A 115,343-nucleotide genomic window follows, 5' to 3' on the forward strand; every position below is an offset into this window, starting at 1 on the left:
CTAGATTATCTCGGGCGTTATGCGAGCCGTTATCAGGTTGCCATGCACGCCTGGTGTGCGGCGAAAGAAAGTATTTCATTTCTTTGCACGCCATCTACCGGCGATGGCATTTCTCATATGCTTCAGGCTACCGGTCGTTTGTACGCGCAATACTACCATCAGCGATATGGCACAAAAGGCACCATTTGGCGTGATCGTTATAAATCTGCATTAGTACTCGACGACGAATTACTCATTGAAGTGTATCGCTACATCGAACAGCAACCCGTTCGTGAGGCATTATGTGATAATCCTGAACAGTACGCCTGGTCGAGTGTGGTGAGTAACGCATTGGGCATTCCCAGTGTGATGTTAACGGCTCATGCCGCTTATGAACGCACGGCAAATACGCCGGAAACGCGACGTGCGATGCACCTTGAACGTTTACAGTGCATCGACGAGGACATGGATGCCGACATCGCCAAGTCACTTAAAATGGGCCTGGCGATGGGCGATCCGGGTTTTATCAAGCGCATTGAAAAAGTCACCGGTCGGCGATTGACGGAAGGCAAGCGTGGACGACCGCGCAAAGTCGACTCAACGGCCCATCAACATCCTTGATCATGGCGTCTCGTTGCCCGGAGGCTCTGATTCCCGGGCATCGTTGTTTTGTTCGTTTTTCTCACTTTCCTCTTTCGCCTGTTCCGCATCGCGCCATTCAACACTATTTTCCAGGTCGCCCTGAATAGCCTGCACAAACGCGTTCTTCAAAATGCCAACGATGGTTGTAAATATTGGCGTTTCCACATTGTTAAGTGAACCAGAAATAGGGATGCGAGTGGCGATTTGATCTTCACTCTGGTTTTCGAACAACTCAGCAATAAAGCCAGATAATGCCTCGGCGATACTACGAAAAAAGCCATCGTCATCCCGCTCCACATCGCCTTTCCAAGAGAACACTTCCACCTGCCGCAGTACAGGCTTGGCGTAGCCAGATATCTCACCGTCATCGCTTGCCAATTCCAAAGCGAGTTCTAGCGTACCGGCTTCCAGATCAAAGGGCGCATAGGTATCGAGAAAACTCTTGAAGTTGACGAGGGCGACATCGTTAGCCTGAAAATTAATGTCAAAAGTCGGCTGTTTAGTGGCAGGATTCAGTGAACCGGAAAGCGTCATCGTACCCTGCTCTTCAGCGCTACCTGACGCTTGCACCGTTGCGATGAGGTTTTTTGATAAGTCGCGGCTGTTCACCAGGTTCTTTGCAATTGCATTGATGTCGTGAAGCTGCACATGAATAGCCGGCGTGGCGTCAGGGTTAAAGAAATTCACCGAGCCGTTGCGTATTTCGAAACGGTCGACTTTTAAAGGTACGAGCTGATCAGCTAAGTAGAGCCAGTTTTCATTTTCACCAGATTGACTCGCGGCCTCGCTGCCACCATCTACAAAATTCAGTTCAGGTTGAGAAAGGTAAACTTGCGCGACCACTGTTTTATTGAAAAGCGCAGACCACAGCAAGCTAAACTCCACACGTTGCGCTTCGAAGAACGGCTGTTCTACTTCACCCGTGCGCTTGAGAATAACCACGCTATCGAGGCTGTAGGCGCCTCGCCAAAGCATTAGATCTACGTCGCCCACGCTACCGGTAAATTGCTCACCTTCGTCCAGTACGTCGTTTATGTACCACTGGGCTGCGAATGGCAGGCTTAATCGAACGGCTACAAGCACACAGGCGATAACAGCGAAACATTTGAAAGCTCGACGAGATTTACGGGAAGCCATAATGTGTTGCTCACCTCTATTGGGGGTAATAGACAGAAGCTTCAATTGCTATGCCAGTGTGGATTTAGCGATAAAACATGCAAAGTGGCAATGATAACCACTTGAAAAATAGTCGATAACTTACTTTCGTGGAGCGTGAGTCAAGACTGATTTGCAGCCAGTTAATGGCTGCAATCTACAGGCTTTACCCACAAGACGGGTAAATCTGACAAATTACTGTGGCTTGAAAACGCCAATTACGTTTTCGTCGGCGCGGGTTTTGGCTTCTACTTTGTCATCGGTTTGTGACTGGGTGTAGCCACATTTCACACATTCCAGTTTTTCAACGTTGTTTTCAAAGAACAACATAATGGAATCCAGTGCCTGACATTTCGGGCAGGTAGCGCCAGCAATAAATCGTTTTTTCTTTCTTTCAGCCATGGAGACTCCGTAATAATTTTCGTTGCAAACGGGTTGCTGATTTTCTTCCCGGATTATGGTGATGAGCATGTGAAACGCAAGCCATTAACCGGGGAGTTTGCTATCATACGCCGCTTAACGCGGAGGACAACTGCACAGGCATGATTACTTTATCTGACGTAACCCTGATGCGTGGTAGCAAGGTGCTACTAGAACACGCCAGCACACAAATTTTTCCAGGCCACAAAACGGCCCTGATTGGCAGCAATGGTTGTGGTAAATCTACCCTTTTTGCTCTGCTACGGGGCGAATTGTCCATCGATGCCGGCGACTGTCAGGTTCCCGCACATTGGCGCATCGTTAGCGTGGCGCAGGAAACGCCGGCTGTCGACCGCAGTGCCATTGATTATGTTATCGATGGAGACAAACTTCTCCGCGATTGTCAGGCAAAACTGGCCGATGCCGAAGCTCGTCATGACGGCGAGGCGATGGGACAACTTCATGGTCAGCTTGAGCAGGCCGGTGCCTATGATGTTGAAGCCCGGGCGGCGACTATTCTTGCCGGTCTCGGGTTTACTACCGCACAGCTAAACGCGCCTGTGACCGACTTTTCCGGTGGCTGGCGCATGCGCCTTAATCTCGCCCAGGCTCTGTTATGCCCTTCCGACCTCTTACTTTTAGACGAACCAACAAACCACCTCGATTTAGACGCGGTTATCTGGTTGGAAAAATGGCTGCAACGCTATTCCGGTACACTTATTCTTATTAGTCACGATAAAGCCTTTATCGATAATACCGTGGCGCAAATTGTTAGCGTTGAACAGCAGCAACTTATCGCCTATACCGGTAACTATTCGTCTTACGAAAAACAGCGGGCTGAGCGTTTACGTTTGCAGAACATTGAATACCAAAAGCAGCAGGACAAAATTGCTCATCTGGAGTCGTTTATTACCCGCTTTAAGGCGAAAGCCAGTAAAGCTAAACAGGCACAAAGCCGGATTAAACAGCTCGAGCGTATGGAGCAGATATTGCCTGCACACGCTGCCAGCGCCTTCAATTTTGAATTTGCCGAGCCTACCGGTCTGCCGAATCCACTTATTCAGATGCGCGATATCAAATTGGGCTATGGTGAAAAAGTTATCCTCAACAATGTGAAGTTGAATCTGGTGCCCGGTAGTCGTATTGGTTTGCTGGGGCGCAATGGTCAGGGTAAATCAACACTGATCAAGTTGCTGGCTTGCGTGCACGACCCGATGCAGGGCGATTTCACCACCGCCAAAGGTCTTAACGTGGGTTATTTTGCCCAGCATCAGTTGGAAACGCTGGATCCGAAAGCTTCAGCCATCCTGCACCTGCAACGATTAGATAAGCAGGCCACAGAGCAGCAACTGCGTGATTATTTGGGCGGTTTTGGCTTCCACGGCGATCAGGCACTTGAGCCGGTTGCTCCCATGTCGGGTGGTGAGAAAGCACGACTGGTGTTAGCGCTGATCGTGTATCAAAAGCCCAATCTGTTGCTGTTGGATGAACCTACTAACCACCTCGATTTAGAAATGCGTCATGCACTGAACATGGCCTTGCAGGGCTTCGAAGGCGCAATGGTGCTGGTTTCGCATGATCGCTTCTTATTGTCGTCAGTTTGCGAAGACTTCTATCTGGTAGACAGTGGGCAGGTGGAGCCATTCAATGGCGATCTCGATGACTATCGTACCTGGATCTTAGCTCAGCAGAGCGAAGCCAAAGCGGCAGCGCCCAAAGACGATAAACCTAAAGTAGATCGCAAGGCTGAAAAACGTCGCGAGGCGGAGTTCCGTAATTCCGTTGCGCCGATTAAGAAGGCCATTGAAAAACATGAAAAAGCGATGGAGAAAACCTCTTCCGCATTGGCTCAGGTCGAAGAATCTCTGGGCGATACCTCACTTTATGAAGAACAGAATAAGGCGAAGCTGATGGCGCTGCTCGATGAGCAGACGACGCTGAAGCAAGCAATGGAAGAACACGAGATGGCCTGGCTGGATGCGCAGGAAACCATGGAAGAAGCAAGGGCAAATTATGAATCTGAATGCTGATACATTCTGGCAGTACAGCCTGGAGATATACGGTCGCGACGGCGTAAGTGAACAAGCGTTGTTGTTGCAAGACGAGTTTCAGGTGAATGTGAACATGTTGTTGCTGCTGTGCTGGTGCCTTGATAACGGTATGATCGTTACACTGAATCAATGGCAGGTGCTGCATGCCGCTATTGCTGATACCGACACGCAGCTGACAAGCCATCGTGGGAAGCGACGGGATGCAAAAGCGGCACGTCCGTTTAATCAGAAAGCCTACGAAGCCCTCAAGCAGGAAGAACTGGCCATTGAAATGCAACAGCAGGAAGCACTTACTACCATGTTTAACCGCCTTACTGTTGAGTCTGTGCCGGTAAAGGGCGTAAATGGCAGTGTGGCGGGTTTTGTGAACCTGTTTAAGCTTCGCCAGCAACCTGCAGCAGTAAAGCGCATCACCGCCGTTATTCAGTCGTTGCAGGCCGGGCAGTAAACACGGTGATCAAACAACCTGACAGTGGTCATGGCATTGTACGTCGCAGTGATTTCACTCCGGCTCGTTGGGCGCGCAATCGTCATGTACAGACTATTTGGCCACGTTTCTTACAAAAACGTTTACCGTTGTCGGTTAAATGGGAGCGTATTGCCACTCCTGATGATGACTTTCTCGATCTTGCTTGGGGACCACAACCCTTTTCTTTAAAAGGTGTCGTCGTCATGTTTCATGGCTTAGAAGGCAGCATACGTTCGCACTATGCTAACGACATGATGGCCGTGCTTAGTCAGCAAGGCTGGCAGTGCGTCATGATGCATTTTCGCAGTTGCAGTGGCGAAATTAACCGTCAGCCCAGAGCCTATCATTCTGGCGAAACCAGCGACCCGGTATTTTTTCTCGACTGGCTGGAAAAGCGCTTTCCTCAACTGCCTAAAGTCGGCATTGGCTTTTCATTGGGCGGCAATATGCTGCTTAAGTTACTTGGCGAAAACCCCGCACAGAAATGGCTGCAAGCCGCTATTGCGGTGTCTGCGCCAATGAAACTGGCCGATTGCAGCCAAAGTATTGCCACCGGCTTCTCCCGTGTTTATCAAAATTATTTGCTAAAAAGTATGAAGTCCACGCTGATTAAGAAAATGCAGCGTATGGACTACCGGGGCCTGATAAACGTATCGGTTGAGCAGGCATCCCAGTTATCTTCGTTCCAGGAGTTCGACGAAAAAGTCACAGCACCCCTGCATGGTTTTGCTGATGCGACTGACTACTATGAAAAATGTAGCGCATTGCCGTTTCTTGGTGCGATTCAGTGCCCAACCCTTATTCTTCATAGCCTGGATGACCCGTTTATGAGTCCGTCAGTGGTGCCGGATGCCAGCGATTTGGCACGAGCCGTAACCCTTGAACTCAGTGACTTTGGTGGTCACGTGGGATTTATGCAAGGTGGTCTGTTAAAGCCCACAGTGTGGTTACAACAACGGGCTGCCGAGTGGTTCAGCCAATATCTGCCAACACATTGAGGTAAGAATGATTATTCCCATCACCGAGCTAGCCCCAGACACGCTCCGCAATATTGTTGAATCTTTCGTACTGCGCGAAGGCACCGACTACGGCGAAGTAGAAGCCTCCTTTGATGAAAAAGTTGATCAGGTTTTACACTCCCTGAAAAGCGGTGAAGCGGTATTGGTGTACTCAGAACTGCATGACTCGGTAAATATTCGCCCCAAAGATGAATACCAGGCTGGTGAAGAGGAATCGCTTTAAGACTTGGAAACATCCGAACACCAGTACAGTTTTCTTTGGCTCTGCTGTTAGTTATCTTTTCTATTCTCGTATAGATGTGCGATGAACGGACCTAAAGCGTGTAGATTATATGCTTAGGATTTTAGACTAAGGAAAGTTAAGAGAACTAATATGGAATTACTTCAAAATGAAGATGTAAATCGTGTGTCTGGCGGAACTATTCAGGCTATCGGCCTGAGGCTGATCGGTGCTTATATTTACGACGCGGCCGGTGGCAAAGAAGGTATCGATAAATATCTTGAGAATAGTAAAGAGGCTGCTAGCACATCTATTGATTATTGGAAGCGAAAGCTCGAGCGTTTCATTCGAGAGATCACTGAGTAGCGATGGAGCTTTGTTATTGGTTACGAGGGCTTTGGCCCTCGTTTATAAGCAACATTTCATCGAAATTTCTATTTCTTATTCTCGCTTTTTTCGCTTATCAGGTTTGCGGTGAAATTGCAGGCTTGCGGGCGCAGTTTTCATCTTTATTGCTGGATTGCGCGCCAAGCTTTCTTGCCGTGATTGTTGTTACGAACCTCAATGCATTTCTCTTTTCTAGGGAGTATGGGAAAACAATCCTAGCCTCTACGTTAGGGCTTTTAGGTTACGAACTTCTACAAATTTATATCAGTGAACGAACCTTCGATTACTTGGATATTTCAGCCACTATCGGAGCGGGCTTATTTATTTATAGTGTATTGATATTCATGCGAAGAATGAAAAAAGCCCAGCCAGATGGGTTGGGCATCTGAGCCAGGCTTTGACCTATCGGGTCTACTTCAAAATTGCAGGGATTTTAGAAAGTGTAGCGCGCGTTTAGCTGCGTGATATCAAGATCGTCAATCTTCTCGAAGCTGGCGCCCACAGCCCAGCGTGGTGTGAAGTAATAGTTCGCGCCTACTTTTACTGTTACATCTCCGGTATCCACATCGTAGTAGCCAATTTGGCCCAATAACTCTACTTGCTCGGTAACCATGGAACGCAAACCAGCGTGTACGCTGTAGCCATTCTCATCATAGTTTTCCAGATCTACTCGCTCGAAGTTCGCGCCGAAATAGGCATCGGTGGATGAATCCAGTGGCATGCGGTAACCCAGACCCACCGTTGTCATATCCAGGTCGGTGCCATTGTCGTCTAACATTTTGTGCTCACCGGTAACGTAAATGTTGTTTTCGAGCAGGTAAACCCCGCCCACATCTACGCCGTCAAAATCGCCAGCACCCACATCTGCGTTGGTATAGCCACCTTCAACAAAGCGCCAGTTTGGTGATCCTGCCATTGCCGCCGAAGAGAGGCCTGAAAGAGCAACAACAGTCAGTAATGATTTGGTAAAACGCATAAAGAGACTCCTTATCTATGCTTGGAAGAAAATCATTTAACTGCGACTGCAGAGCAATCATCTTGCCATTTCGTATATTGGTAAAAGGGTTTTATTACCATTCCTGTGTATAAAGCGCTGATTTTAAATAGCTAAATCTCTTATCGTCTCATCTTCTAACAAACACTGAGAAGTTGTGCCTGTATACAAAAAAGCCATGACTGAACACCTGTTATACAAAAAAGTGTCGGTGGGTACAGACAGTTCTCCCTGATTTACTCACTGCCTTGTAATTGTTGCTGTTTGATATTTACTCTCTGATTGGGTGGGGAATGGTAAATATTTGATTTGTATTTGGAAATTAAAAATTTAAGCGTGTTTTTAAGCTGGAACACCTCTTGCAAAACCCTGTGCAACAAAAAACAAATCGTAACGCACAGTTATCATAATTTATCGGAGTCAGTAAATCATGCTGCCGCAATTACAGTTAGCCAATAACACGGAAATTACGACACCTTCACTGGCATCTTTTTGCTCTTTCTTTTCTATCAGCCCAGCCGTCATGCGCGCTTTTATTTACTGCATTTGTGTGGGCTTTAGCACGCTTAGTCTGGCAGACGAAGTATCAGATAAGAATCTTCCTGCGGGCAAACCTATATTGAATCGCGTTATCGATGCTGCACAGAAAAATGCCGGTCGCGATTATGTGGTCAATGACCATGGTCTGGCAGATGAACTTAAAAACATCGACTATGAAACCTATCGTCAAATTCGCTTTAACCCAGAAAAAGCATTGTGGGCAGGTGAAAACGACTACGAAGTACAGTTCTTCCACCCTGGCTTTCTGTATCAGCAGCCTGTCAGTGTGGTGACCATCGCGTCGGACAACAGTGAGAACCTGGTACCGTTCGAAAGCGAAAGTTTTATCTACGAAAAAAATGCCGAACCTCTGGCTGGCCTTACTGATGAAAAATCCGGTTATGCCGGATTTCGTCTTCATTACCCAATAAAAAATCAGAAATACAAAGATGAATTTGCAGTGTTTCTGGGTGCCTCCTATTTTCGCCTGGTAGGTAAAAATCAGGTTTACGGTATTTCTGCACGTGGCCTGGCAATTGATACGGCCATGCCTGAAGGCGAAGAGTTTCCCCACTTCACTAAATTTTGGTTGATAGAGCCTCAGGAAGGTCAGCCAATAAAGATTTATGCCCGTTTAGAAAGCCCTTCTGTTGCCGGTGCGTATAGCTTTGAAATTATGCCGGGTACCGACACCACCATGAAGGTGAAAAGCTGGATCTTCGCTCGTGAAGACGTTGATAAGCTTGGTGTCGCTCCCTTTACCAGCATGTTTTTGTACGGTGAAAACTCACAAATCCGTCGCGATGATTATCGCCCGGAAGTGCACGACAGTGACGGCGTACAAATGCTAAACAGTAAGGGCGAATTGATTTGGCGTCCGCTTACCAACCCAACCAAATTGCAGATCACGTCCCTGAGTGACATTTCCCCCAAAGGCTTTGGTATGTTGCAGCGAGATACCGACTTCTCTAACTATCTGGATGCTGAAGCCAATTATCACCTTCGTCCGAGTCTGTGGGTAACACCGAAAGCAGGTTTCAATGAGGGTAAGCTGGAAATTGTTGAAATTCCTACCGATTCTGAAGTGCACGATAATATTGTGGCTTACTGGGTGCCCGTTGAACCTTTCCTGGCTGGCCAAAGTCGTTATTTCGAATATGAACTAAAAACGGTTGAGAAAAAGCCAATGCGTTACGGCGTTGCAACCGTAGAAAGAACCCGTCAGGGGATCAGTACCTTACCTGGATTCGAGACCACTGAAGAGCGTAATGTTCGCCGCTTTGTTGTGGACTTCGAAGTGCCAAAAGGCATGAACCTAAAACCTGACGACGTAAATCTAATTCTCGATGCCACCAATGCCAGCGTTGATCAGGCCCGTGTTTATGAAGTGGACGGTGGCAAAAGCCTTCGTGTGACGTTCCTGGTGATCCCTGAAGGAGAAGCCGTAGTGGATATGCGGATGTTTCTGAATCACAACGAAACACAAATGAGTGAAATATGGAGCTATGTGTATGAGCCAATCCAACAGTAAGGCTGATAACGCGGTAGCCGAAAAGGATGTCGCCGAAGCAAGTAAATTAAATGTTCGAGGTCGCCGCTGGCGACTTCTGTTAATGGGATTCCTGACTATCGTTTCTACGGCCCTCACCGGCTATAGCATGTTCGAGATTTTCCGCCCTAATCGATTCACTGAACTTGAAATGGTGCAATTAGGTTTGGCAATGGTGTTGTTTTTATGGCTCACCTGGTCATTCTGGACATCGGTAATTGGTTTCTTACTAAAGCTATTCCACATCGACCCCATATCATTGCGCCGCGAGCTTCCTACCGCCGATGTGAACACGCCAATTACTCAACGCCACGCCATTGTAATGCCAGTTTACAACGAAGATACCGACCGCATCATCGTAGGTTTTGAAGCTTGCGTGAACGCGATCCTTAACACCGAATACGCTGATAACTACGATTTCTACATGCTTAGCGATACGCAGGATGAAGCAAAAGCAGAAGCTGAACTTAGAGCCTGGAAGCGTTTAGTGGGTCGCCTTGGTGAACATGGCGATAAAGTTTTTTATCGTCGCCGTGAAGACAATTGGGGTCGCAAGGTCGGTAATATTCACGATTTCTGCGTACGCTGGGGTGGGCAGTATGAGTCTATGCTGGTGCTTGATGCCGACAGCGTCATGTCCGCACACCGGGTGCTGGATATGACACGCCGCATTGAGGCGAATCCCGAAGCTGCGCTTATCCAAACCATTCCGATGCCGGTGCGTCAGGATACATTTTTTGGTCGCTTCGTGCAGTTTGCTGCTCATCTTTATAGTCCTATGCTGGCCACGGGTCTTTCGTTCTGGCAGAGCGACAGTGCCAATTACTGGGGCCATAATGCCATTATCAGAGTGAAGCCGTTTATGCAGCATTGCGGATTGCCCACACTGGAAGGCCGTGCGCCATTTGGTGGCGATATTCTAAGCCATGACTTTGTGGAAGCTGCGTTGCTACGGCGTGCGGGTTGGGAGTGCTATCTCATCACAGACACCGACGGCTCCTACGAAGAGGTGCCAGGCAATATGGTGGATTACGCGATTCGTGACCGCCGTTGGGTGCAGGGTAATATTCAGCATCTCGGGCTGCTGCGCACCAACGGCTTGAAAACCACTAATCGCCTCCATTTCGGCTTTGGTGCCTTTGCCTATATGTCTTCACTGTTGCTGTTCATGATGCTGATGGCGGGAACAGCAGATGCATTGGTAAAAGCGTTGGTGGACCCAGTGTACTTCACTTCCGATCACCAATTGTTCCCTGATTGGCAGATTGCTCGGGAAGGGCTCATGATTGCTACGCTGTGGGGCACCATTGCACTACTGTTCGCGCCGAAAGCCCTGGGACTTATTCTGGCTCTTATCCAACGCAGAAAAGATTTTGGGGGTGCCTTCAAGCTGATTTTCGGTGGCCTTGTGGAATTGTTCATGGCCGTACTTATTGCGCCTATGATGATGTTCTATCACAGCTATTTTGTGATCAGTGTGCTTATTGGTCATCAGGTCAAGTGGGAAGCGCAGACTCGGGAAGGCCGCATGGTGCCGTGGAAAGTGGCAATTTCTAAAGCCGCAACCATGACGGTACTGGCATTAATTTGGGGTGGTGCTACTTTTTATTACACGCCTTCGCTATTCCTTTGGTTACTGCCAGTGCTCACCGGCATGGTGTTCGCTGCGCCAATCATTCGCCTTACCAGTAGCCCGGGGTTTGGCCGTACTTGCCGCAAAGCAGGCGTATTTGTGATTCAGGAAGAGTTACGTGAAGCCCCCGTGCTGGTTGAAGTACGTGAACATATGGCAACGTTTAATTTGAGTGAGCTAGAAGGCTACGCGCCGGACCAGCCGGAGTTGCCAGAAGATGTACCTCATAGCATGGTGGTACAGGATTTGTCGGCTCCACCATTACCAAAACGCGTCGATGAGGTTGCGCTTAATGCAGCCAGTGAATTGAATACCAACGACAGAAACGCGGCCTAAACGCTTAATTTAAAGCCTCAGTCGCAGATAAAAAAAATGGCTCATCATTTGATGAGCCATTTTTATTTATCACTAAAGGATCAGACTATTCTGTAAACGTTACCGCAAAAGTAACAGGTACTGCTGCGGTGATGCTGCTAAGTTTAGCAACGTCCTGCAAGGCTTTAACGCCACCATCTAATTTGAAATCAGCTGCACTGACGATGGTCGGAGCCGTAGTTGCCACGGTGATTTCATCATCAGATACTTTGCTTACTAGCACGCTGAAAGTCGCCGGTGCGGTAACCCCATGAAGGCTCAGTTCGCCTTTCACTTTACCGGTAGTGCTTTCACCCGCGCTGAGTTTCATTAATTCAGCCGGTACCGTTGCAGTGAATGTAGCAGAAGGGTACTTACCACTTTCAAACAACATTTCCTGCATGCGGGTATTACGCAGAGGAATATTGGTGTTTACGCTGCTAAGCGGTACTTCAACTGTTAACTTTCCTGCGTCACTTAAACTTCCTTCCAGCTTGTCGAAGCTGTGAACTTCGGTCACCTGGGCATTCTTGGTTGATAGAAAGTTCAGGCTGGAACCTTCGCTGTCCAGAGTCCATGCCGCAGATGCTGGCAGTGCAATGCACGCTGATAACGCCAGTAACGTTCTCTTCATCATTCCTTCGCTCCTTTGTCGTATTGTACGATGTCGTTCCAAGGCACACGCTGGTCGCCAAGTACTACGAAATCTGGGTTTTCCAGCGTGTTACGCTGGTTGTATGTTAGTGGTTCAAAGTTTGCGGCAAGAATACTACCGCCAGCTTCAGACACGATACATTGCGATGCGCCTGTGTCCCACTCTCCGGTAATGCCGAGTCGCATGAATACGTCAGCTTTGCCTTCAGCAATAAAGCAGGCCTTTAGTGAGCAGCTGCCCAGCGGCAGAGTTTGATAAATCCGCTTTGCTGACATGCGAGAAAAGACTTTCTCTCTCGACTGACGGCGACTAATGGCGATCATCACTACGCTATCGTGAGGATCGTCTAGCTGGCGCACGTTAATCTGTTTGTGCTCGTCTGGCGCTTCTTTAAAAGCACCATGGCCTTTAGAGGCGTAATACAACGATTGTCCCGGAGGCCAGAATATGACACCAATAACCGGCTCATTGTTCTCGATAAGCGCGATATTTACGGCAAAATCACCACTACGGGCGATAAATTCCTGAGTACCGTCGATGGGGTCGATTAACCAATAACGATCCCAGGTTTTACGCTCTTCCAAACTGGCATGTTTGTTCTCTTCCGAGAGAATGGGAATATCGGGTGTGGCTTCAATCAGGCGTTTGTTAATGATGTCGTTGGCCAGGTAATCGGCACTGGTAACAGGCGATTCATCATCTTTGGTGTATTCATCGAAATCACCCTGATCGTAAACTTTTAACACGGCTTCGCCGGCTTCTAAAGCGACTTTCTTTGCCAGTTCAACTAAGGCTTCTCGGGGATCGTTTGGCATGCGTTAGTGCTCCTCTAACCACTTCTGAGCTAAAAACAGGGCAGCGACACAACGAGCTTCGGTGAAGTCTTTTCGCGCGAGCAGTGCATTAGCCTGACTAACAGGCCATTCCACAACTTCAAGGGGCTCAGGTTCGTCGCCTTCCAGCGACTGCGGATACAGGTCGCGGGCAAGTACGATTGTCATTTCGGCATTAAAAAATGTCGGGGCCATACTCACGGTATGGATAACGTGTAAGTCGCGGGCAGCGTACCCGGCTTCTTCCTGCAGTTCGCGATTAGCCGCTTCCAGAGCGGTTTCACCCGGATCGATCAATCCTTTTGGAAAACCCAGTTCGTAGGTATGTGTACCCGCGGCGTACTCTCGAATAAGTACCATGGTGTTTTCATCGAGCATGGGCACAATCATCACTGCGCCCCGGTTTCCGCCAGCCATTCGCTCAAACTGGCGTTCTTCGCCATTAGAGAATGTGAGATCCAGCCTTTCGACTTTAAACAACCGACTACGGGCTACAATTTCCCGGTGTGTAATTTCTGGCAGTGTTTTGGCGGGATCAATTTTACTCATGTTTATCCGTTACAACTTTCGTTATGATGACAACCAATGATTAAGCTTAATGTATTTGAAGGAAAATCGCTTGCCATTTCTACCCTGGAGTGAAATTGACACGGTTCTGCTCGACATGGACGGAACCTTACTGGATTTGCACTTCGATAATCACTTCTGGATCGAGCACCTGCCGAAAAAAATCGCTGAACGCAGTGGGAAGTCGGTGGAAGAATGTAAAGCGACCATGATGGCCCACTATCAGCGAGTCATGGGGCAGATACAGTGGTATTGTCTGGATTACTGGGCTGAGCAGCTAAATATGGACATTATGGCGGCCAAGCGTGAGATTGAACATCTCATTTCCATGCGCGACGATACCTTGCCATTTCTCGATGCGCTGCATGAAACCGGCCGAGAGGTCATTCTGGTGACTAACGCCCATCCTGATAGCCTTTCTTTGAAGGTTGAGCACACTCGATTAGACAGTCACATCGACACGCTGATCTCCACTCACGAATTCGGTGTGACAAAAGAATCGCAAAATCTGTGGAAGCAATTGCAGGCCCGTGTTGGTTTCGACCCGTCACGTACGCTGTTTGTAGACGACAGCCTGAATATTTTAGAAGCTGCGCAGAAGTTTGGTATCGCGCATTTGCTCGCCGTAAGCAATCCTGACAGTAAACAGCCGGTACGGTCAATTAACGCATTTCCTGCGGTTGAAGATTATCGTACGATGGTAGAAGAGATTCGTCGCCATCCAGTAAGGAAACGATAATGACGGTATGCATCGTGGGCTCTAAAAACCCGGTAAAGCTAAACGCTGCCAGGTCATCACTTAGCCTGTCGCTAGACTTGCCAGCCCTTGAGGCCATTGGCATGAATGTGCCAAGCGGTGTTCCAGAACAACCGATGAATTCGACAGAGACGCGTCAGGGCGCCATTAACAGGGTCAAAGCCTGCCTCGCACAAGCCGATGAGACGTCCCGCGAGCAAGACTGGTTTATCGCTATTGAAGGCGGTGTGGATAGGTTTGAAGATGGTCCGGCCACCTTTGCCTTTGTCGCTATTTACCATAAAAACCAGTGGTCTGTGGGGCGCAGTGCTAATTTGCCATTGCCACCCTCCGTGTTCAGCGCATTACAGGCCGGTGAAGAACTCGGTCCACTGATGGACAAACTGTTTAACACCGACAACATCAAACAAAAAGGCGGCGCCATCGGCCTGCTCACCAACCACCTCGCTACCCGCCAAAGCGTTTACGAACTCGCGATTTTGCTGGCAATGGCGAAATTCAATCATCCAAATTTGTTTGCTGATTGACGTAGCTAGCTAAGTTTATCTTAGCCAGAAACTGGACGGCTATATCTCTTTTGGTTATGCTCTGGTCATAACATTGGTGTGCGAGATAAAAATTGGATAACGGACTAGCTAATCTTCTTGCCCTACATGATACCGAAGCACACAGAGATGATGGTTACTGGTGGAGAATTGAGGCGTGGGAAGTGCAACCAAGCAGAGAAAGGCCTCATGGTATTCGCTATAATCTCACTTTGCATAATAAATTCAATAAGCGTGTTTTCGGCTTAGACAATGCACATGCTGTTAAGCCTGTCAGGAAAAAAGGTTTTGCAGCTAAACGTTATGATTATGACCATATGCATAAGTCAGCCAGTGATAAGGGAACACCTTATGAGTTTAAAGACGCTACTTCGCTGTTAAATGATTTTTTCACTGGAATTGATATAACCATTGAAACTATAGAGGGTAAAAGATGATGAAAGCTCGAATCGGCATCATGTCAGAGCAACTTATCCGTGTGCGGGCGATAGCCATTGCTCAGGGAAAATATACACCTGGCAAGCATGAACCAAAAGTCTGGTACACCTCTCTCAATGGAATCTCTCAGATTTTGAATCCTGATAACATCGCACTACTGAGACTGATTGATCGTGAACGTCCAGAAAGTGTTACTGCGCTCGCCGAATTAAGTGGTCGCCAAAAGTCGAATCTATCCAATACATTGAAATCATTAAGTGAAAAAGGATTTGTTCGCCTGGAAAAAGGACCTGGGCGGAGCTTGAAGCCAGTTGCATTGTTTACGGATTTTGAGATCGTTATTACGCAGGAAATCGAGAATCTGCTTGCGGAATTACAGCAGCAAGCTGCATAGGATGCTGCTGTGATCTTTTCTCTCCGATAATTTGTTCGAATGATCATCTAGAAAACTCCCTGCGTTATTCACTCCAGAAGTGTGAAAAAAATTCCTTATCTGTGAATAGGTTAACATTAACTTGAAGTAATGTTTGTCTGTTCATTGACGCTAACTTCCTGAATCAACATAATTTTTACAATTTAATATTTGTCTGGCTTCATGCTTGCACCTGTTTTTCACAACATTGAATTAATGAACATGATGAAACAGGAGCTAACTATGACCGACAAAGTACAAACGATTAATCCTGCCACTGAAGAAACTGTTGCCGAATATACGCTGATGTCCGAAGCGGACGCGAATCAAGCCGTTGATATTGCCCATGAAGCTTTTCTGAGCTGGAAGAAAACCAGCTTCGATGAACGGGCGAAACTAATGAATAACCTTGCCGATCAGATTGAAAACAATGCCGACACCATTCTCGATTTAATGACCAAAGAGATGGGTAAAGTAACTGAACAGGGTAAGCAGGAAATTGCGCTGTGTGCTTCCATATGTCGTTACACCGCCGAAAATGGCGAAAAGGTGCTGGAAGATGAAAACCGTGTATACGATGGCGGCAGTGCCATTATCACCTTCCAGCCAATTGGTGTGATTTTGGGGATTCAGCCCTGGAACTTCCCGCTCTATCAGGTTATTCGTTACAGCGCAGCCAATGTCATGGCCGGTAACACCACAGTGATGAAGCATGCTGCCAATGTGTTTGGTATGGCGGAATTTATTGAGAAGCTCTATCTCGATGCTGGTTTCCCGAAAAATGTTTACCAGTCGTTACTGATAGACGGCAAAACTGCGAGCAAGCTTATTGAGCATGACAAAGTGCGCGGCGTCACCTTTACTGGCAGTGACAATGTGGGCAAAACTGTGGCGGAAACCGCTGCAGGCCTGTCGAAGAAAACTGTACTGGAACTGGGCAGTAATGATGCCTTTGTGGTGCTGTCTGATGCCGATATTGAAACAGCGGTGGAAGCCTGCGTACAGGGACGCATTATTAACAACGGCGAAACCTGTGTGGCGGCCAAGCGCTTCATTATTGTAGAAAGTGTCTACGACGATTTCCGTAACAAGTTTGTTGACGCGTTCAAGGCGCTGAAGGTGGGTGACCCTACCGATTCGGAAACGGATCTTGGTCCCATGGCCCGTGAAGATCTTCGCGACAAACTGCACGAGCAGGTCGAAGAATCTGTGAAAAATGGTGCCACAGTGACACTCGGCGGTGAAGTGCCAGACAAGACAGGCTGGTTCTATCCGGTAACGATTTTAGAAAACATCAAGCCAGGTATGCCTGCTTATGATGATGAACTGTTTGGTCCGGTGGCTTCTTTTATTCGCGCGAAGAACGATGCAGATGCTATGCGTATTGCCAACGATTCCCGTTATGGTCTGGGCGGCGGTATTTTCACCTCTGACAAGCAGAAAGCCATTGATCTGGCCCGGGAAGAATTCGACACCGGAATGGTTAACATTAACGGCTATTCACTGGCACAGCCTAACCTGCCATTTGGTGGGGTGAAAGACAGTGGCTACGGTCGTGAGCACGGTGGTTTCGGCATGAAAGAGTTCGTTAACGAGAAAACGATTTTTATTGCTGAGTAAGCGTTGAATGTAAAAGCGTAAAGTATTAAGCAATGCCCTGACTTACGAAAGTAAATCAGGGCTTTTTAGTTTATAAAGAATAGATTTTTTACGGCAGTTAAGTGCTCATTAAATCGTGTAAGTCGCACCTATGTAAAACGTTCTGCCGCTTTGTGAGGTGTTGTACAGGCGGTCGCTGCTGTCTGAATACTGCTCCTCGCGCTCATCGCTCAGGTTTACCCCTTCCAGGCTCAGTTTGAGATTTTCTGACACGTTGTAAAACGCCGAGAAATCCCAGTACGTGGTGCCGTGGAAGCCAGATTCATCTTCATCTACGCTGGAGGTCTCTACCCAGGTTAGGTATTTATCGCGGTGCGTCGCCGATACTCGAGCTCCCCATGCATCTGTCTCGTAATACACCGTGAGGTTATAGGTATTCTTCGACAGACCGTAGAAAGGACGAACAATTTGTGTTGTTTCGCCATCAACGATCACATCGTGCACCGAGTCTCCATCGGCATAGGTATAGTTTGCAATGGCGCCCAGCTTATCGAATGGCGCAGGCAAAAAGTCGAAATCACGCTGCAAAGAGAATTCCCAGCCGCTGAAGTCACTGTCCTGAAGGTTTTGCGGCTGATATACGTCGTAAAGCGTGTCAGCGGTTTGCGGGTTGCCGTCTGCGTCCACCGCGCCGTCGATGAGTTCCAGCGGATAACCGGTTTCACCATAAGCGGTTGGTGTGGTGGTAGTGCTGATAAAGTTTTCTATATCCTTTCGGAAATAAGAAACAGCCATATAGCCCACTTCATCGAAGTAATATTCTACACCTGCTTCCATGTTTACGGTTTCGAACGGCTGCAACGCCGTATTTCCCGCGCTGATAGAAAGGCCGCTAGCCCCGGCTTGAGGATCGGTGTTGATGCTGCCGCCAATGGCAAGGTTGTTCAGTGTCGGACGGGTTAGGTTCTTGCCGGCACTGGCGCGCAGTACTAAATTGTCTGTGGCATACCAGGCCAAGTTCATGGTTGGCAGATAGCCATCGTAGTCACTTTCCAATGTGACGTACTCCGTCTGGTTAAACAGGCCCGCAGAGGTAATGTCGGTTTGATAATAGCGAACACCAGCATTCGCTCTTAATTCAGTATCGCCCAGGAACAAGCTAAGATCGTACAGCACGTAAGCCGCTTTTGTTTCTTCTTCCACCTTGTTTGGTGTACGCACCATGTCGCCGTTTCTGTCGATGCCATAAGTCGCCAGTACACTGTTCACATCGGTACTCAGCCAGGCTTGTTGACTGTGCTGGTTGTTCACAAACACGTAATCGGGATTTACCACGTCGGATACGGCGCCAGACTGCCAATCATCGAGCAATAGGTTGTCGGTTTGCAGATAATTGTCTGAATGCTCGAATTTCTTGTAGGACAGGCCCACTCTTAATCCGCTGTAACTGTTCAGCGCATAGTCGGCATCAATTTTGGCCACATCAAAAGCGTTTTCAATATCGTTAGCGAGCAGGTCGATATCGTGATAACGAAACTCATCGATGTTTGTGGGGTTATAGCCGTTGATATAGCTGTTCTGACCATAAAAACGGTCCTGAGTGAAATCAATGGTTTCGTCACCGAAGGATTCCAGATAAACCTTAGCACTGTTGTCCTGATAAGTGCTTTTCATGGTACCGGCAAGAGCGGACAGTGTGAGATCAGACGATACCGTCCAGTCTGCGTTTAACACAAACTGGGTTATTTCACTGTCAGCCGTTTGATTACGGGTTTCAGACTGGATATTGGTGTTACTGAAAGAGGAATACACCACTTCATTATTGGCGTTGTATTCAATGTCGTTGAGTTGGGAACAGACATAGCCTGCGCCATTATCGTAGTCTGGGCCGGCACAGCCCAGCGCCGTAGAGTTTGAGCCATTATTGGCGAGGTGATATTCATCGCGATCAATACCTAGTTTGCCGTAAAGGGCGTCAAAGCCAATGGACAGGTCGCTATTCGGGCGATACTGCAGTGCCAGCGTTGCGCCTAGGCGGGTTTGGTCACTGTTAAACAGTGAATAGCGACTCCCCCGGGAAAACCGCAAATCGCCACTGTTTACAGCCGCTTGGTCGGCTGCGGACAAGGCTGAGATATCAGAGCCTTGTGCATCGAGCGGCCGCCAGCGATAGGTGTTATAGCCTTGCTCACTGGTATTACGATTGCTGTAAGCCACAGAGATTAACGCACCGAATTTGTCCCATGTATTAGAGACCAGCGCGGCAATGCGCGGGCTGGTGTCGTTGGTGTTTGCGTTATCGCCGGCCTGGACGCTGATGGCGCTACGGAAGCCGTCGTAGTCGAATGGCTTAGCAGTGTGCAGACCAACGGTACCGCCAATGCCGCCTTCGTCCATGTCTGCAGAATACGACTTCTTCACATCTATTTGGTTAAACAGTTCAGAGGCAAAAATGTTGAAGTCGAAAGAGCGGGAGTTATTGGTGCTCCCGCGACTGTCCATGGATGATGAAGAGGTGCCCAATGCTTCCATACCGTTCAGTTGTACCTGCGTGAAATCGGCATTCAAACCGCGCAGAGAGATCTGTCGGCCTTCACCCGCTTCGCGGTTAATGGTGACGCCAGGAACCCGCTGGAGCGATTCAGCCAAGTTCAGATCGGGAAAGTCGGCAATGTCTTCTGCCAATATCGTGTCTTGTGTGCCCAGTGCATCTTTTTTTAAGTCTTTGGCTTGAATAAGCGAGCGACGGTAGCCGGTTACTTCGATTTGCTCCATCGCCTGTGCAGAAGGATCGGATTCTTGCGCCTGCGCGGTTTTTGGCAAACTGCCTAAAATACTCAATACGGCCAGAGCGAGAGACGTTTGTCTAAAAACGGTGTGCATAGTGGGTCCTTGATAATTCTATTTGTGTCGTTTCGTTATTGTTTTCAGGACCGACTATGGCAGGGACTGTGCCAGTCTAAATGGGGATATTCAGAACCGTTTTTTTCTTGAACGATAATCCATAATCTCGAGGTCGAATGGATAAATTGATGGGATGAATGACACCGATGTCAATCGGTGATCTTTTCGGACTGACGGTGTTAAGGGATCGTCTGTTTGAAGGCGCTGTGTGAAGTGTTCCTGAAAAGCAACACTTCACTACGAGGTAATTGCGGAAAGCCTTATGTCTTCTGTTTTATTAGTTGTGGTGCTGCAGGAAGCGACAGCATACCCACTAGAGTTTTATCGGCGTATAGCCATCAGGACCGGGCGCACCGAAAATGGCGGCGGCATCGTGAACTTCGTCGGGGAGTGATTCATCAATTTTAAATCGTCCGTCGATAGAGAAATTTTTAAAGCCTTGTTCAACAATCACGTCCAGGGTTAAGCCCAACATGTTCGGCTCATTCACCTTGATCCCTAGTCCCTTATCGACACAACGCAGTTCCGCCGAATAATTACCAAAATCGATAGGGCCGCGAGTACCTGCCACTGTTGCATTCAGCCAGTCACCAAATCCTATCAGCTCGTTACAATCTGGGCCGAAGGATAAGGCTTCGATACGGGCACGGAAACGTCCGTCTGCATTAACCGGTAACGGTAGCGGCACTTGCGCCAATACCCGGTCTGCAGGCATAAATAAAAGGAAGTCATTGGATTCGATGGTTTCTGGAGAAAACAGGCTGGTGCGTACCTCTCCTTTGAAAGACACTTCGTCGGCGGCGCGAAGGTTACCGCCTTTTACATCAGCGTGAATGCCGCCAGTGAGCAGTGCCAGGCCAGACAGTTCCCATTCCACATTGGTCACTGGCGTACCTTCAAATACCACGGCCTGCGCTTTACCGTTCCACACCGTGCCGGTTACACCGTAAATATTCAGCCCTTTTGGCAACGATTGCCCTTGCAACAGAAAGGTGGCTGGCATGTAGATCACCAGAAAGAACAGAAACGTCAGGATTGCCGCCAGTGTCCACAGAATTTTTGCTTTCATTATTTACCCAGTTGAAGTCGACGAATACGAACCATGCCCGGCGCGTTGCCTTCTGCGAGGTCGGCTTGAAGGATCAGGATACCCATTTCTTCCATATTCTGCAGCCAGCCCAGAACATCATTAAACGGTGCTTCATCTACCGTTACCTGAATTTCATCATCTTGAGGCTGCATGCGGGCGATGGCGATATTGAATCGCGCTGACGAGGTGTTTACGGCCTGGGGTAATGAGCCACTGAAAACCTTATTGCCTGAGGTGCGGCGCAGCTGCTGCGCGCGAACGGCATTTTCCTGCACCCACAAAAGTAACTCGCTTTGGCTCTCTAGTCGGGCTTGTTGCTGTTCAAGGCTGTTTGAAAGCGGTTGCCAGATCACCCAGTAAAACAGCGCGATAATGAGCACAACACCAGAGATAAGAACCAGACGTTGCTCGCGCTCGCTAAGTTGGCGGTATTTTTCCATTAATTTCATCGCTTAGCCCCGTATCGCTACTGTGCCGATAACCGCATCATCACGATTATTAATTGCGCCCTGTTCAATTTCAAACCCGGCACTTTCTGCCTGGCGTTTGAACTGCTCTAACGACTCAAAGTTTTTACCTATGGCCTGCATGCGTATTTCTGTTCGTGATGCATCGAAACGCAAGGTTTGTGGTTTCACTTCAGAGGTAGCAAACGCATTCGTTAGTTCGCCCATCATTGCCAGCATAGACGCACTACCGCCGCCCTGCTGCATCTGCGCCATTTCACTGCGGATCTTTAAGCGTAAATCCCGGTAAGTGCCAAGGTTTGGAAATCCGGCTTTCACGGCCTGATCAATCTGTGCACTGAGCTGGTCATTTTGCTGGCTTAACTGATAGATGCTCACGCCCTTATCAATCAGGCTGGTGGTCAGTGCAACCACGGCCAGAACAGCGGCTACCCGCCATTGATGGAGATAGCCGGTACGCTTGCGTTTAATGCGGTATTCGTTTTGCAGTAAGTTGAACGACGAGGCTATCGCTTCTTTCGCCATCACGTGCATGGGTAGCTCGAGGTCGGCGGTGTGTACATCCAGGTTGGGGATGGCGGACAACTCCATATCGGCGTAATTGTGCACGGTGGTTAACGATTCAGCCCGGCGCAGGCGATGGCTGAACGCGGGTAGCAGCCAACTGAGCTCGCCTTCCATGCCTTGCCATTCATCCTCACGAATAAGCAGGTCCTCACCGACTGCAAGCACGCTCCACGCGCCCTCATGATGAGGAACGGCGAGTACATCAGGTAACAATTTGTCGCAGTACAGGCCGGCTTCGTTGAGCCAGTCCTGCCAATCTTCCATCTTTTCGCGGCTGACAATCGCTACCGCCTGTTGGTCACCCCGTCGAGGCCCCATGGCAAAAAATTGTTTGCTTACATCCTGTGCCAGTTCATCTTCTAGCATGAACGGAATGGCACTCAGCACTTTGCGACTTGCCCGTGGCGGCAAGGCTACCCAGCGCATTGCGATATCGCAGGTGGGTACCAGCGCGATAGCTGGGCGTTGGCCCGCTCGTTCTTTTAATGTTGCCAGCTGTGAGGCATCGGGCAGTTCACCGGACGCGATGATTTCCTGTTCATCGGCCGACCAAACCAACCACTGCACACGGTCTTCCTGCCGTGAGCCTAGCCTGACCAGTAATTGTTCCATTACTTTACTCCTCCGAATTCGCGTCGCACAACTTGTACGTTCTCTCCACCCTGAGCTTTAAACAGCGTGCTGAGCGAAAAAGTGGCTTTATTGTACTTGGTCTTTGTATGCAAGATAAAATATCTGGTAGTGATGGTAAACCAATCAAGTTGTTCAGCGGTAAGATTCATTGCCGCAACAGACGGTTCACTCAAAAAGTCGTTTATGTCGTCCCAGCCATCTTCCGGGCGACTCGATATCAGGCTGGTAGCGTCGGTTAACGTCATGCCTGTTAGTCCTGCGAGTAATGCTGCACGCTCTTTAGTAAGCGTGTTAACGTTAATTTCCATGGCAGTCTCGTCGGGGATAACGCAAATCAATTCCTGAATATCTTTCAGCCACAGTGGGCTGACGCCATTCACCAGACGCAGCTCTGACTGATTGGTCATGAGGTTATTCGCCGCCAGATAAGGGTGTTCACGGCTTTCGTATTCGGCATCTTCAGCGCCATAAGTGCGCATACGATCATCCCCATCCAGCCAGTCAGCTAAGCTGTCTCGTACCGTTTCTGCGGTGTAGCTATCGATATTATCGCCGGTTGCTTCCAGCATGCGACCGAACGCCAGCATGGGTTCTGTGGCCTGGGTTGAGTTGCTACTGCTTTGGCTACTCTGTGCTGCTTCGCCGAGCGCATTCAGATTAAAACAGCTCTGAGCATCCTCGAGTTGCGCTTGAATACCGCCGTTCTCCAAAGGGAATGTAAATTCCTGCGCCCAGGGCTGAGTAATAACAATTTTATCGGCCGTTTCATCGAAAATGCTTTTTATCGATTTACGGGCGAAGGCTTCTGCGCTCATGGCATACCAGTAGGCCTGATTATTATCTTTGATATTAGACGCCCGCTTCACCTGAATTTGTAGTCTTGAACCCATGTCGGTAGCAATAATCACGACTAACGCTACGATCATGAAAACAATAATCAGCGCGACGCCACGTTGTTTATGCATGCTTCTCATAAACTGGCTCCGCTAACCGTAAATTCGCGGCGTATAAGGCCAAAATCTTTGCTCACAAACTCGAATGCAACGGCTTTGGGGAGTGCCGCGCCGACGAACGATTCACTCCAGTTCAGGCCTTCAGATTCATCAAAGTTGCCGTTTTCGTCTTCTTCAACATCGGCAATAAATTCAACTTTAAAATCGGAAATGTCTTCCAGCAGTACTCTGACTTTAGGCTCGGTGCCAACCACGTTGTCCACATAGTTGGTGTACAGTCGTTCAAGGTTGCCATCGCGAACCCGGTAGGCAACGGCTTGTAAGGTGCTACGGGGCAACATCATTTGCGGGTTCTGCCAACCACTGCGCACAAACTGAATGCCCTCACCATCGCTGTCATCGGTTTCGCCACCACGCATAACTACCGTATTGCTTTCACCTGATCCCGTGCGTACCGCGCGGGGAACGGCCTGCTGCATGTCCCGCTCTATAGTGGTGACGGCGCGCTGAAGTTTTTGAAATTTATCAAAACGAGCGGAAGACAACTCGTCACTGTCGAGTACGGTGGTAAGTACTGCCGTGGAGGCCACGCCAATGAAAGCAAAAATCGCAATCGCGATAAGAATTTCAATGAGAGTAAATCCACGTTGTTTCATTGAATCGCCACCGGCTTGCTCACGTAGGTAATCACATTCGCCTGGAAGTACTCGTACTGCGGGTCTTGGCCTACGTTCACTTCTACTGCACGTAAGTCGTCATCGGTAGTTTTGGTCACAACCTGCTGCCAGTACCAGGTGCGATCTGCCATTTCCATGGTTCCGCGCTGATTGTTTTTCGGCGGCCAGGTACCAGTGAGTTTCATCTCGTTCAGACGGTTATTGGCTACCCAGGTGGCAAAGGTGACTTCTTCAACCTGGCTGACGCTGGATAAATGTTCGGCGGCAGACTTCATTACCGCAGTACCGGCCAGCGCAAAAATGACCAATGCGGCCATTACTTCAATGAGGGTCATGCCAGACTGACGGCCAAGTTGCGCTTTCATTGTGGGGGCAACTCCAGCGGCCCTTCCAGTTTCAAGGGAGGCACGTCTTCATTAAGAATTTGATAGTAAACCGGAGAATCGGTACCAAAGTCTGGCTCGTAATTCATGGTTAGCGTAAATGGGGTGATTTCGCCGCTGGACATAATGAGTACCTGAGGCGGGGGCAGCTTGCGATCTTCTTCGTTACCGATTTCTACGCCTTCTTCGTCTAGCGAGAAGTTTTCATTAAACATTTCGCGGTCGAATAGCTGATCCTCGGTATCCCAGGGCAAGTCATCGAGGTTTAAATCGTAAGTAAACGGGTCGGCGAGTACGTGGGCTTCATAAAGTGTTTCGTCAGTGATTTTTTCCCACTCGTCGTCATCATTCAGAAACACAAAGTAATATTCGTGATCATCCTGCTCAAAACGAATGCCCAACTGCTGCTGATTCAGTACCGCGTAGTCACTGGCCATATCTACCAATACTTGCAGGCGCTGGGCTTCTTTTTTCAGTTGATCTGACTGGTTAACACCAAAAACATTGAATACCACATAGGTGGCAGCCAGCCCCATCAAGGCCATCACCAACATCAGCTCCAATAAGGTGAAGCCGCGCTGCGGTGTGTGCAGGTTGGGAAGACGGGGCTGTTTCATACACAATACGATTACAGGTATTCGTTCACGTTCCAGGTACCGATGTCGTCATCAGTGCCTGGTTCGCCGTCGGGGCCATTTGAATAGATGTCGTATTCACCCATTTCACCCGGACTCATGAACTGATAAGGATTGCCCCACGGATCTTCTGGCAGGCGCTGGATAATGCCGCCCTTCGGGTAGTTCTTTGGAATTGGCTCGATAGTCGGCGCTTCAACCAGGGCTTCCAAACCTTGCTCGGTAGAGGGATAACGGTTTGCCTGCATCTTGTACATGGCAATTGCGCCTTCCAGTTGCTGGATATCTACCGCCGCTTTTTTCTTCTGTGCAATTTCCTGGTTACCAATTACGTTTGGCAGAACCATAGAAGCGATAATGCCGATGATAACCAATACAATCATCACTTCAATCAGGGTAAAACCTGCGTGTCTTCTCATCTTTCTCATTAGATATTCACCATCTTATTCATAGCTAATATAGGTTGCAGTATGGCCATTACGATAAACAGTACCACCAAGGCCATCACAACAATCAACATGGGTTCAAAAATTTTAAGGGTTATGCTGACCTGGGCTTCGAATTGACGCTCCTGGTTGTCTGCAGCACGCCCTAACATGCCTTGTAATTCTCCTGACTTTTCGCCAGAGGCAATCATGTGCATCATCATCGGCGGAAACATTTTTGTGTTGTCTAGTGCAGCCCGCAAGCTGCTACCTTCCTTAACATTGACCGCCGCTTCCATAATAAGATTCTTGATGTGCTGATTTTGCAGTACATCGGCGGATATGCGCATGGCTTCCAGCAATGGCACAGCGCTGGATGAAAGAATGCTTAAAGTTCGGGCGAATCGCGCTGTATTCAGGCTTTTGCTCACTTTACCGATTACCGGTAACCGCAATATGAGCTGGTGATACTTGAGCCGCATGGCGGGTTGCTGTACCAGCCGGTTGGCAACGAAAATCAACAACATGATAAACAGTAGCAAGAACAGACCGTAACTGCGCATCCAGTCACTCAGGTCAATTAAGAACTGTGTAATAGCCGGAAGTTCCTGGCCCATATTGGTAAAGTTGCCGACGATCTTAGGCACGACCAAGGTAAGAAGTAATGAGATAACCCCTATGGCGAAGGTAAGCATAATGCAGGGGTACACTAACGCCTGGGTAATTTGGCTACGTGTTTGCTGACGGCGTTCGGTGTAATCGGCCAGTCGGTTTAGTACCACATCAAGGTGTCCGGATTTTTCGCCGGCAGCCACCATGGCGCGGTATAACTCGTCAAATACGCTAGGGAACTGGCCCATGGCATCCGCTAAACCATGACCTTCTACCACTTTACTGCGCACTGCCATCATCATATTTTTGTGACGGGGTTTTTCGCTTTGTTCGGCCACGGCCAATAAAGCTTCTTCAATAGGAAGGGCCGATTCAATAAGGGTAGAGAGCTGGCGGGTAATAAGCGATAAATCGGCGGCTGAAATTCGCGGTCGGAATAACGACGACATGCTTTTAGACTGGCTGCTGGATTTCTCCGCTACCATTTCCACTTCAAGGGGAATTAGGCCCTTCTCTCGCAGCTGTTGGCGTACCTGACGGGCGTTATCACCTTCAAGTACACCTTGCTTATTACGTCCGCTTGCGTTTACCGCTTTGTAAGAAAACGCTGCCATGGATTAATCCTCGCGGGTAACACGCAGCACTTCTTCTAACGAAGTCATGCCGGCCAGTACCTTGCTGCAACCGTCTTCACGAATACTCGGGGTATGTTGTCGGATATATTTCTCTATCGCCTGCTCGCCTTTACCGTCGTGCATCATGCCTCGAATGGATTCATCAACCAGCAACAACTCGTGGATGCCGGTTCGGCCTCGATAACCGGTTTGATTACAGGCAGCACAGCCTTTTGGCTGATAAATTGTTGGCAGAGGTTCACCCGGCTTCACACCCAGTAGCTCTGCTTGTTGTTCGGTAGGCTGCGTTGGCACCCGGCACTCAGAGCAGAGTGTGCGCACCAGACGTTGCGAAAGCACTGCTAACAAGCTCGACGACATTAAGAATGGCTCGATACCCATGTCTTCTAATCGAGTAATTGCACCAGATGCGGTGTTGGTGTGCAGTGTGGATAATACTAAGTGACCGGTCAAACTGGCCTGAACCGCAATTTGGGCAGTTTCGATATCCCGAATCTCACCCACCATCACAACGTCAGGGTCTTGGCGGAGAATGGCCCGTAAGCCACGGGCGAAAGTCATGTCTACCCGCGGATTAACCTGGGTCTGACCAATGCCAGGAAGATCGAATTCGATAGGGTCTTCCACCGTTAGAATGTTGCGGTCTTTCGAGTTGATCTCGGTTAAACCTGCATACAAGGTGGTACTTTTACCCGAACCTGTGGGGCCGGTTACCAGAATAATGCCGTGTGGTTTGCGGATAAGCTCTGAGAATACATCGCGGATGCGTTTGGTCATCCCCAGGTCTTCTAAATTCAGTCGCGCATTGTTTTTATCTAACAGACGTAGTACTACGCGCTCGCCGTGGTTAGATGGCATGGTGGAAACCCGCACGTCTACCGCGCGACCGGCAATGCGCAGCGTAATACGGCCATCCTGCGGTACCCGCTTCTCGGCGATATCGAGTTTCGCCATAACCTTAATACGGGATACCAGCATGGAAGACAGCTTACGATTCGGGCGAAGAATTTCGCGCAGTACACCGTCAACCCGGAAGCGCACAATAAGCTGGTTCTCGAAGGTTTCGATATGAATATCGGAGGCACCCTCTTTGATGGCTTCGCCGAGCATGGCGTTGATCAGTTTGATGATCGGGGCATCGTCTTCGCTATCGAGAAGGTCTTCGGTGTCAGGGAGTTCTTCGGCTAACGAGAACAAATCGCTTTCGTTGCCCAAATCTTCCATAAGCTGCTTAGCTGCAGACGAGTCACGCTGGAACGCCTGGGTCAGCAGACCTTCAAATTTATCCTGTGGGATCTCAGCAATAGTAAAAGGCTCGCCATAGAAACGGCGTACTTCAGCAAACACGGTGAACGGCGTGGCTTCGGTGAAGTATAGGGTGGCCGGATCGGTATTGGTTTCAAGTAATACATGGTGGCGCTTGGCAAAGCTAAAGCTAAGCTGACGCGGTCCGGCCTCTTCTGCCAGTTCTTCATCTGACAGGCTATCCATAGCCTCTTCCTGCGCTGCGATAGCCTGCTCGAGCGGGTCTTCAGTCGCAGCCATAATTAGTCGTTATCCTTTTTCTCTTTTTCCAGAATGTACTCTTCAAAAGACGGCGGCAGCGCCATGTCATCATCCCACTTGGGCATAGAAGGCTGCTCTTGATATGGCATCAGCGATACGCCTTCATCATGACGTTTAAGCTGTTGCGCACGAATATAGTTGTACTTGCGACGGCTGATGTCGTTCATGCGCACGCCATCACGCACTATCGTCGGCTTCAAGAATACCATCAGGTTACGTTTACGCTTGCTGGTGGAGGTCGATTTAAACAGGTGACCAAGAATAGGAATATCACCTAAGATAGGCACCTTCTGTTCACTTTCCTGAACATCTTCATCAATCAGGCCGCCAAGCACAATCGTGCCGCCATCATCCACAATAACTGTGGTCTTGATTTGACGTTTGTTGATGGATATATCCACGCTGGTGGCACCGCTTACGCTGGATACTTCTTGTTCGATAGTTAACTGAACCGCATCGCCCTCGTTGATTTGTGGCGTCACTTTCAGCTTGATTCCCACTTCCTGACGATCAACCGTGGTAAATGGATTGGAATTGTTTGAACCCGTGGTGGTACCGGTGATGATAGGCACTTCCTGACCCACGATAAAGAAGGCTTCTTCGTTATCCATGGTGGTTAAGTGCGGTGTTGCCAGAACGTTCGAATTGGTATCGCTGCTAACGGCTTGAACCACTGCACCCCAGCCGTTTTTGATCACCCCAGCAAGAAGACCATTCGCGCCACTTAGCAAGCTAGCCAGCGCGGTATAATCGCCTTCCTCGGTGGAATCGATCTGAACCACGTTACCTTCGTCAGTGATATACGCTTCGGTGGTGGTCTCATCTTCAGCTTGTTTGAGCGCAACCGCAAGCGAGCCTACTGGCACAACACCATTGGTAAACTGTGTACCGCCACCTTCTTCAGACACCCATTGCACGCCAAGTTGAGCACCGTCACCTTCAAACACTTCAACGATGATGGCTTCTACCTGTACCTGCGCACGACGTACGTCGAGCTGACGAACCACTTCTTCAAGTGAGCGCATCATGTCAGGTTCGGCGGTAATAACCACAGCGTTTGAATCTTCGTGGGCGTCGATACTGATTTCTCGGTTAGATCCACTGCGACGAGTTTGACCATTGCCTTGTTCTTCGGCTTGAATGCTGGCCGATACACCTTGCAGCACTTTAACCAGATCTTCTGCTTTGGCGTAGTTTAAGAATAGAACGCGGGTATTACCGCTGGTTTCCAGTTCCTGATCCATGCGTTGAATCAGATTTACAATACGGCTGCGGGCTTTGGCGTCGCCTGAAACGATAACGGAGTTCGTACGATCATCGGCAACGGCGCGGGGTTCAGACTTACCGGTGTTGGCAGCCTTGCCCTGAGATTTATTGATGCTGTCTATAATGCGTACCATTTCAGAGGCAGACGCATAACGCAATTTAACAATTTCAACTTCTTCGTCACCGGCGCGGTCAACTCGCTCGATAATTTCTACTAAGCGGTTTACCACCGCTGCGCGGCCTGTCAGCATCATTACGTTGGAAGGATCGTGGGCCACAACGTTACCGCCGCCGGCCTGATCGTTGAGTTGGCGAAGGATGGGGGCCAGTTCCCGAACAGGTACATTGTATACGGGAACCACGCGGGTGATCATTTCATCACCGTCCATGGAAGTGCCTTCAACAACCGGAATATTGGAGGTCTTTGCCTCCTTTGCGCGCACGACTTTCAGCACTCCACTGGGCATTTCTACCACAGCAAAATCGTAAACCTGTAAGACGTTGAGGAAGAACTGATAGTACTGCTCTTCATTAAGCATATCGTAGGAGCGTACGCTGATTTTTCCGCGTATACCATCGCCCACAATAATGGTTTTTTTCAGATTTTTACCCACAATCGAGATGAACTCGTTAATGTCGGTATCTTTGAAGTTAGGCATGTACTCTGCAGCTGTTGCAGACACGCAAAGTGCAGCGGCGCAGATTGCTGCTGTGATCCGCGAGAATATCTTCCGGCTCGATTGCCTCATGACTCTGTCTTCCTACTTTTATTATTCATTACCCGGCTCTGGCATTTCCAGATAAATGGTAATGTACTCGCCATCACGTGTCAGCGTCAGTTCAATGGTGTCGGCCTGACGCAAATCATTCATGGCTTCCTTTGATTGCTGGGTATCTGTCAAATCAAGTCCATTGATTTGAATAACAACGTCACCAGCTTGTAAACCGGCTGATTGAAATAAAGACGGGTTTTTCCCCGGTTTTATTTCGTATCCAATAAGCTGACCATCGCCAATTTTCGGCGTGATCGCGATGAAATCTGTAAAGCTACCAGGGCTTTCACGTAACGAAGATGACACATCTTCGTCTATGGTAACGGCATTTTTAGGCGGTGGAACGCGAGGTCTTACTGGCGGTGCAACGCGGCGGGTGGTGTCGTTGGCGGCGGCACGTTTACGGTTTGCTTCATCGTAGTCTACGCCGTCAAGCATCAAGGTTTCTTTACGAACGCCATTTTTAATGATGACACGGTCGTTCATTACCCGGTCTAGGGTTGCGTTGGTACCTTCAATTTTCTCACCCAGACCATACACATTTTGTACACCGCGATTTTCTATAATTGCCGTTCCTTCATTCACTGAGGAACTGGCCACCACACCCGTAAGGGTGAGATTCAATTTGGTTTCTGGGGCGTCGGTATCGACTTCTTCTTCAACTGGGGCAACCTGTTGGTTAACCGTACCGAATAAATTTAACTGTTGTAATCCACCAACATTGACCCCACGTTGCGCAGATGCGACAGGTTTCGGCGCAGAAGACAAGGTGGCTGGTGTGGCAGGGCCAGACGGTTCGGGTATAATTCGCCATATTAGCTTCGCTGCGAACGCTAATAAATAGACGCTCAGCAGTACAACAACTAAAAGATTTAGTTGTTTCTGGTGCCGGCTGAAGAAGGTTGCCAGAGACTGAGAATCAATTTTGGTTAGTGTCATGCGATCCGTCGTACGTACTGCTTTTATTATTACTTTTATTATTAAATTGAGTGCGGGTAAAACCCACTATAGCCGACCCATCATAGCCTAGTCGAGGCGCGGGTCACAACACTAAAACGTAAGAGTGACAAAAATATTACATGAGCAATCGTGACGCTAACGATACAGATGTAACAGTCCGCCTGGACAAATGGCTATGGGCTGCAAGATTGTTTAAAACCCGTGCTATCGCCCGTGAAATGGTGCAAGCAGGAAAGGTGCACTATAACGGTCAGCGAACAAAACCAAGCCGAAACGTAGAGCCCGGTGCAATGATAAAAGTTCCGGCGGGCTGGGATATTAAAGAAATAAAAGTGTTGGGCTTGAGCGAAAAGCGGCTTAGCGCACCTTTGGCCCAGGCACTTTACGAAGAAACAGCCGAAAGCGTAGCGCAGCGGGAATCAAATCAGGAGGCCCGTAAATTGAGTGCCTTTCATAGTCCGCGACCGGAAAATCGTCCGGATAAAAAGCAACGCCGACAAATTATTAAATTTAAGCAGCAATAGGCTGCACTGACAGGATAGATTTCATGAGCAACTATGATGAGTTACATCGCTTTCTGCTAAATGCCGCCAATGTTCGCGGTGAACTGGTGCGATTAGAAGAAAGCTTACAGCCAATTGTGCACAGTGTGGAATACCCGGTACAAATTCAGCGTCTACTGAGCGAAATGGCGGCGGCTACGACGTTGCTAACCGCGATCCTGAAATTTAAAGGTGAAATTGGTCTGCAAATTCAAAGCAAAGGGCCGGTAAACTATGCGGTTATTAATGCGACGCATGATTACACCATGCGTGGCGTGGCGCGCTGGGATGAATCTTTAAGCGTACTACCAGAGAGCTTCCAGGAATTATTGGATAGCGCTGTACTGGTTATCACTATTACTCCCCAGGAAGGCGAACGCTATCAAGGCGTAGTCGCGCTGGATAAGCCCACGCTGGCAGAGTGTCTCGAAGAATACTTCACACAGTCTGAACAATTGGCGACGAAAGTCACACTGATGACTGACATGAGTGAGCCAACTCGCGCACGTGCTGCTGGTATGCTGCTTCAGGTGCTGCCAAGTCAAGCTGCCAATACCGATGTGAAGAACGACACACAGTTTGATCACGTTTGTAAGCTGACGGAAACGCTGACCGAAGAGGAAATGTTTGGTTTGCCGGTAAACGATATTCTTTACCGCTTGTATCATCAGGAAGAAGTGGAGGTTTATCCTTCGCATCCTGTTAGCTTTGCCTGCTCATGTTCGAAGCAGCGTAGTGCCGATGCCTTACGAAACGTCGATAAAGATGAGCTACTGCAGATCATTGAGGAAGATGGCGCAATTAAGATGAATTGCCAGTACTGTCACGCTGAATACGTGTTCGACAGTGTAGACGTGGAAGCGATACATAACGGTCAGTTTATCGAAACCCGCAAAGATCAGTAAGCGCGTTTTCTGGCAACGTGCGCAAATAGGCTCTGCTGTTTGCGCACGGTTCTAAAAATACTACAAAATCTGTAATTGCTGTTTTCGAACTACAACTCTTATTTCATGTTGTTAACTTATTAAATATCAGGTGGATATAAGTCGTGCCATTCTTTTTTACTCATCATTTCTGAAAGTTTATTTCTACAAGATGTAATTTAGATCAAAAAATAGTCGCTATTTGTTAGCGTGATGTTTTCTTGTGCCCTAATTTATATACAATTTAACTAAGATGGATTTTTGAAAGTTAAATTGAAAACTTACTAGAGGGCTTACTAAATGACCGCCGCACCACTCATCAATTCGAAATCAGCAGTCAATGTAATGGCTGATCTCAACTCAGCAGAACTTATTGAAATCGCCCTTAAGCGAGGCGAAGGTATACTTGCCGACAACGGCGCTTTGGTGATTGAAACGGGCCGCCGGACCGGTCGTTCACCGGCTGACCGATTTATCGTTAAAGAGCCTTCCACTGAGGCTGATATTGATTGGGGCAAGGTCAACAAGCCATTCGATGCGGATAAGTTTGATGCACTGTGGGCTCGGGTTGAGTCATATATCAGTTCCCAGGAGTACTTTCTTTCTCACCTTCAAGTGGGCGCTGACCCTGAGCACGCCTTGCCCGTTATTGTGAGAACGCAGACCGCCTGGCAGCACGTTTTTGCCCGCAATATGTTTATTCAACCCGAAACCTGGAACCCGCAAGGAAAAGAAGCCTGGCAAATTCTGAATGTCCCCGGCTTCACCTGCGAACCTGGGCGCGACGGTACCAACAGCGATGGTACCGTAATCATCAACTTTGCTGAGAAAAAAGTACTCTTAGCCGGTATGCGTTATGCCGGGGAAATGAAAAAAGCCATGTTTAGCGTACAGAACTTTTTGCTGCCGGCGAAAGAAGTGTTACCTATGCATTGCTCTGCCAACGTGGGACAAGAAGGTGATGTTACCTTGTTCTTCGGATTGTCTGGCACAGGCAAAACCACATTGTCTGCTGACCCTAAACGCTTCCTAATTGGCGATGACGAACACGGCTGGGCGCCGGGTAGCGTCTTCAATATCGAAGGTGGTTGTTACGCAAAATGTATCGACCTGTCGCAGAAAAATGAACCTGTTATCTGGGATGCAATCCGCTTCGGTACCATTCTGGAAAACGTGGTATTAGATGACAATCGCACACCAGATTATACCGATGTCAGCCTGACTCAAAACTCTCGCGCGGCCTATCCGCTGGAACATGTCGAGAAACGCGTTGCCGAGAACATGGGCGGTGAGCCGCGCTCTGTGGTTTTCCTCACCTGTGATGTCAGTGGTGTGCTCCCCCCTGTCTCTGTACTTAGCGAAGAAGCGGCGGCGTATCATTTCCTGAGTGGCTATACCGCGAAAGTAGGTTCTACAGAAATAGGTTCAACGGCTGATATCGAGTCTACTTTCTCCACTTGCTTCGGCGCGCCATTCTTCCCGCGTCCTGCAGGCGTGTATGCTGAGCTGCTTATTAAGCGAGTAAAAAGCTTTGGTGCGAAAGTGTACCTGGTAAATACCGGCTGGACCGGTGGCCCTTACGGAACCGGTAAGCGTTTTGATATTCCTACAACCCGCGCCGTGATCGACGCCATTGTGTCTGGCGAACTGGCTATTGTCGAAACCAGACATATCGATGGCCTTAACCTGGACGTGCCGCTTGCTGTGCCCGGTGTGGACAGCAAGCTGTTAGTACCCTCTGAAACCTGGGCCGATCAGACGGCTTACCAGACCTATGTAGAAAATCTGGTGAACGACTTCCAGGCTAATTTCAAAAAATATGATGTGAGTGAAGCCATTGTTAAGGCCGGACCAGGCTTCTAGATTGCTTTCTATCCGACGTTAATCGACGTTATTGCCCGCGACCTGTTCGCGGGCTTTTTTCGTTAATCTCACCGCGTTTTTCCAAAGAAAATGCTATTTTATGGACTGTTCTGCCCAAAATCGTCGACTTTTCGGGGCAAGCGACGGTTTTTACTGGTTTGTCTTGTTCACCCCGGTAGGAGAATTGCGCTAAAATCGCACGGTTTCCGATTAACTTAACGCCACTTACCGAGGTCCCGTGCAACAACCACCCGCTCCCCAGTTTCTGGGCTTAACCCCTATTCTGTTTTTCGTTGCCGTTGTGCTTTGCGCTGGCCTTATCACCGACGATATTACTGCTATGCCTGTGTTGGTGGCGCTGTTTCTCGCTGCCGGTTATGCACTCATTCTTAATCCAAAAGGTGAGCGGCTATCATTGAATGAAAAGATCGGGCGGTTTTGTGAGGGTGCGGGCAACAAGAATATCATTCTACTGGTTATCATTTTTCTGCTCGCGGGCGCATTTTACTCTCTGACAATCGATATTGGTGCGCGCGATGCTACGGTGAATATGGCGCTCAGCGTTATTCCTACCCCCATGATCCTGCCGGGATTGTTCCTGATTTGCTGTTTCATCTCGTTTTCTATGGGCACATCCACCGGCACGATTACCGCACTTGCGCCTATCGGTCTTGGTTTGAGTGAAGGGCTTGGCGTTTCTCCTGCACTGCTCGCCGGTGTCGTGGTGGGCGGCGCTATGTTTGGTGACAACTTGTCGTTTGTCTCTGACACCACGATTGCTGCAACGCGTAGCCAGGGCGTAAAGCTCACTGATAAATTCAAAGCGAACTTACTGATCACATTGCCGGCATCGATCATCACCTTCATTTTATTGATGTTTGTACCCGTTGCCGATACCAGTACGTTGCAACAAGGCGACTACGATGTGGTGCGCATGCTGCCCTATATGCTGATTATCATTTGTGCGCTGATTGGACTCAATGTGGTACTGGTGTTGGCCATCGGTATCGGTTCTGCGGCGATCATTGGACTCTTGGTGGGAAGTTTCGCACCGATGGCGATGTGGCAGAGTATTCAGACCGGCATTGGCTGGATGCAAAACCTGTCGCTGATTGCGGTAACCATTGGTGGCATCGTGGCGCTGATGCATGCTTATGGCGGCATTGCCTGGCTTATTAACACGCTGACTCGTCGGGTTCAGAGTCGTCAGGGCGCAGAATACAGCATAGCGGCGCTGGTCAGCTTGCTGGATCTCTCTACGGCGAACAATACTATTTCCATCGTTGCCGCCGGCCCAATAGCAAAAGACCTCAATGAACAATACGGTGTCGACCCTCGTCGTACCGCCAGTATTCTTGATGTATTCTCTTGTGCGTTTCAAGGGGTGGTACCGTACGGGGCACAAATCCTGACGATTGCGGCAGTGGGCGGACTATCGCCATTGTCGGTTTCTATGTACTGTTGGTATCCCATGTTGCTGTTTGTATTCGGTGTTATTGCGATTGCGTTCAATATTCCACGGTTTGTTACCGTGAACGCCGATACTGACGTTTAATCTCCGGAGTATTTATGGATCGCCGCCCGGTCACCACCGTCATTTTCAGTGGCTTTTTCCTGTTTGGCATGCTGTTCATTCTGTGGGGCGTATTGCTACCGGAAATGGCGACAGATTTGGCGATGTCTGAAACCGTCAGCGGTGCCCTTTTTTTGTTGTTCTCCCTCGGGATGATGCTAGGAGCTATTTTCGGCGGCAAGTACGTCACCAAGTTCGACTTCCTCTATCTGCTGGCCTGGTTGTGTGCGGTAGATGCCGTTCTCATTTTCATCATGTCGCTGATGAACACCTGGCAGGGCTTGCTGATTATGGTATTTGTTGTCGGTGTGGTGAGCTCGGCGGTAATTACTATTGGTCACACATTGATTGCGCAGCTCTATGTGGAAAAGCGTTTTGCCATGATGGGCATTATGGATTTCATGTTCAGTTTGGGCACTTTCGCCGCCTCGTTCTATGTCACGCTGGTGTACTGGGTATGGCATGAATGGCAAAAGCCGTTGCAACTGCTCACGTTTATGTTGCTGTGCCTATCGGCCTATATCTTTATGATCGCCAGCCGCAATAAGAAGCTCACTGCCGGACAGCCTAAAGCGCCAAAAACCTCACTGAAATATATCGAAATGCTGAAACAGCCGGTATTTATGTTGCTGTGCCTGGTCAGTTTTGGTTATGGCGCAGTAGAGTTCGGCAACGCCAACTGGTTTGTTAGCTATGCGAAAGATGGTGGCTATGATGGCGAACAGGCGAGAAATCTGCTGGCTTGTTTTACTGCGGGCATGACCCTGAGCCGATTAGTTTTTGCCTGGTTCCTGCGTTATTTCTCCGTTAACCACTTGATGACCATATTGGTTACTCTGATGTTAGCCGGTGCGCTGGGTATCAAACTGGCTGAAGGCACTTTCGCCATTGGCGCATTCAACTTCCTTCTCGGATTTGGCCTCGGCGGTTTATTCCCGCTGGTACTCTCTGCGGCAATGAACGTAGATGCAGGCAAAGGCCCGGTACTGTCGGGCATCTCTATGATCGGTAACGCCCTTGGCGTACAAATCGCCTCATTCACCACTGGCTTCTGGGCCAATATCAGCGGCCTGCAAACTGCTTTCTGGATCATACCCATCGCTGGAATATGGCTATGGACCATGACCTGGTTCTACAGCCGCCAGATAAAAGCGCGGGCCTCGGTTGGTTAACATCGCCATTTTTCGGAAGGGCGATATTCGCGATCTTTGTGAACGTCAGTCTTAGAAGCAGAACAAGGTCTTGCAGGTGAGGGAGATATGGGTATCAGAAGCCGTCTGCTATAGATAAGCTGCAGCAAGGTTTGTGGCTAGTATTTTCTTCTAAGCCTGCCACTTCTCAATGCCTGAAAAGAGCAAGTAGTCTGCGCAGGAGGGTAAGATGTTCATCCCAAAAACCGTCTGCCGCAGGGATGCGGCAGTCGAGGCCCCATGGATGGGTCTACGCCGTGTTTTTGGGATGAACATCGTCCCGACGACAGCAGGCGGTGCTCAATTCAGCGATTGCGCGGAAGCCAGAACTCGGCGACGAGGCCGCCTTCGGGGTGGTTGCGCAGGGTGATGCCTCCGAAGTGCATGTTGATAATTTTGCGGGTGATCGCCAGGCCCAATCCAGAACCCAACGAGCCGCGGGCAATATCGCCTTGCTTGAATGGCATGAATACGTCATCCAGTGCGTCTTCAGGGATGCCCGGCCCGTGGTCGCGAATGCGGCAATAAACCCGTTGTGCTTTGGCATCAAAGAAAGTCGAAATAGAGACTTTTTCGCTGCCATAACGGAACGCATTCTCTATGAGATTATCCAGCACCCGTTTAAGGGCAACTTTCCGCGCCGGGGCGTCAGGCAGACTTGTTAACTTAAGGGTGACATCATGCGTGTCGTAGCGCTCATGCGCTTTAACCAGATCTTTTATCAGCGCGTTGAGGTTAATGTTTTCCCAGGCTTCGCTGCGATCATTACGGGCGTATTCAATAAACTGGTCGATGATGGCATTCATATCTTCGATATCGTCATTGATACCGTCTCGAATCCAGTCGCTTTCTTCCGGTAACATTTCTGATGCCAAGCGAATGCGGGTGAGTGGCGTACGCAGGTCGTGGGATATACCCGCTGTCATTAGCGTCCGTTCATCCTCTAGCTGTTTAATGCCCTGATTCATGCGGTTAAAGGCCCGGGTAACCTCACGCATTTCACTGCTGCCCTGTTCCTTTAGCGGCGGCGGGTACTGGCCTTTACCCACTTTTAATGCTGCTTGTTGCAGTGCCTGAAGCGGGCGGTTCAGGTGGCGTACAAACCACCAACCACCAGTTACACTCAAAATACCAATCACCATCAAATACATAGTCGGCGGTGGTGATAATTTAGAACTGTTGCCGCCAACCAATGGAATACTCACCCAGATGTTGGGATGTGTGCTCAGTGATATCCATACCCTGTAGGGCTCTGAACCCACAGCTGTTTCCGCAGAACTAATACGGACATCGGCTTTGACACCAATTTGTGCAGAAACCTGAGAAGACATGAAGTTATAATGGGTAGCTTGTTGTAGCCCTTCCTGCAGCGCTTGCTCGGTGGTGATGATGGATACTTTGGTTTGTTTCGCATACTCCCGTCGCTGCTCTAAGGGGGCGGTGATCAGATTTTGCGACTGAATACTTTGTACCTGTGTGGCCAGCAGGCTACTGATTTGCTGAGTAGTAGGACGCACGAAGTAGTATGTCACCGACAGGTAAGACACGACCTGGTTAATCAGCAGCAGTACCCCAATGAGCAGAACGGTCTGCCCAAAAGCGCTTTTAGGGAGAATACGCATATTCGAAAGGCCAGGTTATGCGTGCGCACCACCGTCGGGCACGAAAACGTATCCTAAGCCCCACACGGTTTGAATATAACGGGGGCTGGCAGGATCTTTCTCTAGCATCCGGCGCAAACGAGAAACCTGTACGTCGATGCTACGTTCCAATGCACTGTAATCGCGACCGCGAGCCAGATTCATCAGCTTGTCACGTGATAGCGGTTCACGGGGATGGGTCACCAGAGATTTTAGCACGGCAAATTCACCGCTGGTGAGCGACAAAGGTTTACCGGCTGCGGTCATTTCCCGGGTAGCCAGATTCAGGCTGTATTCACCAAACTCAATGATTTGTTCATCTTTAGAGGGAGCGCCCGGCGCTTCGGTGGTTTTGCGGCGCAGTACCGCTTTTGCACGGGCCAGCAATTCACGGGGGTTAAACGGTTTGGGCAGGTAATCATCGGCACCCATTTCTAAACCGATAATGCGGTCGACTTCATCGCCTTTGGCGGTGAGCATAATAATGGGCATATCGTTGTCAGCCTGTCGCATACGTCGACAAATAGACAAGCCATCTTCACCGGGCAGCATTAAGTCGAGCACCATCAGGTGAAAGTTTTCGCGTTCCAGTAAACGATCCATTTGTTCTGCATTGGCGGCACTACGCACCTGAAAGCCTTGTTCAACCAAATAGCGTTCAAGCAGGCTGCGTAGACGCATATCATCATCAACAACAAGAATTTTGGATGTTTCCTGACCCATGACTGTCTTTCCTGGTTTTTTCGGCTAGCTCATCGTTTACCACTTTTCGGTGTGCGAAACGGCGCCGGAGGATTGTTATCAGACCTTACGCAAAAAAAGCGCAGGAGTCCTTATTTACCCTCACTATAACCAGAACAAACCTCGGACAAAAGCGTTTGAGATGATGCAAATGCCCGAGGAGTGTTACAAATAGTTTCAGTTGGTGCTGTGATTACAGCATTAACTCACCCATTCCGAGTACCATGGCGAAGCCGAAGGTATAGGCAATCAGTAACAATAATGCATACTTCCCATACTTAGCGAAAGTCAGGCCTTTTACCTTGCTCATGGTGACGATACCGGCAGACGAACCGATAATAAGCAGCGAACCGCCCACACCAACAGCGTAGGTAAACGCCATCCATTCCGGGGTAGACATATGAATATCGGCTTTAAGCAGTGCAGCCGTGAGCGGGACGTTATCAATCATCGCAGACAGCACGCCCATTACGTAGTTAGCACCGGTAGAAGGCAGCACATTGTATACCTCAAGCAGTGCACCCAGTGCATGAATATGGTCAAGCATGCCGACCAGCAACAATACGCCTAAGAAAAACAGCAAGGTGTCGAACTCGATAAGGCGGATATAGTCGAGGATAGGATCGTTGTAGCGCTCTTCACCCATGAAGGTCGCCACCAGAAACATTACCGCCATACCCGACAGGAAGCACAGCATGGGCGGAATGGCGAACAGCACATTTGCCACCAAGGTTGTGACGATGGTGGTAAGGAATATACCGGCAATCACGTAATCGACTCTGCGCATTTCATGACGTGTTTTCTTAATTTTCACTTCGCCTTTCATACCCACGCTCAGCAAGGTGGCCAACAGCAGCACCGCTGATAGCGACGGAATGATCAGAAGTAACAATTGGGTAATGGTAACTTTGCCATCGAGGAATATCATCAGCGTGGTCACGTCACCGGTGATAAGTGACACACCGCCTGAGTTCACCGCGAACACGACCAGCACCGCGAACCGCATGGTTTGGTTAAAGGGTAATCCTAGCGACAGTACCATGGCGATGGATACCAGTGTGGCGGTTATGTTATCGGCCAGCGATGAGAAGCAGAAGCTGAATATGGCAGTAAAAAAAATGAGTTTTCGTAAGGTGATTTTCGACGGCATGATGACATTGAGCATATTCTCAATCATGCCCTTGCGGTTGAGGTAGGCAACAAACGTCATTGCTGCTACCAGGAACAACCACAAGGTGGAAATTTCACTGATGTTTTCTGCTAGATGCTCGTTAACTTCTTCCAGCCCGGGGCCGCGGTTAGCGTTGATGAACAGAATAATCCAGGCAAAGGTGCCTAAGAACAGGGTGGTTTTGGCTTTGTTAACGTGAATGACTTCTTCGAAGACGACGCCTATCAGCGCAAGTATCGCGATGCCGATGAGCACATAATCCAGCATAATTTATTCCTCAATATGTAAGGACTAAATTATACGTTTTCTGTGCATGCGACAGAACGGCCGCTGCGCTGTACACGGCGGAAAATGCGTTATAGTCACTATCTATCACGGTGATAGTTAGAACCGTGAAAAAGTCTTTTTAGTAGCGGCTTAAGAACCGGTTATTGATCGGTCACCCAGTCCATTTGACTGCCCGCGCGACGCTTCTCATCGAGGATGTCTTCAATGAGTGGCGTAAGGATTAATTCCATTGCCAGACCCATTTTTCCACCCGGCACCACGAGGGTATTAATCCGTGACATGAAGGCACCGTCTATCATCTGCAGTAAATAGGGAAAATTCACGTTTTTCATTTCACGACGAAAACGCACCACAACGAAGCTCTCGTCCTGGGTAGGAATTTCTCGTGCGCTGAACGGGTTGGAGGTATCTACTGTCGGTACACGCTGGAAATTAACGTGGGTACGGGAGAACTGCGGCGTTATGTATTGGAAGTAATCGTCGAGACCGCGAACGATGCTGCTCATCACAGCCTCACGGGAGTGGCCGCGATCAGTGGTGTCGCGCACAATTTTCTGAATCCACTCTAAGTTTACAATGGGCACCATGCCTACCAGCAGATCGACGTGACGGGCCACGTTATTCTCTTCGGTTTTAACACCGCCATGAAGGCCTTCATAAAACAATAAGTCGGTATTTTCCGGTAATGCCTGCCAAGGCGTGAAGGTACCGGGCATCTGATTAAACGGTACGGCTTCGTCGAAGGTGTGCAGATACTGACGGAACTGACCGCCACCAGTTTGGCCATATTCTTTAAACAGGGTTTCCAGTAATTCAAAGTCATTGGCTCTGGGACCAAAGTAGCTGATATGACGCCCCTGTTCCTGGGCTTTTCTGATCTCCACTTCCATTTCAGGACGGGTAAAGCGATGGAAACTGTCTCCACCAACAACGGCCGCATTCACATTCAGATTGCGGAAAATATGCCTGATAGCATTAGTCGTAGTTGTAGTACCGGCACCGGACGAACCCGTGATGGCAATAATTGGATGTTTGGCTGACATAATCGACGAATTGTTATGTTGGAATACTGTTATAAGCTGGCAGCAAATAAGAATCAAGGACGATTATAGCGCCAAATCAACCCCAAAGTTGTTAATTATTCAGCGCGTTTATAGAGGCAGGCCGCTATGACAGCGGCCTGAAGCGAATTATTCTGGTTTACCAAGATGGCGGTTGCGTAACTTCTCAAGACTGATTTTGTCTTTCAGGCTCATGATCACCGCAGCAATACTAAGCAGTAGAATACTACTGGATTCGTAAAGCAAAACGATTTTGTCCAGTTCCTTACTTTGCAAAATGATCATGCGGCTGAGTGCGGTCATGGCAATAATGAGGGGCAGAGTAACGGGAATACGGCTACTGTTGTAGTACGCAGCCAGCATGCCAATCACCTCGGCATAAATGAACAGTAGCAGCAGATCGGAAAGCTCGACCTTTCGATACTCAATCATGTGCAGGATTTCATCTCCCACCGCCACTAAGGTAGCCAGCATGATGAGAATAAGCAGTATTTTTTCTATCTGTTCAATAAATTTTGCCATTTGAACCAGCCTCATTTTGCAGCAAAATTAAACACGTTACTTAGCTTAATGAGGTAAATCAGGCGCTTCACTCGTTCTTTAGTGCTGTTTTTCTAGTTCTTCTTTGTAGAAATACTTAACGATTTTGGCGCGGGGAATAAAAAAGGGTGTCCGCAGACACCCTTCTCATTATGCTCATTTAAGACTGAGTCAGCCTTGTGCCTCACGAGCAATAGCGCGATAAGCGATATCGGTACGGAAGTACACATCTTTCCAGCTAATGGCATTCAGAAGCTCATAGGCTTTCTGCTGCGCTTCAGTCACGCTGTTACCCAGCGCGGTTGCACACAGAACACGGCCACCGGCAGTCACGACTTCGCCATCTTTCAAAGCAGTACCAGCATGGAATACTTTGCCGTCTAGCTTAGCCGCGTTATCCAGACCACTGATCACGTCGCCTTTATCGTAGCTACCCGGATAACCGCCGGCTGCCAGCACTACGCCAACCGCTGCGCGGTCATCAAAGTCGATAGTCTTACCTTCCAGCTCGCCGTTACAGGCTAACTGACACATTTCCACCAGATCAGACTGCAAACGCATCATGATAGGCTGGGTTTCAGGGTCGCCGAAACGGCAGTTGTATTCGATAACTTTAGGCGTACCGTCTGCCATGATCATCAGACCGGCATACAGGAAGCCTAAATAAGGGTTACCTTCACTTGCCATACCTTCAACGGTAGGCAGGATCACTTCAGCCATTACGCGGTCGTGTATTTCCTGAGTCACTACAGGCGCAGGTGAATACGCACCCATGCCGCCCGTGTTAGGGCCAGAGTCACCGTTACCGGCGCGCTTATGGTCTTGGCTGGTGGCAAAAGGTACCACGTTTTTACCGTCAACCATCACGATGAAAGAGGCTTCTTCGCCGTCGAGGAATTCTTCAATAACCACGCGGCTACCGGCGTCACCAAAGGCGTTGCCTGCCAGCATGTCACGGATAGCGTCTTCGGCTTCTTCCAGTGTCATGGCAACAATCACGCCTTTACCGGCGGCCAGGCCGTCAGCTTTCACCACAATCGGTGCACCTTTCTCGCGAACGTAGGCAAGGGCAGGCTCGATTTCGGTGAAGTTCTCGTACTCTCCCGTTGGGATTTTATGACGAGCGAGGAAATCCTTAGTGAACGCTTTGGAACCTTCCAGTTGCGCAGCGGCTTGAGTCGGACCAAAGATGGTCTGTCCCGCAGCTTGGAACGCATCTACCACACCCTCAACCAGCGGCGCTTCAGGGCCAACAATGGTAAGGTCGATGGCGGTGTCTTTTGCAAAAGCCAGCAGGCCTTCGATGTCGGTTACACCAATGTTGACGTTTGTCAGTTTAGGTTCAGTGGCTGTACCGGCATTGCCAGGCGCAACATAAACGTGGGTAACAGACTCAGATTGTGCGGCTTTCCACGCTAATGCGTGTTCACGGCCACCGCTGCCAATAACTAGTACGTTCATCAAAGCGTTCCGTTATCTCTTATTCAGGTTTAACAAATTTTAGCGTCATTCGGTTACTTTCGCCGATAGACAGATATTTTTCCTGATCAGTTTCGCCAAGGCGCATAGACGGCGGAAGCGTCCAGACTCCGTTGGGATGATCAGCATCGTCCAGCGGGTTAGCATTTACTGCACTTTCGGCAACCAGTTTAAAACCGGCGGCTTCGGCAGCATCGATGACAAAGGATTTTTTCATGTATCCGCTGCTTTTCATGGCGTCGTCAGCAGCAGATTCAGGTAATGCGTGGTCTACAACACCCAGTACGCCGCCCGGCTTGAGTGCTTTGTAGAAAGACTTAAACGAAGCGGTTACACCGTCTTTACCACCACCCATGTACCAGTTGTGCACATTACGGAATGTCAGCACCGCATCAGCACTGCCATCAGGGGCGATGTCAGGGCTCTTAGACGGGTGGAATGCAGTGATGGTAGCACCTTCATAGATACCGCCTTCTTGCGTCTTTTCTTCGAAGCCTTTCAACGACGGCTCGTAGTAACGCGGCGCGCCATCAAACATAAAGAAGTGGGCAGCAACATAGTCGCCATCATCTTTCAGCATAGGGGCGAGAATATCGGCATACCAACCTCCGCCGGGCCAAATCTCTACCACGGTCATATCCGGCTCAATGCCAAAGAAACGCAGGGTTTGCTGAGGGTGACGATACTCATCCCGTGCCTTATTGGCAGCAGAACGGCTTTCGCTTTTCACAGCGTCGGTCAGTGCATCAGCGCTGGCAACCACAGGAGCCAGTGACGCTGAAACAGCGAGCAGGGAGGCGGCAACAACACGCATCGTAGTTTTCATAATTTATCCTTGATTGTTGAAACGGTGCATCGCATTTCTTGAGTTATACCCGCGCTTTAAGGCGCAGGTTCAGACTCAGCTAACCTTGCTCTCGGCTAATAACATGAGTTATTCACCGGCTGACAGCAAAGCAAAACCAGTATTGTCTTACGACAAACTGCCCCTAGGTTATATTAACCTGCTGAAAAAACGCAAAAGGTTGTGGTGAAAACCACAACCTTTACCGTCAACAACCAAAAATTAATGGCGGAAGTGACGCATGCCGGTGAACACCATGGCAATGCCATGTTCGTCGGCCGCTGCGATAACTTCGTCATCACGCATAGAGCCACCCGGCTGGATTACCGCTTTGATACCGGCAGCCGCGGCTGCATCAATACCGTCGCGGAACGGGAAGAACGCATCAGATGCCATCACAGAACCCGCTACTTCCAGGTTCTCGTCAGCCGCTTTAATACCTGCAATCTTAGCAGAGTAAACGCGGCTCATTTGGCCTGCGCCCACACCGATGGTCATGCTGTTTTTTGCATAAACAATAGCGTTAGACTTCACGTACTTAGCCACTTTCCAGCAGAACATCAGGTCACGCAATTGCTCTTCTGTTGGTTGCACTTTGGAAACCACTTTCAGGTCGTCCATTTCAACCATGCCGAAGTCGCGTTCCTGAATCAGCAGGCCGCCGTTAACACGTTTGAAGTCGAATCCTTCAGTCAGTTGACCCTGCCAGTCACCACATGCCAGCAAGCGTACGTTCTTCTTCTCAGCAACGATGTTTTTTGCTTCTTCACTAACAGTAGGGGCAATGATCACTTCAACAAACTGACGGTCAACAATGGCTTTCGCTGTGTCGGCATCCAGTTCACGGTTAAACGCGATGATACCGCCAAAAGCAGATGTGGGGTCGGTTTTGAAAGCGCGGTCGTAGGCTTCAAGGATGTTCTCACCCAGCGCTACACCACAAGGGTTTGCGTGCTTAACAATAACACATGCAGGTACGTCAAATTCTTTCACACATTCCAGTGCTGCGTCGGTATCAGCGATGTTGTTGAAAGACAGTTCTTTACCTTGCAGCTGTTCTGCCGTGGCAACGGAGGCTTCCTGTATGTCGTTCTCAACATAGAATGCCGCAGACTGGTGGCTGTTCTCGCCGTAACGCAGATCTTGTTTCTTGGTCATCTGAACGTTGTAAGTACGCGGGAATTCTTCAGCTTCACAGCAGCCCGTTTCACAGGCAACAGTATTAATGCGCGTACCGAAGTAGTTAGCAATCATGCCGTCGTATTCTGCAGTGTGCTCAAAGGCTTTGATCGCCAGATCGAAACGGGTTTTGTAAGTCAGTGAACCTGCGTTTTCTTCCATTTCAGCAAGTACGCGACCGTAATCAGCGGCTTTTACCACGATGGTCACATCTTTGTGGTTTTTCGCTGCCGCGCGAACCATAGTCGGTCCACCGATATCAATATTTTCGATGGCGTCTTCCAGTGTGCAATCGTCTTTTGCGACAGTAGCAGCGAACGGATAAAGATTCACTACAACAAGATCGATTGGCGCGATGTTGTTCTCAGCCATAACACCCTCGTCCTGGCCACGACGTCCTAAAATTCCGCCGTGAATTTTAGGGTGCAGAGTTTTAACACGACCGTCCATGATTTCAGGATGACCGGTGTGTTCTGAAACCTCTTTAACCGGCAAACCAGCTTCTGCCAGTAATTTTGCCGTACCGCCGGTAGATAGCAGTTCAACGCCTTTTTCGTTAAGTGACGTGGCAAATTCAACGATGCCGGTTTTGTCAGAAACACTTAACAGGGCGCGCTTGATAGGTTTAGGTGTTTGCATAGTGGTGTTGAGCTCTTTGCGTAAGTTTCGAGTGGAACAAAAAAGAGCACCGTTTGGTGCTCTTAAAGTCGGGCTAAGCCCTTTAATCTTAGTTCATGCCGTACTGCTTCAGCTTTTTGCGCAGTGTGCCACGGTTGATGCCCATCATGATGGCGGCGCGAGTCTGGTTACCGCGAGTGTAGGTCATTACTTCTTCCAGTAATGGCGCTTCAACTTCAGCCAGAACAAGTTCGTACAGGTTATCGATGTTGGCGTTGTCCAGTTGCTTCAGATATTTATTAACTGCTTGCTTAACTGAGTCACGCAGAGGCTTTTGAGCCTGAGTTTGTGAAGGAGTAGTTACTGTTGTAGTAAAAGGAGAAGTCACATTTTGATCGAACATAATACTTTCTTGCTCTATTAGTTAGTCATCACTATGCTGCAGGAGAGATCTGTCGCTTATCTCTCTTGTGCAGCGATTGAAAATAATCTTCAAGGGCATCGAGTTGCGCGTGCGCTTCTTCGAGGCCATTGAACGTTCGGCGAAACTGATTATCCTTGTCGTGCTCCGCGAGATACCACCCTACGTGTTTCCGGGCAATTCGTGTGCCCATCACATCACCGTAGAAGGCGTGTACATTTACAACGTGTTCGTGCAATACCGCTTGTTGCTCTGACAATGGTGGCGGCGGTAAGTTTTCACCTGTTTCAAGGTAATGTAGGATTTGCTTAAAAATCCATGGATTACCTTGCGCCCCGCGTCCAATCATTACACCGTCAGCACCGGTATAGTCGAGCACGAATCGTGCTTTTTCCGGAGAAGTAATGTCGCCGTTTGCAATAACCGGAATCGACACTGCCTGTTTTATGGTACGAATGGTGTCGTACTCGGCATTTCCCCGATACATACAGGCTCGCGTTCTACCGTGAACTGCTAGTGACTGTATGCCGTTTTGTTCCGCAATACGGGCAATGTCTGCCCCGTTGCGATTGTCTGTGTCCCACCCTGTTCTGATCTTCAGGGTAACCGGTACATTCACTGCATCCACCACGGCCCGGACGATACGCTCCACCAGGTCGGGATACTGCAGCAGTGCTGAACCCGCTAATTTTTTATTGACCTTTTTGGCCGGACAACCCATGTTGATATCGATGATTTGCGCACCGTTCTCAACATTAAATTGTGCTGCCTGCGCCATCAGCTCAGGATCTGCGCCGGCAATTTGTACCGAGCGAATCCCGTCTTCACCGCTATGGTCCATGCGATGCATGGATTTGGCGGTCTTCCAGACCTTCGGGTTGCTGGACAACATTTCAGATACAACTAACCCTGCCCCCATTCTTCGGCACATTTGCCGAAAGGGCCTGTCAGTCACGCCAGCCATAGGCGCGAGCATCAAATTGTTCTGGAGTGTGTGAGGTCCGATTCGCATACTTTACAGCCAACTGTTGCGCAGAATTTATACACCAGGCCAAAACGGGGCGCTAAGTTTACGTGTTTTCGCAAGCCTTGAAAAGGCTAAAAATCACACAAAATTTGTAGCCTGACTATTGACAGTTCTGGCTACATTTGCGTGTAACACTACACGTTACCTTTGCGTAAACGCCGAAAAGGCTAAGGTTTTTTTACGGTGATTTGAAAGTTTTATGAATATTTTCAGTGAGTTCTTGTTCCGCTTACCCGCGCCCAGTCACCCTCAACAGCGCTTTGCTCTAAGGTGAAGTGGCTTTGATAGGCAGCTTCAATTTTTTCAATTTGTTCTTCAAGAATGCCTGAAAGCACCAGTTTTCCGCCGTTTTTGCAGTAACCAGTAATCACAGATTGAAGCTCGATAAGGGGGCCGCTGAGAATATTGGCCACTACCACATCGGCTTCGAGAGTAGGTTGATCTTCTGGCAGGTACACGCTTAAGCGATCTTCCACGCCATTGCGACGAGCATTTTCCATGGATGCTTGTAAGGCCTGTGGGTCGATATCAATACCAATCACTTCCTTCGCGCCCAGTTTCAGCGCTGCCAGCGCCAGAATGCCAGAGCCACAGCCGAAATCTACCACCGTTTTGCCTTCCAGATCTAAGGCATCTAACCAGCGCAAACATAATGCGGTGGTGGGGTGGGTACCGGTACCGAAAGCCAGACCCGGATCGAGCATCACATTTACCGCGTCTGGATCAGGCACATCGCGCCAACTCGGACATATCCATAAACGTTTACCAAATTGCATCGGGTGGAAGTTATCCATCCACTCACGTTCCCAGTCCTTGTCTTCCAGCTGGTCGAGCTTGTGTTTAAACCCTTTACCTAAAATCCGTGATTTTTCCAGGCGCTTGATAACGGCTTTCATATCGTCGGCTGCATTAAATAGTCCCACAACCTGTGTGTCTGGCCACAGCATGGTTTCGCCCGGTTTAGGCTCGTACATGGGCGTGTCCTTAGCATCAACAAAGGTAACGGCCTGTGCGCCATTGGCGCTCAGCATGTTGCCAATCTGCTCTGCGTGTTCAGAGTCAGAATTGATTCGTAGTTGTATCCAGGACATGGGAACTCTTTATTAATCAGTAACTAAAAAGCCAGCAGCGATAATGTGGCTAGCGTAAAGGGCGCATTTTAGCAAACTCCGTGCGAATTGCGCACCGCCGCAGACTGATTTATCGGCATCCAAACTAAATTAACCGGCAATCTAAGAAGTTACGTTGAGCGACTAGCATGTTTGTTGGCACCTGCTATGGTTGTAAAAGGTTATTTATAGAATGTAAGTATGCGATATCTGGTCAGGTTCGTGGTGCTTCTGACTGTTGTAACCACATCTTATACTGTGTTTGCTAAACCTGTAGATGTGGTGTCCGGTTGGGATAAACCACCTTATATCATCTCTGAAGGCGATACCGGCTTTGAAATTGAGTTGGTAAAAGCGGTGCTTGCCCTTTCAGGTCGCGACGCCCGGTTGCATTACGTTCCCATGGGGCGCTCTGTCAGGTTGATTGGCGAGCAAGAGGTAGATATTGCCTTGTCTATGAATGAACGTCAGGCGCTTCCCAAGGAGTGGCTTTCTGATGTCTATGTGGTGTACCAGAATGTGGTGATAACCCGGCGTGACCGAAAGGAAATCGTTGGCTCTCTGGATGCCCTTAAAGACATGACTGTCATTGGTTTTCAAACGGCGTCCCAGGCATTGGGGAAGGCATTTTCCGATGTTGTTGCTAACCACTCAGGGTATCTCGAAGTGGCCGATCAGTCTCGTCAGGTGAGTATGCTGTTATTAGGGAGCGTCGATGCGATTGTAATGGACTATCGGATTTTTGAGCATATCCGTAGCACCTTGCCAGAAGATCAGCAAAAGGAGGTTGATTATCACTTTCTTTTCGAGAGTAGTCCCTATCGGGCGGCTATCCCTGATCCTGAACTTCGTCGGGCATTTAACGAAGGATTACAGGCACTGCACGAGAGCGGCGAATATACTGAACTCACCCGCGAGCATCTGCGCACTGTCCTTGCCGCCTCCTACGCGCATATCTTCTAAACCGTTTCCCCCTCTTGTCTGACCAATTATTGTTCAAATTATCTTTACAGAAACTTTAGTAAAAATTAATGTAAATGATAATGATTCTCATCATTATATGTGGTTTAATACTAAAGACTAAGAAAGGTGTGGCCATATCCTCTTCTATTACTTCGTACCGTTTCATCACTCAATTGAGTAACTCAGCGTTTCAAGGAACATAAAATGCCTGATTTAGGTAAGATCATTTTACTCACTGCACTTTTCCCCGGATTATCTGCCAATGTGTTGGCACAAACTGACGATATAGAAACTCTGGACACAACGGTTGTCCAAGCGGCCTCTGAAGAGCTGAAACAGGCTCAGGGTGTTTCTGTTATTACTGAAGAAGATTTCAAGCGCCGTCCGGTGTCAAACGATGTGTCGGAGCTTATCAAAACCATGCCTGGTATTAACCTGACAGGTAACTCCAGTACGGGTCAGTACGGCAACAACCGTCAAATTGATATCCGTGGTATGGGCCCGGAAAACACCCTTATTCTGATCGACGGCAAGCCTGTGCTTTCACGTAATGCGGTGAAAATGGGCCGCTCTGGCGAGCGTAATACCCGTGGTGACAGTAACTGGGTACCACCCGAAGCGATTGAAAGCATCGAAGTAATTCGTGGTCCCGCTGCTGCCCGATATGGTTCTGGTGCATCTGGTGGTGTAATTAACATCATTACCAAAAAGCCTGATGTGGCCGGTGGTAGTGTGACGGTGCAAGCTGAGATCCCAGAAAACTCACTGGAAGGCGGCAACAAACGCGCCGATGTGATTTTAAGTGGCCCACTGTCAGAACGTTTTTCTCACCGTACTATTCTGAACTACAACAAACAGGAAGGCGATTCTCCTGAATTGAACCGTGACGCTACTGTTGAAGGCAGTAACACTGCTGCAGGCGCTGAAGGTGTCGAGAATATCGACTTTCGTACCTTGCTGCGCTTCGACCAGGACGACATTAATACCTGGGAACTGGAAGCCGCCTATAGCCGTCAGGGCAACGAATATGCCGGTGATAATGCCTTCCAGGGCGTAGATAACGCACAAAGTCAGCTATACATTGGTCAGGAAACCAATGTGATGAGAAGAAAAACCATTTCTGGTACACACCGTGGGGATTTTAATTTCGGTGACTCATTCTCCTATATCCAGTTTGAAGAAACAGACAACACCCGCCTGAGCGAAGGCCTGGCCGGTGGCACGGAAGGCCGCTTTAACACTGAAACCGGTGAAACAGTTACTATCATGCTGCGTAACCTGACCGCCAAATCGGAGTGGAATATTCCGCTGGAATTGTTTGGCAAGTCACAAACCATGACGGTAGGTGCAGAATTCCGCGGTGAAAGAATGAACGATCCTTCTTCTTTGCAAGCAGGCATCAACGTGGCTGACGGTGTAGTGATTGATGGCACAGATATCGCCACTGAAGATCGCGACCCGCATTCAAGTGCAGAGCTATACGGCGTGTACGTTGAAGACAACATCATGCTGACCGAAGATGTGATGCTAACCCCAGGGGTTCGTTTTGACCATCACAGTGAAGCGGGCAGCAATGTTTCGCCTAGCTTGAACATGAGCTGGCAGTCAACGTCGGAAGTGTCGTTCCAGGCGGGCATCAGCCGAGCCTTCAAAGCGCCTAACCTGTATCAGACCAACCCGAACTATGTGTACACCACGCGTGGTAACGGCTGTCCGGTTGATTACCCAAGTCAGGGTAGTGGTTGTTCGATTCTAGGTAACCCGGATCTGGAACATGAAACGTCGGTTAACAAAGAAATCGGTGTTAACTATGTCGGTACTGACAACGGGATCAGCGCAGGTTTAACCTATTTCCACAACGATTATAAAAATAAAATCGTAACCGGTAATACGGCGCCAATTTATGTACTAGATGGCGGTAACGCCGACACTTACGTGCAAATTTTCCAGTGGTACAACACCCCGGAAGCGGTTATCGAAGGTCTGGAAGGTAGCTTACTAATTCCGATCACCGATGACATTGAGTGGTCTACCAACGCCACTGTCATGCTGGAATCTGAAGACAAGGAAACCGGACAACCGCTTTCTATTGTGCCTGATTACACCATTAACACCCAGATTGCCTGGTCGGTATCGGAAGACTGGGAACTGGTTGCCAGTGCACAACATTATGGCGAAACGGAAAGCCCAACGGCCAGCACCACCAGTGGTGCCGTTATAGAGAACCCTGAGCCTCGCGAGGCTTATACCATCGTGAACTTAAACAGTGTTTACAGCTACAAAAACATTGATTTTACCTTCACGGTAAAAAATCTGTTTGATAAGACCATTCTGCGTGAAGGCACGCAGACCAATGCAGGTGCTAACACCTACAACGAACCAGGCCGCAACTTCCTGGTATCGGCAACTTATCATTTCTGATAGAACCCACCGGCAACACGCTTCCGTGTTGCCGGTTTTTGCCTTTTGGGACGGAGATTTATGACAACGGAAAAGGGAGGCCTGACAATGCTGAAAAAGCATAAGCTCACCATGATGCTGGCATCACTCATGCTGGCAGGAAGTACTCAGGCTGCCGTGACTGATGAGCTCGATAACCTGACGCGAGAATGGTTACAAATCGAGAGTCAGGAACGGAAATTGGTGATGGACTGGCAAGAGCAGGAACCGATTGTTCGTCAGCGTATCGATTTATTGAAAGCTGAAAAAGCGCAATTGCAGAAAATATTGGCGACGAGTAATGACTCGCAAGATGATGTTGATGCGCGCAGAAACGAACTCCTGGCGGAACAAAATGCGCTGGAAAGTCAGCAAGCAGACGTGACTGGTGCACTGAATGCGCTGGTTGGACGGGTGAATAGCTTGTACGAAAATCTGCCTCCCCCTTTACGTTTTAACTGGGACAAAGAAGATGCCGCTTTAGAAGGCGACAGTTCTGACAACCCTTCACAGATTTTACAGGTTGCGCTGGCTAAGTTGTCCAGACTGGAACAGTTCGACAGCAAACTCACCGTAAACGAAGACGTGTTAACAACACCAGACGGTAAAGAGGTCGTCGTCAAGCAGCTCTATCTTGGCTCACAACTCGCCTGGTTTGCGAATAACGATGGCAGCATTGCAGGCTCTGGTTATCCGGAAAACGGTAAGTGGGAATGGCACTTCGGCGGCGATGCTGATGGTCAAGCCATTGCCAGAGCGGTAGCCGTGTTCGAACGTCGCCAGCAACCCGAATTTATTTCCCTGCCGCTTCCGTTTGGCGGCGCAGGTACCACAGGCGGAGGTCGCTAACATGAAGAAGCATTTATTACTCTGCCTGAGCTTGTTGGTAGCCCTGTCTTTCGGAGCTAACGGACAGCAACAAGATATGCTGAATAAGATTGAAAGCGCGAAGCGTAGCCTGAGTAATGCGGAGAATCGCATCGTGAAGGAGCGCGTTTCCCTTTCGTCTACGTTGAGTCAATTGGAAAAAGACGTGATGTCGCTGCGTGACAAAACTGCAGTGGCCCGTCGCCTCGCCGATGAAAAAACGCTTAGCTTGCAAAAACTGGAAGAGCGCCTTGGCGAATGGAAAGAACAGCAAACGTATCAACAAAACCTGCTCAACCGTTTCTTGCAGCAGCAGGGGTTGAGCTTTACCGACGTTAACGCCATGAACACGGCCGATAAGATGGCAGCAGTGTCGGATGCCGCGGTTAAAACCGCCACCTTACCAGAATGGACTAACCGTACCCTGGTGATGGCAAACGGTGAACTGGCTGATGTGCCTTCGCTGGCCGTTGGACCGGTAACCTGGTTTAAAAATAACGGCACCGTGGGTTTGGCGGAATCGGTTTCTGGCCGTTTGCAAACCAAAGGGATGTTGCCGTCTGGACTGGCGTCTAGCATGCTCGACGAAGCCAGTACCGTGGTACTCGACCCGACTCTGGGGCGGGCACTTACCCGTGAATCTGCCAATGAAGGCGTAATTGAACATGTGGTAAAAGGCGGGATCTGGGTTGTGCCAATTTTACTATTTGCACTTATTGCTACGGTTATTGGCTTATTCAAAGTAGTACAACTGGTGCGTCTGCCTAAAGTTATTCCGGTACGCTCTCAGGCTATGCTCGACAAACTCCTGCAAACCGGTGGCGCAGCACGCGCCCAGTTCAAAGGCATGCAGGCAAATCTGTTGTCCATTGCTGAGCAGGCAACCACGTTCCGTGAACGGGACGATCAACTGTTTGTGCAACTTCAGCAAGACAGACAAACTTTAGATAAATGGATCAATGCCGTGGCAGTAACCGCGGCCGTTGCACCACTGTTAGGTTTGCTTGGTACGGTAAGCGGTATGATTGAAACCTTCCGCATGATGACATCGTTTGGTTCCAGCGACCCGGAAGTCATTTCCGGCGGTATCGCTAAAGCACTGGTTACCACAGAGCTGGGTCTGATTGTGGCCATTCCTGCATTAATCATGAATGCGCTGCTTAGCCGCAAGGCGCGTCAGTATTACAACGAACTGGAAAACTTCGCCCTTATCTTAAGCGGCGATGAAGGCGAAGATACCCACGATTTACCTGCTAATAAGCAGGATGATAATGGCGAACTGATGGGATCAGCCCATCCCGCAGGAGCCGGCTGATGATGGAACTGTTCACGGGTAATCCGTTGTGCTGGGCAATGGTGGCAGTGGGTTGGTTTGCGTTTCAGCAAATCTGGATGCTGTATCTCACCCGCTTCGACAAGGACGTGCAGAAGAAAGATAGCAACCCGCTTATGACACCGTCGGTGCTGGTGGGGGCACTGCCGCTGATGGGACTACTGGGCACGATCATGGGCCTGCAAGGCAGCTTCACCGGCATGATGACCGATGGTGCAGACAGTCAAATCGTGTCGGCGGGTATTGCCGATGCTTTATTCACTACTCAGCTGGGATTGGTCATGGCGATCCCCGGATGGTTGTGTCTGTCTTATGTGAAAGGACATTTGCAGGATATTGAGGAAGGCGAGGTGAATCATGGCTAGTCGTTTAAAACGCAAGCTGGAAGCCCAGCCAATGCAATCCATTGATATGTCACCGCTGTTGGATGTGGTGTTTATTCTGCTGATTTTCTTCATTGTTTCGACGGTGTTTGTGAAAGAAACCGGGGTCGAAGTGGACAAGCCACAGGCCATATCAGCGCAGAAGCTTGATCAGATGTCTATTCTCATCGCAATTACCAGTAACGGCGAAGTGATGTACGACAGCACCAATATTGGCGTTGCTGGCGTGCGGGGTACGGTGGAGCAATTGTTGGTTCAGGATGAACGTCCGGTTGTGTTGCAAGTGGACAAAACGGTATCTACCGACCTGCTGGTCGAAGTGATTGATGCCGCGAAAATGGCCGGTGCCGTGGATGTGAATATCGCCACCGCCAAACTGTGAGGGAGTCATGAAAAATCAACTTTCAGCATTTTTATTGAGTGGCGGCGTGATGGCAGTATCGCTGGGTGTGCTCACCTTGGGGTACTACTTAAACGACGTCAGTGGGCCTGAGCTTGAGATACGCAAAATGGATATTGCCATTGCTCAACCGCCGCCCCCTCCACCGCCTCAGAGTCAGCAGGTTACCGAACAAGCCGATGTGAACATGCAGGTTGAAGGGGCCGGTGCACCGGTGTCGATGGCAGATATTAAGGTTGATCCTGAAATCGAAATCGATAAGCCGGAACGTCCTGACGTGGCAATGGCGCAACCAGACTGGAGTGCGCCCGAGGTTGATTGGGATGCCTACGGTTTAAGTGAGCTTGATGGCCGCCCAACACTGTTAACGCCGGTGAAAATTCGTTTTCCAAAGCAGCTTAAGCGACGGGGCGTAGAGCGTGTAGTGGTGAAGCTGGATGTGATGATTGATGAAAAAGGCGACGTGACCCTCATCAGTATTGTCGACAACCCCCATCACGAATTAAACCGAGAAATTCAGCGATTTGTTAAAGGCAGTAAGTTTACCGCCCCGCATAAGGCCGATGAAGCAGTAAGGGCTCGGTTTATCTGGCCTGTGGAGATTGAAGCATAATGAACACAACCCTCTCTTTTAAACGAGCGATCTGCAGCGCTTTATTGATTGGCAGTTTCTCGCAGGCGCAGGCTGATGTGCAGGTCACGCTAGACGAACCAGACTGGTCGTTTAGCTATCGCCAGAGCAAAGGTGCTCATCATAGCGGCCGGGTGAATCGCGATGAAGGTAAGTTCTTCAATGATGTTCAGCCGCTGTTACAAAAGCAGGATTACAAAGGCGTGATTCAGGCTTACGACACCTACCAGCAGGAACATGAAAACGTGAGCGCAACCCTGCATGAAATGATGGGGCAGGTTTTCTTAAGCGTGAAACGTAACAGTGATGCGAAGAAACACTTCGAACTGGCGCTGACAGAAGATGCGGCGTCAGCGACGTCCCACCGCGGCTTGAGCATGATTTACATGCTGGAAGAGAATTACCCCAAAGCCCGGGACCACGTGGTAAAAGCCATAGAGTTGGGGGTTACCGACAGTCAGGTGTATGGACAGTTGGGTTACCTGAACCTGCAACTTGAAAAGCCACGCAGCGCCATCGGCGCCTATCAGAATGCAATGATGCTGGAGCCAGCGAATGGTCAGTGGGCACAAGGACTATTGTTCGCACTAATCGCCAGCGATGCCCTTCCACAAGCATCGGCACTGGTTAGCGAAATGCTGAACGAAAAGCCAGACAGCCCCCGTTTGTGGCTGCAACGTAGCCAGATTGCCATGAAGGGGCAGGATGACTTAACCGCCATCAGTAGTCTTGAAACAGCGTTGACCCTTGGCGAAAAACGTCCGGATAACCTTACCACACTGGCAAAACTACACGTTAAGTCTGGTAGTCCTAACCGTGCTGTTGATCTCCTTTCTGATAACGCTGCAACACTGTTGGCAAGTAACAATGATGGTGCGCAAACCATGCTGGATATCGCCAACTGGTTGGCCGCAAGTCAGGATTGGAATAACCTGTCGGGATTAGTGACCACACTGGATAAAAACAGCAAACGTCTAAGCAGCGAAAATGTGGCATCGCTAAATGTGATGAAAGCAAATCTGGCGATATCCAATAACCAGACTAGCAAAGCTCAGGACTATCTGCTGTCGGCGATTAAGTCCTCTCCGGCGAATGGCGATGCGCTAATGACATTGGCCGCCTTGCTGCGAAAGCAGAATAAAGATGAAAACGCCAAAATGTATTACCTGCGAGCAGAAGCACTACCAGCTTATAAAGAGCGGGCAATGCTAGGTCGGGCACAGGTTGCGATTAATCAGAAGCAATATAACGATGCGTTAGGTCTGCTAAGGCAGGTCTACAAATCGAATCCGGGGCGAAATGACTTACTAAGCAATATTCAGTCGCTTGAAAACATTGTGAAGAATGCTTCGTAGATGAAAACACTTATGAATACATGGAATGCTTCACCAGCCACAGCAATCACCCTACGGGTAGTGATTGCGGTGGCAGGCGGTTACGCCGCGTCTACGGCGATCAGTTTGTTGTTTGCCGCCATGAATGAAATGTCAGACAGGCAAGAAGTGGCTTTTATAAGAATGGTGTTTTTCCTCGTTTATACGGTTTACATCATTTGGATTTTCGCGATAAACGACCTTCAAAAGGTGCTTGTTACAGGGCTTGCAACCAATGCTGTGGCCTGGGCACTCGTTTGGTCTGGCGTATTTTCATAAAAGGAATTTCTGAATGAAAGGTTCTCTTCGTCAGTCAATGACCTGGTTACACACCTGGAGTAGCATTACTGCAGGTTGGATCCTGTTTGCTATTTTCTTTACCGGCACACTGGCATTTTTCCGGGCAGAAATAACCCATTGGATGCAGCCAGAACTTCACGTGTCGACACCGTCTGAAAACAGTGCAGAGGTCGGCTATCAATATTTGCTGAACAAGGCACCAGACGCTAAAGAGTGGAGTATCTCTTTACCCACGGAACGCTCAGAAACCGTGAGCGTGAGTTGGCGCTACGGTAATGAGCGTGGTCGGGAGCAGCTCTTTGCCCAACGTTCTCAGTTAGATGCGTCTACCGGCGAAGACCTCGCACCCCGTGACACTGCAGGCGGCAACTTTCTTTATCGCTTTCACTTCGAGCTTTATGCTATGCCCCGTTGGCTAGGAGAAACGCTGGTTGGTATCGTCAGCATGATGATGCTCATTGGTATTGTCAGTGGGGTCATTATGCACCGCAAAATATTCGCTGACTTTTTCATGTTCCGGCCGAAGAAAAAACTGCTGTCATGGATAGACGGGCACGTGCTGGCCTCGGTATTAGCCTTGCCTTTCCATTTAATGATTACCTTCTCAGGGCTACTGCTCCTCGGCGGCACTTTGCTTCCCTGGAATGGTAATGGTGGCGGCCACGGTGGACCCCCAGGAGGCAGCGGGCCGCAGGAGCGTGGCGGCAGACCGGCCGAGGTTGTTAACGCCGAGCCTATCGCCCCGCATATTAATCATTCCGCACTATTAGCCACTATCATGGCAAAAGCGTCTGCGCATTGGGGCGTACCGGTAGACCGTATTACCATTAAAAACCCGGGTACCGAGAACACAACGTTTACCGTATCTGGTGCGAACCGTGTTGAGTTGTCGGCAGGGCGAGGCGGAAACAGCGGTCTGGTTTATAATGCTTCAGGCGCTTTGATTAGCGAAGACCCGGCAAGCACCGCGCCGAATACCACGCAGGCCGTTTACAACTACATGGACATGTTGCATCAAGCACGGTTCGCCGACTCAGTCACCCGCTGGTTGCTTTTCTTTGCCGGTATTCTCGGCACGCTTATGGTGGGCACTGGCTCAATTTTGTGGGTCGAGAAACGGGCTAAGAAACAAATGGGCCTGAAAGGGTTTGAGTTGGTTAGAGGCACCAATATTGGTGCAATTGCGGGTTTGATGGTTGCCACCGGCGCTTACTTCTGGTCGAACAGGTTGATCCCTGCCGATATGGCGATGCGAAGTGATTGGGAAGTGCGGGTCTTTTTTATAGCCTGGTTAGCTTGTGTTATTGCCGGTTTATTGCGAAGAGATCGGATGGGTTGGCTATGGCAAACGGCCGCAGCAGCGGCACTGTTCTCATTGCTGCCGGTTCTGGATGTGGTTACGTCACCTGTTGGTGTGCCCGACGCGTTGAGAATGGTGTTTGATATTGCCTGTATTCTTATTGGTATTTTGTGCTGGTATGCCGTAGTAAAACTGAAAAACGGTGGTAAACCAAAGCGAAGATCGGCTGCGGCGAATCGTAAGCCCGACGCCGACAATATGAAACCAGTGCGTCCTCGCGGAAGAACCAAAACGGAGCAACCAGCATGATGACCCTATTGTGTTTAGTGCTTTGCTGCATAGGGTTTATGCATTTTTCCATGGCGAATACAAAGCACTTTAATGCCGTTACTGGCAAGGATCTTGATGAAATCGTCTACGGTAAAATCATTTTCCAGGTGCTGGGTAGTAGTTTTCTACTTGTTGCTACCTGGCCTGCCATTGCGGGATGGGAAATGGAAATCGGGCTGGTGGTGTGGTGCGGACTAATGCATGTTGCCGCGGTAATGGTGTCACTGTTTTACACCTATCTCCCCGGTTTTGTGCGCGTGTGTTGGATGTGGCTCATGCCAGGCGGTTTACTACAGCGGGCAATTGCCCGCTGAGGCCGACATACTAAAAGAGGTCACCACAAAGCTATCAGCCTGGTAGCTTCACCCAAATTTTGCAGTAGCCATTGCTGTTAACCAAACGGCCAGCAAAGGCTTTGCAAGGGCGGTACGCATCGCCTTCAGCGCCATCGATGTACATGCAATTGCTGCAGGTGCTGCCTTCTACTGGCGACGTTTCTGCGTATTCGAGGGCTTTCGCATCCGCATCGGACGGCGACACTTTTTCCTGTGCATTCGCTCTCAGTGCAACGCCACTGAAGGTTAACCCTATCAATGCGCCGCCAGACATTTTTAAAAATTTACGCCTGTCTGCATTACTCATAGTGAACTCCGATAAGCTTTGCTTCACAACAAGCTTACACGATGAAAAATAAAAAAAACTGCATAACGCAGGCTTTGTTGCCATTGTTATACGTTAGATCTTAGCATCTGCCAATCGGTTCCATAGTAAATTTGCGGCAGATTAAATGTTCTTCACGCCAACATCGATGACCCGGTGAAGCCGAATAGCCTAATCAATTCGCGTAAGTGGCCGGTCGGGTTTAGCGTAAGCATAACGGGCGATTTTTTGTGGCTGGTGATAAGTATCCAGTCCGCTCACGCAGGCAAGGCCTAGCGCATCCAGCGCAATTTGCCCATCTGCTCCAACCGCCTCTGGGTGAACCATGACGTGCTGAACCCGGCCAACGACCAGAATCGTTTTATTGCAGTGTAGATGGGTAACCTCTTCCACCGACAAGCCAATTTTCAGGGGGCTTTCCTGCACGAAAGGAGCCGGGAACGGTTCGATAAACTCGGGCGTGAGGCCTACAGCGTCAAATTCACTCATGGCTTTGTCGTATCGCGCAGCGGTTTGGTGCGCTTTGTCTGTCCAGTCTGCTGATACGGCATTCAGCGTATATTCACCGGCTTCAGTCAGATTTTCCAAACTATGACGGGATACTGAATCTGGGCGGAACAAAATGCCCATTAGAGGAGGATGGGCGCCCACGTGAAAGGCTGAGCTGACAATCGCCAGGTTGTGCGTTTTACCATCGGTAGTGCCAACCAGATTGGCACTTTTGTAACCCGACAAGCAGTTCACAAAGTTAGTACGAAAGGCTTTGTCGGCCTGCTCTAAATCGTCACACGTATAATGCTGCATTGTACTCATCCTACTCAGGCATTTTCCTGTTCAACCTGAACGGACAGGTTGCCACTCTCGCCTGTTACTGTCATCTCAATGGGTTGGCAGCATACCTGACAATCCAGCACCTGCATAACATCAATATCATTCAGTTCATCAATCTCTACTTCGTTCGGTTCCATACAGTAAGGGCAGTGAAACGTCATCGGTGTGGCAAGACTCATCATGTACTCTCTTATCTTTGTGTGATGTTGAGTGGTTACGAAACACCTCGGCTTACGGATTTAATGAAAATCGGCTTGATCGTCACTTCTGTATAAATATACACTTGGTTGGGTGTACAGTGTTGGTGTGAAAAATGCGCAAGACGTTACCTGAAAAATACTACCTCGATCATTTTAGTGAATTTCTGGCTTTCTTCTCTGGAGCCAGCGCGGCTTTGCTGGATGAAAAAAGTCGCAGGTTTATTGCTGATTTTGAAGCGTTACCAGAGCCACAACAGTGCATTATTGCCCGTGCTGCAAACCGAAAATACGCCATCATCAATCGCGAACACTTCTATTACGAAGAAATAAACCAGCCACAGGTGCAACTCGATGCGTTAATTACCAGCGGCTGGTTTGGCCCGTTATCTGAAGCCCCAGTGTGGGAAATGGCCGGTATGCTGACCAAAGCCGATGTGCTGCAGTGTCTGCGGGATCTGGGCGTTTCCGGATTCGTAGTGTCGGCAAAAAAAGCAGAGCTGATGACCTTACTGTTTGATGTCGTTGAAACACAGGGTTGGCCGTCGTCATTGTCGGTGGAGCATTTACTGTTCTGTCGTTTTGATAGTGCCATGCGCTACCTGCTATTTTTGTATTTTGGCAACAACAAAGGGCGGCTGAACCAGTTTTCCATGCGCGATTTGGGCATTATGCGAACCCGACAGCAGGCGGTGTCTGATCAGGCGCGATTTGATATACCGGAAGATGCGCTGGCGGCCTTTCATTATGCCAGCGGTGCCGAAGAATTCGATTTTCTTAACAATAATGAGCTGTTAGCACTGGGCGCAAAGCCGCAGCCCGAAACATTTTCCACCATTTCCCAGGTTTATGCCGAACGCTATCACACCAAATTGGGGTCAAAGCTATTGAGCATTGACCGCCATGCTGCGCTGAAATTTCTGGAAAAAGCGCCGGGGGATGCTGCAAAAGAAAAATGGCTACGTGAAGCCTACAAAGAGGGCCGAAAAGACGAGGTGAAAGCACAGCTGGAAGGCATCATCGACTCTCCTGCCTCCGATACCCTGCTCGCCTTTGCAGAAGATTTCTATCAGCGCAAATACCATAAAAAGCGCACCAGCGTGGTTACCGACATGCTGCGTAATGCCTCGCGCACACTGCAACTGGATGAAAGCCAAAACCAGGCCGTAGAGCAAGGCGTGATAGCTTGGTACAAACGCCATAATATTGAGGCGTGGCGCACGGAAAACCGGCTGTGGAGGAGCTTATTTGCGCTCACCTTCTGGCCTATTTTGTTTGAAAAGGATGCGCCGGTTACCGAGTTCGATCGTCGCCCGCAAAGCCTGAAAAACAATGCTTTTTACGCCACCTTTCGCACTGACATCGATGCGCTGCTAGCCAAAGTAGACAATGCTGCGGCCCTGATGAAACATATTGCAGCCATGGCGGCAGCCCATTATGGCAAAGCCAATAGCTTATTTTTGTGGGGCACGAAGGTGCTCGATCCCATCAAAGGGTTGCTTGCACATGCACCTATTGAGCAAGTGCTTCAGGTGATTAAAATGATGGCCGAAGACTTTAACAGCTTACGCGATGGCTTCCCCGACATTATGGTGCTGGAAAACGGCTTATTGCGGTTCGAAGAGATTAAAGCGCCTGGTGATCAACTGCGGCGCAATCAGCTGGTAAGTATCCAAAAACTGCAGCAGGCTGGCTTTGAAGTGCAGATCACGCAGGTCAGCTGGTATCGCGATCCGCAGCAACCTTACGCGGTGGTTGATATTGAAACCACCGGTGGACACAGTCAGTATCATCGCATAACCGAAGTTGGCATCGTGAAAATAGTGAATGGTGAAGTGGTGGACGAATGGCAAAGCCTGATTAATCCGCAGCGCCACATTCCCTCCAATATTACCCGGCTCACCGGCATCAGTAATAACATGGTGGTGGATGCGCCTGTATTTGCCGAGGTTGCCGATGCCATTGACGAATTTACTCAGGACTGCGTGTTTGTGGCCCATAATGTGAATTTTGATTATGGCTTTATCAAGCAGGAATTTGCCCGTCTTGAGCGCCCGTTCCGACGACCGAAACTGTGTACAGTGAGAGAGTCGCGAAAGGCGTTTCCTGGGTTACCGTCTTATTCGTTGGCAAACCTCACTAAACATTTCGAAGTGAAAATGGAGCAACATCACCGCGCGCTTTCGGATGCCAGAGCTGCGGCAGAATTGTTAGTGATGTCGCAGCAGGTTGACTAAAAAAACCTTAATGTTAGAAATTGAACTGCCTCTTATTCTTCTACAGTAAAAAGTACGCACTGTTGAAAGTGCTTACGCGTTCTTGCTTTGCCCGCCCCCTCCGGCGGGCTTTTTTCTTTCGGATATTTAAGCGCTTCTGGTAAAGCACATTAACGAACGCATCTTCGATACAAAAAAATGGAATTCAAAAGATAAAAAAGAGGCCAGCATCCGGCTGGCCTGAAAGGAACGTAATGGAGGAGGACTCCAATGTAGGAAACACACAAGCCACAGAGTGCAGCTTTGAAAGATTCAAGGTCATCGGGAGAGATGCAAAGTAGGCTAGCTACCTCTTGAGTGTATTCATAATATACCTGACCACTTGGTCTGAAAATGTAGAAAAAGTGATTGTTGAAATCGCTTTTTACGAATGATCACAATAACCGCTATCCGAGTATTAGGATGGTTCAATCGGCGTAGCCTGAGCCAATAGCATTAAACGGCATATCCAGCTCCAATTCAGGAACTTGTAAACCTACCCAAGCAGGAAAAGTATTGCTGTTGGGGCCAGGAAACAGTGTGTATTCATTGGCATAAGGATAGCGGGCGATGGCGGCTTCCACGTCGGGTAGCAATTTAGCTGCCTTTTCACCCGTTACCGACAATACCTTTTCTGGCTTCGCACCATACCAGTAGCGATCGGGGTTTTCTGTGGTGAACGAACGTAATGCCGGTGATCCACTTCGCACCCGCCCGTGAGTAACATCAGACTTAAAAGAAAAATTCTTCGCATGTAAGTTCTCCTGTTCGCAAATTTATACTGTGAAAGTAGTGAACAGGATACAACTGGGTTTCGGTAGCTGAACCGATCTTCGGGGCGGGTGTGGAGTTAAGTTGAATAGATAGCAAAAGACCCGGCATGTACCGGGTCTCCAAAGGTGGTATTTACGTTTGTGCGTCAGCTATCAGAAACGGTAGCCCAAGCCACCCATAAAGGCCACGGATGCAGAATCATTTTGCACAGAGACAACAGAGGATTCGAGTTTCAGATACAAACCTGAAGCTTTACCGGAAAGTGTGAAACGTACACCCAAACCCGCCATTACGCCGTTGTCCGAATATTCGAGCTCACTTTCTCTGCTATAACAGTTGTAGTAGTCACAGTAGTACTGGTAAGACTCGATAGATTCATCAATCTTCCCATAGCCAACCTTGCCATAGAACCGGAACCAGTCAGTGTTAAAATCGTGACCAATGTTAAAGCCTAGATAGCTAACTTTTACCTCGTAGTCATCATCGCCATCACCACTGGCAAACTTGGCTTCGATACCAACAATTTCATTGAAGTCGTAGCCGATTTCTCCATAGCCGCCAGAGTATTCGCACTGGGTACAGTCTGCGTTAACTGCTGTGAAAACACCGCCACCAATTAAAAAACCTGCAGGATCATTTGCGGGGTCTTCCTGAGCGATCAGAGGGGCAGATAACGGGGCGAGTAAAAGCGGAACGTATTTAAAAATAGATGACAAAGTTACTTCTCCTTAGACAAATGCCATTTGATGCCGGAAAAGACAGTTTGGGCGCAGAAACACTCCTGCTCACAGCGCCAACGAACTTCCGACGGCGCACAAGGTAATAGGTAAGTAATTGTCATGCAATTAGATTTCGGAATATTAAACTATACGTATATGTGCGAATAAACGCGTAAACCAAAAACACCCGCTAATGCGGGTGCTATTGATGGGAACGTGCAGTGATCTAGTCTAGCGACCGCACCGAGCGGAATATGTCGATGGTCTTGGTGGCGAGCCGTATTTCAATCAGAAACACCAATAGAGCACTAACCAGAAATGCCATCGCTAACATAAATAGCGTGATCACCATGACGTTCAGATTTAAACGCCATAATTCTCCTGCGAACAAAGACATGATGACGGTACAAACCAACAGGCCAGAAGAGACACATAAACCGATAGCCCAGTTTATTACTTTGATACGTCGCCATAGCACCAGAATCTCGCGCTTGTTGCGTTGTATTCGCTCTGCGTCGGCGAAGGTTTGGATATTTCTTTCTGCAACCCGTACCCGGTCTGAAATCCGGCCTAAACGTCCAGACATCACATTGAGAAAACCGGCGATACCGGCGAGTAAGAATACCGGAGCGACGGCAATTTTTATCAGTTCAGACAAGGGGGTAATAAGCGTTTCCAAAAGCAGGCCTATTCATTGTTATGATTATTTTAGGGGCTATATTAAATCAGCTGAATATCGTCGTCAGCAATAATTCTGTGCATAACTTTGATAACGCTAATTCTTAAGCGCAAACAAAAACACCCGCAGAAGCGGGTGTTTTGAAAAGATAGCAGGCTTATGCCATGCCGAGTTTCTTCTCGAGGTAGTGGATGTTCGTTCCACCGGCACAGAAGTTCTCGTCAGCCATAATACGACGCTGCAGCGGGATGTTAGTTTTGATCCCTTCGATGACCAGCTCGTCCAGCGCGTGGCGCATACGGGCGATGGCTTCATCACGGCTTTCACCGTAAGTGATCAGTTTACCAATCATTGAATCATAGTACGGCGGTACAGTGTAGCCGCTGTAAATGTGTGATTCCCAGCGAACGCCCAGACCACCCGGTGAGTGGAAAGTGCTGATCAGGCCCGGACTTGGAATAAAGGTTTCCGGATCTTCAGCGTTGATACGACATTCGATAGCGTGACCGCGAACCTGTACCTGAGACTGATCGACAGATAGCGGTTGACCGCCTGCAATGCGCAGCTGCTCTTTAATTAAGTCTACGCCGGTGATCATTTCTGAAACCGGGTGCTCAACCTGAATACGGGTGTTCATTTCAATGAAGTAGAACTCGCCATTTTCGTACAGGAACTCGAACGTACCTGCGCCGCGATAACCGATTTCAACACAAGCTTTACAGCAGCGCTCACCAATCTTGTTACGCATCTGCTCAGAGATTCCTGGCGCTGGCGCTTCCTCAACCACTTTCTGGTGGCGACGCTGCATCGAACAGTCACGCTCACCTAAGTGAATCGCGTTGCCTTGGCCGTCAGACAGTACCTGAATTTCAACGTGACGTGGGTTTTCAAGGAATTTTTCCATGTAAACCACTGGGTTACCAAACGCCGCACCGGCTTCAGCTTGTGTGGTTGCGATAGATTGAATCAGTTCGCTTTCGCTACGTACAACACGCATACCACGACCACCACCACCACCGGCGGCTTTAACGATAATTGGATAACCAATACGTTTAGCGATGGCTCTGTTGCGTTCTTCGTCGTCAGTCAGTGGGCCATCAGAACCTGGTACACAAGGTACACCAGCTTTCTTCATGGCGTTGATAGCAGAAACTTTGTCACCCATCAGATTGATGGTGTCTGCTTTTGGACCAACAAAGATAAAACCGCTTTTCTCGACCGCTTCAGCAAACGCTGCGTTTTCCGCCAGGAAACCGTAACCAGGGTGGATTGCGATAGAGTTGGTTACCTCTGCCGCTGCAATGATGCGCGGAATGTTGAGGTAACTTTCAGTTGCAGACGCACCACCAATACAGATTGATTCATCTGCCAGCAATACGTGTTTTAAGTTTCTGTCCGCAGTGGAATGTACCGCCACGGTTTTGATGCCTAGCTCTTTACAGGCACGCAAAATCCGCAGGGCAATTTCGCCGCGGTTAGCAATAAGTACTTTATCTAACATAGATACCGCCCGATTATTCGATGATGAACAGTGGCTGATCGAACTCTACAGGCTCTTGGTTATCTACCAGAATAGCTTTGATGACACCGGCTTTGTCAGCTTCGATCTGGTTCATCATTTTCATTGCTTCGATGATACACAGTGTGTCGCCAACGTTAACTGACTGGCCTACTTCCGCGAACGCTTTTGCCGTTGGAGAAGATGCACGGTAGAACGTACCAACCATTGGTGACTTTACCTGATGGCCAGTAGGGCCCGCTTCAACAGCAGGTGCTGCTTCAGCAGCTGGAGCGGCAGCAGGAGCCGGAGCAGCAGCGGGTGCTGGAGCAGGCGCTGCATAGTTATAAGTCATTGGTGCGGCAACACCAGTAGGACCACGGTGGATTCGAACAGACTCTTCGCCCTCGGTGATTTCCAGTTCGGCAATACCGGATTCTTCAACCAGTTCGATGAGTTTTTTAATTTTTCTGATATCCATTGTCATTTCTCGTTCTAATTTAGTTTTGTAAGTTCAGAGCAGCCGTCAATGCGAGCTCATAACCTATGGCTCCTAAGCCAAGGATGACACCGGCAGCAACGTCAGATAGATATGAATGGTGGCGGAAAGGTTCCCTTGCATGCACATTTGACAGGTGCACTTCAATGAAAGGAATGTTTACACTTAGCAGTGCATCCCGTAATGCAACGCTGGTATGGGTGAAAGCCGCCGGATTAATAATAATCGCGTCGATATTACCCATGGCGTCATGGATGCGGTTGATCAGTTCAAATTCAGCATTAGACTGAAAATGGTGCAGCGTGGCGCCTGCCGCACTGGCTTTTTCGGCCAGATTATCGACAATGTCCTGTAGCGTCTGGTAACCGTACGTTTCCGGTTCACGCTTGCCCAACATATTCAGGTTAGGGCCATTAAGTAACAAAATTTCCATAAAACTGCTGCTATCTTGCTTATAAGTGACTGCTTGCAACGCATTTCAACAGAAAATAAGTCTGCTTGCACGAAATTTAAACTGGGTTCAGTTAAAATCCACCAAATTGGCGATGATTATAGATGATAGGAGAGTTTTCGCAGCAAAATACTGGTCTAATCAGGGGAAATAGGCGCAAGTTTTCTGGCGGGGATTTTGCTTTATTTATAAAACCCAATATTGCCGGAAGCGTCTGTGTTTGACGCTTCCGGACGGGCTTCAACTAGTTTTTCAGCGCAGCGTTCACATGATTAGCAAAGGCATTGGCTTTCATAAAGCCTGTTACTCTCGCCTTTTTCAACTCTTCACCCTGAGTATCGAAAAACAAAATCGTGGGTAGGCCCAGCACATCGAATTCCTTCTGGAAGGCCAGATTTGTCGGGGTGTTGTCGGTTAAATCGATTTGCATCCACACAGTATTTGAAAGCGCATCGATAACCGCAGGATCCGGGAAGGTATACTTCTCAAACTCTTTACAGGCAACACACCAATCGGCGTATAAATCCACCATCACGGTTTTGCCATCGGCATTGGCGGCAGCTAGCTTCGCTTCAAAATCACCGATGTTTTTGACCACCATAAATTCTGGATGGCTGTCTGCGGAAGTCTGCGCCTGACCGCTGTAAGTAGCCGTCGGAGAACCGAATAATGTGACATAGCCCACCATGGCACTACCAAACAGCCCCAATGCTATAAGCAATGTTCGCACACCTTTCATAAATGAAGGGGCAGTGTTCTGGTTCATCACGCTGTAATAGGAGAATGTGGCTAAACCTACAGCAGCCCAGAGCAGGTTGATGTAATCGTTGCTCCACAGGCGCTCAACAAAGATGAGGGCGACGGCCAGCATCATGAAACCAAAGCTCACCTTCACCACATTCATCCAGTTTCCCGCTTTAGGCAGCAGTTTGCCGCCGGTCATACCAAACAGAATGAGTGGAATACCCATGCCTAAACTCAGCACATAGAGGGAAATAAAGCCCAAAGTCATGTCGCCGGTCTGAGCTATAAATAGCAGAATGCCGGTGAGTGGCGCGGTGGTGCACGGAGAAGCGACCAAGCCAGATAATACGCCCATAACGAACACACCAACGAAGTTGCCCCGTTTCTGATTGTTACTGACATCGTTGAGTTTGCTCTGCCAGGACGAAGGCAATTGAATTTCATACACGCCGAACATGGCCATGGCCAGGGCGATAAACAGAACGATAAACACCCCTAGTATGGCCGGGTGCTGCAGCGCTGCCTGAAACTGCACGCCAGCCGATGCGACCACCAGACCCAGAATGGAGTAGGTAATCGCCATACCCTGCACGTAAATAAAGCTGAGCGTGAAAGCACGGCTTAAGCTCATGCCTTTACCCTGTCCAAGTACAATGCCAGACAGAATGGGATACATGGGGAAAACGCAGGGCGTAAATGCCAGGCCAATACCGAGTGCCAGGAACAGCAGCAGGGTTACCGCGAGATTTTCTTTATCGGCCAGTCGCTCAGCCAAACCAAATTGCTCAGAGGCGACTTCATCGGAAGCGCTATCAGGCGCGCTAGCATTTGAAGAAGGTGCTGTATCACCGACAGCATTCAGATAAATCACTTTTACTGTAGGCGGATAGCAAAGCCCTGCATCGGCACAGCCTTGATAACGGACTTTCACCACGCCATCCTGTACGGCTTGCTCTATAGGAACAGTAAAAGAAACATCCACATAATACACTTCGGTTTTACCAAAGAATTCGTCTTCTTTTTCTTTTCCGGGTGGGAATACGGGTTCACCTAAGGTGACATCTTTGCCAACCAGTTTGAACTGGTACTTATATAAGTAGTAATCCGGGGCTATGTCGAAGTGAATGACCAGCTTGTCGCCCTGCTGTTCATAGCTGAATACGAAAGCATCTTCTACCGCCAGGAATTCCGGCTCCTCCTGCTGCATAAAGTTTCCGCCCTGATTGAACTGGGGGATTTGGGCAGTAGCCTGAAAGCAAAACAAGGTGAGCAAACAGGTTAACAGCAGTGTCGATACAGACTTCATATTCAGTATATCCTTCGAAAAACGCATTCAGGTTAGGGTAACAGTAACCTTATATCTGACCGCAGTCGGTTTCGTATTCTTTCAGATTTTTAATAAAATCACGAACCCTCTGTCGCGAATTCTGTCGTACTCATATCAATACAAACTTGTATTTAGGGGGCAAACCCCCATTTTACTAATTCACGCATGTCAGTGTTCGGCTTAGTAATAAGCGAAAGCACTGGCTTTATGAACTTAAGCCAACGAGGTTAACTCTTGCGAATATTATTTTTGCTATTTGCCATAATGCCCATCATTGAAATAGCCCTGCTAGTGAAAGTGGGTGGCATTATCGGCGGATGGAACACGATTGCGATCGTACTTATTACTGCCTTTATCGGTGCTTATTTTGTAAAACGAGAAGGCTTGCATACGCTGCAAAAAGCGCAGATGAAAATGCAGCAGGGCGAAATGCCCGGACAAGAAATGGTCGACGGTATCATGCTGGCTGTGGCCGGTGTGCTTATGGTCACGCCGGGTTTCATCACCGATATCTTGGGTATTCTGTTGGTGCTGCCTGTCACCCGCCACCTTATCGGTGCATCGGTAAAAAAGCATATGAAGATGCGCGTAGTGACGTCTTCCGGTTTTAATCAGCAAGGTCCCTTCGCGGGTGGCGCCGACCCGTTTGGCCAGCAGTTCCACGATGGCCCTCGTCAGGAACATGGTGACGTATTTGAAGGGCAGTACACCGACAAGTCTGACAGCGACAGCAACCCCCGCCTGAATAAATAGTCAATTAACAGGTTACGCGCTTTAGCGGCGCGTAATCCTCCCTTTCAGAATCAAATGGTTAGTTACCAACCACCAAAAATTGAAAAATTTTTGCATTTTTTTCACCTAATCCCCTTGAACTTGTATGGTGACTACCCCATTTATCCACGCAGAACACGATTTGAAGCTGGGTTTACCGGCTTCTTTCTTAAGTAAATGGCGTACACGAGACCGTGCGTCCTAGTTAACTAACATTTAGATAGTTGGAATTTTCAGGAGACTTGAAAATGGCAATTCGTCCTTTACACGACCGCGTAATCCTTAAGCGCGCTGAGCAAGAAACTAAATCTGCTGGCGGCATCGTACTTACCGGTTCTGCTGCAGAAAAATCAACCCGCGCTGAAGTTATCGCTGTGGGTAACGGCCGTATTCTTGAGAACGGCGAAGTGAAAGCTCTTGACGTTAAAGTTGGCGACACCGTTATTTTCAACGACGGTTACGGCGTAAAAGCCGAAAAGCTGGAAGGTGAAGAAGTGCTTATCGTTAGCGAAAGCGACATTCTGGCAATCGTTGAGTAATAGACGTTTAACGTTTTAACCGTATTTAGAGGAATTTAAACATGGCAGCTAAAGAAGTACGTTTTGGTGATGACGCCCGCACGAAGATGCTGAAAGGCGTTAACATCCTTGCAAACGCAGTAAAGGTAACCTTAGGTCCTAAGGGCCGTAACGTAGTACTGGATAAATCATTCGGTGCACCTACCATCACTAAAGATGGTGTATCTGTAGCCAAAGAAATCGAGCTGGAAGATAAGTTCGAGAACATGGGCGCACAGATGGTTAAAGAAGTTGCGTCAAAAGCCAACGACGAAGCCGGTGACGGTACTACTACTGCAACCGTTCTGGCGCAGGCTATCGTAACTGAAGGTCTGAAATCTGTTGCAGCGGGTATGAACCCGATGGATCTGAAGCGCGGTATCGACAAAGCCGTTGTTGCAGCCGTTGAAGAACTGAAAGCCCTGTCTACTGACTGTGCCGACAGCAAGTCTATCGCACAGGTTGGTACTATCTCTGCAAACTCTGACCTGGAAGTAGGCGAAATCATCGCTGAAGCGATGGAAAAAGTAGGCAAAGAAGGCGTTATCACTGTTGAAGAAGGTCAGGCTCTGCAAAACGAGTTGGACGTGGTTGAAGGTATGCAGTTCGACCGTGGTTACCTGTCTCCTTACTTCATTAACAACCAGGAAAACGGTACTGTTGAATTAGACAACCCGTTCATCCTGCTGGTTGACAAAAAAGTATCTAACATCCGTGAACTGCTGCCTACGCTGGAAGGCGTTGCAAAAGCAGGCAAGCCTCTGCTGATTATCGCTGAAGATCTGGAAGGCGAAGCGCTGGCAACTCTGGTTGTTAACAACATGCGCGGTATCGTGAAAGTAGCTGCTGTTAAAGCACCTGGTTTCGGCGACCGTCGTAAAGCCATGCTGCAGGATATCGCAATTCTGACTGGCGGTACTGTAATCTCTGAAGAGATTGGTCTGGAACTGGAAAAAGTTCAGCTGGAAGACTTAGGTACTGCGAAGCGCGTAGTTATCAACAAAGACAACACGACTGTTGTTGACGGTGCGGGTGACGAAGCGGCTATCGAAGGTCGTTGCGCACAAATCCGTGGTCAAATCGAAGATTCAACTTCTGAGTACGACAAAGAGAAGCTGCAGGAACGTCTGGCTAAGTTGTCTGGCGGTGTTGCAGTAATCAAAGTAGGTGCTGCTACTGAAGTTGAAATGAAAGAGAAGAAAGACCGCGTTGAAGATGCACTGCACGCTACCCGCGCTGCGGTACAGGAAGGCGTAGTACCTGGTGGTGGTGTTGCTCTGGTTCGTGCTGCTGCAAAACTGGCAGAACTGACTGGCGACAACGAAGACCAGACTCACGGTATCAAGCTGGCTCTGCGCGCGATGGAAGCGCCTCTGCGTCAAATCTCTATCAACTCAGGTGCTGAAGCGTCTGTTGTTGTTAACGCAATTAAGAACAGCGAAGGTAACTACGGTTACAACGCAGGTAACGACACTTACGGCGACATGCTGGAAATGGGTATCCTTGACCCAACTAAAGTGACGCGTTCAGCTCTGCAATTCGCAGCGTCTATCGCCTCTCTGATGATCACTACAGAAGCGATGGTTGCTGAACTGCCTAAAGAAGAAGCTGCTGCTGCACCTGATATGGGTGGCATGGGCGGAATGGGCGGCATGGGTGGAATGATGTAAACGTCACCTGAGCGTTTCATAAGAGCTCATACTGTTTAAAAGGCCCGTAAAGCATTGCTTTTCGGGCCTTTTCTTTATATATACCTGTAAATTCCTTTTTGTACTATGAGTGCTTGGCTACTTCTTTCTCATTAGCTGCTGTACATCCACATTCAACTTGTCCTTCATCTTCTGAATCGGCGCTGAAGAAGTCTCCTCAACTGTTTCAAGTACATCTGTCTTAATATGCTCAGAGACAAACTTTTGCTTGGCTTTAGAAACTTTACCACCACAATTAATCAGGATTGAAACGATTTTATCCAAAGTATGATTTGGAATATCTGTTAGCTGATTACCTGTTAACCATTCATAGAGAAACCAGATCACGCGGTTATATTTAGAGTTTGGTTTTTCTGCGATAAATGAGGTTAGTGCATCTATATCTATTTTTTGGAAGATCGCTGCAAAGTAGTGAAGCCTGATCCCTTGATACTTGATTGCAGCAATCATGTGCTCAAAGGGTGAGTCAGCTGGCTTACGAGTCCCCGGGATGATTTTGCGCTTAGACGCACCATAAGCGATGAGTTTTTCAGCATCTGCTTTAGGATCCTGGTACACGTCTACGTCTAGTTTTGGAAGAAGCAGACTATAGTATTGATTTAGGTAGGTGTATCCCAGCGGGTTCATAAGAGCCTTTACTTATTTGGTGTATTGCTCAATACCCTGCTCGTAAAGCCTAGATAGCTCCTTCCGCAGAGAAACATTCGTTTCAACAAAGCACTTACAATACGAATATAATACTTACAAATCAATAAAAGCAGTTACGCTTTTACTTTTATAATTACAGCTAGAAAAGTCACTTACAAATGCTAGAGCTTTATACCTGCATTCACAGCGTACTCAACCCACTGGTGAAGATGGTTGCAGTTATGAAGATCAAGAAAGAAGGTTGGTACATCCAAAACATTTTTGGTTACTATGTGAGGGTAAGTGCCATGTTTGATATTTAAGTAATGTCAGAATCATGGATTCATATTCGGTTGCTATTCAGGAGTGCGCAATGCCAGTTGCCCGAAAACACAATGTGTTGACACCCGACGAATACCTACAGGAAGAGCTTGAAGCATCTGTTAAACGGGAGCTTATTGATGGTCAGATTTATGCGATGGCCGGAGCCAGCGCCAACCATGAGAGAATAGCGGGAAATTTTTATAGTGAGTTAAGAAATCACTTAAAAGCGACTCCCTGCGAGCCATTTAGTTCAGATATGAAAGTGCGCGTTCGTGATAACTTTTATTATCCAGATGTGTTGGTCGATTGTAATTTTGATGAGTCAGAGCCATATTTTACATCAACGCCGGTAATCCTTGTGGAAGTGATTTCCCGTTCTACTCGTAAAATGGATGAGAAGCAAAAGTTACTTGAGTACGTCAATATTCCTACACTTAAAGAGTACGTGCTGATTGAACAGGACGTAGCAGATGTTACCGTTTACAGAAGAAGCGATGACTGGCGCTCCACCCACTATTTTTTAGGTGAAGAAATCCACTTCGAATCGATAGATTTTACTATCCAGGTAGAAGACATTTATCTTCGTGTAAAAAATGAAGACGTTGTGGCATTCCTTGAACAGCAATCCCAATCTTAATAATTAGCTGCATTTACCTAGCCTAAGATCACCTTATTTATCCCCGAAATCGTCTGCTGAGTCATGCAATTTCCCTAATAAATCACCCTTGACAAAATCTTTACATTTAACTCGACCAGAAGTGAAAAAGTCGCTAAATTAGCCGAACTTTGTAGTTGTGGTATCTAAAGTTCAAGGATGAAAACATGAATAACGTTGTACGTGTCTTTTCTCTTTCTGCGTTGGCGCTGGCTGTATCTGCGTGCGGTGGCGGCGGTGGCTCTGACAGTGCTTCCGGCGGCGTACAAACGCCGTCAAAAACACCTCTGCAGATCATTTCTGACGCGCAATCTCATTCCAAATCTCAACTAACTACCGCTGCAAAAACGCAGGCCAATACCCGTTACAGTGGAGAATCCGGCAAGGCAGAGATAGATATTGCCCTGGCCCAGCATGTTTATAGCGTATTGTTTGACGACAACATTCTCACTGTGCCTGATATCGGTGAACACGATATTGAAAATGAACTCGGCAGCGACGGTTCAATTAACAGCACCCTTCAGTGTGATGAAAGCGGCACGGTGAAATATACCGGTAAGTTTGATGACAACGGTACCGGTAAGTTGTCTATGGATTTCAGTGATTGTGAGTCTTATTACAATAGTTTCGCGTTGTCTGGTGTGGCGGCGGTTTCTATTGATGTCGTTACCGACAGCAAAATAGAATATACCCTGTATTTTTCCAATCTTAACTGGCAAGACGACGTTCCGGTGTCTATGTCAGGCCTGATCACCTTTAGTGATTCATATTCCATACAAACCGGCGTGACGACGTCGGTTAGTGAGCAATATGTGAGTGCTTCAATAGGCGCTGAAAGCTACCTTATTGATACCAGCATGACCACCAGTGATAACTGGGAGTCCCCTGAATTCCGGATTGATGGCCGCGTTAGTGTGGGTTCTGAAGGCTCTGTGGATGTAGCGCTGGACACTGATGAGCTAGATATGCCGTATTTTTACGGTAGTACCGTGATTTTCAATAACGGTGAAGCACAGTTGAAGTTCTTGCAGGGTATGGTGATGTACACCCAGGATCTCGACAATGACGGCGAAATGGATGCCGGTAAGTACTTTGATAGTCTATACGGCTTCATCACATCGCCGGTGACTGATACGGAATTATATAACCTCGCCGAAATCTCTCTGACACCTTATGTAGAGTCGCCTTATCTGCAAGATTATGAGGGGCTGTCTGTGGCACAGGAAATTGTTGTGCTGCCTGGTAATTATTATGACCTCGATACCCCAGACGAAGATCTGACTGTCAGTTACAACTGGTATCTAAACGGCAAATTGCTTGAAGGCGTTCACGGTAACACCCTGCCCGCATACTCAGTGACGGTTGATCAGTGGCTTGAAGTGTCCATGGTGGTGTCTGACTCAATCAATACCGTGGAATCCTATCCCATCAGCATCTATGTGGAAGATACTCCTGCGGTTTTTACGGTTAGTAATGTGCCGGAAAACGTCCGTGCTGGCGATACCATTACTTTCTCATTATCACTAACAGACGCAGATGTACCGGGCAATGAAAACCTGGCGGCATTGGCGAGTGCGCCTGAGGGGGCAACGTTAGCTTCTGACGGCACGGTGACCTGGGTTGTACCGGACAATCAGCTTTTCAGTCAGATGGTGTATTCCTTCGGTGTGAGCAACAGTCAGAACCCAAATAACAGCATTGAGGAATACTTTGAAATGACGGTGAATGCCGATGAGGCGCTGCCGTTGTTCCGTTCTGGCGTGGAAGTGCCTCATCGGAATAATTCTCAGTGGGTGGCCGATTTTGATGGCGACGGTAGCAATGAGTTATTGGGGACTGACAATGGCTCACGGGTATTTTTACTGGCGCTGGTTGATGGTAAATATAAACAGAAATGGGCATATCCCTATGCGCTGTCTGATGAACAGAATATCCGGCAAGTATTGCCTGCAGATATCGACGGGGATGGCACGCCTGAAATTTTAGTTATCACAGAAAAGACCTTCTGGTTGATTGATGATTTAACCAAAGATGCACGGGTTTTACTGGAAACCGACGATTATTTCAGTGAAGCGTTACTGGCTGATACCGACAACGACGGTGTGAATGAACTGATTTATTCTGTTAAGAATGCGGATTACGACGCCAGTGAAACGACCATTTTTGTGAGTGAGTTGGGAAGTGAGTTGGCTACAACACTCAGCTTCAGCACTAACAGCTTTCAGACAATCGCTGTCGGTAACGTGGATGCCGACAGTAACGTAGAGCTGATTATGAACACTGGTCTGGTGTACGACCTGACCACTGGTGCGAATGAATGGTTTTTCGGCTCCGGATTTGGTAGTTCATTTGTTACAGTTGGCGACCTCAACGGGAATGGTATCGATGAGATCATTGGTGCCGGTGCCTGGGATGCGCTTTACGTGTATTCCGCTGCTGATAAATCTCAGCTGGCGTCATTGTCTCTTGAAGATACCTGCGATATGCATGCTTACAATCTCTACAATGATGCGACAGATGAAATTGTGGTAAGCGATTGCCAGTGGGGCAATGTAACCGCGTACACTCTGAACGGCAGCAATCAACTGGATACAGTATGGCAAGTTGGGCTGCAGGATCACGGCTCGTCATCGCTTACCATGGGTGATATCGACAACGACGGTAGTGCGGAAATTCTATGGGGCTCAGGCACCAGCAGTTCAGGTGCAGACCGCCTGCTCACGGCAGACTACACTGCCGATGGTGCAACGGTAAAAGAAAATACCACCGGTGTTCAGCTTGACCATTTTTATGCCGCGGGCTGGTCTGAAATCACTTCCGGTGATGAGCGTGCTGTATTCTTTGTGCCCAGTACCGAAAGTGGTTATGACGGCTCTGTTATCGCAACGATGACCGGCGATGGCACCATAACCGTGGGTGAAGAGCTGTCTTCTAACTGGGACAACAGTACTCAGGCGGTAACGACGGATTACAATAACGATGGCGCAGGGGATATCTTCCTGCCGCTGACTGCCTTGTATGACGGCGCATTCGGTGCGGTGCAGTTAAGCGATATGTCTGTTCAGTACTCTGTCGATGGTGGTGACAATGACAGCACTATCGGCAAGATAATGGCCATAGACGTGAACGGCGACGGATATGAGGATGCGGTCTATCAGGACGGGTCAGCGATCAAGGTTATCGACATTCAGAATCAGTTGCTGGTGGCATCGTATACGAACCCCCAGAGGATTAGTGATTTTGATGCGGTATTTATTGATGATGTATTGAATCTGGTTGTGACAAGCGGTTATCAGCAGGTACAGTTGCTGACGCTGGGTAGTAATGCATTTATTGCCGGCAACTCATATGAAATTGAATGTCCGCAGGTGCTGTTTACCGGCGGTGAAAACAGCCGTCAGTTTGTTTGTTCCGGTGGTAACGATAAGGAAATGAGCATGCTGACATTTTCTGACAGTGGTGTGGAACTGGTGGGGGAATACCGCTTCCCGTTTGAGATCATCGATATGATTGTGGACCCGGTTACCCCAACTAACGTACTGGTAGTAACCGGTGATGATAGCAGTTGGTACAGCTCTCATTCTGTTCTGCGTAGCATTGCAACTAATGGCAATATTGTGTGGTCTGGTCCGAAATTGAACGGCAGAGCAGAAAAAGGTGCATTGCGTGCCCGTGGCTCAGAATCCGGCGATATAGAAGTTATGCTTGGCACGTCGGCAGGGATGTATCTGATTCACTAATTGATGATGACGCTCAGGTGAATGCTCTTATTTACTTTCACCTGAGTTCAGATCTTCCTGGCAGTGAGAATGTTGCATCGGTTATTCCGCGAACGCTGTCGGGGCGCTCCGTATTTATGCTGCACCGTAAACAGGTAAGGTCAGCGTAAATTCGGTACCGGTATAAAGTTCACTTTCTACGCTGAGCATCCCTTCGTGCTCTGTCGCTATGTCATATGAGATGGAAAGTCCCAGGCCAGTACCTGTATCCTCGTCTTTGGTGGTGAAGAAAGGATTAAATATCTTTTGCAGGTTCTCGTCAGAGATTCCGCAGCCATTGTCACTAACGATGAGTTCTACAGTTCCGTTGCTGTTTGCTCTGGTGCGTACTTTCAGTTTGCCCCGCCGTCCTGTTTCTTCAATCGCCTGAGCGCCGTTAATCAGCAGGTTAGTAATAACTTGAGAAATTTTACCCACGTTCATCATAACGCGGGGCAACTCTTCATAGTTAATGTCTACATCACAAACATATTTTAGCTTGTTGTTCACCAGCGCTAATGTGGTTTTCACGCAGTTATTCAAATCAAAAAGCTGCTTCTTATCTGTGTCGATTCTGGAAAATTGTTTAAGGCTGCTGACAATTTCTTCTACTCTCTGCAAACCGTGTTCAGATTCTTTAATAAGATGAGAAACGTCGTTACTAATAAAGTCCATTGACTGGAAGGCCTGAGAATTCTTTAATACAGCTATCTTTTCCAGCGCGACCTCATTGGTTTTTGCTTGTGTGACTTCCATCAGATCTTTGTAGAGTATTTCAAAGCTGGCTAAATACTCTTTCAGTGTGTCCAGATTACTACTGACAAAGCCCACAGGATTATTGATTTCGTGGGCGACACCGGCAGCAAGCTGACCGACTGATGACATCTTTTCCGCCTGAAGTAATTGCTGCTGTGTTTCTTTCAGCGATTTGTTCGACTGCGACAGTTCTTCATTTTTTCGGTTTAATTCAGTGGTACGCTCGAGGACTCTGTATTCCAGAGACTGATTTAGAGCCTGTAAGGCATTTTCTGCTTCGGCTCTGCGGATATGCTCTTCTTCAAGATGCGAGGTTAGATGATTGAAGACCGTTGCTAACTCTTCGAGCTCGTCGTTGGTACGCACGTTTACCTTAATATCTTCATATTTGTTTTCTTTAGAAGCCTGAATGAGCCTGCGAGCACCCTGTTGAAGAATATGGATCTGCTTAGTCAAATAGCTACCGAGAAAATAGGAAAATAGCGCAACAAGGACCATCTCAATGGCTGCAATGGTATAAGCCCACTGCTGAATATCGCTCAGCGATGCTTTTACTGCCGCAATATTAATTCCAAGGTCAATATAACCATACAACGTATCATCAACTAGAATCGTGCGGCGGATATCGTAAATTCCATCACTGGCCAAGCTGACAGACGTATCGGCCTGAAAGTCTGAGTTCAGTGATTGTTCGTTGCCACCTGATGCGAAGACTCTGCCGGAGGTATCTGTTATTTTGACGTAATGAATGTCTGAATCGGTAAGCAACTCGTTGACATCAGCCTCAATGCCGGCCAGATCGAAGGACAAAAAAGCGTTTTTAGTCGTTGAATAAAACAGGTTAGCCGTTGTATTCGCGCGCTTAACCACGGCATCGTTAACCAGGTTGGTCAGCAGGTTAAATGTTGTTGTCAGCAGCAGTGCGAGCAACGTTGCTTCTATGAATGCTACACCCAGAATTGTTTTTAGTTTTAGTGATATTCGCATGTGAACTACGGCTTCTCTTGGTGCAGTAAGTCTATATTCAGCGCCCGGATGTCATCCCAGTCTGCAGAAAATGCCTCTGAGAATCCTTTCATTTTGAGACTGTTTAAAGCGTCACTGGCTTTTCCGCCGGGTGTCATGGTGGTGAGAACATTCAGAAGTTGCTCGCGAACTTTCTCTGACAGTCGTGGATGCGTCGCTATGGCATGTGGCGTATAAGCCGGGCTTGACCAGAGCACTTTCAGGTTCTCTTTCACGACGTTTTCTGTGGCTTGCAGAGACCGGTATATTCCGCCTCCGGCCTTAAAAAATCCCCTTGTTACATTCAGATAAACAGAGTCGTGGGATTGTACATAAACGGGTGTAAAGCTAATGCCATCTTTATGCATGGTAGCTCGGGGAATAATACTGGCAGCAAAAGCGGCGGGGGCCGGAAAGGCGATTTTGGCACCTTCAAGATCAGATAATTCTGAAAAAGGACTGTCACGCGGCACAACGATGATGCCCTGAATGGTTTGATCTTTCTGACGAGCCAGCGCGCGGTAGCCTGGGTTTTTCTGAAAAACGACAAAGTGATAGGGGTTCATGTAAGCAATGTCATATTTGCCTTGCGACAGTGCTTTTTCAAATGTAGGAATATCTTTCGCGGTTTCAAAGTGTAAAGTGTGTCCGGTTTCAGACTCGATATAGCTGAGTAGTGGTTGCCAGGCCTCTGCGAGCTTTTTCGGCGAGTGTTGCGGAACAATACCCACAGAAAAGGATTCAGCTGAAGCGGAATGTGATATGAGCATTAATAGTATTGCAACGACGCGCCTGCTCAATGGTTCAGACATATTCATTCTTCTCCCGCATCATGACGTTCTCCAGTACCAGCGTGCATTCATTGTTTTTTAATTATTCTATTACACAATGTAATGATAAGGCATTGCCTGCAGAAATGCCTTTTTCGTTTGTGCTTCGCTATAATCCGCTTAACTTAACCGCATCAATACGAGTACCGCCATGGCAACTGCATCCGCCCTTCATATTCTGGTAAAAACTGAAAAAGAAGCCCTGTCTATTCTAGAACAGCTCAAGAAAGGTAAAGACTTTGCCACGTTGGCAAAGAAGCACTCAACCTGTCCGTCGGGCAAACGTGGTGGTGATTTAGGTGAATTTCGCCGAGGGCAGATGGTTAAACAGTTCGATGACGTGGTGTTTAAGAAAGAAGTGCTGAAAGTGCATGGGCCGGTAAAAACAAAATTTGGTTACCACCTGATCAAGACATTATATCGAAGCTAAAATTACCCTTTAAGCTCACCGCTTATTGAGCGCAAATTTACTACTGCATCACCGCGAATTTTGGAATAAACATCATAAATTCGCCGCTGTTAAATCAGGAAATGCAACTTTTTTGCAGTCAATCCCGCTTGGTAGGCTAGGTAAACTCTTTGACATCTGGTTAAAAAGTAACCTATCTGATGCTATGGGCGACCTCACAGGTTTACCAAAAGGTTTATATTTTAAACACTTTATCAATACCATGAATGAGTGATATGGAAGCAATCATATCACTTATTTTCTATACCCCCTCCAATCCTTAGCTTTCAATTGGTTAGCGCAAGTCAACATTGAAGTTAGTCTAACTTGTTGTAACACATGAATTTAGGTTCTTTAAACGGTCATTTTCACTTCGCTACTGTGTTTAACATTGGTAAATATACTGGTTAATTCTCCTGCACATAGTGGGATAACTGCCGGCTTATATATTCCTTTTTGATATAAATGTGCTTATTGCCACCGGTGGCAATAAATATTAGATTTGGTTAACAATAAAAAATATAAATTATTAATGCCGACAAGGATGTGGTCGGATTAAGCGTCTCAAGTATCCCTTGCCTGAGGAGAACACATGAAAGTTTTAATATTGAATGAAGGACTCGAGAAGCTCGGTCATACCGAAAAACGCTGTGCGGTATCACCCTCTAGTGTGAAACGCATGGTGAACCGCGGTGTTACCGTTGTCGTGCAAAAAAATGCTGGTGTTCTATCAGGTTACGCCGATGCCGATTTTACTGAGGTTGGTGCCAGCCTGGTGGAAAATGCAGACGACTCACTGAAAGAGACCGATTTATTGTTGTGCGTAAACCAGCCCGAAGAAGCGGTTTACTCAAAACTGAAAGCCAATGCCATTGTGGTAGGACACATTGACCCCTTTTTCCAGCAATCGCTGGTGGAGTCTTTAGCTGCCCGCAAGCTGACCACCTTGTCGGTGGAAATGATCCCGCGTTCTTCCCGCGCCCAGAAAATGGATGCGTTAAGTTCGCAAGCGAGCCTCGCTGGCTACGTTATGGTGATGCAGGCAACTACACATCTGCCTAGCATTCTGCCAATGATGATGACACCGTCGGGTACCATTAAACCGGCGAAAGTTTACATCATTGGTGCCGGCGTTGCGGGTCTGCAGGCGATTGCGACGGCGAAACGTCTGGGCGCCAACGTACTGGCTTACGATACCCGTCCAGTAGTCGCTGAACAGGTTGAATCGCTGGGCGGTAAATTCCTAAAAATCGATTTGGGTGAAACCGGCCAGACCAAAGACGGCTACGCTAAAGAACTCACCGACGAGCAGAAGCAGAAGCAGCAGGACGCGCAACGTGATGCGATTGCCGACTCAGACATCGTGATCACTACCGCGCAATTGTTTGGTCGTCGTCCTCCGCAGCTTATTAGCAAAGACACGCTGGCGCTGATGCGTCCGGGTTCTGTGGTGGTCGATATGGCTGCAACGTCTGGTGGTAACGTGGAAGGCTCTGAACCTGGCAAAGTGGTCACCGTAAATGGGGTCACGGTAATTGGTACCGGTAACTGGAGTCAGTCTGTCGCGAAAGACGCTACCGATATGTACGCCAACAACCTGTACAACCTGATCGATGAATTTTTCGATGATGAATCGAAGGCATTCAAGCTCGATCTGGAAGATGAAATTCTTGCTGGGTGTGTAATTACGCACGATGGCGAAATTACCAACGACATGCTTAAAAACGCGTATCAGGGAGCCTAATCATGGAAAATATCTATCTGATTTTTATCGTATTGCTGGCTGCTTTCCTGGGTTTCGAACTGATCCGCAAAGTCCCTGCCACTCTGCATACCCCGCTGATGTCGGGCTCAAACGCCATTTCCGGGATCACCCTGGTCGGCGCGTTGGCAGCATCGGGTATGGAAAACGACATACTGACAACGATTTTGGGCACGGCAGCGGTAGCGCTTGCCAGCATCAACGTTGTGGGTGGTTATCTGGTTACCGACCGGATGCTGGGTATGTTTAAAAAGAAAGATAAGAAGTAAGGGGCCGGGAAAATGGAATCTGTAGCATTGATAATCAATCTGGCGTACGTACTGGCGGCGGGTCTGTTCATTCTTGGTCTGAAACTGTTAAGCCATCCGCTGACGGCCCGTAAAGGGAATATGGTGTCTGCGGCGGGTATGCTGGTGGCTGTGGTAGTGACGCTGCTCGACCATCAGATTATTTCCTATCACTGGATTTTACTGGGCTTTGCCATTGGCGGCGCCTACGGTGCCTGGAAAGCAAAATCTGTCGAAATGACACAAATGCCAGAAATGGTCTCGCTGTTTAACGGCTACGGTGGTTTAGCTTCACTGTTACTGGGCTGGGCGACGGTAAGTCAGCTGTCGACGGTCGGCTTTAGTGGTGCCACGTCTTTTGTGTTGATTACGGTTATTCTGACGCTGTTAATTGGTGGCGTAACTTTCTCTGGCTCTGTGATTGCCTGGGGAAAACTGTCTGGCCGAATGAACGCCAAAGCGGTGATCTTCACTGGCTTGCGCGAGCTAAGCGTTCTGCACCTGGTTGGTTTCTTTGTAGTGGGTTATCTGTTTGTGACCGACCCAACGAATACTGTATGGCTTTACGCCACCATCGCGCTAGCCCTGAGCTTCGGTATTCTGGCGACTATCTCGATTGGTGGTGCAGACATGCCGGTGGTTATTGCGCTGTTGAACAGCTACTCGGGTGTGGCGGCATCAGCTGCAGGCCTGGCAGTTGGCAATACGATTCTTATCGTAACCGGCCTGCTGGTGGGTGCGTCTGGTCTTATCCTGACTAACATCATGTGTAAGGCGATGAACCGCTCGCTGATGAATGTACTGTTGTCTGGTTTCGCGAAACCGGTTGAAGCGGCAGAGAAAATCGAAGGCGAAGTGAAAATCATGGCGGCGCAAGATGCGTTCTATGTGCTAGAAGCGGCGCAGGCGGTACTGGTTATTCCGGGTTACGGCATGGCGGTAGCACAAGCGCAACACGCTGTGCGCGAACTACAAACGCTACTGGAAGAAAACGGCTGTACGGTGGAGTACGCCATTCACCCGGTTGCGGGCCGTATGCCGGGTCATATGAACGTACTGCTGGCTGAAGCCGATGTACCTTACGATCAGCTTTGCGAAATGGACGATGTGAATCCGCGCATGGAAAACTACGACGTAGCCATCGTGATTGGTGCGAACGATGTAGTAAACCCTGCGGCAAAAGAGATGAAAGGCAGCCCAATTTACGGCATGCCAGTTATCGAAGCGTATCGTGCAAAAACGGTGTTTGTACTAAAGCGCTCAGCCAACGCAGGCTTCGCCGGCGTCGACAACCCGCTGTTCTTCAAAGACAACACGCGCATGGTACTAGGTGACGCAAAAGACACCATCAATACCATCATCCGCGAATTCGGCGACGACTAAACGCTTTTCGGGCGGGGAGCCCTCTTGGATAGGAGCGGAGCTGTGTTTGTAAACACGCCGAGATCCCATCCCTGGGGGCTCGACTGCCGCATCCCTGCGGCAGACGGTTTACAAACACAGCTCCTTTTCCCATCCCGGACTCCCCGCGGCGTACTAAGCTATCGCTCTCTTTCGGCTGACGGTTTGGAAACGGAAGAGACTTAACCGCTGTCGGGGCGCACTCTTCTGCCTGCCGCATCCCTGCGGCATCCCTGCGGCAGACGGTTTCGAATGAAAGCACCCCTTCGCTCTGCACGTTTAATCTACCGCTTATCCCTAATACATACCATTCAGATTAAAGCAGTTGCTCGCGTTGTACAGGGGTTCCAGTGAAAGGTGGGGCTGCGGATGTCTGATATACAGCTTGCTGATTGTATTTCATCACAAATGGCATCAGGCAGGCGGGTAGCAGGTAATCATTTTCTTTCAGCCATCGCGCGTCATACGCAATTTCTGAGGATTTCTTTGCGGAGAGTCGCATGGGGTTGCCAAACAAAATGTGATGCTCGGCTCGTCCAAGGTTGCCTGTACTGGAAAGCAACGGAAGTCCTGCGGAGTGATAAACCTGTCCCAAAACATTTTCCACATTAAAGCAGAATTCTTCGTAGCCAATTTTTACCACGTTCAATTCGCTTCTATTCAGCAATTTTTCTCTTTTTCTATTGCCCTGGTACCACTTCAGCATTTGAAACCAATAGTGACCTTTGATTTTTTTCAGCCCACTGCGCTGCTCTGAACGCGCCAGTCGTGTTTGAGAGCTTGCATAAGAGCGAACGTCACGGACCAGAAAGCAAATCTTCGGTGAAAGTAACGGGTCACTGGCAATCAGGTTTAAATGGCGAATACCCTTCGAGGTATCCACCATCCGTTTTTCACCACCATAAACCTTATGGAAATAACGCAACAGTTCTTTATAGGCGAGAGGCACATGACTGTACTTTTCCTCGCCCTTTGCTGGCATTGGCACGTTAGCGCGAATGTGTTCCAGCGCCGGGCCCCAGAATCCGCATTGCGCAGTGGGTTTTCCACAACTGCAAGCATGATTGGCATCGTGAAGCCAGTATTCAGGAGCATGGCGCAAAACCTGAAACACTTCACCCAGTGAAATTAGATCTGGATGACTCGCCAGAGCGATAGAAAAGGCGGTTGAACCTGAGTGAGACAAACTGGTTACGGAAAAGAATTTGTACGGCTTCATGGAATACTTTACCTGTGAGCGGAAACAAGAAAGGACTGTTATTTCGAGTCACGGTAAAGGGGGATGTTCGCTAATTTCGCGGCTTTTACAGGTAATTTACGGTGTTTAAAGTAGGTTTACACTCCTATGTGGCGGGCTATTTCTCGTTAATGATTGTGGTAGACGATTGGTGCGTAAGCCTGGCACGAATACGACTAAGGGCTACGGGCGTGATGCCAAGATACGAGGCGATTTGTTGCTTAGTGAGCGTCTCTTTGAGCTCAGGGTAATCGGCACAAAAGCCTAAATAGCGCAGCGTGGCAGACTGCCTTACCATCATGCTCTCTTTTTCTTCTTTATAAATAAATATGTCAGTAAGAAATTTTGCGTATGCCTGCATAAAAGCCAGATCCGTTTGCATTGTGTGGATAAATATTGGCCAGTGAAAAGAGATCGCAATTACATCTTGTAACGCTTCGATGGTGAATTGCACGGGGGAACCTGTGGTCATGGCGCGGGTTGAACCAACAACCCGCGGTGCCTTTGCCAAAGATTGGGTATATTCTTTACCTTCTTCTGACACACTGTAATAGCGGACCAAGCCGGAATTCAGAAAATACAGGCGTACAGATGGTTCGCCTTGCTGGAATAACCGCTCGCCCTTTCTAAGCACATGGACTTCAGGCTTTAGCGAGAGTTGTGTCCAATCTATACCCGGCTGATAATTGTTGAAGAAAGCTTCGAATTGCTTTTGTAGATACGTTTTATCCATGAAGGTTAACCTGCTTTCTGTTGGAATTGCTGATAAGCCATTGCGCTAAGAGAATCATCACAACGCCCGTTATAAAACCGGGTGACACAATGGTCAAAATGCTGCCTGAAAGTACACCATAACACGCAACCCAAACCGGGATTATGTAACTCACTCCCAACAACATGCCGGCGCCACCGGTAATAATTACTCGTTGTTGCAGCACGAATGTAGCAAGGGTAGTGCCCAACGTAAGATAAATCAGCATGCCTTGAAATTTACCGGATTGCCATTGAACGGCAGCCAGATCGCCGAATGATAAAACCAGTGGCAATAACAAGACTGTGCCGAACAGCATGATGCGATAAGCTCCGCCAAAAGGTGTGTATTCTCGGCACCAACGTTGAACAGTAACAACATGGAAAGCAAGCAGGAAACAACCGAACAGGTAAATCACATCGCCAATGTGCCACTGAAGTGATGCGTCACTGCGCAGCATCAGTACTGTGATTGCTCCCAAGCTACCAAGTATAAAGCCCTGCCACTGTTTACTGGCGGTCTGAACGCCCAAAAGAGAGCCAAGTGCAGCGCCAATAAGTGGCACTAATGTATACAGCACAGACGTATTTAACGCCGACGTTGTAGCAAGAGCAGTAAATAAACACACGAAGAATCCAACGAGCCCAGCACTTACCAGCAGCATTTTGAGGCCGGCTTTAATGCCTGTGAACAGCGGTGTAGCCGAGCGTCGTCTTTGCCAAAAATAAACCGGTGTCATCACTATTAACGCAAAAAGAAATCGCAGGAAGGTAACAGCTAAGGGCGAGGCGTAGTCAGTTATCCAGGCGGAAACAATAAACGAGGATGCCATCAATAGCGACCAGCTGAGTGCCGAAAAATAGGCATGCAAGTTCGTTGTTTTACTTGCTGGCGAATGCATTAACCTGCTGACATTTTTCATCACTGTGCACCTTTTTTTGATTGCTCGCAGCAGATATGCGGGGACACATATCGCTCGAACAACAGGTTGCAAATAGCGCTGTCAACTGACAATCGGAACTCGCCGTTAAGTACCGATTCAAGTTGATTAGCAGACTTAATGGTTGAGCGTTGCGTCTCATCGTCAGCGAACGTAGTAAGTGTTTGATTTACTAAATAAAGGCTTTGATTTTCGCGATTTAGGCTAACCACTAGATTTCTGACAAATACCGCATCCGGGTGAGAGATGGAGTAATGATGTGCGGCCGTGCAGTCTGCATCAGAATAAGTGGCAGAGTCAAACCGGTAGAGGATGAAAGGGGCGTTGTCGCGGATTTCCACGACATCGTATTCGTTTTCGTTTACTGGCAGAATCTGATAATGCTTGCCGCCTACGTGCTGAATGCAGTTCGTATTGACTTGCAATGGACCAAGCGGCACTGACGCGCCGAAGCCACAGTCCACCAGATAGATATCACCGTTTAGTCTTACTAAAGTAATGCGGTGCGTGCGTGGCACATCGCGAACATGGTTGTTAAGTACACGGGCCATCATCAGACGGGTGTCATAACCCAGTTGATTCAAACAATGCATTAGCAACTTATTGTGCTCGAAGCAAAATCCGCCAGCCTGTCGTATTACAATTTTGTGAAATATCGCGTCTAACTCCAGCGACATAGGCTCGCGCAGTAACACGCCTAAATTATTAAAAGTATGAGTCGCAATGTGGCGCCGGGTTAACGAACACAGGAACGAGAGCGACGGCTCATGTGGAGCGCACAGGTTTAGTTGTGTGAGATAAGCGTCAAGCATAGTAAGTCTCTGGAGTAATAAGTTGAGACCACTGTAGCCCACCTAAAACCTTGAGAAATTAACCTGAGTTAATCTCAGAACAAATTTAGGTTTTGCCGCAATTCAGAACAAATTTCTGTGTTTTTAACCTAAGTTAATTCCATATTAGGGGTAACCGGTTAAAGTAGTGTTTTACCTTTCACCGGAGTTCGCCATGAGTTTACTGTCTGCATTATCAAACCGTTACGCTATAAAACAATTTTCTGACAAGAAGGTTGATGAAGAGAAAATAAAATCCATCACCGAGGCTGCCCGTTTGGCGCCCTCTGCGTTTGGTTTGCAGCCGTATCGCCTGATCGTGATTACCGATCGCGAACTGCTTGGCAAACTGGCTGGCGCAGCATTTAATCAAAAGCAACTGCCTACTTGTTCGCACCTGTTTGTATTCGCAGCGGAAACATCGATCACTGAAGGCACCGTTGATGCCTATTTTGCCCGCACCTATGAACAAACAGACAACGAACCGGGTAGCCTGAATGGTTATGCTGATTATATTAAAGGTTGGGTAAGCAGCCAGCCTGCCGAGGCACTGGCAGAAAGCGCCAAGCATCAGGCCTTTATTTCTTTGGGGCTGCTCATTGGTGAAGCGTCGCTTCAAGGCGTAGATTCCTGCCCGATGACCGGTTTTAATCCGGCGGGCTTTGATGAAATTCTGGGACTTGCCGAAAAGGGCCTTTCGGCAACCGTAATTTGTGCAGTAGGTTACCGTGAAGAAGGTGAGGCAACGCCTCAGAAAGTCCGCTACGCCAGTGAAGACTTTGTTATCAACGGCAACAAATTAGCGTAATGCGCATTAGCTAAAAATAATTGCTATTAGCATAAACAAAAAAGGGGGCAGCCCAGTGGTTGCCCCCTTTTATTTTGCATCTTTCGTAGTCAGAACGTAAAACGCTAGCTAGAACTTAGAACTTAACGTTTACGCCAACCCACAGGTTACGTGCACGGTCTTTGATGTTGTAGTCGTCTTGGAATACCACTTCACTTACCGCACCACGGCCAGTAACGTACTCGTAAGTGCCGTCGCCGTTCAGATCGGTATACTCGGTGGTGTAAGACGTAAAGTCTTCATCCAGCAGGTTGTTAATACGGGCGTTTACAGTTACGTATTCGTTGAATGTGTAACGGGCACCCAGCGTCAGTAACTGGTAGTTTTTGTAGTACAGCGGCTTGTTAAGTACGCTGTCCCAACCGCGGTAACGGTCTGAACGCAACTGGCTTTGCAGATACACGCCCAGCGCATCAGTAACATCCCAGTTTATAGTGATGTTAGCCATGTGCTCTGCGGTATTGGTCAGCGGCTGACCTTCTTCCGGACCACTCTTCTGTTCGCTGTCAGTCCAGGTGTAGTTGGCTGTTACAAACCAGTCTGTGCTGAATTGATAACGACCTGCCACTTCAATACCTTGCAAATCTACTTTGTCGATATTGATTTTTTGGCTGTAAGTTTCGTAACCCAGTTGGTCGTACTCACCCAGGTTAACGCAAGGACGAACGCCGCCAGTCACTTCACAGCTATAAACTGTATCACCGCGCGCGATTTTGTCATCAAAGCGGGTGTTGAAGTAAGTGATGTTAAAGTTGTGACCCGCATCACCTGTCCAGTACGCTGCAATTTCGCTGTTCACACTGGTTTCTGGCTGGAGATCCGGGTTACCGGCAAACGGTGAAGTCCCCTGACCACCAAAACCGGTGATACCGTCGTAAAGGTCAGTCGTGTTAGGTGTTTTATAACCTGTGCTCACACCACCTTTCACGGTCCAGTTGTCGTTGAAGGTATAAACGGCATATAAACGTGGAGAAACCTGAGTGCCGAATACGTCGTGCTTGTCGTAACGAGCACCGGCTGTAAGCGTCAGGTAATCGTTAGGGCTCCAGTTATCTTCAGCAAACAGTGACCACATTTTCTGTTCCTGAATCAGGCCCGCCTGAGAACTTTCCAGACCGAAAACGCCATCGCGCAGTTCACCATCAATTCTCTGACCGCCCAGAACGATGTTGTGGTCGCCCATTACGTCCGTTACCGGAATATCAATACGTACGTCCAACGTATACTGGCTGCTTTCTAGTGGACGCTTAGGTCGTGGCAGGAAAGTGTCTTCTGCAATGCCTTTACGCTCTTCTTCGCTTAAACCTTCGTAAGCGCCAGTTCCGTCGTACATTTCCTGAAGCAATAAACGTTCGGTAACGCTTAACGGCAGAGTTCGGCCATCGTTACTGGTATCAACGTGAGACAGGGCAATCATGCTTGAGAAGCCATCGAACTGACCCTGATGCGTAATCGACCACCACTCACGATTAAATTCCTGATCGTCAGCATAACCGGCGCGGGGGTTTACCACACCACGTCTGTCAGCCCAGATAGAATCGATGTTATCTCTTGTACCCAGCGGATAGGTTATTTCACCGGTGTCGAGATTGTATGAAGGTGTATTGTCGTAAGTTTGATTTGAGTTGTCGTAATCAAACTTGAAGCTCTGGTTTTCAAAAGGCGTGTAGAACAGTGTAAAACCGAATTGTGCACTGTCGCTGTCTACCGTTTTGCCGCCGCTACCGAAGCCAAGCTGACGAATATGCACATCGCCGTTAGGGTCAATATCGGGAGCGAATTCAGGGTTCGATGCCTGACGCTCATACATGCTGCCGCGAACACCTAATGAAAGGAGGTCTTTGATTAGTGGGCCCTGCGCGAAAAAGTCCGTGGTGATGTCATCGCCAAACTGATCGTCGGTTTGAATGCTACGGCCAAAGTTGATGGAGCCACCCCATTCTTCAGAGCGCTTTTTGGTAATAACGTTGATTACGCCGCCCAATGCATCTGCACCGTAAAGCGTAGATGCCGGACCACGAATAACTTCGATACGTTCGATAGCTTCCATTGGAGGAACGTGACCAAATGCGTTACCGCCAAAGTTATTCGGATAAATATCACCGTGGTTATTCATACGTACACCATCGATGAGCAGCAACGTGTACTCACCGGTTAAACCACGCATACTCACTGAACCCTGGCCGGTTTTATCGCGGGTTGTACCAATATCGATACCTTCCTGGAACTGAACCGCGTCAAGCAGGGTAATGAACTGACGAGATTGCAGATCTTCCTGGGTAATCACAGAGATACTGGCAGGAGCTTCGGTAAGCTTTTGCTCAAAACCGGTTGCCGTAACCACAAGGCGTTCGATGTCATCACTATCCGGAACAACAACAGGGGATTCCTGAGCGCTGACTGAAAAGGTGAAAAGGGCACTGGCAATTGAAGAGGCAATGAGTGTTCGTTGTGAAAATGGCTTCGACTTCATGGTTTTAACGTTCCGAATAAGTGAGGCTTGTGTTGTAGTTTAGTGTGAAAATCGCGGGGATATTAACAGTAGCTAATAAGTAACGCAATGCAAATGAGAGTGGTTTTTATTTAGATTGCAATATTCTTTGCATATCTTTGCTTTTCTTTGCCTAAAGTCTAACTCAGCGTACCAGTGTGAAAAACAAACAGTTGACAGCATGTAACCTTTGGGTATCATTGATACCTATAGGTTACATATGTTCAGTAAGGGTGTCATTTGTAACTGATAGGTATCTGCAATGGTGGCAGGGAGCAGTAGCCACAAATAAACACCAAACGTAAATAAAGGATTAAGGCAATGACTGATAAAACACTGGAAAACATGAGTGAAGTGGATGTAGAACAAACCGTACTCAATTTAAACGCCAAAGCGATGCTGACACTGGCGGTATTCATTGGTGCCAACCTTCTCGAAAGAATGCTGATCGATCCGGCTTTTGTCGTGAGCGTAATGATTTCAGCAACTCAGCTAATTACCATTGTGTGCTGTGTGGTGATAACCCTGCGCTTCTCGAAGTTAAGTAAAAAACTATCCGCCAAATCTTACTGGACCATGCAGTATAAAGATGAGTATGTCGATTATGTCAGCGGCGTTAGTCAGCGCTTTGCTTTTCAGTTTCTGCTGTTAGGTGTACTCATCGTGTCATTGATTGGTGGTGACGGTGGTCTCATCCTCACCGGGGCTTTCTCTGAATTTGAGCTGCTGGAAGTGTGGACGATACTGTCACTTTTTCTTTATAGCGGCATCATACTGTATATGTTTCGTGGGGAATCCGAAGATGAATGAAGAGTTAGATAATCACATTCATAAACTCAGGCAAGCACACAAAGTTTCCCAGCAAGAACTGGCCGACGCCATTGGGGTATCCCGCAAAACCATCAGCACTGTGGAAACCGGACGCTTTACGCCTTCAGTGGTGATTGCGCTGAAAATTGCCCGTCACTTCAATGCACCTATTGAATCGGTTTTCGAGTTAAAAGAATAAAAAAAGCCCGGCAGATTAACAACCTGCCGGGCTTTGTGTGTTTTGTCAGTCTGAAATAATCAGCGGCCAGAGGCTTTTCTGGCTGCTTTAAAGTCAGAATCTGCAGTCCACTTCGGCCAGTCACCATTATTGGCCAACTCTGCCATTATCTGGCCCATCAAATCCAAATCCTGCTTCACGCCACCTAAGTCCCAACTTGGGAAGTAATCGTCGGCAGCTTTGTGATAGCGCTGGGAAATAAAAGTAGGGTCAGTGTCGCCCAGGCTCATGAACAGATATGAAGGAATGCCCTGTTTGGCCGCGGCGAAGTGATCAGAGCGGAAGAACAGACCATTTTGCGGGCGAGGATCGGGTTTAACGTAACGGCCCTGGGTTTTCGCTGCTTTCGCTACATAGTCTTCCAGTTCCGACAAGCCATTGCCGTACTGCAGAATGTAATCCACAGACTGATTCACGTTCATACCGTCGATGTTTAAAAACGCCACAATGTCCGACGCTGGCACTGGCGGGTTTTGGGCAAAATGCTCTGCACCAATCAAGCCGGTTTCCTCGGCGGTGAATGCGCCGAACATCAAGGTGCGGTCAAACGGCTTTTTCTCACTCAGCGTTTTCATCACCCGGGCAAGACCAAGTACGCCGGCTACGCCGGAGGCGTTATCCACAGCGCCGTTCATAACGACTTCCTTGCCGTTCTCAATAGCTTTGCCGATGTGGTCCCAATGGGCATGCAGCGCGACCCACTCATCCGGCGATTTTGCACCAGGAATAATACCGGCTACGTTGCGCGACTGCTTTTTCTCAATGGTGTTATGCATCTTCAGTGAAGCATGCAATTTCATGTCGACCGCTTTAAAGCCGGGCTTAGATGCCTTCGCTTTCATTTCACGGTAGTCCATCCCCGCCGCTTTAAAGACTTTCTCTGCAGCCCGTAACGTCATCCATCCCATCACACCGATTTGTGACTGGTTTTCGTTGTCGTCGATAAGCGTGTATTTGGTGTTGGTATTGGAGTTTTGAATCACCCCCCAGCCGTAGCCTGCAGGCATGGTCTCATGAACGATAAACACCGCGTTCGCGCCTTGGCGGGCCGCTTCTTCGTATTTGTAGGTCCAGCGGCCGTAGTAGGTCATGGCGTTGCCGCCGAAGAAGTCAGGGTCCTGAGAGACAAAACCCGGATCATTCACCAGCATGATCACGGTTTTACTTTTTACATCCACACCTTCGTAGTCGTGCCAGTTATATTCAGGTGCAGTAACGCCGTAACCGACAAACACGACATCATCATCAACGGTAATGTTGTCGCTGATGCGCTGCGTACGTGCAGTGAACTCGCTGGCGTTGGTCAGTGTTACATCGTCGAATTTCAACGACATATTCTGGTCTGCGGTGATTTTAGCTAACGGGACAGGCTGGATGTAGCTATCGCCGAATGCTGGCGCTAAGCCGATATCTTTAAACTGTTTTACCAGGTATTCAATGGTCTTTTCTTCGCCTTCAGACAACGGAGAGCGGCCTTCAAATTCGTCGCTCGCAAGTGTTTTCACATCTTCGCGATATTGTTGCAAATCGAGCGCTTCGCCAATTGATGAAACGGACGTCGCGCAAAAGGCGCTGGTGGCAGTGAACAGTGCGCTACCAAAAAGTAAGGGTTTAAACATGAGCCAGAAAGTCGTTGTTATTCAATGCCCAAAGCCTACTTAAATCATATCGGGCTCTCAATACCTCTCGGGTTAACTGTGCTCTGGTCAGGATAAAATGGGGCACGCTTCGTTCAATTACATTCCAGGTTCGCTTCTGCCTCGGCCATGATCAGTGTGGCTTTTACTGCCGCTTGCCAACGGTGTTGACGCTTTTTCTTTAAGATATCGTCTACTTCGGGCTCGAAGGTGGAGTCTTGAGGGTTTAACGCAGCAAAATCTTCAATGTTGTCTTTTAATCCCGCGTGTAAACCTGCCAGGTAAGCCGCACCAAGCGCGGTGGTTTCCATCACTTTGGGGCGATTCACGGTAATGTCCAAGGTGTTAGCGAGAAATTGGCAGAACCAACTATTCTGTACCATGCCGCCATCGACATTCATGGTGGTCGTATCGATACCATCGCTACGCATGGCGTTCAGCAAATCCTGAGTCTGGTAGCTCACCGATTCGAGGGTTGCCCTTACCACATGGGCGGCGGTTGAACCGCGTGTCAGCCCAAAAATGGCTCCCCGCGCCAACGGTTCCCAATAGGGTGCACCGAGTCCGGTAAATGCCGGTACCACTACTACCTGATGATCTTCTTCTACCTGACGGGCGAGCTTTTCCGAGTCGGCAGCGCAAGGCAGAATGCCCAGGCTGTCTCGTAACCACTGAATAGCGGCGCCGGCAACGAAAATAGACCCTTCCATGGCGTAGCATGTTTTACCGTTTAAGGTATAAGCCACTGTTGTCAGCAGGTTCTGTTCTGAAAATGCCGGTTCTGAACCCGAGTTCACCAAAGCGAAACAACCCGTACCGAAGGTAGTTTTTGCTTCACCCATCTTATAGCAACCCTGACCAATCAAAGCTGCTTGCTGATCGCCGGCAACGCCGCAAATAGGAATGGATTCACCAAATTCGGTTGTATCGAGCTTGCCAAAATCGTCAGCGCAGTTTTTAACCTCAGGAAGCAGTGAGGCTGGCACATCAAACATTGCGAGAAGGTCGTCATCCCAGTTCATATCATTGATGTTGAACAGGTTGGTACGACTGGCATTGGTAGTATCAGTCAGGTGTTGTTTACCACCGGTTAAACGCCAAATTAAGAAGCTGTCGATAGTACCAAAAGCCAGTTCTCCGGCTTCGGCACGTTCCCGGGCGTGTGGTACGTTGTCTAATATCCAGCAAATTTTGGTGGCAGAAAAATAAGGGTCACAGCGTAGTCCGGTACGCTGATGGAGCCATTCTTCCTTATGCTTTAGTTTATGACATTGGTGGGCGGTGCGTCTGTCTTGCCACACGATAGCAGGATAGAGCGTTTTACCGGTTTCACGCTCCCAAACCAGTGTGGTTTCCCGTTGATTGACTAAACCAATACCTGCTATTTCAATCGTATTTTCATGGCAGTAAGCCATAGCCTGTTTTAGCGTGGTTACAGTGGTTTGCCAGATATCTTCAGGATCGTGTTCAACCCATCCTGGTCGCGGATAATGCTGAGGATATTCTTCCTGCGCGGTAAATACCGGCGCAAATACGCTATCAAAGACAATAGCGCGTGTTGAAGTGGTGCCCTGATCGAGAGTAATGATGGCTTTGTGGACTGCACCCATGGCGGCATCCTTATTTTTTGAAATTCTCATTATTGTTTTCGAGCGTTTTATAACAATAGCTTACGAATGAGATCGGAAAAGAGTTTTTACCGGTATCAGGGAAAGCAATTTATACAAAATGACTCACATTTGCGATTGCCGTCTATCGGAGTATGGTTACCATTTGGTGCGCTGTATTTTCTGCATGATTGCAGACTCGAAGGTACAGTGCTTGTTATGAATATAAATGCGTTTTTGTGCCATAAAATTAATGCGAAAAACGACGATTTTCATAGCACTGACATTTCAGAGCATTATAATGGCGCCCATCAAATGACGTAACATCCACAACTCGCCTTGTCTGCAATCCCGACAGGGCGTTTACTTTTGTAAGGTGAATAGAATTGGCTGAGTGGAGCATCGAAGAAGCGGAAAAATTGTACGGCGTCTCACGTTGGGGCGGCGGCTATTTTACCATTGGCGAAAACGGTAACGTACACGTTACACCGGTTCCCGCCGATCCAAGTATTCGAATCGATTTTAAAGCAGTACTTGATGAAATTCGTGACGAGGGCGTTCAGTTCCCTGTTGTTGTGCGATTTCACGATGTATTGCGCTCGCAAGTTGCATTTTTGAATACCATTTTCCGCGACACCATCGCTGAAGCTGACTATAACGGCCAGTATCACGGTGTGTATCCGGTGAAGGTAAACCAGATGCGTGAAGTGGTTGAGGAAATCGTTGATGCTGGCGAACCGTTTAACTACGGCTTGGAAGCAGGCTCGAAAGCCGAGTTGATCACCGTACTGGCACTGAATACCAATGAAGAGTCGTTAACCGTTCTGAATGGCTATAAAGACGAAGAGTTTATGAAGCTGGCACTGCTGGGCCGTAAACTGGGTCGCCGTATTGTCGTGGTTATCGAAAAGTATTCTGAACTGACTCTGCTGGTTAAAACCTCAAAAGAATTGGGCATTGAGCCAATCATCGGCATGCGCTCGAAAATGACCGTAAAAGGCCGGGGTAAATGGGAAAGTTCTGGTGGCGAGCGGGCCAAATTCGGTTTGACCGTTGCAGAAATTCTTAAAGCCGCACGCTACCTGCGCGAAGAAGGCATGGAACACTGCTTTAAACTGCTGCATTTTCATATTGGTAGCCAGCTTACCGATATTCGCTCAGTGAAAGAAGCCATGACCGAAGGCGCGCGCATTTATGCAGAACTGCATAAGCTTGGCTTCCCGCTGGACTATGTAGACGTTGGTGGTGGTTTGGGTATCGATTACGACGGCAGTGCCTCTACCAACGAATCGTCACGTAACTACAACATGCAGGAATACGTGGCTGACGTGGTTTACGGCATGAAAGAAGTGTGCGATCTGGAAGGTGTGCCACATCCTAATTTGGTAAGTGAGAGCGGCCGCGCAATTACTGCGCATCATAGCTGCGTGATCACTGAAATTGTGGGTGAAATCCGCTCTGATATGGCCGAAGTTGATACCACACCGGTGGATGGCGAGCATGTATTTGTACGCAATATCCGTGAGCTGTGCGAAACCTTCGACACGCAAACCAACATGCAGGAAGTATTCAACGACGCATCGCAGTGGAAAGAGCAGGCCATGGATGCATTTAAACTGCGTGTTTTGTCTCTGGATGAACTGGGTAAAATTGAAACCCTGTACTGGCGTATTATGATTCGTCTGCGTGACTACTACTCCACAGCCGATTATGTGCCAGAAGAAATTCAGAGCCTGGATTACAGCTTGTCTTCTCAGTACCTGGCTAACTTCTCCGTTTTCCAGTCTGCTGCAGATACCTGGGCCATCGATCAGTTGCTGCCGGTTGTGCCGGTTACCCGCATGAACGAAAAGCCAGATGTAAATTGTTCCCTGGTAGACATCACCTGCGACAGCGACGGTAAAATCGATCAGTTCACGGTAGGCCGTGAAATCACTGATATCCTGCCAATGCACAAGCTGAAGAAAGACGAACCCTACTATGTAGGCTTGTTCCTTACCGGCGCGTATCAGGACGTAATGGGTGATATGCATAACCTGTTCGGCCGTTTGAACGAAGTACACATTTACAGCTACGACGACGATCCACAAGACTTCTACATTGAGGAAGTGGTGAAAGGCTCATCAGTGCAGGATGTACTTGAAATCATGCAATACAATCCTCGCGCCATGGCGTCTGATGTAAAACGCATGATTGACCGTCAGATCTCAAGCGGCAACCTGAACCCTCGTGAAGCGGTGAAATGGACCGACTTTTATGAGAACTGTTTAAGTGGTTATACCTACATGAAAACCCGCTCTTAACGGTGTTTAGTCGCGTCCATTAAGCGCTCATGAAAAAGGCAGTCGTGGAAACATGACTGCCTTTTTAGTTTCTGAAGTTCGGATAAAAATGTATTGTTTTACGGGGCTACCGTCGCCGTTTTCGCTTCCGCCGCACGTTTCTCATCAGCCTGCTTGAAATAGCGCTCCCAGAATTCGGCGGTGGTGGAGTTGATCATGTTGGATTCAGCGTTCATTAGCATCACGTAGCCCGCCTTATAATCGGGGGAAAATGCCACATCCGCCCGGTAGCCCTTCACCCAACCACTGTGATAGTTCAGTGTTTTGCCGTCGAAGTCATAAATACGCCAACCCTTACCGTAATAAGCGCTATTCAGGTGCTGACGCCAGCCGCGACGATAAACTTCGCGGGAGGTTTTCACCACCGGAGTGGTGATGTCTTCAATGAGTTCCGGTGGCACGACGGTAGGGAATTCGCCCAACATGGCCTGCAGGTAAATGGTCATGTCCTTAATACTGGCATTTACGCCAGCCGCGGGGGAGAAGCGGTAATAATTACTTTCTACCATGCCTTCACGCCATTTGTCTCTGGCAATGGCTATATGCGGGCGAGCCCAACTGTCAGATGCCATCATCGCCGCTTTACCGGCACTGGCAGTTGTCATTCCCAGTGGCGTGAAAACCTGTTCATCAAGCTGGCGATGGTAGGAAGTATTCTGCAGACCAAGATAATAAGCAATGGCGCCAAACATGGCATTTTGATAGGTGTAGCAGTCGCCCGGGGCACACAACGGTTCCAGTACGGCGAGTTGTTGGAGTACCCTTTCTAACGAATAGTCGGCTTCAATAAGGTTATCGTAGGCATTCGGCATGAAGCCACTGGACTGGCTTACAATATGTTTCAGTTGCAGCTTGTCCATGCCTTTACCGGTGAAGGGGATTTGCGGTATCAGTTCGCTAATGGGCATATCCCAGCGCATTTTTTCCTGCTGAACCAGCTTGGCCATAAGCAGCGAGGTAAAAGATTTAGACACCGAGGCAAGACGGAAAACGGTGTCGCCATCAATGTATTCGCCACCCTTGTGAGTGCGCCCGAACACGTACACTTTCGGTGTTTCACCCTGCTGATAATACACAAACGCGTAGCCAGGTACGTTGTACTTAATCGCTTCCCGCTTCACATAGCGAGCGTAATCTTCCAGCCACGCTTCTGCCGCCAGACTTTTTGTTATGCAGGCCAGCATTAAACATAGCGCCAGGCATGCATTGGTTGTTGTTTTCAACAGGCTTGTAAACAAGTAAAACTCCGCCGTTTTATATCGCAGTTCCTTTCCTTGGATCTGCATTATTATGTGCGCTGTATTATGCGTATCGACAACGATTATATCAACTTTGACTAAAAGGCCTGATGTAGTTTGCGCAGGTCGACGAGGTAGATTATGTTATAGATATGCTTCTAGTAAAAAAGACCAGTGTTGATCTTATGCAGTTCAGAATGTGCAATCTTTTATTCGCGGTAGTGCTTTTGAGCTTTGGGCTAGGCGCTCATGGGAAAAGCCTGACCATTAATGATCAATCCGGCAAACCATTGCAATATGTTGTGGTGAGCGTGGCGGCATCGACCACGCCAGCACCTGAACTTGCAATCATGGATCAGGTGGAACGCCGTTTCGAACCGAAAGTACTCTCTGTTCCAGTAGGTACCCCTGTCAGTTTCCCAAACAGCGATAACATTCGTCATCATGTTTATAGTTTTTCTCCCACCAAACCCTTTGAAATAAAGCTGTACAGCGGCTCCACCGTTGCACCTGTGGTGTTCGACAAATCCGGTATCGTTGCACTGGGCTGTAATATTCACGACCAGATGATTGGGTATATTTACGTATTTGAAAATGCCCGCGCGTTTATTACAGGCGAGAATGGCACGGTAGATATTCCGGGCGATGCGGAATCTGTTACGTTGTGGCACCCTGAGTTGGATATCGTGCAAAGCAAACGCGAAACCGTGGCGCTTGATATCAGCAAAACGTCTGAAACGCTCACCTTAACACTCAATGCCGCCATCCCTGTGGAGCACGAGAAGAAATCGCGCACTTTTGGTAGTAAGAAATTCGGAAGCGAATAATGAAGTCGTTGTCGCTACGGCATAGCCTGTTTCGTATACTCCTTGGCAGTACCATTATTACTGCGGGTTTGATCCTGCTGTCTGTGTGGAATGCCACCGACGATCTTGTGCAGCAAAATCTTGAACATGAACTGGCCATCGACACCAACGTATTACAGCACATCGTTGAGGAGCGCACGAAAGGGCTTTACGCGTCGACAAAAGTGTTGTCTTCGGCTTACGAATTTAAAGCCGCATTCGCCAGCTATGATGCGCCAACCATCAACAGTGCCCTGCAAACCATGAATGCCAGGCAGGATTTTGACCTCCTCATCATGTTGAACCTGCAAGGCGATACCATTACTGCATTTCCCGATGACGTGCTGGGCGAAGATGAGCAGTCTTTTGCTGAAGGCTACCGCGGTATTCGCCCCGATGAAATTACCCGCGATTATGTGTTCATGAACAACACGCTTTATCATGCGGTTGTTGCGCCTGTTTCGGCCCCGAGAGTGATTGGTTACCTTGGTGCGGCTTTTGCCCTGGACGACAGTTTTCTCACTCTGCTAGGCGAGGTTGTTCAGGCCGAGGTCATCATTACATCTGAAGACAACCAGGTACTTAACAGTAGTCTGCCTCACGATGTGGCGGCGGAATTGCTCAAGCACAGCGAGCAGGAAATTAGCTGGCTTCGGATCATGGCTCAGAACGAGAGCCTGTATGAAGTGAGAGAGCTGCAATTAACGGGTATCGATCATATACCGATTAAAATCAGAATTGCATTGGATGTCAGCCAGCAGTATCTAAGTGTACTGGATTTGCAGACGGTGGTGATTGTCATTGCACTGGGCATCATCGTTTTGTCGTTAGCCATTTCAATGGTGTTGGCGAAACGGGTAAGCAGACCGGTTAAGCAGCTCGTGTCGGTAGTCAACGAAATTGCCGATGGACACTATCAGCAACCTGTCGAGCCGGATGACAGAGTCACTGAGATTGGCGAACTGGCGCGAGCCTTTAACACCATGCAGGCCCGTATTCGTTCACGGGAAGACCACATCCTGTTTCAGGCGCAACATGATATGTTGTCTGGATTGTATAACCGGCATTATGTTGAGGAAAAGCTGAACGATCGACTCGATGCGGGCGAAACGCTGCAAATACTCGGCATCAATATTATGGGGATCCGTACCATCAACGATTTGTACGGTTATACAACGGGCGACTATTGCATAAAAACCATGGCGCAGCGTACCTTGTCATGGCCGGGCATGGCCGCGCGTTTGGCGGGGGGCGATTTCCTCTTTGTCCCCGATTCTCCGCTCAAGGAAAGCGATATAGACGCATTCCGTCGGCAATTAGAATTGCCTATCGAATTCAACGATCTCATTATTCCAATGAGGGTGTTTTTTGCGCATCTGAACTGTCCTTCAGACGGCGACACCACAGAAGAGGTGTTCAGAAAAATCAATATTCTTTCTGATGAGAGTAAACAGCACGATCACTGGCTGATTGCGTTCAGAGAAGAGATGGAAACCAAGTACCTGCGCAGATTAACCATCATTACAGAATTGAAAAAAGTACTGACAGACAATCAAAGTGAATTGTCTATGGTGTATCAACCCAAAATAAACCTACAGACCAATAACGTTTGTAGTGTTGAAGCGCTTATCCGCTGGAACAGTGCCAGCCTGGGATTCGTGCCGCCCGATGAATTTATCGGTATTGCTGAACAAGCGGGCTTAATTGAGCGAGTAACTGCCTGGGTACTCGATCGTACCCTTGATGACCTTGCCGATTTTCGCAATCAGGGCTATGTTTTTTCTATGGCGATTAACTTGTCTACCCGGGATATTCAGCGCCCGGAAATGATGCAGAGCCTCGCCGAAAAAATTACCCGTAAAGGGCTAACTCCCGCCGATGTTGAGCTGGAAATTACCGAAAGTGACTTGGTTGAAGATACGGCGGTGGCGATCAGCAATCTTAATCAATATCAGGCAATGGGTTTCCACTTTGCCATTGATGACTTTGGTACCGGGTATTCATCGCTAGCGTATTTAAAAATGCTGCCGGTGCAAACCATAAAGATCGACAAGAGCTTTGTGCTCAAGCTGGCTTCCGATGAAAGTGATCAGCAAATCGTGCGGACTGTGCTGAATTTGGCTTCGGTGTTCAAACTGAGTGTAGTGGCCGAAGGTGTGGAAGATGAGCTATCGCTGAACATTTTAAAAGAAGGCGGTTGTGATATTGCGCAAGGATACTTTATAAGCCGGCCACTGAGTGCGCAGGCTTTAAGCGAATGGCTCGCCTCAACCGCATTTGGGTTACAAAAAACGGAGACAAAATGACACTGTTTCAACGTGTTTTATTGGTGATAGCGTTTACTGCAGCGCTACCCGTGAGCGCAGGCTCCGGTAAGTTAATCGGTACGGCGGGCCTTAATCAGCTTGAGGGGGCCGGCGGTGGCGGTATTGTGCCTTGGGCCACCTTGTCCGGCTACGACAGCGACAGCGAAGTGTCGGTGAATGCTTTTCTTACTCGCGTAAATTTAGATGATTACCGCCTGCAAGTGGCTGGTGCCAGCGTGTCGGTCTACGACCGTGTTGAGGTATCGGTAGCCCGACAAACTTTCGATCTCACAACATTGGGTGGTGACATTTCTCAGAACATCTATGGCGCAAAAGTGAGATTGTGGGGTGATGTTGTGTATTCCGCCATGCCGCAAATCAGTGCCGGCGTGCAGTTTAAAGACCTCCAGGATGAAGCCATTGCCAACGCGTTAGGCAGCGCCGACACCTCGGGTACCGATTATTATGTTTCTGCCACCAAAGTGCATCTTGGCGCGGTAGCAGGATACAACTTGGTATGGAATCTCACAGCACGTATGACCAATGCCAACCAAATGGGGTTATTGGGATTCGGGCAAACCAGCGACGACGATTACGAAGTCATGCTAGAAGGTTCGGTAGGGGTGTTACTTAACCGCAATGTAGCAGTTGGGGCTGAATACCGGCAAAAGCCTGACAACCTCGGGTTAGGAGAGGAAGATTGGTGGGATGTATTTGTTACCTATATTCCTTCTAAATCATTTAACGTTACGCTGGCATGGGCCGAATTAGGAAGTATCGCCGGTGCGCCGGATCAGAACGGCATCTATTTATCTCTAGGAGGCCAATTATGGTGAAGTTGCTTTCATCTGTGCTTGCAATTGTTTTACTCGCCGGTTGTGCCAGCCAGCCTCAAACCCTTTACAGTGAGCTGGGCGGCGAAGCAAAGGTGACAGAAATTGTGAATAATTTCGTTACAGAAGTTGAGCAAGAACCCGTTATCCTCGCTTACTTTGAAGGCAGCGACATCGACCGCTTTATCGCTAAATTTGAAGAGCAAATTTGCATGGTGAGTGGCGGAGGGTGTCAGTACACCGGTGACACTATGGAGCAGGTTCATGGCGGAATGAATATCAGTGAAAAAGACTTCAACCTCACCGTTGATCTGCTTATAAATGCCATGGATAAAGCCAATGTTCCGCATCCTTTACAAAACCGGCTTCTGAATAAACTCGCGCCTATGCGTTCGCAAATGCTCTATCGATAAGTCTCAATTGCACGGCGGCACGGATAATTTTATTGTCAGTGCCGAATTCGTCGCTTACGCCACAAAAATTTGTTTTACACTGCCTGCTAACTCACCAACGCATTGTGTACTTTATGGCAGTTGCTATACATCAGGCCGAATTGTTAGAACGCTTTCGGCAAGCCCGCTTATCACGGGATAAGCGCTTCGACGGGCAATTTTTTGTCGCAGTGAAATCTACCGGTATCTTCTGTAGGCCAATCTGTCCGGCAAAATTACCTAAAGAAGATAATGTCGATTATTACCATTTGGCTGCACAGGCCATGCATGCCGGTTTTCGACCTTGTTTACGTTGTCGCCCCGACAGTGCGCCGCGATCTCCTGCCTGGAACGGTGTAGCTACAACCGTTACCCGTGCCACTCAACTGCTGGCCGATATACCGCCTAAGTCTGTGGCGGATATTGCCAGCCGTCTGGGGATCAGTACCCGCTATTTACATAAGTTGCTTGAGCAGCATACAGGGTGTTCACCTTCTCAATGGCAGAAGTATCATCAGTTGCTGTTTGCCAAGCAGCTTCTGCAGCAGTCTAATTTGTCCGTGGAGCAAGTGGCTGATGCGGCGGGGTTCGGATCGGCCAGAAGACTGCAGTCGGCAATGAGGAACACCTGGTCTTTAACCCCTTCTCAGCTGCGTAAAACGGCAGCAACCAGAAATAATTCGACGTCAGAAGTCAGCATACTCATACATTACCGCAAACCTTATAACTGGGCTTTTGTTCGCGATTTTCTGGCAGTGAGAGCCATTCCCGGTGTAGAAACCCTGTCAGACAATGCTTATTCGCGGGTTTATCATGATGAATTCGGCACCGGTCACTTAATTGCCGAGCATCTGCCGGAACGTGCTGGATTTCGGGTAACTGTAACTACAGACTATTTGCAGGGTGTTCGTTCGGTGCTGAATAATCTGGCACGGGTACTGGATTTAAATACCGACCCCACTTTGGTTGCTCATGCGCTTGCCGATGCGGGCGTGCAAGAAGACGAGCAGTTACCGGGATTGCGATTACCCGGCGTTTGGTCTGCTTTTGAGGCGGGGTGCCGCGCCGTGTTAGGGCAGCAAGTATCGGTGAAAGCCGCCATTAAACATGTCACTATGCTTGCTCAGGAGTTGGGCGTGCAAACCGACGTCGGTCGTGCCTTTCCAACACCTAAGGCCGTGGCAGACAGTGAGCTTACGTTTCTCAAAATGCCGCAGAGCAGAAAGCTTGCGCTTAGGGCGCTAGCACAATATTTTGTTGATGGGGCAGAAACGGATGCGCTGCAGTTTGGGACAGCCGAAGCCGAGACTGGTCTGCTAGCACTAAAAGGCATTGGCCCCTGGACGGTGGACTACCTGATGTTAAGGGGTTATAGCCAACCTGATCGCTTCCTGGGTGGGGATTTAGTGGTGCGAAATATGATGGCTACGCGTAGTCTTACACCCGAGCAGGCCGCACCCTGGCGAAGTTACCTTACCCTCCAGCTTTGGCAGTTGGCCAGCAAACCGAAAGTGGAAACCAATGATGTTTAAAGAATTTATCCAAAGCCCGTGCGGCATCGTCGAGGTGCAAGCCCGTGATCAAGGTATTACCGCAATTCGATTCGTTGAAAGAGAAGCATCGGCCAGTGTACCGTCTGCTTTCACCACAAAAGCCTGCGAGCAACTCAGAGCCTACTTTGTTGGTGAACTCACCTCCTTTGACCTGCCACTGGCGCCTGCGGGTACTGCATTTCAGCAACGTGTATGGAACGCGCTGTGTAACATTCCGTATGGCGCGACATGTAGCTATCGCGATATTGCTGAAGCCATTGATAACCCAAAGGGCGTGCGCGCAGTCGGGCTCGCAAATGGCAAAAATCCCATAGCGATTGTGATACCCTGCCACCGCGTGATTGGCGCCAATGGCAAGCTCACCGGTTATGCAGGTGGGTTGCATCGAAAAGCAACATTATTAGAGCTTGAAGGAGCGCTGTAAAACATGAATGGAAAAGATGTACTGTCGTTGCTGATATTAGGCGCGATCTGGGGCGGTTCGTTTATTTTCATGCGGGTGGCTGCACCAGAGTTCGGTGTGTTTGCGCTGGTGGAAGTGAGAACCGTGCTGGCGACGCTGGTAATGCTGCCATTTATGTTCGCCCTCGGCGGCTGGCGTGACATTCGTTTGCATTGGTGGAAAATTGCTTTTATCGGCATTGTTAATACGGCCGTGCCCTTCGTTTTATTCAATTACAGCAGCTTGTATTTGGAAGCAGGTATCAATGCTATTCTTAATGCTACTGCACCCATGTTCGGCGCTTTAGTGGCACTATTGTGGTTGGGCGACAAACTGAAAGCCTCGTCCGTATTCGGCTTATTCGTAGGCTTTCTAGGCGTGGTCGTTCTTAGTGCCCATAAAGTCGGCGAGGGCGAAGTGAGTATTGTGCCTATTCTTACCGCTTGCACGGCTACTACCTGCTATGGCATTGCTGCTTGCGCTATGAAGAAATGGCTTGCTGGCGTGCGTCCACTGGTGGTGGCCACGGGCAGCCAGATATTTGCTTCCATCGCGCTATTGCCTTTCTCTTTGGCCACGTTACCCGCAACCATGCCATCAGGCATTGCCTGGCTGAACGCCATTGCACTGGCCGTCGGCGGAACCGGTATTGCTTATATTTTGTATTTTCAACTGATAGCCAGTGTGGGGCCGGCAAAAGCAATTACCGTGGGTTATCTGGTGCCATTATTCGGAATTGTGTGGGGGATTCTCTTCCTGAGCGAAACCCTGTCACTACAAACCATGACTGGCGGCGTACTTATTCTTGCCGGTGTGGCGCTCACTACCGGAGTACTGGCGCGGTTACGAAAGCCAATATCAGCGTTGCAGAATTAACCTTTAAGCCGTTTCTGTAAGGCCAGCAAAAACGGTTTATGTTTTATCAAATCAGTTATGCTGCCTTCGAAGGTCTGTACCGATTTCACAGACGGAAATGTTATTTGCTTATGAAGCATGGAGTAACTTGCAGTGAGATTAAAATAATTGTAGTACAGGATCATCAGCTGAAGGCCATCGGTAGGCTGTAACTGCATACCCAGCTTTGCCGCCGTGCGGGGGTTAATAATATAGCTGGTAGTTCGTATTCTTAAGCTTTCAATGTCCTCCTTATCCTGATGTTCGTATTCACTGATAAGTTGTAATAAGCCTTCTAGCATACCCTGCTGCACGCCGCGTTTGCGGTCCGCCACCGACATGGCTTTATCAAACATAAAGTAATAATCAAACAGAGTGGCAGCATGCAGCACTATGACCCCTTTTCGCTCTTTTTCAGCAATCAAGAAGGGGGACAGGTAGCGCAGCTTGCCTTCTCTGATAGCGCTTGGCATATCTACAAATGGCGCAAGTACCGAGGTTCCCATTGCGAAAACGAGAAGAAGAAACGGCAGTAGACCTAGCAGGTAGAGGATAAAACCGGTTGCTACCAGAACAGCGAGAGCAAAAAGCACCGCGCGCATGACAAATTTATTCTGTTCCTGCTCTGTAAGATGGAAGAATGGGTGCCGGGTGAGTTCCATAGGACAGATGTATCCTTTTGATCTAAATTAAACGCGCACTAAGCGCTTTCAGTACTGCACGGGTGCGGTCTCGTGTGTGCAATTTCGCCAGAATATTAGAAACATGATTTTTCACAGTGCCTTCGGCTAGAAACACCGTGTCGGCAATTTCTTTATTGGAATAGCCGCCGGCGATAAGCTTGAGAATATGCAATTCCCGCTCACTAAGCGGTTCGATGGTCGGGTCTGCAAAGGTAGAAAGGTGCTCTGCACTCAGCTGATTCAGCAACACGGGCTCAGCCAGCATACCCCCGTGGTAAACCGTATCAATAGCATCATGCAGTTTACCGGTATCGACATCTTTAAGCAGAAAGCCGTTTGCACCGGCAGCCATAGCTTGAGTGAATAAGTCTGGGTCATCAAACGTGGTCAGCACAATGACCCGGGTGTCATTTCCGTTATTGCGCAAGGCGTGCACAGTTTCAATACCATTTTTCACCGGCATGCGTATATCAGTGAGCAGTATATCCACGGGATGCTCAGCCAGCTTTACCAGCGCGTCTTCGCCGTTATCAGCCTGCCAGACAACCTGAATATCCGTTCTTAGCGACAATAAGCTAGCAATGCCCTGGCGAACCATAAGCTGATCATCAGCAATGGCGACCTTAATCATAGTGACTTTCCTTGTAGGGTAGCTGAACTGTTACGGTCCAACATTGATTGTCATTAGACACCGCTACGTCACCGTTCAGTTGCGCTGCCCGCTCTCGCATATTCGCTAACCCGGAGCCCGGCAGAGTCGAATGTTTTGCAAGGTATGGATTACTGATTGTCAGACGAAGTTGCGCTGAGGTCTGCTGCAGCGCAATGGTAATGTGCTTCTGACTGCCATGGCGCAGTGCATTACTCACCGCTTCCTGACATATCCGCAGCAGCACTTCGGCGTGGTGGCTCGACTGGAGGGGGGCTGCCAATCGTTCTTTAAAGTTAGCCTGCACATGTGGAAGGTGGTTAAACAAAGATTCGATAGCGGTATTTAAATCCAGCTGAGCGCTTTGCTTATTGGCTTTTACTACGCAACGAATTTGTTCCAGTAAGTCTTTAGCAATAGCTTTTGTTTCACTCACACTATCTTGCTGATCACCAGGGACAGTTTTGCTTAAAAACTCCAGATTAAGTAGCAATGCAGTGAGCTGATGACCGCAAATATCGTGCAGGTCGCGGCTGAGTTTAAGTCGCTCAGATTGCCGCGAGGTTTGTTCCAGCAGAGAGCGGGTAGAAACCAGTTCGGCATTAGCCTGCTCGAGGGCCAAACGTGCTTTGCTTTCACGCACGGCGATATCGGCCACTGCCAGTGAAAAGCTTTGAAACGCCAGGTTAAGTGCTATGGCTATTACCGATGGAGTTGGGCTTTTGTCCCAGGCCAGCAAATAAATAAGAAGCGCGACGCCGTTAATGGCAAGCAGTAAAGCAATAGCTTGACGGCGGTTGGCGAAAAAGGGGAGCTGTCCGGCGAATATTACCAGCAGAATAAGCGCGTCGCTGGACTGCGCACAACCAAATACTAAAAAAAATCCGACGAGCTGAACAATGAGGGCAACAAAAGCAAGCTGCCTTCGATTATCGACTTTTTCGCTCAGGTTCACAAACAGAAACCCGCCAATGAACATCGCAAAGCCTGAATAATAGAAGAATACCGCTCCGGTAAATGCGGCATTTATTCGGGTGATCAGCATAACCGCTAACCAGCCGAGTACGCCAGCCAAGAGCAAAATGTTGTTACGTTCTGTAGATTGCATTATTGCGCTGTCATCCGAAAGATCCTTTATCGAACGGTATCGTAAGCTGGCTGAGGGCTACAGGTGCCAGAAGTCATGCTTCTCCATGATATGACTTTTGGCACCTGCTATCGAAAGCATAGTTACCTAAAGTGAGTCGACATCACCAAAGGAGCTTACTTATGAAAACCCGTCTAATCACAGCATTAACTACTTTGTACTGTATTGGCGCGCAGGCTGCAAATATAGAAATCACTTTCACTGATATGAACAACTTGAGCGGAGAGTTATATGTTGCCGTCTACAATTCGGAAGCTGCGTTCAGTAAAAAACGAGCGATGCAGAGTCAGATTGTCAGTGTTTATAAAAAGGATCAAAAGGTTATTCTTGCTGATGTGCCTGCCGGCGAATATAGCGTGATGGTCTTTCAGGATCTCGATGGCAATCATCAGCTAAACACTAATATGTTAGGTATACCCACCGAACCTTATGGTTTCAGCACCAATCCCCGGTTAATGGGGCCACCTACCTTCGGGGCTATTCGCTTCCCTGTGACAGAAGATCACGTCGCTATTTCAATTAATATGGAGTAATCACATGGAACGTCGCGATTTTCTCAAAGGGTTAGGGCTGGCAGCTTGCGGAACTATGGCTTATAGCGCTGGATTCAATGTCCTTGCTGCAGAGCCGGAATCTTTCTATGAAGAATTTAAACGAAAGTTAAAAGACAATCCGGTACTTCGGGGCTGGGAAGGGCTGACTACTGATATTCCATCGCGAGAATTTCAGTGGCAGGGGAAGTTACCTGATGCGCTGGTAGGTAAACAGTTTTACCGCAATGGCCCGGCCCGTGCGGTATTAGGTGAACAACGTTACACTCATTGGTTCGACGGTGACGGGTTTGTACACCGCTATGCTTTTGGACATAAAACGGTTTCTCATTCTGGCCGGTTTGTACGTACTAGAAAATTCGAAGCCGAAAGTCGCGCAGGGCGCTTTCTTTATAACGGTGCGGGCTCACTGATAGAGAATGCCAGACCTTCAAAAAATGCTGAAACTGTTAATACAGCGAACATTGCATTGTTGCCTGTTGAAGGAGAGTTGTGGGCGTTGTGGGAAGCGGCTATGCCTTATAAACTCGACCCGATATCGCTAGAAACACAAGGGCAGGTATCGCTGAAAAGTGAGCTGGACGGAGTACCGTTCTCTGCTCATCCACATGCAGACAGATTTGGCAATTTATGGAATTTCGGTGATCTATCGTTCTTTGGGCACCAGGGAATGATGGTGTATCAGATGAGTCCTCAGGGTAAAATGTTGAACTATAAAGTGGTGTCCGCACCGGCCAGCTACGTGCATGATTTTGCGGTAACAGACAATTATTTGATTTTTTATTTTCCGCCAATCAATAAAGTTCATGGAGAAACCCTTATCGACGGCATGCAATGGCAGGGCGATAAGCCGGGACAACTACTTATTGTTGATAAAAATACCCTTGAACCTACGCTGCAACTGCCTTTCCATGCCGGATTTATCTTTCATTTTGGTAATGCCTGGCAGCAAGGACAATCGCTGGTGGTGAATGCCTGCTGGTACAATAATGCAGATGTAATGTTGCAAGGGGTTGAGCAAGTTTTTAGCGTTGATGGCGGGAATCATGACAGAAGTACTGCCGCTCAAATTCATATTGATTTAGCCGCAAGAACAGTCCGCCTTGAAAATACCGCGCATATTATGGAGTTTGTTCAGTTTGACAGCCGGTTTACCGGCGAATTCACTTCACATCAATTTGGCGTGTATGCTTCAAACACCGTCGGAAGAGGCGATTACAATAGTATTGCCAGTCTGAATACCAACACCGGCGCACTGGATTTGCATGTGCTCGGTAATGACTTCCTCACAGAGGAGCCGCTGTTTATTCCTGTTGGCAGTAAACAAGGGGAAGGGTATCTGGTAAATACCGCACTAAATTTCGTAGAAGGAGCGACCTATTGCATGGTATTTGATGCTCAACACGTAAGCGACGGCCCCGTTGCCTGGGCAAAATTAGATACCTATATGCCGATGGGATTTCACGGCGCAATTATATAAATACGTGTGACGTAGCCGCAGTGAACGGCGAATCAGTGTCGAAAAACTAAGTATTTCACTTCTAATGTTGCAAGGTAAAGTGGGAGGGTGATTTATGATTTGCCAAACAATTCTGCTGCTCAAAAAGAGGTGAAAATCCCTCCACCTTATTATGTTGGAGTTAGACCTGAATACAGAAGGCGGCGCGCTGATTATCCTATAAGTGATAAAGCGACCTCTCTTTCTTGTTTTAAACTTTTGTTGAAGGTTTTTAAGGTTGTATTCAATCGTTAATTTTGTCATATTAATTATAATATAATAGTAACAAAGTGAAGATAAATATGACCTTTAACGGTACACCTTCTGCAAATGCAATTCGTGCTCTGGCAGTTGATGCTGTTCAGAAAGCTAAATCAGGCCATCCTGGCGCACCTATGGGAATGGCTGAAATTGCTACTGTTCTTTGGCAACAGTTCTATAACCACAATCCCGCTAATCCGGAATGGGCAAACCGTGACCGGTTTGTATTATCGAATGGCCATGGTTCAATGCTGCAATACGCATTGCTACATTTAAGTGGTTACGATTTACCTATGGATGAGCTGAAGCAATTCCGTCAGTTGCATTCCAAGACGCCAGGGCATCCTGAATATGGATATACGCCGGGCGTAGAGACGACAACGGGTCCTCTGGGGGCTGGAATTGCCAATGCTGTGGGTATGGCTATTGCCGAGAAAACCCTGGCTGCACAATTTAATAAAACTGAATATAACCTTGTCGATCATTATACTTACTGCTTCTTAGGCGATGGGTGTTTGATGGAAGGCATCTCTCACGAAAGCTGCTCATTGGCGGGAACTCTTGGATTAGGCAAGCTGATTGCCTTTTATGATGATAATGGCATTTCCATCGATGGCCATGTGGAAGGTTGGTTTACTGACGATACAGCAAAGCGCTTTGAAGCATATGGTTGGCAGGTTATCGCTAACGTTGATGGTCACGACAGTAATGCAATTGCAGGTGCTATTGAGCAGGCTCAGAAAGAAACCAGTAAGCCTACGCTTATTTGCTGTAAAACCGTAATCGGCTTTGGCTCGCCTAATAAATCCGGTAGTCATGATTGCCACGGCGCTCCACTAGGTGACGATGAAATTGCTCAGATGCGCAAATTCCTAAAATGGGACCATGCTCCCTTTGAAATCCCTGCATCTGTCTATCAGGAATGGGATGCGAAGGAAGCAGGGGCCGGTAAAGAGTCGCAATGGCAATCCCTGTTTGATAAATACTGCGAGGCATTCCCTGAAGATGGTAAAGAGTTTAAGCGACGGGTAATCGAAAAGAGATTACCAGACAATTTTGATAGACGCGCTGATGAGTTTGTAAAGCAATGCCAGGAAGCTTCAGAAGGTATCGCTACCCGCAAAGCTTCGCAAAACGCGATTGGTTTTTACGCCAGTCAGTTACCCGAACTGCTAGGGGGATCAGCAGATCTGGCGGGTTCTAACCTGACACTATGGCCTGAAGCAAAAGGCTTGCAGGATGATGATGCTGGTAATTACATTTATTATGGTGTTCGTGAATTTGGTATGAGCGCCATTATGAACGGCATTGCCCTTCACGGTGGGTTTGTACCATATGGCGCCACATTCTTAATGTTTATGGAATATGCGCGTAATGCAGTGCGTATGGCCTCACTCATGAATGCAAAAGACATCTTTGTGTACACTCACGACTCTATCGGACAGGGCGAAGACGGCCCGACACACCAACCTGTAGAGCAACTGGCCAACTTACGCATGACGCCAAATCTGTCTACCTGGCGCCCTTGTGATGCGACTGAAACCGCCGAAGCCTGGCGACAGGCTTTAAGGAAAGAAGGGCCGTCAGCATTGGTGTTTACCCGTCAGGGTACAAAATGCATGGAGCGGAATGAGACTCAAGTAAAAGATATAGCTAGAGGCGGTTACGTGCTAAAAGAAGCAGCGGAGCCGCAGCTTATCCTTATTGCTACCGGGTCTGAAGTCGGCGTTACAATGGAAGCGGCGAATTTGCTAGAAGCCGAAGGCATTGCTACGCGTGTGGTATCTATGCCATCAACCACTTACTTTGATGCGCAAGATAGGGCCTACAAAGAACTTGTTCTGCCTGTAGCTGTACCTAAATTAGCAGTGGAAGCGGCTCATGCAGATTATTGGTACAAGTACGTTGGCCATAACGGCGGGGTAGTAGGAATGACGACTTTCGGAGAGTCTGCACCGGGTGGCATTCTGCTTGAGCATTTTGGCTTTACCGCTGAAAATATCAGTGAGAAAGCAAAGGCTTTGCTGAAATAGCAAGTAAAAAAATAGCTAAACAGTTCTGTCCGATAAAGCGTCCCGAGGATATCCGAAGGGCGCTTTTTTTGTTATTAAAGAAAAAAAAGGCCCAAGGAAAAGGGCCAAAGGTTGGGACCTGCCCGAGAGCAGGGTTTTGGGACTAGATTAATTGGCCAGTGCGTTCAATAATGATTCGAGCTTTTCCTGGTCAATGGCGAACTGACGAATGCCTTCTCCTAGTTTATCGCTGGCCATTTTGTCTTCGTTCATTTGCCAACGGAAGGTCTGTTCAGTAAGAACCTTTTCCTTTGGTTGCGTATTTTCAGCAGGTACCAGCCGGCGTGACAGAGGGGCATCAGTATTAGCCAGTTCATCTAGTAGCCCCGGGCTGATGGTAAGACGATCGCAACCCGCAAGGCCGATAATTTCACCAATGTTGCGGAAGCTGGCT

At 48.5% G+C, this 115,343-nt stretch carries 108 protein-coding genes and 1 pseudogene (2 of these 109 cut by a window edge); 54 read left to right on the top strand and 55 right to left on the bottom strand.

What is annotated here, in order from left to right; genetic code table 11:
• Positions 1-600, top strand: the 3' portion of a protein-coding gene (locus tag ACXAFQ_RS05375; RefSeq protein ID WP_474818667.1) for a transposase. The gene continues 108 nt to the left of window position 1, outside the view; only the last 600 of its 708 coding nucleotides appear in the window; the start codon falls outside the window, past its left edge; it ends in the stop codon at positions 598-600.
• Here ACXAFQ_RS05375 and ACXAFQ_RS05380 read toward each other — a convergent pair whose 3' ends face one another.
• On the bottom strand, positions 601-1,758 hold the full coding sequence (locus tag ACXAFQ_RS05380; protein WP_474818668.1) for a DUF748 domain-containing protein: 1,158 nt from the start codon (positions 1,756-1,758) through the stop codon (positions 601-603).
• Positions 1,759-1,971: 213 nt separating this feature from the next.
• On the bottom strand, positions 1,972-2,178 hold the full coding sequence (locus ACXAFQ_RS05385) for a YheV family putative zinc ribbon protein (RefSeq protein WP_474818669.1): 207 nt from the start codon (positions 2,176-2,178) through the stop codon (positions 1,972-1,974).
• A 140-nt stretch (positions 2,179-2,318) separates the two neighbouring features.
• On the opposite strand from ACXAFQ_RS05385, the gene ACXAFQ_RS05390 reads away from it, so the two are divergent.
• The 6 genes from ACXAFQ_RS05390 (at position 2,319) to ACXAFQ_RS05415 (ending at position 6,731) form a co-directional block, all read left to right on the top strand.
• Complete coding sequence (locus ACXAFQ_RS05390) at positions 2,319-4,226, top strand: ATP-binding cassette domain-containing protein (RefSeq protein WP_474818670.1); 1,908 nt, start codon at positions 2,319-2,321, stop codon at positions 4,224-4,226.
• On the top strand, positions 4,210-4,695 hold the full coding sequence (locus tag ACXAFQ_RS05395) for a TIGR02444 family protein (RefSeq protein ID WP_474818671.1): 486 nt from the start codon (positions 4,210-4,212) through the stop codon (positions 4,693-4,695). The genes ACXAFQ_RS05390 and ACXAFQ_RS05395 overlap by 17 nt, the downstream gene beginning before the upstream one ends.
• An 8-nt stretch (positions 4,696-4,703) precedes the next feature.
• Entirely contained in the window at positions 4,704-5,714 is a 1,011-nt protein-coding gene (locus ACXAFQ_RS05400) for a hydrolase (RefSeq protein ID WP_474819265.1), read from the top strand.
• A gap of 7 nt (positions 5,715-5,721) precedes the next feature.
• Positions 5,722-5,958 carry a YheU family protein gene (locus tag ACXAFQ_RS05405; protein ID WP_474818672.1) on the top strand — a complete coding sequence of 79 codons (237 nt, stop codon included), beginning with the start codon at positions 5,722-5,724 and terminating at the stop codon, positions 5,956-5,958.
• Between the two features lie 150 nt (positions 5,959-6,108).
• Entirely contained in the window at positions 6,109-6,321 is a 213-nt protein-coding gene (locus ACXAFQ_RS05410; RefSeq protein WP_474818673.1) for a hypothetical protein, read from the top strand.
• Positions 6,322-6,323: 2 nt separating this feature from the next.
• On the top strand, positions 6,324-6,731 hold the full coding sequence (locus ACXAFQ_RS05415) for a hypothetical protein (RefSeq protein ID WP_474818674.1): 408 nt from the start codon (positions 6,324-6,326) through the stop codon (positions 6,729-6,731).
• Positions 6,732-6,775: 44 nt separating this feature from the next.
• Here the strand turns inward: ACXAFQ_RS05415 and ACXAFQ_RS05420 are convergent, their stop codons facing one another.
• The gene (locus ACXAFQ_RS05420) at positions 6,776-7,318 is read right to left on the bottom strand and encodes an outer membrane beta-barrel protein (RefSeq protein ID WP_474818675.1); all 543 of its coding nucleotides are present in this window, start codon (positions 7,316-7,318) and stop codon (positions 6,776-6,778) included.
• 448 nt (positions 7,319-7,766) lie between these two features.
• Here ACXAFQ_RS05420 and ACXAFQ_RS05425 point away from each other — a divergent pair, with 448 nt between their 5' ends.
• Both ACXAFQ_RS05425 and mdoH read left to right on the top strand, forming a co-directional pair.
• Positions 7,767-9,407, top strand: a complete 1,641-nt coding sequence (locus ACXAFQ_RS05425; protein ID WP_474818676.1) for an OpgD/OpgG family glucan biosynthesis protein — start codon at positions 7,767-7,769, stop codon at positions 9,405-9,407.
• Entirely contained in the window at positions 9,382-11,394 is a 2,013-nt protein-coding gene (mdoH, locus tag ACXAFQ_RS05430; protein ID WP_474818678.1) for a glucans biosynthesis glucosyltransferase MdoH, read from the top strand. The genes ACXAFQ_RS05425 and mdoH overlap by 26 nt, the downstream gene beginning before the upstream one ends.
• 85 nt (positions 11,395-11,479) lie before the next feature.
• Here mdoH and ACXAFQ_RS05435 read toward each other — a convergent pair whose 3' ends face one another.
• Genes ACXAFQ_RS05435 through nudE form a run of 3 tightly spaced genes read right to left on the bottom strand, consistent with a single transcriptional unit; the run spans position 11,480 to position 13,449 of the window.
• Positions 11,480-12,049, bottom strand: a complete 570-nt coding sequence (locus tag ACXAFQ_RS05435; RefSeq protein ID WP_474818679.1) for a YceI family protein — start codon at positions 12,047-12,049, stop codon at positions 11,480-11,482.
• Entirely contained in the window at positions 12,046-12,882 is an 837-nt protein-coding gene (cysQ, locus tag ACXAFQ_RS05440; protein ID WP_474818680.1) for a 3'(2'),5'-bisphosphate nucleotidase CysQ, read from the bottom strand. The genes ACXAFQ_RS05435 and cysQ overlap by 4 nt, the downstream gene beginning before the upstream one ends.
• Before the next feature lie 3 nt (positions 12,883-12,885).
• Positions 12,886-13,449, bottom strand: coding sequence for an ADP compounds hydrolase NudE (nudE, locus tag ACXAFQ_RS05445; protein ID WP_070124546.1), 564 nt, complete (start codon positions 13,447-13,449; stop codon positions 12,886-12,888).
• 70 nt (positions 13,450-13,519) lie between these two features.
• Here nudE and yrfG point away from each other — a divergent pair, with 70 nt between their 5' ends.
• The 5 genes from yrfG (at position 13,520) to ACXAFQ_RS05470 (ending at position 17,239) form a co-directional block, all read left to right on the top strand.
• Positions 13,520-14,206, top strand: a complete 687-nt coding sequence (gene yrfG / locus ACXAFQ_RS05450; RefSeq protein WP_474818681.1) for a GMP/IMP nucleotidase — start codon at positions 13,520-13,522, stop codon at positions 14,204-14,206.
• Positions 14,206-14,751 carry an inosine/xanthosine triphosphatase gene (gene yjjX / locus ACXAFQ_RS05455; protein ID WP_474818682.1) on the top strand — a complete coding sequence of 182 codons (546 nt, stop codon included), beginning with the start codon at positions 14,206-14,208 and terminating at the stop codon, positions 14,749-14,751. The genes yrfG and yjjX overlap by 1 nt, the downstream gene beginning before the upstream one ends.
• A 92-nt stretch (positions 14,752-14,843) precedes the next feature.
• Complete coding sequence (locus tag ACXAFQ_RS05460; protein ID WP_474818683.1) at positions 14,844-15,206, top strand: toxin-antitoxin system TumE family protein; 363 nt, start codon at positions 14,844-14,846, stop codon at positions 15,204-15,206.
• Positions 15,203-15,601 carry an HVO_A0114 family putative DNA-binding protein gene (locus tag ACXAFQ_RS05465; protein WP_474818684.1) on the top strand — a complete coding sequence of 133 codons (399 nt, stop codon included), beginning with the start codon at positions 15,203-15,205 and terminating at the stop codon, positions 15,599-15,601. Before ACXAFQ_RS05460 ends, ACXAFQ_RS05465 begins: the two co-directional genes overlap by 4 nt.
• 261 nt (positions 15,602-15,862) lie before the next feature.
• A complete protein-coding gene (locus ACXAFQ_RS05470) occupies positions 15,863-17,239 on the top strand; it encodes an NAD-dependent succinate-semialdehyde dehydrogenase (RefSeq protein WP_474818685.1) in 1,377 nt (458 codons plus the stop codon).
• Between the two features lie 108 nt (positions 17,240-17,347).
• Here ACXAFQ_RS05470 and ACXAFQ_RS05475 read toward each other — a convergent pair whose 3' ends face one another.
• The 13 genes from ACXAFQ_RS05475 to gspC form a co-directional block, all read right to left on the bottom strand.
• Complete coding sequence (locus tag ACXAFQ_RS05475) at positions 17,348-20,101, bottom strand: TonB-dependent receptor (protein WP_474818686.1); 2,754 nt, start codon at positions 20,099-20,101, stop codon at positions 17,348-17,350.
• A 334-nt stretch (positions 20,102-20,435) separates the two neighbouring features.
• Positions 20,436-21,191 (bottom strand): type II secretion system protein N, encoded by a 756-nt coding sequence (locus tag ACXAFQ_RS05480; protein WP_474818687.1) that lies wholly within the window; start codon positions 21,189-21,191, stop codon positions 20,436-20,438.
• On the bottom strand, positions 21,191-21,661 hold the full coding sequence (gspM, locus tag ACXAFQ_RS05485) for a type II secretion system protein GspM (RefSeq protein WP_070124554.1): 471 nt from the start codon (positions 21,659-21,661) through the stop codon (positions 21,191-21,193). Before gspM ends, ACXAFQ_RS05480 begins: the two co-directional genes overlap by 1 nt.
• A 3-nt stretch (positions 21,662-21,664) precedes the next feature.
• Positions 21,665-22,858: a type II secretion system protein GspL gene (gene gspL / locus ACXAFQ_RS05490; RefSeq protein WP_474818688.1), complete on the bottom strand. Its 1,194-nt coding sequence runs from the start codon at positions 22,856-22,858 to the stop codon at positions 21,665-21,667.
• Positions 22,858-23,853, bottom strand: a complete 996-nt coding sequence (gene gspK, locus ACXAFQ_RS05495) for a type II secretion system minor pseudopilin GspK (RefSeq protein ID WP_474818689.1) — start codon at positions 23,851-23,853, stop codon at positions 22,858-22,860. The genes gspL and gspK overlap by 1 nt, the downstream gene beginning before the upstream one ends.
• Positions 23,850-24,488, bottom strand: a complete 639-nt coding sequence (gene gspJ, locus ACXAFQ_RS05500) for a type II secretion system minor pseudopilin GspJ (RefSeq protein ID WP_474818690.1) — start codon at positions 24,486-24,488, stop codon at positions 23,850-23,852. The genes gspK and gspJ overlap by 4 nt, the downstream gene beginning before the upstream one ends.
• The gene (gene gspI / locus ACXAFQ_RS05505; protein WP_474818691.1) at positions 24,485-24,874 is read right to left on the bottom strand and encodes a type II secretion system minor pseudopilin GspI; all 390 of its coding nucleotides are present in this window, start codon (positions 24,872-24,874) and stop codon (positions 24,485-24,487) included. The genes gspJ and gspI overlap by 4 nt, the downstream gene beginning before the upstream one ends.
• Positions 24,871-25,509, bottom strand: a complete 639-nt coding sequence (gspH, locus tag ACXAFQ_RS05510; RefSeq protein WP_474818692.1) for a type II secretion system minor pseudopilin GspH — start codon at positions 25,507-25,509, stop codon at positions 24,871-24,873. Before gspH ends, gspI begins: the two co-directional genes overlap by 4 nt.
• Before the next feature lie 11 nt (positions 25,510-25,520).
• Complete coding sequence (gene gspG, locus ACXAFQ_RS05515; protein WP_425388356.1) at positions 25,521-25,946, bottom strand: type II secretion system major pseudopilin GspG; 426 nt, start codon at positions 25,944-25,946, stop codon at positions 25,521-25,523.
• An 8-nt stretch (positions 25,947-25,954) separates the two neighbouring features.
• Positions 25,955-27,178 carry a type II secretion system inner membrane protein GspF gene (gspF, locus tag ACXAFQ_RS05520; protein WP_474818693.1) on the bottom strand — a complete coding sequence of 408 codons (1,224 nt, stop codon included), beginning with the start codon at positions 27,176-27,178 and terminating at the stop codon, positions 25,955-25,957.
• Between the two features lie 3 nt (positions 27,179-27,181).
• Positions 27,182-28,744 carry a type II secretion system ATPase GspE gene (gene gspE, locus ACXAFQ_RS05525; RefSeq protein ID WP_474818694.1) on the bottom strand — a complete coding sequence of 521 codons (1,563 nt, stop codon included), beginning with the start codon at positions 28,742-28,744 and terminating at the stop codon, positions 27,182-27,184.
• Between the two features lie 2 nt (positions 28,745-28,746).
• Entirely contained in the window at positions 28,747-30,780 is a 2,034-nt protein-coding gene (gspD, locus tag ACXAFQ_RS05530) for a type II secretion system secretin GspD (protein WP_474818695.1), read from the bottom strand.
• A gap of 21 nt (positions 30,781-30,801) precedes the next feature.
• Positions 30,802-31,743, bottom strand: a complete 942-nt coding sequence (gene gspC, locus ACXAFQ_RS05535) for a type II secretion system protein GspC (protein WP_474818696.1) — start codon at positions 31,741-31,743, stop codon at positions 30,802-30,804.
• Positions 31,744-31,883: 140 nt separating this feature from the next.
• Here gspC and hslR point away from each other — a divergent pair, with 140 nt between their 5' ends.
• The 5 genes from hslR (at position 31,884) to ACXAFQ_RS05560 (ending at position 37,837) form a co-directional block, all read left to right on the top strand.
• Positions 31,884-32,288 carry a ribosome-associated heat shock protein Hsp15 gene (gene hslR, locus ACXAFQ_RS05540; protein ID WP_474818697.1) on the top strand — a complete coding sequence of 135 codons (405 nt, stop codon included), beginning with the start codon at positions 31,884-31,886 and terminating at the stop codon, positions 32,286-32,288.
• Between the two features lie 23 nt (positions 32,289-32,311).
• Positions 32,312-33,211, top strand: coding sequence for an Hsp33 family molecular chaperone HslO (gene hslO, locus ACXAFQ_RS05545; RefSeq protein WP_474818698.1), 900 nt, complete (start codon positions 32,312-32,314; stop codon positions 33,209-33,211).
• Between the two features lie 318 nt (positions 33,212-33,529).
• Positions 33,530-35,092, top strand: a complete 1,563-nt coding sequence (locus ACXAFQ_RS05550; protein ID WP_474818699.1) for a phosphoenolpyruvate carboxykinase — start codon at positions 33,530-33,532, stop codon at positions 35,090-35,092.
• Positions 35,093-35,330: 238 nt separating this feature from the next.
• On the top strand, positions 35,331-36,647 hold the full coding sequence (locus ACXAFQ_RS05555; protein ID WP_474818700.1) for a Na+/H+ antiporter NhaC family protein: 1,317 nt from the start codon (positions 35,331-35,333) through the stop codon (positions 36,645-36,647).
• 14 nt (positions 36,648-36,661) lie between these two features.
• On the top strand, positions 36,662-37,837 hold the full coding sequence (locus ACXAFQ_RS05560) for an MFS transporter (RefSeq protein ID WP_474818701.1): 1,176 nt from the start codon (positions 36,662-36,664) through the stop codon (positions 37,835-37,837).
• 323 nt (positions 37,838-38,160) lie between these two features.
• Here ACXAFQ_RS05560 and envZ read toward each other — a convergent pair whose 3' ends face one another.
• The 11 genes from envZ to prmA form a co-directional block, all read right to left on the bottom strand.
• Positions 38,161-39,477 (bottom strand): two-component system sensor histidine kinase EnvZ, encoded by a 1,317-nt coding sequence (envZ, locus tag ACXAFQ_RS05565; protein WP_474818702.1) that lies wholly within the window; start codon positions 39,475-39,477, stop codon positions 38,161-38,163.
• A gap of 15 nt (positions 39,478-39,492) precedes the next feature.
• Positions 39,493-40,218 (bottom strand): osmolarity response regulator transcription factor OmpR, encoded by a 726-nt coding sequence (gene ompR / locus ACXAFQ_RS05570; protein WP_070126376.1) that lies wholly within the window; start codon positions 40,216-40,218, stop codon positions 39,493-39,495.
• 211 nt (positions 40,219-40,429) lie between these two features.
• Entirely contained in the window at positions 40,430-41,674 is a 1,245-nt protein-coding gene (gene nhaD, locus ACXAFQ_RS05575) for a sodium:proton antiporter NhaD (protein ID WP_474818703.1), read from the bottom strand.
• A gap of 161 nt (positions 41,675-41,835) precedes the next feature.
• On the bottom strand, positions 41,836-42,738 hold the full coding sequence (locus tag ACXAFQ_RS05580; RefSeq protein WP_070126378.1) for a phosphoribulokinase: 903 nt from the start codon (positions 42,736-42,738) through the stop codon (positions 41,836-41,838).
• A gap of 147 nt (positions 42,739-42,885) precedes the next feature.
• Positions 42,886-43,278 (bottom strand): phosphate-starvation-inducible PsiE family protein, encoded by a 393-nt coding sequence (locus ACXAFQ_RS05585; RefSeq protein ID WP_083273121.1) that lies wholly within the window; start codon positions 43,276-43,278, stop codon positions 42,886-42,888.
• A 189-nt stretch (positions 43,279-43,467) separates the two neighbouring features.
• Positions 43,468-44,757 (bottom strand): phosphoribosylamine--glycine ligase, encoded by a 1,290-nt coding sequence (gene purD / locus ACXAFQ_RS05590; RefSeq protein WP_474818704.1) that lies wholly within the window; start codon positions 44,755-44,757, stop codon positions 43,468-43,470.
• A 19-nt stretch (positions 44,758-44,776) separates the two neighbouring features.
• The gene (locus ACXAFQ_RS05595) at positions 44,777-45,601 is read right to left on the bottom strand and encodes a class I SAM-dependent methyltransferase (RefSeq protein ID WP_474818705.1); all 825 of its coding nucleotides are present in this window, start codon (positions 45,599-45,601) and stop codon (positions 44,777-44,779) included.
• Positions 45,602-45,841: 240 nt separating this feature from the next.
• Positions 45,842-47,437: a bifunctional phosphoribosylaminoimidazolecarboxamide formyltransferase/IMP cyclohydrolase gene (purH, locus tag ACXAFQ_RS05600; protein ID WP_474818706.1), complete on the bottom strand. Its 1,596-nt coding sequence runs from the start codon at positions 47,435-47,437 to the stop codon at positions 45,842-45,844.
• A gap of 88 nt (positions 47,438-47,525) precedes the next feature.
• Complete coding sequence (fis, locus tag ACXAFQ_RS05605; RefSeq protein WP_018982332.1) at positions 47,526-47,819, bottom strand: DNA-binding transcriptional regulator Fis; 294 nt, start codon at positions 47,817-47,819, stop codon at positions 47,526-47,528.
• Positions 47,820-47,850: 31 nt separating this feature from the next.
• A complete protein-coding gene (dusB, locus tag ACXAFQ_RS05610) occupies positions 47,851-48,849 on the bottom strand; it encodes a tRNA dihydrouridine synthase DusB (protein WP_474818707.1) in 999 nt (332 codons plus the stop codon).
• Positions 48,850-49,073: 224 nt separating this feature from the next.
• The gene (prmA, locus tag ACXAFQ_RS05615; RefSeq protein ID WP_474818708.1) at positions 49,074-49,955 is read right to left on the bottom strand and encodes a 50S ribosomal protein L11 methyltransferase; all 882 of its coding nucleotides are present in this window, start codon (positions 49,953-49,955) and stop codon (positions 49,074-49,076) included.
• 219 nt (positions 49,956-50,174) lie between these two features.
• Here prmA and ACXAFQ_RS05620 point away from each other — a divergent pair, with 219 nt between their 5' ends.
• The 11 genes from ACXAFQ_RS05620 to ACXAFQ_RS05670 all read left to right on the top strand — a co-directional run bounded on the left by ACXAFQ_RS05620 (position 50,175) and on the right by ACXAFQ_RS05670 (position 60,606).
• A complete protein-coding gene (locus ACXAFQ_RS05620) occupies positions 50,175-50,936 on the top strand; it encodes a substrate-binding periplasmic protein (protein WP_474818709.1) in 762 nt (253 codons plus the stop codon).
• 204 nt (positions 50,937-51,140) lie between these two features.
• Positions 51,141-53,357 carry a FepA family TonB-dependent siderophore receptor gene (locus ACXAFQ_RS05625; RefSeq protein ID WP_474818710.1) on the top strand — a complete coding sequence of 739 codons (2,217 nt, stop codon included), beginning with the start codon at positions 51,141-51,143 and terminating at the stop codon, positions 53,355-53,357.
• A 60-nt stretch (positions 53,358-53,417) separates the two neighbouring features.
• Positions 53,418-54,224 carry a DUF3450 family protein gene (locus tag ACXAFQ_RS05630; RefSeq protein WP_474818711.1) on the top strand — a complete coding sequence of 269 codons (807 nt, stop codon included), beginning with the start codon at positions 53,418-53,420 and terminating at the stop codon, positions 54,222-54,224.
• A 1-nt stretch (position 54,225) separates the two neighbouring features.
• Positions 54,226-55,557, top strand: a complete 1,332-nt coding sequence (locus ACXAFQ_RS05635) for a MotA/TolQ/ExbB proton channel family protein (protein WP_474818712.1) — start codon at positions 54,226-54,228, stop codon at positions 55,555-55,557.
• Positions 55,557-55,940 (top strand): MotA/TolQ/ExbB proton channel family protein, encoded by a 384-nt coding sequence (locus ACXAFQ_RS05640; RefSeq protein ID WP_474818713.1) that lies wholly within the window; start codon positions 55,557-55,559, stop codon positions 55,938-55,940. The genes ACXAFQ_RS05635 and ACXAFQ_RS05640 overlap by 1 nt, the downstream gene beginning before the upstream one ends.
• On the top strand, positions 55,933-56,340 hold the full coding sequence (locus ACXAFQ_RS05645; protein WP_070126390.1) for an ExbD/TolR family protein: 408 nt from the start codon (positions 55,933-55,935) through the stop codon (positions 56,338-56,340). Before ACXAFQ_RS05640 ends, ACXAFQ_RS05645 begins: the two co-directional genes overlap by 8 nt.
• A 7-nt stretch (positions 56,341-56,347) precedes the next feature.
• Positions 56,348-56,971 carry an energy transducer TonB gene (locus ACXAFQ_RS05650; RefSeq protein ID WP_474818714.1) on the top strand — a complete coding sequence of 208 codons (624 nt, stop codon included), beginning with the start codon at positions 56,348-56,350 and terminating at the stop codon, positions 56,969-56,971.
• Entirely contained in the window at positions 56,971-58,344 is a 1,374-nt protein-coding gene (locus ACXAFQ_RS05655; protein WP_474818715.1) for a tetratricopeptide repeat protein, read from the top strand. Before ACXAFQ_RS05650 ends, ACXAFQ_RS05655 begins: the two co-directional genes overlap by 1 nt.
• A 12-nt stretch (positions 58,345-58,356) precedes the next feature.
• Entirely contained in the window at positions 58,357-58,641 is a 285-nt protein-coding gene (locus tag ACXAFQ_RS05660; RefSeq protein WP_474818716.1) for a hypothetical protein, read from the top strand.
• A gap of 13 nt (positions 58,642-58,654) precedes the next feature.
• On the top strand, positions 58,655-60,271 hold the full coding sequence (locus ACXAFQ_RS05665) for a PepSY-associated TM helix domain-containing protein (protein ID WP_474818717.1): 1,617 nt from the start codon (positions 58,655-58,657) through the stop codon (positions 60,269-60,271).
• The gene (locus ACXAFQ_RS05670; protein WP_474818718.1) at positions 60,268-60,606 is read left to right on the top strand and encodes a DUF3325 domain-containing protein; all 339 of its coding nucleotides are present in this window, start codon (positions 60,268-60,270) and stop codon (positions 60,604-60,606) included. Before ACXAFQ_RS05665 ends, ACXAFQ_RS05670 begins: the two co-directional genes overlap by 4 nt.
• Before the next feature lie 34 nt (positions 60,607-60,640).
• Here the strand turns inward: ACXAFQ_RS05670 and ACXAFQ_RS05675 are convergent, their stop codons facing one another.
• The 3 genes from ACXAFQ_RS05675 to ACXAFQ_RS05685 form a co-directional block, all read right to left on the bottom strand.
• Entirely contained in the window at positions 60,641-60,934 is a 294-nt protein-coding gene (locus tag ACXAFQ_RS05675; protein WP_474818719.1) for a high-potential iron-sulfur protein, read from the bottom strand.
• Positions 60,935-61,123: 189 nt separating this feature from the next.
• Positions 61,124-61,756: a flavin reductase family protein gene (locus ACXAFQ_RS05680; protein ID WP_474818720.1), complete on the bottom strand. Its 633-nt coding sequence runs from the start codon at positions 61,754-61,756 to the stop codon at positions 61,124-61,126.
• A gap of 14 nt (positions 61,757-61,770) precedes the next feature.
• Positions 61,771-61,965, bottom strand: a complete 195-nt coding sequence (locus ACXAFQ_RS05685; RefSeq protein ID WP_474818721.1) for a zinc ribbon domain-containing protein — start codon at positions 61,963-61,965, stop codon at positions 61,771-61,773.
• 131 nt (positions 61,966-62,096) lie between these two features.
• Between ACXAFQ_RS05685 and ACXAFQ_RS05690 the strand changes: the two genes are divergently transcribed.
• Positions 62,097-64,217, top strand: coding sequence for a 3'-5' exonuclease (locus ACXAFQ_RS05690; protein ID WP_474818722.1), 2,121 nt, complete (start codon positions 62,097-62,099; stop codon positions 64,215-64,217).
• A 446-nt stretch (positions 64,218-64,663) separates the two neighbouring features.
• Here ACXAFQ_RS05690 and ACXAFQ_RS05695 read toward each other — a convergent pair.
• The 7 genes and pseudogenes from ACXAFQ_RS05695 to ACXAFQ_RS05725 all read right to left on the bottom strand — a co-directional run.
• Positions 64,664-64,963: pseudogene (locus ACXAFQ_RS05695) on the bottom strand (DUF3750 domain-containing protein); the annotation flags it as partial.
• 198 nt (positions 64,964-65,161) lie between these two features.
• Entirely contained in the window at positions 65,162-65,725 is a 564-nt protein-coding gene (locus ACXAFQ_RS05700) for an outer membrane beta-barrel protein (protein WP_474818723.1), read from the bottom strand.
• A gap of 229 nt (positions 65,726-65,954) precedes the next feature.
• On the bottom strand, positions 65,955-66,407 hold the full coding sequence (locus ACXAFQ_RS05705; protein WP_070126398.1) for a DUF2721 domain-containing protein: 453 nt from the start codon (positions 66,405-66,407) through the stop codon (positions 65,955-65,957).
• 157 nt (positions 66,408-66,564) lie between these two features.
• The gene (gene accC / locus ACXAFQ_RS05710; protein WP_474818724.1) at positions 66,565-67,908 is read right to left on the bottom strand and encodes an acetyl-CoA carboxylase biotin carboxylase subunit; all 1,344 of its coding nucleotides are present in this window, start codon (positions 67,906-67,908) and stop codon (positions 66,565-66,567) included.
• Positions 67,909-67,921: 13 nt separating this feature from the next.
• Positions 67,922-68,386, bottom strand: a complete 465-nt coding sequence (gene accB, locus ACXAFQ_RS05715; protein ID WP_474818725.1) for an acetyl-CoA carboxylase biotin carboxyl carrier protein — start codon at positions 68,384-68,386, stop codon at positions 67,922-67,924.
• Positions 68,387-68,405: 19 nt separating this feature from the next.
• Complete coding sequence (aroQ, locus tag ACXAFQ_RS05720; protein ID WP_070126401.1) at positions 68,406-68,837, bottom strand: type II 3-dehydroquinate dehydratase; 432 nt, start codon at positions 68,835-68,837, stop codon at positions 68,406-68,408.
• A 262-nt stretch (positions 68,838-69,099) separates the two neighbouring features.
• Positions 69,100-70,905 carry a protein-disulfide reductase DsbD gene (locus ACXAFQ_RS05725; RefSeq protein WP_474818726.1) on the bottom strand — a complete coding sequence of 602 codons (1,806 nt, stop codon included), beginning with the start codon at positions 70,903-70,905 and terminating at the stop codon, positions 69,100-69,102.
• Positions 70,906-71,160: 255 nt separating this feature from the next.
• On the opposite strand from ACXAFQ_RS05725, the gene ACXAFQ_RS05730 reads away from it, so the two are divergent.
• From ACXAFQ_RS05730 to groL, 3 genes are all read left to right on the top strand, one after another.
• Complete coding sequence (locus ACXAFQ_RS05730) at positions 71,161-71,679, top strand: FxsA family protein (protein WP_474818727.1); 519 nt, start codon at positions 71,161-71,163, stop codon at positions 71,677-71,679.
• 266 nt (positions 71,680-71,945) lie between these two features.
• Positions 71,946-72,236, top strand: a complete 291-nt coding sequence (locus ACXAFQ_RS05735; RefSeq protein WP_474818728.1) for a co-chaperone GroES — start codon at positions 71,946-71,948, stop codon at positions 72,234-72,236.
• Between the two features lie 41 nt (positions 72,237-72,277).
• A complete protein-coding gene (gene groL, locus ACXAFQ_RS05740) occupies positions 72,278-73,924 on the top strand; it encodes a chaperonin GroEL (RefSeq protein WP_474818729.1) in 1,647 nt (548 codons plus the stop codon).
• Between the two features lie 117 nt (positions 73,925-74,041).
• On the opposite strand, the gene ACXAFQ_RS05745 is transcribed toward groL, so the two are convergent.
• Positions 74,042-74,590, bottom strand: coding sequence for a hypothetical protein (locus ACXAFQ_RS05745; protein WP_474818730.1), 549 nt, complete (start codon positions 74,588-74,590; stop codon positions 74,042-74,044).
• Between the two features lie 373 nt (positions 74,591-74,963).
• Between ACXAFQ_RS05745 and ACXAFQ_RS05750 the strand changes: the two genes are divergently transcribed.
• A complete protein-coding gene (locus tag ACXAFQ_RS05750; protein WP_474818731.1) occupies positions 74,964-75,551 on the top strand; it encodes a Uma2 family endonuclease in 588 nt (195 codons plus the stop codon).
• A 185-nt stretch (positions 75,552-75,736) separates the two neighbouring features.
• The gene (locus ACXAFQ_RS05755) at positions 75,737-79,309 is read left to right on the top strand and encodes an FG-GAP repeat domain-containing protein (RefSeq protein WP_474818732.1); all 3,573 of its coding nucleotides are present in this window, start codon (positions 75,737-75,739) and stop codon (positions 79,307-79,309) included.
• A gap of 114 nt (positions 79,310-79,423) precedes the next feature.
• Here the strand turns inward: ACXAFQ_RS05755 and ACXAFQ_RS05760 are convergent, their stop codons facing one another.
• Positions 79,424-81,070 carry a sensor histidine kinase gene (locus ACXAFQ_RS05760; RefSeq protein ID WP_474818733.1) on the bottom strand — a complete coding sequence of 549 codons (1,647 nt, stop codon included), beginning with the start codon at positions 81,068-81,070 and terminating at the stop codon, positions 79,424-79,426.
• A gap of 5 nt (positions 81,071-81,075) precedes the next feature.
• Complete coding sequence (locus ACXAFQ_RS05765; RefSeq protein WP_474818734.1) at positions 81,076-81,858, bottom strand: phosphate/phosphite/phosphonate ABC transporter substrate-binding protein; 783 nt, start codon at positions 81,856-81,858, stop codon at positions 81,076-81,078.
• Positions 81,859-82,069: 211 nt separating this feature from the next.
• On the opposite strand from ACXAFQ_RS05765, the gene ppiC reads away from it, so the two are divergent.
• The 4 genes from ppiC to ACXAFQ_RS05785 all read left to right on the top strand — a co-directional run bounded on the left by ppiC (position 82,070) and on the right by ACXAFQ_RS05785 (position 85,798).
• Positions 82,070-82,348 (top strand): peptidylprolyl isomerase PpiC, encoded by a 279-nt coding sequence (ppiC, locus tag ACXAFQ_RS05770; RefSeq protein WP_070123477.1) that lies wholly within the window; start codon positions 82,070-82,072, stop codon positions 82,346-82,348.
• Positions 82,349-82,958: 610 nt separating this feature from the next.
• Positions 82,959-84,110 (top strand): NAD(P) transhydrogenase subunit alpha, encoded by a 1,152-nt coding sequence (locus tag ACXAFQ_RS05775; protein WP_474818735.1) that lies wholly within the window; start codon positions 82,959-82,961, stop codon positions 84,108-84,110.
• Between the two features lie 2 nt (positions 84,111-84,112).
• Positions 84,113-84,397, top strand: coding sequence for an NAD(P) transhydrogenase subunit alpha part 2 (locus ACXAFQ_RS05780; RefSeq protein WP_070123474.1), 285 nt, complete (start codon positions 84,113-84,115; stop codon positions 84,395-84,397).
• A gap of 12 nt (positions 84,398-84,409) precedes the next feature.
• Positions 84,410-85,798 carry an NAD(P)(+) transhydrogenase (Re/Si-specific) subunit beta gene (locus tag ACXAFQ_RS05785; RefSeq protein ID WP_474818736.1) on the top strand — a complete coding sequence of 463 codons (1,389 nt, stop codon included), beginning with the start codon at positions 84,410-84,412 and terminating at the stop codon, positions 85,796-85,798.
• A 334-nt stretch (positions 85,799-86,132) separates the two neighbouring features.
• On the opposite strand, the gene ACXAFQ_RS05790 is transcribed toward ACXAFQ_RS05785, so the two are convergent.
• The 4 genes from ACXAFQ_RS05790 to ACXAFQ_RS05805 form a co-directional block, all read right to left on the bottom strand.
• On the bottom strand, positions 86,133-87,035 hold the full coding sequence (locus ACXAFQ_RS05790; RefSeq protein ID WP_474818737.1) for a sulfotransferase: 903 nt from the start codon (positions 87,033-87,035) through the stop codon (positions 86,133-86,135).
• Positions 87,036-87,171: 136 nt separating this feature from the next.
• Entirely contained in the window at positions 87,172-87,786 is a 615-nt protein-coding gene (locus ACXAFQ_RS05795; RefSeq protein WP_474818738.1) for a Crp/Fnr family transcriptional regulator, read from the bottom strand.
• Positions 87,779-88,705, bottom strand: a complete 927-nt coding sequence (locus ACXAFQ_RS05800; protein ID WP_474818739.1) for a DMT family transporter — start codon at positions 88,703-88,705, stop codon at positions 87,779-87,781. Before ACXAFQ_RS05800 ends, ACXAFQ_RS05795 begins: the two co-directional genes overlap by 8 nt.
• 20 nt (positions 88,706-88,725) lie before the next feature.
• On the bottom strand, positions 88,726-89,556 hold the full coding sequence (locus ACXAFQ_RS05805; RefSeq protein ID WP_474818740.1) for an arylamine N-acetyltransferase family protein: 831 nt from the start codon (positions 89,554-89,556) through the stop codon (positions 88,726-88,728).
• A 193-nt stretch (positions 89,557-89,749) separates the two neighbouring features.
• Here ACXAFQ_RS05805 and ACXAFQ_RS05810 point away from each other — a divergent pair, with 193 nt between their 5' ends.
• A complete protein-coding gene (locus ACXAFQ_RS05810; protein ID WP_474818741.1) occupies positions 89,750-90,382 on the top strand; it encodes an NAD(P)H-dependent oxidoreductase in 633 nt (210 codons plus the stop codon).
• 115 nt (positions 90,383-90,497) lie between these two features.
• Here ACXAFQ_RS05810 and ACXAFQ_RS05815 read toward each other — a convergent pair whose 3' ends face one another.
• Positions 90,498-92,894 (bottom strand): TonB-dependent receptor domain-containing protein, encoded by a 2,397-nt coding sequence (locus tag ACXAFQ_RS05815; RefSeq protein ID WP_474818742.1) that lies wholly within the window; start codon positions 92,892-92,894, stop codon positions 90,498-90,500.
• A gap of 339 nt (positions 92,895-93,233) precedes the next feature.
• Here ACXAFQ_RS05815 and ACXAFQ_RS05820 point away from each other — a divergent pair, with 339 nt between their 5' ends.
• A complete protein-coding gene (locus tag ACXAFQ_RS05820; RefSeq protein WP_474818743.1) occupies positions 93,234-93,722 on the top strand; it encodes a hypothetical protein in 489 nt (162 codons plus the stop codon).
• A complete protein-coding gene (locus tag ACXAFQ_RS05825; RefSeq protein WP_474818744.1) occupies positions 93,715-93,921 on the top strand; it encodes a helix-turn-helix transcriptional regulator in 207 nt (68 codons plus the stop codon). The genes ACXAFQ_RS05820 and ACXAFQ_RS05825 overlap by 8 nt, the downstream gene beginning before the upstream one ends.
• A 59-nt stretch (positions 93,922-93,980) precedes the next feature.
• On the opposite strand, the gene ACXAFQ_RS05830 is transcribed toward ACXAFQ_RS05825, so the two are convergent.
• On the bottom strand, positions 93,981-95,579 hold the full coding sequence (locus ACXAFQ_RS05830) for a M28 family metallopeptidase (RefSeq protein WP_474818745.1): 1,599 nt from the start codon (positions 95,577-95,579) through the stop codon (positions 93,981-93,983).
• 113 nt (positions 95,580-95,692) lie between these two features.
• Complete coding sequence (gene glpK, locus ACXAFQ_RS05835) at positions 95,693-97,207, bottom strand: glycerol kinase GlpK (RefSeq protein ID WP_474818746.1); 1,515 nt, start codon at positions 97,205-97,207, stop codon at positions 95,693-95,695.
• A 383-nt stretch (positions 97,208-97,590) separates the two neighbouring features.
• Between glpK and speA the strand changes: the two genes are divergently transcribed.
• A complete protein-coding gene (gene speA, locus ACXAFQ_RS05840) occupies positions 97,591-99,507 on the top strand; it encodes a biosynthetic arginine decarboxylase (protein ID WP_474818747.1) in 1,917 nt (638 codons plus the stop codon).
• Between the two features lie 98 nt (positions 99,508-99,605).
• Here the strand turns inward: speA and ACXAFQ_RS05845 are convergent, their stop codons facing one another.
• The gene (locus ACXAFQ_RS05845) at positions 99,606-100,730 is read right to left on the bottom strand and encodes a serine hydrolase domain-containing protein (protein ID WP_474819268.1); all 1,125 of its coding nucleotides are present in this window, start codon (positions 100,728-100,730) and stop codon (positions 99,606-99,608) included.
• A gap of 251 nt (positions 100,731-100,981) precedes the next feature.
• On the opposite strand from ACXAFQ_RS05845, the gene ACXAFQ_RS05850 reads away from it, so the two are divergent.
• The 7 genes from ACXAFQ_RS05850 to ACXAFQ_RS05880 all read left to right on the top strand — a co-directional run bounded on the left by ACXAFQ_RS05850 (position 100,982) and on the right by ACXAFQ_RS05880 (position 108,070).
• The gene (locus ACXAFQ_RS05850) at positions 100,982-101,611 is read left to right on the top strand and encodes a methylamine utilization protein (protein WP_474818748.1); all 630 of its coding nucleotides are present in this window, start codon (positions 100,982-100,984) and stop codon (positions 101,609-101,611) included.
• Positions 101,611-103,935 (top strand): putative bifunctional diguanylate cyclase/phosphodiesterase, encoded by a 2,325-nt coding sequence (locus tag ACXAFQ_RS05855; protein WP_474818749.1) that lies wholly within the window; start codon positions 101,611-101,613, stop codon positions 103,933-103,935. The genes ACXAFQ_RS05850 and ACXAFQ_RS05855 overlap by 1 nt, the downstream gene beginning before the upstream one ends.
• Positions 103,932-104,771, top strand: coding sequence for a DUF3034 family protein (locus ACXAFQ_RS05860; protein WP_474818750.1), 840 nt, complete (start codon positions 103,932-103,934; stop codon positions 104,769-104,771). The genes ACXAFQ_RS05855 and ACXAFQ_RS05860 overlap by 4 nt, the downstream gene beginning before the upstream one ends.
• Positions 104,765-105,181: a group I truncated hemoglobin gene (locus tag ACXAFQ_RS05865; protein WP_474818751.1), complete on the top strand. Its 417-nt coding sequence runs from the start codon at positions 104,765-104,767 to the stop codon at positions 105,179-105,181. The genes ACXAFQ_RS05860 and ACXAFQ_RS05865 overlap by 7 nt, the downstream gene beginning before the upstream one ends.
• A 113-nt stretch (positions 105,182-105,294) precedes the next feature.
• Positions 105,295-106,731 carry an Ada metal-binding domain-containing protein gene (locus ACXAFQ_RS05870; protein WP_474818752.1) on the top strand — a complete coding sequence of 479 codons (1,437 nt, stop codon included), beginning with the start codon at positions 105,295-105,297 and terminating at the stop codon, positions 106,729-106,731.
• Complete coding sequence (locus tag ACXAFQ_RS05875) at positions 106,721-107,176, top strand: methylated-DNA--[protein]-cysteine S-methyltransferase (protein WP_474818753.1); 456 nt, start codon at positions 106,721-106,723, stop codon at positions 107,174-107,176. Before ACXAFQ_RS05870 ends, ACXAFQ_RS05875 begins: the two co-directional genes overlap by 11 nt.
• A 3-nt stretch (positions 107,177-107,179) precedes the next feature.
• Positions 107,180-108,070, top strand: coding sequence for a DMT family transporter (locus ACXAFQ_RS05880; protein ID WP_474818754.1), 891 nt, complete (start codon positions 107,180-107,182; stop codon positions 108,068-108,070).
• On the opposite strand, the gene ACXAFQ_RS05885 is transcribed toward ACXAFQ_RS05880, so the two are convergent.
• Genes ACXAFQ_RS05885 through ACXAFQ_RS05895 form a run of 3 tightly spaced genes read right to left on the bottom strand, consistent with a single transcriptional unit; the run spans position 108,067 to position 110,528 of the window.
• Positions 108,067-108,750 (bottom strand): hypothetical protein, encoded by a 684-nt coding sequence (locus ACXAFQ_RS05885; protein ID WP_474818755.1) that lies wholly within the window; start codon positions 108,748-108,750, stop codon positions 108,067-108,069. The genes ACXAFQ_RS05880 and ACXAFQ_RS05885 overlap by 4 nt on opposite strands.
• A 22-nt stretch (positions 108,751-108,772) precedes the next feature.
• Positions 108,773-109,402 carry a response regulator gene (locus ACXAFQ_RS05890; protein ID WP_474818756.1) on the bottom strand — a complete coding sequence of 210 codons (630 nt, stop codon included), beginning with the start codon at positions 109,400-109,402 and terminating at the stop codon, positions 108,773-108,775.
• On the bottom strand, positions 109,395-110,528 hold the full coding sequence (locus ACXAFQ_RS05895) for a sensor histidine kinase (RefSeq protein ID WP_474818757.1): 1,134 nt from the start codon (positions 110,526-110,528) through the stop codon (positions 109,395-109,397). The genes ACXAFQ_RS05890 and ACXAFQ_RS05895 overlap by 8 nt, the downstream gene beginning before the upstream one ends.
• 161 nt (positions 110,529-110,689) lie before the next feature.
• Between ACXAFQ_RS05895 and ACXAFQ_RS05900 the strand changes: the two genes are divergently transcribed.
• From ACXAFQ_RS05900 to tkt, 3 genes are all read left to right on the top strand, one after another.
• Positions 110,690-111,100 carry a DUF2141 domain-containing protein gene (locus ACXAFQ_RS05900; protein ID WP_474818758.1) on the top strand — a complete coding sequence of 137 codons (411 nt, stop codon included), beginning with the start codon at positions 110,690-110,692 and terminating at the stop codon, positions 111,098-111,100.
• Positions 111,101-111,104: 4 nt separating this feature from the next.
• Positions 111,105-112,598: a carotenoid oxygenase family protein gene (locus tag ACXAFQ_RS05905; RefSeq protein WP_474818759.1), complete on the top strand. Its 1,494-nt coding sequence runs from the start codon at positions 111,105-111,107 to the stop codon at positions 112,596-112,598.
• A gap of 320 nt (positions 112,599-112,918) precedes the next feature.
• Entirely contained in the window at positions 112,919-114,910 is a 1,992-nt protein-coding gene (tkt, locus tag ACXAFQ_RS05910) for a transketolase (RefSeq protein WP_474818760.1), read from the top strand.
• Between the two features lie 147 nt (positions 114,911-115,057).
• On the opposite strand, the gene tal is transcribed toward tkt, so the two are convergent.
• A protein-coding gene (tal, locus tag ACXAFQ_RS05915; protein WP_474818761.1) for a transaldolase crosses the window boundary here: on the bottom strand, positions 115,058-115,343 show its 3' end. The gene runs 668 nt beyond the window's last position; 286 of the gene's 954 nt are visible here — the last part of the coding sequence; its start codon lies beyond the right edge, outside the window — the gene reads right to left on this strand; it ends in the stop codon at positions 115,058-115,060.

The organism is Alteromonas sp. ABH2_165, assembly GCF_056159945.1.

Excerpts from the sequence above, each read along its gene's own strand:
- ACXAFQ_RS05845 (WP_474819268.1), bottom strand. The coding sequence starts at position 100,730 with ATGCTGGCCTGCATAACAAAAAGTCTGGCGGCAGAAGCGTGGCTGGAA.
- ACXAFQ_RS05580 (WP_070126378.1), bottom strand. The coding sequence starts at position 42,738 with ATGTCAGCCAAACATCCAATTATTGCCATCACGGGTTCGTCCGGTGCC.
- ACXAFQ_RS05650 (WP_474818714.1), top strand. The coding sequence starts at position 56,348 with ATGAAAAATCAACTTTCAGCATTTTTATTGAGTGGCGGCGTGATGGCA.
- ACXAFQ_RS05780 (WP_070123474.1), top strand. The coding sequence starts at position 84,113 with ATGGAAAATATCTATCTGATTTTTATCGTATTGCTGGCTGCTTTCCTG.
- ACXAFQ_RS05380 (WP_474818668.1), bottom strand. The coding sequence starts at position 1,758 with ATGGCTTCCCGTAAATCTCGTCGAGCTTTCAAATGTTTCGCTGTTATC.
- nhaD (WP_474818703.1), bottom strand. The coding sequence starts at position 41,674 with ATGCTGGATTATGTGCTCATCGGCATCGCGATACTTGCGCTGATAGGC.
- ACXAFQ_RS05690 (WP_474818722.1), top strand. The coding sequence starts at position 62,097 with ATGCGCAAGACGTTACCTGAAAAATACTACCTCGATCATTTTAGTGAA.
- prmA (WP_474818708.1), bottom strand. The coding sequence starts at position 49,955 with ATGTCCTGGATACAACTACGAATCAATTCTGACTCTGAACACGCAGAG.
- ACXAFQ_RS05800 (WP_474818739.1), bottom strand. The coding sequence starts at position 88,705 with ATGCATTCGCCAGCAAGTAAAACAACGAACTTGCATGCCTATTTTTCG.
- ACXAFQ_RS05660 (WP_474818716.1), top strand. The coding sequence starts at position 58,357 with ATGAATACATGGAATGCTTCACCAGCCACAGCAATCACCCTACGGGTA.
- ACXAFQ_RS05405 (WP_474818672.1), top strand. The coding sequence starts at position 5,722 with ATGATTATTCCCATCACCGAGCTAGCCCCAGACACGCTCCGCAATATT.
- accC (WP_474818724.1), bottom strand. The coding sequence starts at position 67,908 with ATGTTAGATAAAGTACTTATTGCTAACCGCGGCGAAATTGCCCTGCGG.
- ACXAFQ_RS05635 (WP_474818712.1), top strand. The coding sequence starts at position 54,226 with ATGAAGAAGCATTTATTACTCTGCCTGAGCTTGTTGGTAGCCCTGTCT.
- ACXAFQ_RS05880 (WP_474818754.1), top strand. The coding sequence starts at position 107,180 with ATGAATGGAAAAGATGTACTGTCGTTGCTGATATTAGGCGCGATCTGG.
- envZ (WP_474818702.1), bottom strand. The coding sequence starts at position 39,477 with ATGCGTATTCTCCCTAAAAGCGCTTTTGGGCAGACCGTTCTGCTCATT.
- ACXAFQ_RS05885 (WP_474818755.1), bottom strand. The coding sequence starts at position 108,750 with ATGGAACTCACCCGGCACCCATTCTTCCATCTTACAGAGCAGGAACAG.
- mdoH (WP_474818678.1), top strand. The coding sequence starts at position 9,382 with ATGTGTATGAGCCAATCCAACAGTAAGGCTGATAACGCGGTAGCCGAA.
- fis (WP_018982332.1), bottom strand. The coding sequence starts at position 47,819 with ATGTTCGATCAAAATGTGACTTCTCCTTTTACTACAACAGTAACTACT.
- ACXAFQ_RS05875 (WP_474818753.1), top strand. The coding sequence starts at position 106,721 with ATGATGTTTAAAGAATTTATCCAAAGCCCGTGCGGCATCGTCGAGGTG.
- ACXAFQ_RS05420 (WP_474818675.1), bottom strand. The coding sequence starts at position 7,318 with ATGCGTTTTACCAAATCATTACTGACTGTTGTTGCTCTTTCAGGCCTC.
- ACXAFQ_RS05775 (WP_474818735.1), top strand. The coding sequence starts at position 82,959 with ATGAAAGTTTTAATATTGAATGAAGGACTCGAGAAGCTCGGTCATACC.
- dusB (WP_474818707.1), bottom strand. The coding sequence starts at position 48,849 with ATGCGAATCGGACCTCACACACTCCAGAACAATTTGATGCTCGCGCCT.
- ACXAFQ_RS05680 (WP_474818720.1), bottom strand. The coding sequence starts at position 61,756 with ATGCAGCATTATACGTGTGACGATTTAGAGCAGGCCGACAAAGCCTTT.
- ACXAFQ_RS05620 (WP_474818709.1), top strand. The coding sequence starts at position 50,175 with ATGCGATATCTGGTCAGGTTCGTGGTGCTTCTGACTGTTGTAACCACA.
- glpK (WP_474818746.1), bottom strand. The coding sequence starts at position 97,207 with ATGGGTGCAGTCCACAAAGCCATCATTACTCTCGATCAGGGCACCACT.
- ACXAFQ_RS05870 (WP_474818752.1), top strand. The coding sequence starts at position 105,295 with ATGGCAGTTGCTATACATCAGGCCGAATTGTTAGAACGCTTTCGGCAA.
- ACXAFQ_RS05815 (WP_474818742.1), bottom strand. The coding sequence starts at position 92,894 with ATGAAGTCGAAGCCATTTTCACAACGAACACTCATTGCCTCTTCAATT.
- ACXAFQ_RS05790 (WP_474818737.1), bottom strand. The coding sequence starts at position 87,035 with ATGAAGCCGTACAAATTCTTTTCCGTAACCAGTTTGTCTCACTCAGGT.
- ompR (WP_070126376.1), bottom strand. The coding sequence starts at position 40,218 with ATGGGTCAGGAAACATCCAAAATTCTTGTTGTTGATGATGATATGCGT.
- ACXAFQ_RS05895 (WP_474818757.1), bottom strand. The coding sequence starts at position 110,528 with ATGCAATCTACAGAACGTAACAACATTTTGCTCTTGGCTGGCGTACTC.
- gspG (WP_425388356.1), bottom strand. The coding sequence starts at position 25,946 with ATGAGAAGACACGCAGGTTTTACCCTGATTGAAGTGATGATTGTATTG.
- ACXAFQ_RS05585 (WP_083273121.1), bottom strand. The coding sequence starts at position 43,278 with ATGGCAAAATTTATTGAACAGATAGAAAAAATACTGCTTATTCTCATC.
- hslR (WP_474818697.1), top strand. The coding sequence starts at position 31,884 with ATGAGCAATCGTGACGCTAACGATACAGATGTAACAGTCCGCCTGGAC.
- ACXAFQ_RS05810 (WP_474818741.1), top strand. The coding sequence starts at position 89,750 with ATGAGTTTACTGTCTGCATTATCAAACCGTTACGCTATAAAACAATTT.
- ACXAFQ_RS05725 (WP_474818726.1), bottom strand. The coding sequence starts at position 70,905 with ATGAAGTCTGTATCGACACTGCTGTTAACCTGTTTGCTCACCTTGTTT.
- ACXAFQ_RS05860 (WP_474818750.1), top strand. The coding sequence starts at position 103,932 with ATGACACTGTTTCAACGTGTTTTATTGGTGATAGCGTTTACTGCAGCG.
- ACXAFQ_RS05645 (WP_070126390.1), top strand. The coding sequence starts at position 55,933 with ATGGCTAGTCGTTTAAAACGCAAGCTGGAAGCCCAGCCAATGCAATCC.
- ACXAFQ_RS05670 (WP_474818718.1), top strand. The coding sequence starts at position 60,268 with ATGATGACCCTATTGTGTTTAGTGCTTTGCTGCATAGGGTTTATGCAT.
- purD (WP_474818704.1), bottom strand. The coding sequence starts at position 44,757 with ATGAACGTACTAGTTATTGGCAGCGGTGGCCGTGAACACGCATTAGCG.
- ACXAFQ_RS05415 (WP_474818674.1), top strand. The coding sequence starts at position 6,324 with ATGGAGCTTTGTTATTGGTTACGAGGGCTTTGGCCCTCGTTTATAAGC.
- ACXAFQ_RS05890 (WP_474818756.1), bottom strand. The coding sequence starts at position 109,402 with ATGATTAAGGTCGCCATTGCTGATGATCAGCTTATGGTTCGCCAGGGC.
- ACXAFQ_RS05905 (WP_474818759.1), top strand. The coding sequence starts at position 111,105 with ATGGAACGTCGCGATTTTCTCAAAGGGTTAGGGCTGGCAGCTTGCGGA.
- yjjX (WP_474818682.1), top strand. The coding sequence starts at position 14,206 with ATGACGGTATGCATCGTGGGCTCTAAAAACCCGGTAAAGCTAAACGCT.
- gspK (WP_474818689.1), bottom strand. The coding sequence starts at position 23,853 with ATGAGAAGCATGCATAAACAACGTGGCGTCGCGCTGATTATTGTTTTC.
- nudE (WP_070124546.1), bottom strand. The coding sequence starts at position 13,449 with ATGAGTAAAATTGATCCCGCCAAAACACTGCCAGAAATTACACACCGG.
- ACXAFQ_RS05550 (WP_474818699.1), top strand. The coding sequence starts at position 33,530 with ATGACCGCCGCACCACTCATCAATTCGAAATCAGCAGTCAATGTAATG.
- gspH (WP_474818692.1), bottom strand. The coding sequence starts at position 25,509 with ATGAAACAGCCCCGTCTTCCCAACCTGCACACACCGCAGCGCGGCTTC.
- ACXAFQ_RS05385 (WP_474818669.1), bottom strand. The coding sequence starts at position 2,178 with ATGGCTGAAAGAAAGAAAAAACGATTTATTGCTGGCGCTACCTGCCCG.
- gspL (WP_474818688.1), bottom strand. The coding sequence starts at position 22,858 with ATGGAACAATTACTGGTCAGGCTAGGCTCACGGCAGGAAGACCGTGTG.
- gspM (WP_070124554.1), bottom strand. The coding sequence starts at position 21,661 with ATGAAATTAATGGAAAAATACCGCCAACTTAGCGAGCGCGAGCAACGT.
- ACXAFQ_RS05595 (WP_474818705.1), bottom strand. The coding sequence starts at position 45,601 with ATGAAAACTACGATGCGTGTTGTTGCCGCCTCCCTGCTCGCTGTTTCA.
- ACXAFQ_RS05735 (WP_474818728.1), top strand. The coding sequence starts at position 71,946 with ATGGCAATTCGTCCTTTACACGACCGCGTAATCCTTAAGCGCGCTGAG.
- ACXAFQ_RS05395 (WP_474818671.1), top strand. The coding sequence starts at position 4,210 with ATGAATCTGAATGCTGATACATTCTGGCAGTACAGCCTGGAGATATAC.
- ACXAFQ_RS05750 (WP_474818731.1), top strand. The coding sequence starts at position 74,964 with ATGCCAGTTGCCCGAAAACACAATGTGTTGACACCCGACGAATACCTA.
- ACXAFQ_RS05765 (WP_474818734.1), bottom strand. The coding sequence starts at position 81,858 with ATGCTCATATCACATTCCGCTTCAGCTGAATCCTTTTCTGTGGGTATT.
- cysQ (WP_474818680.1), bottom strand. The coding sequence starts at position 12,882 with ATGCCAAACGATCCCCGAGAAGCCTTAGTTGAACTGGCAAAGAAAGTC.
- ACXAFQ_RS05755 (WP_474818732.1), top strand. The coding sequence starts at position 75,737 with ATGAATAACGTTGTACGTGTCTTTTCTCTTTCTGCGTTGGCGCTGGCT.
- ppiC (WP_070123477.1), top strand. The coding sequence starts at position 82,070 with ATGGCAACTGCATCCGCCCTTCATATTCTGGTAAAAACTGAAAAAGAA.
- ACXAFQ_RS05425 (WP_474818676.1), top strand. The coding sequence starts at position 7,767 with ATGCTGCCGCAATTACAGTTAGCCAATAACACGGAAATTACGACACCT.
- accB (WP_474818725.1), bottom strand. The coding sequence starts at position 68,386 with ATGGATATCAGAAAAATTAAAAAACTCATCGAACTGGTTGAAGAATCC.
- tkt (WP_474818760.1), top strand. The coding sequence starts at position 112,919 with ATGACCTTTAACGGTACACCTTCTGCAAATGCAATTCGTGCTCTGGCA.
- hslO (WP_474818698.1), top strand. The coding sequence starts at position 32,312 with ATGAGCAACTATGATGAGTTACATCGCTTTCTGCTAAATGCCGCCAAT.
- ACXAFQ_RS05435 (WP_474818679.1), bottom strand. The coding sequence starts at position 12,049 with ATGATGAAGAGAACGTTACTGGCGTTATCAGCGTGCATTGCACTGCCA.
- ACXAFQ_RS05675 (WP_474818719.1), bottom strand. The coding sequence starts at position 60,934 with ATGAGTAATGCAGACAGGCGTAAATTTTTAAAAATGTCTGGCGGCGCA.
- ACXAFQ_RS05410 (WP_474818673.1), top strand. The coding sequence starts at position 6,109 with ATGGAATTACTTCAAAATGAAGATGTAAATCGTGTGTCTGGCGGAACT.
- gspJ (WP_474818690.1), bottom strand. The coding sequence starts at position 24,488 with ATGAAACAACGTGGATTTACTCTCATTGAAATTCTTATCGCGATTGCG.
- ACXAFQ_RS05480 (WP_474818687.1), bottom strand. The coding sequence starts at position 21,191 with ATGAAAGCAAAAATTCTGTGGACACTGGCGGCAATCCTGACGTTTCTG.
- gspI (WP_474818691.1), bottom strand. The coding sequence starts at position 24,874 with ATGAAAGCGCAACTTGGCCGTCAGTCTGGCATGACCCTCATTGAAGTA.
- gspD (WP_474818695.1), bottom strand. The coding sequence starts at position 30,780 with ATGAGGCAATCGAGCCGGAAGATATTCTCGCGGATCACAGCAGCAATC.
- purH (WP_474818706.1), bottom strand. The coding sequence starts at position 47,437 with ATGCAAACACCTAAACCTATCAAGCGCGCCCTGTTAAGTGTTTCTGAC.
- ACXAFQ_RS05820 (WP_474818743.1), top strand. The coding sequence starts at position 93,234 with ATGACTGATAAAACACTGGAAAACATGAGTGAAGTGGATGTAGAACAA.
- ACXAFQ_RS05390 (WP_474818670.1), top strand. The coding sequence starts at position 2,319 with ATGATTACTTTATCTGACGTAACCCTGATGCGTGGTAGCAAGGTGCTA.
- aroQ (WP_070126401.1), bottom strand. The coding sequence starts at position 68,837 with ATGGAAATTTTGTTACTTAATGGCCCTAACCTGAATATGTTGGGCAAG.
- ACXAFQ_RS05640 (WP_474818713.1), top strand. The coding sequence starts at position 55,557 with ATGATGGAACTGTTCACGGGTAATCCGTTGTGCTGGGCAATGGTGGCA.
- ACXAFQ_RS05625 (WP_474818710.1), top strand. The coding sequence starts at position 51,141 with ATGCCTGATTTAGGTAAGATCATTTTACTCACTGCACTTTTCCCCGGA.
- ACXAFQ_RS05475 (WP_474818686.1), bottom strand. The coding sequence starts at position 20,101 with ATGCACACCGTTTTTAGACAAACGTCTCTCGCTCTGGCCGTATTGAGT.
- ACXAFQ_RS05795 (WP_474818738.1), bottom strand. The coding sequence starts at position 87,786 with ATGGATAAAACGTATCTACAAAAGCAATTCGAAGCTTTCTTCAACAAT.
- ACXAFQ_RS05665 (WP_474818717.1), top strand. The coding sequence starts at position 58,655 with ATGAAAGGTTCTCTTCGTCAGTCAATGACCTGGTTACACACCTGGAGT.
- ACXAFQ_RS05825 (WP_474818744.1), top strand. The coding sequence starts at position 93,715 with ATGAATGAAGAGTTAGATAATCACATTCATAAACTCAGGCAAGCACAC.
- ACXAFQ_RS05900 (WP_474818758.1), top strand. The coding sequence starts at position 110,690 with ATGAAAACCCGTCTAATCACAGCATTAACTACTTTGTACTGTATTGGC.
- ACXAFQ_RS05465 (WP_474818684.1), top strand. The coding sequence starts at position 15,203 with ATGATGAAAGCTCGAATCGGCATCATGTCAGAGCAACTTATCCGTGTG.
- ACXAFQ_RS05655 (WP_474818715.1), top strand. The coding sequence starts at position 56,971 with ATGAACACAACCCTCTCTTTTAAACGAGCGATCTGCAGCGCTTTATTG.
- ACXAFQ_RS05560 (WP_474818701.1), top strand. The coding sequence starts at position 36,662 with ATGGATCGCCGCCCGGTCACCACCGTCATTTTCAGTGGCTTTTTCCTG.
- ACXAFQ_RS05805 (WP_474818740.1), bottom strand. The coding sequence starts at position 89,556 with ATGCTTGACGCTTATCTCACACAACTAAACCTGTGCGCTCCACATGAG.
- ACXAFQ_RS05630 (WP_474818711.1), top strand. The coding sequence starts at position 53,418 with ATGACAACGGAAAAGGGAGGCCTGACAATGCTGAAAAAGCATAAGCTC.
- ACXAFQ_RS05470 (WP_474818685.1), top strand. The coding sequence starts at position 15,863 with ATGACCGACAAAGTACAAACGATTAATCCTGCCACTGAAGAAACTGTT.
- ACXAFQ_RS05785 (WP_474818736.1), top strand. The coding sequence starts at position 84,410 with ATGGAATCTGTAGCATTGATAATCAATCTGGCGTACGTACTGGCGGCG.
- ACXAFQ_RS05745 (WP_474818730.1), bottom strand. The coding sequence starts at position 74,590 with ATGAACCCGCTGGGATACACCTACCTAAATCAATACTATAGTCTGCTT.
- ACXAFQ_RS05685 (WP_474818721.1), bottom strand. The coding sequence starts at position 61,965 with ATGATGAGTCTTGCCACACCGATGACGTTTCACTGCCCTTACTGTATG.
- ACXAFQ_RS05865 (WP_474818751.1), top strand. The coding sequence starts at position 104,765 with ATGGTGAAGTTGCTTTCATCTGTGCTTGCAATTGTTTTACTCGCCGGT.
- groL (WP_474818729.1), top strand. The coding sequence starts at position 72,278 with ATGGCAGCTAAAGAAGTACGTTTTGGTGATGACGCCCGCACGAAGATG.
- ACXAFQ_RS05855 (WP_474818749.1), top strand. The coding sequence starts at position 101,611 with ATGAAGTCGTTGTCGCTACGGCATAGCCTGTTTCGTATACTCCTTGGC.
- ACXAFQ_RS05830 (WP_474818745.1), bottom strand. The coding sequence starts at position 95,579 with ATGTTTAAACCCTTACTTTTTGGTAGCGCACTGTTCACTGCCACCAGC.
- ACXAFQ_RS05760 (WP_474818733.1), bottom strand. The coding sequence starts at position 81,070 with ATGCGAATATCACTAAAACTAAAAACAATTCTGGGTGTAGCATTCATA.
- gspE (WP_474818694.1), bottom strand. The coding sequence starts at position 28,744 with ATGGCTGCGACTGAAGACCCGCTCGAGCAGGCTATCGCAGCGCAGGAA.
- ACXAFQ_RS05850 (WP_474818748.1), top strand. The coding sequence starts at position 100,982 with ATGTGCAATCTTTTATTCGCGGTAGTGCTTTTGAGCTTTGGGCTAGGC.
- gspC (WP_474818696.1), bottom strand. The coding sequence starts at position 31,743 with ATGACACTAACCAAAATTGATTCTCAGTCTCTGGCAACCTTCTTCAGC.
- gspF (WP_474818693.1), bottom strand. The coding sequence starts at position 27,178 with ATGGCAGCGTTTTCTTACAAAGCGGTAAACGCAAGCGGACGTAATAAG.